The organism is Cognatiyoonia sp., from assembly GCF_965661665.1.
GTDB lineage: Bacteria > Pseudomonadota > Alphaproteobacteria > Rhodobacterales > Rhodobacteraceae > Cognatiyoonia.
Genome location: NZ_CBFIEO010000009.1, coordinates 1 through 112048, shown reverse-complemented (window position 1 = coordinate 112048; position 112048 = coordinate 1). Strand labels below are relative to the sequence as shown.

111 protein-coding genes, 3 tRNA genes, 1 other RNA gene, 5 pseudogenes and 1 riboswitch (1 of these 121 cut by a window edge) are annotated in these 112048 nt (G+C 57.2%); of the genes and pseudogenes, 56 read left to right on the top strand and 64 right to left on the bottom strand.

Annotated elements, in window-relative coordinates:
* From rsgA to ACTF5F_RS07885, 4 genes are all read right to left on the bottom strand, one after another.
* Nucleotides 1-995: the 5' portion of a ribosome small subunit-dependent GTPase A gene (gene rsgA / locus ACTF5F_RS07900; protein ID WP_438956328.1), read on the bottom strand. Its footprint begins 40 nt before the window's first position; the window shows 995 of its 1035 coding nt (coding positions 1-995); the start codon lies at nt 993-995; its stop codon lies off the left edge, out of view.
* A gap of 161 nt (nt 996-1156) precedes the next feature.
* Nucleotides 1157-1254, bottom strand: an RNA gene (ffs, locus tag ACTF5F_RS07895) — signal recognition particle sRNA small type.
* 26 nt (nt 1255-1280) lie between these two features.
* Complete coding sequence (locus ACTF5F_RS07890; RefSeq protein WP_438956327.1) at nt 1281-2627, bottom strand: 5'-nucleotidase C-terminal domain-containing protein; 1347 nt, start codon at nt 2625-2627, stop codon at nt 1281-1283.
* Nucleotides 2628-2639: 12 nt separating this feature from the next.
* A complete protein-coding gene (locus ACTF5F_RS07885) occupies nt 2640-2984 on the bottom strand; it encodes a hypothetical protein (protein WP_438956326.1) in 345 nt (114 codons plus the stop codon).
* A 170-nt stretch (nt 2985-3154) separates the two neighbouring features.
* On the opposite strand from ACTF5F_RS07885, the gene nudC reads away from it, so the two are divergent.
* Nucleotides 3155-4096: an NAD(+) diphosphatase gene (gene nudC, locus ACTF5F_RS07880; protein ID WP_438956325.1), complete on the top strand. Its 942-nt coding sequence runs from the start codon at nt 3155-3157 to the stop codon at nt 4094-4096.
* Between the two features lie 12 nt (nt 4097-4108).
* Nucleotides 4109-4576 carry an SRPBCC family protein gene (locus ACTF5F_RS07875; RefSeq protein ID WP_438956324.1) on the top strand — a complete coding sequence of 156 codons (468 nt, stop codon included), beginning with the start codon at nt 4109-4111 and terminating at the stop codon, nt 4574-4576.
* Here the strand turns inward: ACTF5F_RS07875 and ACTF5F_RS07870 are convergent.
* Nucleotides 4573-5415, bottom strand: a complete 843-nt coding sequence (locus ACTF5F_RS07870) for a prephenate dehydratase (protein WP_438956323.1) — start codon at nt 5413-5415, stop codon at nt 4573-4575. The genes ACTF5F_RS07875 and ACTF5F_RS07870 overlap by 4 nt on opposite strands.
* Before the next feature lie 131 nt (nt 5416-5546).
* Here ACTF5F_RS07870 and ACTF5F_RS07865 point away from each other — a divergent pair, with 131 nt between their 5' ends.
* The 5 genes from ACTF5F_RS07865 (at nt 5547) to ACTF5F_RS07845 (ending at nt 11979) form a co-directional block, all read left to right on the top strand.
* Nucleotides 5547-6080, top strand: a complete 534-nt coding sequence (locus ACTF5F_RS07865; protein ID WP_438956331.1) for a c-type cytochrome — start codon at nt 5547-5549, stop codon at nt 6078-6080.
* 176 nt (nt 6081-6256) lie between these two features.
* A complete protein-coding gene (locus ACTF5F_RS07860; protein ID WP_438956322.1) occupies nt 6257-8176 on the top strand; it encodes an extracellular solute-binding protein in 1920 nt (639 codons plus the stop codon).
* 15 nt (nt 8177-8191) lie between these two features.
* Entirely contained in the window at nt 8192-9268 is a 1077-nt protein-coding gene (locus ACTF5F_RS07855; RefSeq protein WP_438956321.1) for a microcin C ABC transporter permease YejB, read from the top strand.
* Nucleotides 9269-10378 carry an ABC transporter permease gene (locus tag ACTF5F_RS07850; RefSeq protein ID WP_438956320.1) on the top strand — a complete coding sequence of 370 codons (1110 nt, stop codon included), beginning with the start codon at nt 9269-9271 and terminating at the stop codon, nt 10376-10378.
* Complete coding sequence (locus ACTF5F_RS07845) at nt 10375-11979, top strand: ABC transporter ATP-binding protein (protein WP_438956319.1); 1605 nt, start codon at nt 10375-10377, stop codon at nt 11977-11979. Before ACTF5F_RS07850 ends, ACTF5F_RS07845 begins: the two co-directional genes overlap by 4 nt.
* Here the strand turns inward: ACTF5F_RS07845 and ACTF5F_RS07840 are convergent.
* On the bottom strand, nt 11968-13374 hold the full coding sequence (locus ACTF5F_RS07840; protein ID WP_438956318.1) for a D-alanyl-D-alanine carboxypeptidase family protein: 1407 nt from the start codon (nt 13372-13374) through the stop codon (nt 11968-11970). The two genes, ACTF5F_RS07845 and ACTF5F_RS07840, sit on opposite strands and share 12 nt — an antisense overlap.
* Before the next feature lie 350 nt (nt 13375-13724).
* On the opposite strand from ACTF5F_RS07840, the gene clpS reads away from it, so the two are divergent.
* From clpS to ACTF5F_RS07825, 3 genes are read left to right on the top strand one after another with little or no spacing between them, the layout of a single operon-like run.
* On the top strand, nt 13725-14066 hold the full coding sequence (gene clpS / locus ACTF5F_RS07835; protein ID WP_438956317.1) for an ATP-dependent Clp protease adapter ClpS: 342 nt from the start codon (nt 13725-13727) through the stop codon (nt 14064-14066).
* Between the two features lie 21 nt (nt 14067-14087).
* On the top strand, nt 14088-15062 hold the full coding sequence (locus tag ACTF5F_RS07830; RefSeq protein WP_438956316.1) for a class I SAM-dependent methyltransferase: 975 nt from the start codon (nt 14088-14090) through the stop codon (nt 15060-15062).
* Between the two features lie 44 nt (nt 15063-15106).
* A complete protein-coding gene (locus ACTF5F_RS07825) occupies nt 15107-15913 on the top strand; it encodes an SDR family NAD(P)-dependent oxidoreductase (RefSeq protein WP_438956315.1) in 807 nt (268 codons plus the stop codon).
* Here the strand turns inward: ACTF5F_RS07825 and ACTF5F_RS07820 are convergent, their stop codons facing one another.
* Entirely contained in the window at nt 15914-16126 is a 213-nt protein-coding gene (locus tag ACTF5F_RS07820) for a hypothetical protein (RefSeq protein ID WP_438956314.1), read from the bottom strand. It abuts the gene before it with no gap.
* Between the two features lie 269 nt (nt 16127-16395).
* Between ACTF5F_RS07820 and hemF the strand changes: the two genes are divergently transcribed.
* Nucleotides 16396-17286, top strand: coding sequence for an oxygen-dependent coproporphyrinogen oxidase (gene hemF / locus ACTF5F_RS07815; RefSeq protein ID WP_438956313.1), 891 nt, complete (start codon nt 16396-16398; stop codon nt 17284-17286).
* A gap of 335 nt (nt 17287-17621) precedes the next feature.
* Here the strand turns inward: hemF and hemE are convergent, their stop codons facing one another.
* Nucleotides 17622-18656, bottom strand: a complete 1035-nt coding sequence (gene hemE / locus ACTF5F_RS07810) for a uroporphyrinogen decarboxylase (RefSeq protein WP_438956312.1) — start codon at nt 18654-18656, stop codon at nt 17622-17624.
* Nucleotides 18657-18733: 77 nt separating this feature from the next.
* On the opposite strand from hemE, the gene hemC reads away from it, so the two are divergent.
* The gene (gene hemC / locus ACTF5F_RS07805; RefSeq protein ID WP_438956311.1) at nt 18734-19687 is read left to right on the top strand and encodes a hydroxymethylbilane synthase; all 954 of its coding nucleotides are present in this window, start codon (nt 18734-18736) and stop codon (nt 19685-19687) included.
* Here hemC and ACTF5F_RS07800 read toward each other — a convergent pair.
* Entirely contained in the window at nt 19684-21096 is a 1413-nt protein-coding gene (locus tag ACTF5F_RS07800) for an FAD-binding oxidoreductase (RefSeq protein WP_438956310.1), read from the bottom strand. The genes hemC and ACTF5F_RS07800 overlap by 4 nt on opposite strands.
* A 67-nt stretch (nt 21097-21163) precedes the next feature.
* Nucleotides 21164-21240, bottom strand: a tRNA-Met gene (locus tag ACTF5F_RS07795).
* Nucleotides 21241-21360: 120 nt separating this feature from the next.
* On the opposite strand from ACTF5F_RS07795, the gene ACTF5F_RS07790 reads away from it, so the two are divergent.
* The gene (locus ACTF5F_RS07790; RefSeq protein ID WP_438956309.1) at nt 21361-24948 is read left to right on the top strand and encodes a hydantoinase B/oxoprolinase family protein; all 3588 of its coding nucleotides are present in this window, start codon (nt 21361-21363) and stop codon (nt 24946-24948) included.
* A 36-nt stretch (nt 24949-24984) separates the two neighbouring features.
* Nucleotides 24985-25332 carry a hydroxyisourate hydrolase gene (gene uraH / locus ACTF5F_RS07785; RefSeq protein ID WP_438956308.1) on the top strand — a complete coding sequence of 116 codons (348 nt, stop codon included), beginning with the start codon at nt 24985-24987 and terminating at the stop codon, nt 25330-25332.
* On the opposite strand, the gene ACTF5F_RS07780 is transcribed toward uraH, so the two are convergent.
* The 9 genes from ACTF5F_RS07780 to ACTF5F_RS07740 form a co-directional block, all read right to left on the bottom strand.
* The gene (locus tag ACTF5F_RS07780) at nt 25329-26297 is read right to left on the bottom strand and encodes an aldose epimerase family protein (RefSeq protein WP_438956307.1); all 969 of its coding nucleotides are present in this window, start codon (nt 26295-26297) and stop codon (nt 25329-25331) included. The genes uraH and ACTF5F_RS07780 overlap by 4 nt on opposite strands.
* Complete coding sequence (locus ACTF5F_RS07775; RefSeq protein WP_438956306.1) at nt 26294-28195, bottom strand: beta-galactosidase; 1902 nt, start codon at nt 28193-28195, stop codon at nt 26294-26296. Before ACTF5F_RS07775 ends, ACTF5F_RS07780 begins: the two co-directional genes overlap by 4 nt.
* Before the next feature lie 32 nt (nt 28196-28227).
* Complete coding sequence (locus tag ACTF5F_RS07770) at nt 28228-29049, bottom strand: SMP-30/gluconolactonase/LRE family protein (RefSeq protein WP_438956305.1); 822 nt, start codon at nt 29047-29049, stop codon at nt 28228-28230.
* On the bottom strand, nt 29046-29651 hold the full coding sequence (locus ACTF5F_RS07765) for a 2-dehydro-3-deoxy-6-phosphogalactonate aldolase (RefSeq protein WP_438956304.1): 606 nt from the start codon (nt 29649-29651) through the stop codon (nt 29046-29048). The genes ACTF5F_RS07770 and ACTF5F_RS07765 overlap by 4 nt, the downstream gene beginning before the upstream one ends.
* Nucleotides 29652-29655: 4 nt before the next feature.
* The gene (locus ACTF5F_RS07760; RefSeq protein ID WP_438956303.1) at nt 29656-30546 is read right to left on the bottom strand and encodes a 2-dehydro-3-deoxygalactonokinase; all 891 of its coding nucleotides are present in this window, start codon (nt 30544-30546) and stop codon (nt 29656-29658) included.
* Nucleotides 30543-32627: an alpha-galactosidase gene (locus ACTF5F_RS07755; protein ID WP_438956330.1), complete on the bottom strand. Its 2085-nt coding sequence runs from the start codon at nt 32625-32627 to the stop codon at nt 30543-30545. The genes ACTF5F_RS07760 and ACTF5F_RS07755 overlap by 4 nt, the downstream gene beginning before the upstream one ends.
* A 90-nt stretch (nt 32628-32717) precedes the next feature.
* Nucleotides 32718-33566 carry a carbohydrate ABC transporter permease gene (locus tag ACTF5F_RS07750; RefSeq protein WP_438956302.1) on the bottom strand — a complete coding sequence of 283 codons (849 nt, stop codon included), beginning with the start codon at nt 33564-33566 and terminating at the stop codon, nt 32718-32720.
* 12 nt (nt 33567-33578) lie between these two features.
* Nucleotides 33579-34520, bottom strand: coding sequence for a carbohydrate ABC transporter permease (locus ACTF5F_RS07745; RefSeq protein ID WP_438956301.1), 942 nt, complete (start codon nt 34518-34520; stop codon nt 33579-33581).
* 92 nt (nt 34521-34612) lie between these two features.
* Nucleotides 34613-35872 carry an ABC transporter substrate-binding protein gene (locus tag ACTF5F_RS07740; protein ID WP_438956300.1) on the bottom strand — a complete coding sequence of 420 codons (1260 nt, stop codon included), beginning with the start codon at nt 35870-35872 and terminating at the stop codon, nt 34613-34615.
* Between the two features lie 180 nt (nt 35873-36052).
* Here ACTF5F_RS07740 and ACTF5F_RS07735 point away from each other — a divergent pair, with 180 nt between their 5' ends.
* Together ACTF5F_RS07735 and ACTF5F_RS07730 are read left to right on the top strand one after the other, a co-directional pair.
* The gene (locus tag ACTF5F_RS07735) at nt 36053-36856 is read left to right on the top strand and encodes an IclR family transcriptional regulator (RefSeq protein ID WP_438956299.1); all 804 of its coding nucleotides are present in this window, start codon (nt 36053-36055) and stop codon (nt 36854-36856) included.
* Between the two features lie 3 nt (nt 36857-36859).
* Entirely contained in the window at nt 36860-37921 is a 1062-nt protein-coding gene (locus tag ACTF5F_RS07730; RefSeq protein ID WP_438956298.1) for an ABC transporter ATP-binding protein, read from the top strand.
* Nucleotides 37922-37969: 48 nt separating this feature from the next.
* On the opposite strand, the gene ACTF5F_RS07725 is transcribed toward ACTF5F_RS07730, so the two are convergent.
* From ACTF5F_RS07725 to ACTF5F_RS07680, 10 genes are all read right to left on the bottom strand, one after another.
* Entirely contained in the window at nt 37970-38854 is an 885-nt protein-coding gene (locus ACTF5F_RS07725; protein ID WP_438956297.1) for a dimethyl sulfoxide reductase anchor subunit family protein, read from the bottom strand.
* Nucleotides 38854-39615, bottom strand: coding sequence for a 4Fe-4S dicluster domain-containing protein (locus ACTF5F_RS07720; RefSeq protein ID WP_438956296.1), 762 nt, complete (start codon nt 39613-39615; stop codon nt 38854-38856). The genes ACTF5F_RS07725 and ACTF5F_RS07720 overlap by 1 nt, the downstream gene beginning before the upstream one ends.
* 2 nt (nt 39616-39617) lie before the next feature.
* The gene (locus ACTF5F_RS07715) at nt 39618-42440 is read right to left on the bottom strand and encodes a molybdopterin oxidoreductase family protein (RefSeq protein WP_438956295.1); all 2823 of its coding nucleotides are present in this window, start codon (nt 42438-42440) and stop codon (nt 39618-39620) included.
* An 11-nt stretch (nt 42441-42451) separates the two neighbouring features.
* Nucleotides 42452-43213 (bottom strand): TSUP family transporter, encoded by a 762-nt coding sequence (locus tag ACTF5F_RS07710; RefSeq protein WP_438956294.1) that lies wholly within the window; start codon nt 43211-43213, stop codon nt 42452-42454.
* Nucleotides 43210-44274, bottom strand: coding sequence for an acetate/propionate family kinase (locus ACTF5F_RS07705; RefSeq protein ID WP_438956293.1), 1065 nt, complete (start codon nt 44272-44274; stop codon nt 43210-43212). Before ACTF5F_RS07705 ends, ACTF5F_RS07710 begins: the two co-directional genes overlap by 4 nt.
* Nucleotides 44271-45209 (bottom strand): phosphate acyltransferase, encoded by a 939-nt coding sequence (locus ACTF5F_RS07700; protein ID WP_438956292.1) that lies wholly within the window; start codon nt 45207-45209, stop codon nt 44271-44273. Before ACTF5F_RS07700 ends, ACTF5F_RS07705 begins: the two co-directional genes overlap by 4 nt.
* Before the next feature lie 9 nt (nt 45210-45218).
* Nucleotides 45219-45959, bottom strand: a complete 741-nt coding sequence (locus ACTF5F_RS07695) for a sulfite exporter TauE/SafE family protein (RefSeq protein WP_438956291.1) — start codon at nt 45957-45959, stop codon at nt 45219-45221.
* A gap of 2 nt (nt 45960-45961) precedes the next feature.
* Nucleotides 45962-47734 carry a sulfoacetaldehyde acetyltransferase gene (gene xsc, locus ACTF5F_RS07690; RefSeq protein WP_438956290.1) on the bottom strand — a complete coding sequence of 591 codons (1773 nt, stop codon included), beginning with the start codon at nt 47732-47734 and terminating at the stop codon, nt 45962-45964.
* A gap of 187 nt (nt 47735-47921) precedes the next feature.
* Nucleotides 47922-49394, bottom strand: a complete 1473-nt coding sequence (locus tag ACTF5F_RS07685; RefSeq protein ID WP_438956289.1) for a PLP-dependent aminotransferase family protein — start codon at nt 49392-49394, stop codon at nt 47922-47924.
* A 187-nt stretch (nt 49395-49581) separates the two neighbouring features.
* Complete coding sequence (locus ACTF5F_RS07680; RefSeq protein ID WP_438956288.1) at nt 49582-50967, bottom strand: aminotransferase family protein; 1386 nt, start codon at nt 50965-50967, stop codon at nt 49582-49584.
* Nucleotides 50968-51416: 449 nt separating this feature from the next.
* Here ACTF5F_RS07680 and ACTF5F_RS07675 point away from each other — a divergent pair, with 449 nt between their 5' ends.
* From ACTF5F_RS07675 to ACTF5F_RS07660, 4 genes are all read left to right on the top strand, one after another.
* The gene (locus ACTF5F_RS07675; protein ID WP_438956287.1) at nt 51417-52424 is read left to right on the top strand and encodes a taurine ABC transporter substrate-binding protein; all 1008 of its coding nucleotides are present in this window, start codon (nt 51417-51419) and stop codon (nt 52422-52424) included.
* Nucleotides 52425-52529: 105 nt separating this feature from the next.
* The gene (locus ACTF5F_RS07670; RefSeq protein WP_438956286.1) at nt 52530-53339 is read left to right on the top strand and encodes a taurine ABC transporter ATP-binding protein; all 810 of its coding nucleotides are present in this window, start codon (nt 52530-52532) and stop codon (nt 53337-53339) included.
* Nucleotides 53336-54673 (top strand): ABC transporter permease, encoded by a 1338-nt coding sequence (locus tag ACTF5F_RS07665; RefSeq protein WP_438956285.1) that lies wholly within the window; start codon nt 53336-53338, stop codon nt 54671-54673. The genes ACTF5F_RS07670 and ACTF5F_RS07665 overlap by 4 nt, the downstream gene beginning before the upstream one ends.
* A gap of 86 nt (nt 54674-54759) precedes the next feature.
* Complete coding sequence (locus ACTF5F_RS07660; protein ID WP_438956284.1) at nt 54760-55278, top strand: NYN domain-containing protein; 519 nt, start codon at nt 54760-54762, stop codon at nt 55276-55278.
* On the opposite strand, the gene ACTF5F_RS07655 is transcribed toward ACTF5F_RS07660, so the two are convergent.
* The 3 genes from ACTF5F_RS07655 to uvrB are packed head-to-tail and all read right to left on the bottom strand — an operon-like array spanning nt 55267 to nt 58366.
* Complete coding sequence (locus tag ACTF5F_RS07655; protein WP_438956283.1) at nt 55267-55740, bottom strand: HugZ family protein; 474 nt, start codon at nt 55738-55740, stop codon at nt 55267-55269. The two genes, ACTF5F_RS07660 and ACTF5F_RS07655, sit on opposite strands and share 12 nt — an antisense overlap.
* Nucleotides 55737-56168 (bottom strand): excinuclease ABC subunit B, encoded by a 432-nt coding sequence (locus tag ACTF5F_RS07650; RefSeq protein ID WP_438956282.1) that lies wholly within the window; start codon nt 56166-56168, stop codon nt 55737-55739. Before ACTF5F_RS07650 ends, ACTF5F_RS07655 begins: the two co-directional genes overlap by 4 nt.
* Nucleotides 56156-58366: an excinuclease ABC subunit UvrB gene (gene uvrB / locus ACTF5F_RS07645; RefSeq protein ID WP_438956281.1), complete on the bottom strand. Its 2211-nt coding sequence runs from the start codon at nt 58364-58366 to the stop codon at nt 56156-56158. Before uvrB ends, ACTF5F_RS07650 begins: the two co-directional genes overlap by 13 nt.
* Before the next feature lie 128 nt (nt 58367-58494).
* On the opposite strand from uvrB, the gene ACTF5F_RS07640 reads away from it, so the two are divergent.
* The 4 genes from ACTF5F_RS07640 (at nt 58495) to ACTF5F_RS07625 (ending at nt 60919) form a co-directional block, all read left to right on the top strand.
* Complete coding sequence (locus ACTF5F_RS07640; RefSeq protein WP_438956280.1) at nt 58495-59121, top strand: YdeI/OmpD-associated family protein; 627 nt, start codon at nt 58495-58497, stop codon at nt 59119-59121.
* A 57-nt stretch (nt 59122-59178) separates the two neighbouring features.
* Nucleotides 59179-60408: an aminopeptidase gene (locus ACTF5F_RS07635; RefSeq protein WP_438956279.1), complete on the top strand. Its 1230-nt coding sequence runs from the start codon at nt 59179-59181 to the stop codon at nt 60406-60408.
* A 56-nt stretch (nt 60409-60464) separates the two neighbouring features.
* Nucleotides 60465-60776, top strand: a complete 312-nt coding sequence (locus ACTF5F_RS07630) for an ETC complex I subunit (protein ID WP_438956278.1) — start codon at nt 60465-60467, stop codon at nt 60774-60776.
* A 66-nt stretch (nt 60777-60842) separates the two neighbouring features.
* A tRNA-Arg gene (locus tag ACTF5F_RS07625) sits at nt 60843-60919 on the top strand.
* Between the two features lie 240 nt (nt 60920-61159).
* Here the strand turns inward: ACTF5F_RS07625 and ACTF5F_RS07620 are convergent.
* Complete coding sequence (locus tag ACTF5F_RS07620; protein ID WP_438956277.1) at nt 61160-62389, bottom strand: mandelate racemase/muconate lactonizing enzyme family protein; 1230 nt, start codon at nt 62387-62389, stop codon at nt 61160-61162.
* Between the two features lie 36 nt (nt 62390-62425).
* Here ACTF5F_RS07620 and ACTF5F_RS07615 point away from each other — a divergent pair, with 36 nt between their 5' ends.
* Nucleotides 62426-62866: a GNAT family N-acetyltransferase gene (locus ACTF5F_RS07615; RefSeq protein ID WP_438956276.1), complete on the top strand. Its 441-nt coding sequence runs from the start codon at nt 62426-62428 to the stop codon at nt 62864-62866.
* Here ACTF5F_RS07615 and ACTF5F_RS07610 read toward each other — a convergent pair.
* The 7 genes and pseudogenes from ACTF5F_RS07610 to ACTF5F_RS07580 all read right to left on the bottom strand — a co-directional run bounded on the left by ACTF5F_RS07610 (nt 62863) and on the right by ACTF5F_RS07580 (nt 69899).
* The gene (locus ACTF5F_RS07610) at nt 62863-63942 is read right to left on the bottom strand and encodes a zinc-binding dehydrogenase (RefSeq protein ID WP_438956275.1); all 1080 of its coding nucleotides are present in this window, start codon (nt 63940-63942) and stop codon (nt 62863-62865) included. The two genes, ACTF5F_RS07615 and ACTF5F_RS07610, sit on opposite strands and share 4 nt — an antisense overlap.
* A gap of 67 nt (nt 63943-64009) precedes the next feature.
* A complete protein-coding gene (locus tag ACTF5F_RS07605; RefSeq protein WP_438956274.1) occupies nt 64010-65230 on the bottom strand; it encodes a TCR/Tet family MFS transporter in 1221 nt (406 codons plus the stop codon).
* Nucleotides 65231-65295: 65 nt separating this feature from the next.
* On the bottom strand, nt 65296-66108 hold the full coding sequence (gene pcaD / locus ACTF5F_RS07600; RefSeq protein ID WP_438956273.1) for a 3-oxoadipate enol-lactonase: 813 nt from the start codon (nt 66106-66108) through the stop codon (nt 65296-65298).
* A 155-nt stretch (nt 66109-66263) separates the two neighbouring features.
* Nucleotides 66264-67451: pseudogene (locus tag ACTF5F_RS07595) on the bottom strand (endonuclease/exonuclease/phosphatase family protein).
* Entirely contained in the window at nt 67448-68410 is a 963-nt protein-coding gene (locus ACTF5F_RS07590; protein WP_438956272.1) for a threonine ammonia-lyase, read from the bottom strand. The pseudogene ACTF5F_RS07595 and the gene ACTF5F_RS07590 overlap by 4 nt, the downstream one beginning before the upstream one ends.
* On the bottom strand, nt 68407-69222 hold the full coding sequence (locus ACTF5F_RS07585; RefSeq protein WP_438956271.1) for an alpha/beta fold hydrolase: 816 nt from the start codon (nt 69220-69222) through the stop codon (nt 68407-68409). The genes ACTF5F_RS07590 and ACTF5F_RS07585 overlap by 4 nt, the downstream gene beginning before the upstream one ends.
* Nucleotides 69222-69899, bottom strand: coding sequence for a haloacid dehalogenase type II (locus ACTF5F_RS07580; protein WP_438956270.1), 678 nt, complete (start codon nt 69897-69899; stop codon nt 69222-69224). The genes ACTF5F_RS07585 and ACTF5F_RS07580 overlap by 1 nt, the downstream gene beginning before the upstream one ends.
* Nucleotides 69900-70013: 114 nt before the next feature.
* Here ACTF5F_RS07580 and ACTF5F_RS07575 point away from each other — a divergent pair, with 114 nt between their 5' ends.
* The gene (locus tag ACTF5F_RS07575; protein ID WP_438956269.1) at nt 70014-70448 is read left to right on the top strand and encodes an FKBP-type peptidyl-prolyl cis-trans isomerase; all 435 of its coding nucleotides are present in this window, start codon (nt 70014-70016) and stop codon (nt 70446-70448) included.
* Nucleotides 70449-70587: 139 nt separating this feature from the next.
* On the opposite strand, the gene ACTF5F_RS07570 is transcribed toward ACTF5F_RS07575, so the two are convergent.
* The 4 genes from ACTF5F_RS07570 to ACTF5F_RS07555 all read right to left on the bottom strand — a co-directional run bounded on the left by ACTF5F_RS07570 (nt 70588) and on the right by ACTF5F_RS07555 (nt 73181).
* Nucleotides 70588-71376: an enoyl-ACP reductase FabI gene (locus ACTF5F_RS07570; RefSeq protein WP_438956268.1), complete on the bottom strand. Its 789-nt coding sequence runs from the start codon at nt 71374-71376 to the stop codon at nt 70588-70590.
* Between the two features lie 4 nt (nt 71377-71380).
* A complete protein-coding gene (locus ACTF5F_RS07565; protein WP_438956267.1) occupies nt 71381-72610 on the bottom strand; it encodes a beta-ketoacyl synthase N-terminal-like domain-containing protein in 1230 nt (409 codons plus the stop codon).
* A 116-nt stretch (nt 72611-72726) separates the two neighbouring features.
* Nucleotides 72727-72888, bottom strand: coding sequence for an Lrp/AsnC ligand binding domain-containing protein (locus ACTF5F_RS07560; RefSeq protein WP_438956266.1), 162 nt, complete (start codon nt 72886-72888; stop codon nt 72727-72729).
* Nucleotides 72888-73181: an Lrp/AsnC family transcriptional regulator gene (locus ACTF5F_RS07555; RefSeq protein WP_438956265.1), complete on the bottom strand. Its 294-nt coding sequence runs from the start codon at nt 73179-73181 to the stop codon at nt 72888-72890. The genes ACTF5F_RS07560 and ACTF5F_RS07555 overlap by 1 nt, the downstream gene beginning before the upstream one ends.
* A gap of 140 nt (nt 73182-73321) precedes the next feature.
* Here ACTF5F_RS07555 and ACTF5F_RS07550 point away from each other — a divergent pair.
* Nucleotides 73322-73561, top strand: a pseudogene (locus tag ACTF5F_RS07550) (hypothetical protein); the annotation flags it as partial.
* A 130-nt stretch (nt 73562-73691) separates the two neighbouring features.
* Here ACTF5F_RS07550 and rpiB read toward each other — a convergent pair.
* Entirely contained in the window at nt 73692-74129 is a 438-nt protein-coding gene (gene rpiB, locus ACTF5F_RS07545) for a ribose 5-phosphate isomerase B (protein ID WP_438956264.1), read from the bottom strand.
* A 29-nt stretch (nt 74130-74158) separates the two neighbouring features.
* The gene (gene fabA, locus ACTF5F_RS07540) at nt 74159-74668 is read right to left on the bottom strand and encodes a bifunctional 3-hydroxydecanoyl-ACP dehydratase/trans-2-decenoyl-ACP isomerase (RefSeq protein WP_438956263.1); all 510 of its coding nucleotides are present in this window, start codon (nt 74666-74668) and stop codon (nt 74159-74161) included.
* Between the two features lie 132 nt (nt 74669-74800).
* Here fabA and irr point away from each other — a divergent pair, with 132 nt between their 5' ends.
* Nucleotides 74801-75217, top strand: a complete 417-nt coding sequence (gene irr / locus ACTF5F_RS07535; protein ID WP_438956262.1) for a Fur family transcriptional regulator Irr — start codon at nt 74801-74803, stop codon at nt 75215-75217.
* 69 nt (nt 75218-75286) lie between these two features.
* Here the strand turns inward: irr and ACTF5F_RS07530 are convergent, their stop codons facing one another.
* Together ACTF5F_RS07530 and ACTF5F_RS07525 are read right to left on the bottom strand one after the other, a co-directional pair.
* Nucleotides 75287-75814, bottom strand: a complete 528-nt coding sequence (locus ACTF5F_RS07530) for a hypothetical protein (RefSeq protein ID WP_438956261.1) — start codon at nt 75812-75814, stop codon at nt 75287-75289.
* An 18-nt stretch (nt 75815-75832) separates the two neighbouring features.
* A complete protein-coding gene (locus ACTF5F_RS07525) occupies nt 75833-75964 on the bottom strand; it encodes a hypothetical protein (protein ID WP_438956260.1) in 132 nt (43 codons plus the stop codon).
* Between the two features lie 111 nt (nt 75965-76075).
* Between ACTF5F_RS07525 and miaB the strand changes: the two genes are divergently transcribed.
* The 12 genes from miaB (at nt 76076) to ACTF5F_RS07465 (ending at nt 86769) form a co-directional block, all read left to right on the top strand.
* A complete protein-coding gene (gene miaB / locus ACTF5F_RS07520) occupies nt 76076-77386 on the top strand; it encodes a tRNA (N6-isopentenyl adenosine(37)-C2)-methylthiotransferase MiaB (protein WP_438956259.1) in 1311 nt (436 codons plus the stop codon).
* A 373-nt stretch (nt 77387-77759) separates the two neighbouring features.
* Entirely contained in the window at nt 77760-77885 is a 126-nt protein-coding gene (locus ACTF5F_RS07515) for a hypothetical protein (protein ID WP_438956258.1), read from the top strand.
* 27 nt (nt 77886-77912) lie between these two features.
* Nucleotides 77913-78158 (top strand): OmpA family protein, encoded by a 246-nt coding sequence (locus ACTF5F_RS07510; protein ID WP_438956257.1) that lies wholly within the window; start codon nt 77913-77915, stop codon nt 78156-78158.
* A gap of 23 nt (nt 78159-78181) precedes the next feature.
* Nucleotides 78182-78499, top strand: coding sequence for a hypothetical protein (locus tag ACTF5F_RS07505; RefSeq protein WP_438956256.1), 318 nt, complete (start codon nt 78182-78184; stop codon nt 78497-78499).
* A gap of 143 nt (nt 78500-78642) precedes the next feature.
* Nucleotides 78643-79662, top strand: a complete 1020-nt coding sequence (locus ACTF5F_RS07500; RefSeq protein ID WP_438956255.1) for a PhoH family protein — start codon at nt 78643-78645, stop codon at nt 79660-79662.
* Nucleotides 79662-80192: an rRNA maturation RNase YbeY gene (gene ybeY / locus ACTF5F_RS07495; RefSeq protein WP_438956254.1), complete on the top strand. Its 531-nt coding sequence runs from the start codon at nt 79662-79664 to the stop codon at nt 80190-80192. The genes ACTF5F_RS07500 and ybeY overlap by 1 nt, the downstream gene beginning before the upstream one ends.
* Nucleotides 80193-80198: 6 nt before the next feature.
* Complete coding sequence (locus tag ACTF5F_RS07490) at nt 80199-81086, top strand: hemolysin family protein (RefSeq protein ID WP_438956253.1); 888 nt, start codon at nt 80199-80201, stop codon at nt 81084-81086.
* A 7-nt stretch (nt 81087-81093) separates the two neighbouring features.
* On the top strand, nt 81094-82572 hold the full coding sequence (gene lnt, locus ACTF5F_RS07485; RefSeq protein ID WP_438956252.1) for an apolipoprotein N-acyltransferase: 1479 nt from the start codon (nt 81094-81096) through the stop codon (nt 82570-82572).
* A 32-nt stretch (nt 82573-82604) separates the two neighbouring features.
* Nucleotides 82605-82654, top strand: a riboswitch (SAM-SAH riboswitch).
* A gap of 5 nt (nt 82655-82659) precedes the next feature.
* Nucleotides 82660-83841, top strand: a complete 1182-nt coding sequence (gene metK, locus ACTF5F_RS07480; protein ID WP_438956251.1) for a methionine adenosyltransferase — start codon at nt 82660-82662, stop codon at nt 83839-83841.
* Between the two features lie 108 nt (nt 83842-83949).
* Entirely contained in the window at nt 83950-84663 is a 714-nt protein-coding gene (gene trmB / locus ACTF5F_RS07475; RefSeq protein ID WP_438956250.1) for a tRNA (guanosine(46)-N7)-methyltransferase TrmB, read from the top strand.
* Nucleotides 84664-84741: 78 nt separating this feature from the next.
* Nucleotides 84742-86094, top strand: a complete 1353-nt coding sequence (gene aroA / locus ACTF5F_RS07470) for a 3-phosphoshikimate 1-carboxyvinyltransferase (protein ID WP_438956249.1) — start codon at nt 84742-84744, stop codon at nt 86092-86094.
* 66 nt (nt 86095-86160) lie between these two features.
* Nucleotides 86161-86769: a (d)CMP kinase gene (locus ACTF5F_RS07465; protein WP_438956248.1), complete on the top strand. Its 609-nt coding sequence runs from the start codon at nt 86161-86163 to the stop codon at nt 86767-86769.
* Between the two features lie 3 nt (nt 86770-86772).
* Here the strand turns inward: ACTF5F_RS07465 and ACTF5F_RS07460 are convergent, their stop codons facing one another.
* Entirely contained in the window at nt 86773-86913 is a 141-nt protein-coding gene (locus ACTF5F_RS07460) for a hypothetical protein (protein WP_438956247.1), read from the bottom strand.
* 213 nt (nt 86914-87126) lie between these two features.
* Between ACTF5F_RS07460 and ACTF5F_RS07455 the strand changes: the two genes are divergently transcribed.
* From ACTF5F_RS07455 to ACTF5F_RS07415, 9 genes are all read left to right on the top strand, one after another.
* Nucleotides 87127-87297, top strand: a complete 171-nt coding sequence (locus ACTF5F_RS07455; RefSeq protein WP_438956246.1) for a hypothetical protein — start codon at nt 87127-87129, stop codon at nt 87295-87297.
* A complete protein-coding gene (locus ACTF5F_RS07450; RefSeq protein WP_438956245.1) occupies nt 87294-87461 on the top strand; it encodes a hypothetical protein in 168 nt (55 codons plus the stop codon). Before ACTF5F_RS07455 ends, ACTF5F_RS07450 begins: the two co-directional genes overlap by 4 nt.
* 183 nt (nt 87462-87644) lie before the next feature.
* The gene (rpsA, locus tag ACTF5F_RS07445) at nt 87645-89324 is read left to right on the top strand and encodes a 30S ribosomal protein S1 (protein WP_438956244.1); all 1680 of its coding nucleotides are present in this window, start codon (nt 87645-87647) and stop codon (nt 89322-89324) included.
* A 279-nt stretch (nt 89325-89603) separates the two neighbouring features.
* Complete coding sequence (ihfB, locus tag ACTF5F_RS07440; protein WP_438956243.1) at nt 89604-89885, top strand: integration host factor subunit beta; 282 nt, start codon at nt 89604-89606, stop codon at nt 89883-89885.
* An 11-nt stretch (nt 89886-89896) separates the two neighbouring features.
* Entirely contained in the window at nt 89897-90253 is a 357-nt protein-coding gene (locus ACTF5F_RS07435; RefSeq protein ID WP_438956242.1) for a lipopolysaccharide assembly protein LapA domain-containing protein, read from the top strand.
* A 5-nt stretch (nt 90254-90258) separates the two neighbouring features.
* Complete coding sequence (locus ACTF5F_RS07430; protein ID WP_438956241.1) at nt 90259-90921, top strand: phosphoribosylanthranilate isomerase; 663 nt, start codon at nt 90259-90261, stop codon at nt 90919-90921.
* Between the two features lie 104 nt (nt 90922-91025).
* Nucleotides 91026-92258 (top strand): tryptophan synthase subunit beta, encoded by a 1233-nt coding sequence (gene trpB, locus ACTF5F_RS07425; RefSeq protein WP_438956240.1) that lies wholly within the window; start codon nt 91026-91028, stop codon nt 92256-92258.
* Nucleotides 92259-92456: 198 nt separating this feature from the next.
* The gene (locus ACTF5F_RS07420; RefSeq protein WP_438956239.1) at nt 92457-92813 is read left to right on the top strand and encodes a PepSY domain-containing protein; all 357 of its coding nucleotides are present in this window, start codon (nt 92457-92459) and stop codon (nt 92811-92813) included.
* A gap of 211 nt (nt 92814-93024) precedes the next feature.
* Nucleotides 93025-93327, top strand: a complete 303-nt coding sequence (locus ACTF5F_RS07415) for a helix-turn-helix transcriptional regulator (RefSeq protein ID WP_438956238.1) — start codon at nt 93025-93027, stop codon at nt 93325-93327.
* Here ACTF5F_RS07415 and ACTF5F_RS07410 read toward each other — a convergent pair.
* From ACTF5F_RS07410 to ACTF5F_RS07395, 4 genes and pseudogenes are all read right to left on the bottom strand, one after another.
* Nucleotides 93324-93704 carry a DUF2237 family protein gene (locus ACTF5F_RS07410; protein WP_438956237.1) on the bottom strand — a complete coding sequence of 127 codons (381 nt, stop codon included), beginning with the start codon at nt 93702-93704 and terminating at the stop codon, nt 93324-93326. The two genes, ACTF5F_RS07415 and ACTF5F_RS07410, sit on opposite strands and share 4 nt — an antisense overlap.
* A gap of 4 nt (nt 93705-93708) precedes the next feature.
* Nucleotides 93709-94719 (bottom strand): annotated as a pseudogene (locus ACTF5F_RS07405) (DUF2332 domain-containing protein).
* Between the two features lie 11 nt (nt 94720-94730).
* The gene (gene pth, locus ACTF5F_RS07400; protein WP_438956236.1) at nt 94731-95411 is read right to left on the bottom strand and encodes an aminoacyl-tRNA hydrolase; all 681 of its coding nucleotides are present in this window, start codon (nt 95409-95411) and stop codon (nt 94731-94733) included.
* A 120-nt stretch (nt 95412-95531) separates the two neighbouring features.
* Nucleotides 95532-96191, bottom strand: coding sequence for a 50S ribosomal protein L25/general stress protein Ctc (locus tag ACTF5F_RS07395; protein ID WP_438956235.1), 660 nt, complete (start codon nt 96189-96191; stop codon nt 95532-95534).
* A gap of 143 nt (nt 96192-96334) precedes the next feature.
* On the opposite strand from ACTF5F_RS07395, the gene ACTF5F_RS07390 reads away from it, so the two are divergent.
* Nucleotides 96335-97522, top strand: coding sequence for an MFS transporter (locus ACTF5F_RS07390; RefSeq protein WP_438956234.1), 1188 nt, complete (start codon nt 96335-96337; stop codon nt 97520-97522).
* On the opposite strand, the gene ACTF5F_RS07385 is transcribed toward ACTF5F_RS07390, so the two are convergent.
* From ACTF5F_RS07385 to ACTF5F_RS07370, 4 genes are all read right to left on the bottom strand, one after another.
* Entirely contained in the window at nt 97519-98682 is a 1164-nt protein-coding gene (locus tag ACTF5F_RS07385; protein ID WP_438956233.1) for an alpha-hydroxy acid oxidase, read from the bottom strand. The two genes, ACTF5F_RS07390 and ACTF5F_RS07385, sit on opposite strands and share 4 nt — an antisense overlap.
* 95 nt (nt 98683-98777) lie before the next feature.
* Entirely contained in the window at nt 98778-99782 is a 1005-nt protein-coding gene (locus ACTF5F_RS07380) for an ABC transporter substrate-binding protein (protein ID WP_438956232.1), read from the bottom strand.
* Nucleotides 99761-101125, bottom strand: coding sequence for a sensor histidine kinase (locus ACTF5F_RS07375; RefSeq protein WP_438956231.1), 1365 nt, complete (start codon nt 101123-101125; stop codon nt 99761-99763). The genes ACTF5F_RS07380 and ACTF5F_RS07375 overlap by 22 nt, the downstream gene beginning before the upstream one ends.
* Complete coding sequence (locus ACTF5F_RS07370; protein ID WP_438956230.1) at nt 101118-101786, bottom strand: response regulator transcription factor; 669 nt, start codon at nt 101784-101786, stop codon at nt 101118-101120. Before ACTF5F_RS07370 ends, ACTF5F_RS07375 begins: the two co-directional genes overlap by 8 nt.
* A gap of 108 nt (nt 101787-101894) precedes the next feature.
* On the opposite strand from ACTF5F_RS07370, the gene ACTF5F_RS07365 reads away from it, so the two are divergent.
* From ACTF5F_RS07365 to ACTF5F_RS07355, 3 genes are all read left to right on the top strand, one after another.
* Nucleotides 101895-102878, top strand: coding sequence for a Bug family tripartite tricarboxylate transporter substrate binding protein (locus ACTF5F_RS07365; RefSeq protein WP_438956229.1), 984 nt, complete (start codon nt 101895-101897; stop codon nt 102876-102878).
* A 273-nt stretch (nt 102879-103151) separates the two neighbouring features.
* Nucleotides 103152-103637 (top strand): tripartite tricarboxylate transporter TctB family protein, encoded by a 486-nt coding sequence (locus ACTF5F_RS07360; RefSeq protein WP_438956228.1) that lies wholly within the window; start codon nt 103152-103154, stop codon nt 103635-103637.
* Nucleotide 103638: 1 nt separating this feature from the next.
* A complete protein-coding gene (locus ACTF5F_RS07355; RefSeq protein WP_438956227.1) occupies nt 103639-105150 on the top strand; it encodes a tripartite tricarboxylate transporter permease in 1512 nt (503 codons plus the stop codon).
* Nucleotides 105151-105244: 94 nt separating this feature from the next.
* Here the strand turns inward: ACTF5F_RS07355 and ACTF5F_RS07350 are convergent, their stop codons facing one another.
* The 7 genes and pseudogenes from ACTF5F_RS07350 to ACTF5F_RS07320 form a co-directional block, all read right to left on the bottom strand.
* Nucleotides 105245-105376: a hypothetical protein gene (locus tag ACTF5F_RS07350; protein WP_438956332.1), complete on the bottom strand. Its 132-nt coding sequence runs from the start codon at nt 105374-105376 to the stop codon at nt 105245-105247.
* Nucleotides 105350-105663: pseudogene (locus tag ACTF5F_RS07345) on the bottom strand (ATP-binding cassette domain-containing protein); the annotation flags it as partial. The pseudogene ACTF5F_RS07345 and the gene ACTF5F_RS07350, both read right to left, overlap by 27 nt.
* Nucleotides 105664-105667: 4 nt before the next feature.
* Nucleotides 105668-107326, bottom strand: a complete 1659-nt coding sequence (locus ACTF5F_RS07340; RefSeq protein WP_438956226.1) for an alpha-glucosidase — start codon at nt 107324-107326, stop codon at nt 105668-105670.
* 52 nt (nt 107327-107378) lie between these two features.
* A pseudogene (locus ACTF5F_RS07335) lies at nt 107379-108272 on the bottom strand (carbohydrate ABC transporter permease); the annotation flags it as partial.
* Nucleotides 108273-108365: 93 nt separating this feature from the next.
* Nucleotides 108366-109157: a tryptophan synthase subunit alpha gene (gene trpA, locus ACTF5F_RS07330; protein ID WP_438956225.1), complete on the bottom strand. Its 792-nt coding sequence runs from the start codon at nt 109155-109157 to the stop codon at nt 108366-108368.
* 176 nt (nt 109158-109333) lie between these two features.
* Nucleotides 109334-109477 (bottom strand): hypothetical protein, encoded by a 144-nt coding sequence (locus tag ACTF5F_RS07325; RefSeq protein ID WP_438956224.1) that lies wholly within the window; start codon nt 109475-109477, stop codon nt 109334-109336.
* Between the two features lie 86 nt (nt 109478-109563).
* The gene (locus ACTF5F_RS07320) at nt 109564-109701 is read right to left on the bottom strand and encodes a hypothetical protein (protein ID WP_438956223.1); all 138 of its coding nucleotides are present in this window, start codon (nt 109699-109701) and stop codon (nt 109564-109566) included.
* Nucleotides 109702-109795: 94 nt separating this feature from the next.
* Here ACTF5F_RS07320 and ychF point away from each other — a divergent pair, with 94 nt between their 5' ends.
* The 3 genes from ychF to ACTF5F_RS07305 all read left to right on the top strand — a co-directional run bounded on the left by ychF (nt 109796) and on the right by ACTF5F_RS07305 (nt 111661).
* A complete protein-coding gene (ychF, locus tag ACTF5F_RS07315) occupies nt 109796-110893 on the top strand; it encodes a redox-regulated ATPase YchF (protein WP_438956222.1) in 1098 nt (365 codons plus the stop codon).
* Nucleotides 110894-111060: 167 nt separating this feature from the next.
* A complete protein-coding gene (locus ACTF5F_RS07310; protein WP_438956221.1) occupies nt 111061-111438 on the top strand; it encodes a hypothetical protein in 378 nt (125 codons plus the stop codon).
* A 133-nt stretch (nt 111439-111571) separates the two neighbouring features.
* Nucleotides 111572-111661: transfer RNA gene (locus ACTF5F_RS07305), tRNA-Ser, on the top strand.
* Nucleotides 111662-112048 lie beyond the last annotated feature (387 nt).

Here is a 112048-nt window from a genome sequence, read left to right as displayed (position 1 = left end):
CCGAACTTGCGCTGCCGCTGGTGGGCTTTGGCCTGTGTTTCAGTGGCGTAGTAGTCTTCGCGCTTCAGCTTTTGATAGCGCTTCAAGCGCTCTGGGCTGATGTCACCCGCTTCAACCGCCGCAGTCACGGCGCAGCCCGGCTCCCCTTCATGTTTGCAGTCGCGGAATTTGCATTGGTCCACCAATTCGGAAATCTCTGGGAAGGTCGCGTCGATGCCATAGCTGACGTCGGCCACCCCCAACCCCCGCATCCCGGGCGTATCCACCAGCCAGCCCCCCGTCGGCAGGGCATGCAGACTGCGGCCCGTCGTGGTGTGCCGACCCCGCGCGTCATCCTCTCGGATGCCGTGGGTGGCGGCATTCCCACCCGTCAAAGCATTGGTGAGCGTCGTCTTCCCGACGCCGGAAGAGCCGACCAGCGCAACGGTCTGCCCCTTGCCACACCACGGACGCAACATATCGGCGCTATCGGTTTGCTTGGCGTTGAGGGCTAAGACTTCCAGATCACGGCTCAGTTCTTTCGCCTGATCCACAAACGTCGCAGGATCATCTGTCTGATCCGCTTTGGTGATCAGGATAACAGGTGTGACCTCGGCATCATGTGCCAGCGCTAGATACCGCTCCAACCGTGCCACATTGAAATCGGCGTTGCAGGACGTAGTGATAAAGAGCGTGTCTATATTTGCTGCGATCAATTGGCGTTCGCGAACGTGGTGTTCCGATCCGCGCTGGAGCGTGCTTTTGCGATCAAGGCGCCGCACAATTCGGTGCTCTTTCGGATGGGCCAGCACCCAGTCCCCTACCGCGATATCGCCTGTGGAGGTGCCCGTTTCAGTGACAAGCGCCATCGATCCGTCTTCGGTCAAAACGGACACGCGATCGCGATGCACGTGGCTAACACGGGCGGGTGTCGTGGTTTCAAGCTCGTCCAGATCAAGCTGGGATAGAAAGACCGGAGACCAGCCGAGGTCGATCAGAGAATGCGTGTTGGTCAATGGAATGACCTCAAGTATTCGACTAAAAGCAGCTTGGATTCAGCCGCCAGTACATCATCCAATCGCAGTGGCAATGTCAGGTCAGCGCAACACGACGGATCGTTGCATTGCAAGTGTCATGAACATCTCCGTCGCTTAGGGGCGCAGTGCGCCGGTGCCAAAGGTGAGAGGCTGACATCGACCCAAGCGGGGCTCGTTGTGGCTGCTTCCTTCCGGACCTGACCAGGTTGGCGAGGCGCCTGCCCGCGCCAACCTCTCACCGCTCATATAAGATCAACCGGACGCCTACGCAAGTTCTGGCAACCTCAGGGTCAGCCGCGTTCCCCCAGGGATTTTTTCCGTCCGAACTTTTTGATCCGGTTCGGGATGTTCGGGTAGCCAATGGGTTGGCAAATCGATGGACAACTCCGTTCTTGCAAGCGCTGAAAAGCGCCAGAATGAGTTCTGCTTTAAATCGATAACCTCCTGCGATTGGCAGAAGTCCCGTACCAAAGATCGAATATCGGTGTCGCACCGCCACAGAATGTCTTGATCGGGGGCGGCCAACAAATCCCCGCCATCGCGCGCGCGATGGCTGCTGACAGCCACAATCACATCGTCCTCATCTGAAAGGTCATCTTCATGGAATTTGAGGACGGGGATTAGCGCATTCGGTTCATGTGGCGGTTTGGAGGGGTCAATTTCGTATTCGACCCTACAAATATGAACCAACTGGTAGAAGGCAACACCGTTGTTGTTCAGTGTTTGACCTGCTTTTCCTGGAACAACTGTTGAGAAGAACGCTGACGCGTTGGCCAGCCACTCGCGTAGTTGCTGGCCAGGGCGGCGTACAGTGCAAATCCCACTGTTAAACGGCGCAAATACATAAAGTTCTCGCTCACGAAAGGCTGTGCCGTCCGTCTGGAGTAACCGTGGCGTGTTCAAAGATCCGCTTGTCCAGAACGAACATCCGGCCGCCAATAAAAGCACTTTGTCGTGTTGCGACCCAACAAGGCCAGAGCGTATCTTGCAAAAGATGGCTTCGTTGACCAACCGAACGGCATCATCGTGACCAAATGCAGCAAAGCGATTGAAAAGGGGTTGGTTTGCTTGCCCGACCACTTTGTCTAAGCCGTTCTGTAGATCGACGCGACTAGGAATGGTGAGCGCGGCTAATGGTTTTGGCACTGCAACCCCTGACGCAAAGCGATAGCGGGCGACCCAATTCGAAATGGACCAGTCCGCTTCTTTCGTCAGTGTGAGGTCCAAAATACCGATGGCTTGGGCATAGACCCCCGGCTGTATGACCGGTTTGCCAAAGTCAAAGGCCGGTACGTCATTGATTGATGGAATGTATTCATGCGTATGGCCTGCGACGATTGCATCAATGCCGTCAATACGGCTGCTCGGCCAAATTGGGTGCTCCATCTCCGGCGTCGCTTTGATTGCGCCTACACCAGAATGGCACAAAGCTATGACGATATCGGCGCCAGCTTCGCGCACGCCACGCGCTGCACGCTCAACCGCAATGACGCTGTCCTCAATGGACACCCGCGCGTTTTGAAGCCCTGTCCAGTCTGTTGTTTGGGGCGGCAAAACACCAACGATGCCAATGGCCAGATCTGTTTGGTCGCCACCCGTCCCAACCGACACATGTTTGATGTATCAACGCACGTATGAGCCAGCAAGTTCTGGACACGTTAGATTTGAGGAGAGAACGGGTGATTCCACTTGTTTTAAGAAATCATGCAGTCGATCCACGACGTAGTCGAAGTCATGGTTTCCGAGTGTGATCGCATCAAAACCAATCTCGTTCATCTCTTGGGCAAGTGGATGCGTCACGCTGCCAGTCAACGCATCCGCCAAAACGGTGCCCTGCAAAAAATCACTATTGTCTAGAACAAGGTAAACTCCATTGCGGCGTTCGTCACGGATAAGGGGCGCAAGTTTTTGGATATCCCTATCAGGGAGCTTATTTTCTGAAATGTCGTCAAAACTGAAGATCTCCATGTGGAAGTCTGTCGTATACACAATTCTTAGTCGAAAATTACTCACATCAATCACCCTCCAGGTGTATTCTTTGGATGACGCAATCATGTGTAAAGTAAAAGGGACGGCAGCTGAAAAAGTCGCATAAGCATCCGATTGCGTGTTCTGGCCCGAACTGTCATTCCTTGCGCATGAAAATCGCAGAACAAGTGACATTTGGGGGCTCTGGCCTTGAACGCGTGGCGGAGCGTCGAGGGAATTTGTCCCAAGATGACTTTACAAGTGCGGAGTACATCGCCCTTTGGCGGGGTAAGCCATTGGTTGTGGGTGGCGCGCTCGCCCGAATGTCCTTTGACCACCCACTCTTGGCTAGCATGCGGGATCCGATACTTCTTGGAGAGGAAGACAAAGGGCTAGTGTTTGCTTGCGATTTGTCAGCGTGGGAACCCACCGAAGACCTCCATCAACTCGGCACCTTTTTGGACAAGACGGAGCAGGTTCACCCCAAAGCGGATGCAGGCGCGGTGTTTGCCGAGCTTAGGCGCTATCTCACGCGCTTATCACGACGCGATGCGGAGCTTGCCGCAACGGCCAAAGCCGTTATGGGCTGGCACCGATCACACCGCTTTTGCGCAAAATGCGGGGAGGAGAGCAAACCCGTCAAATCCGGTTGGCAGCGCGACTGCCTGGCTTGCGGTGCCCATCATTTTCCACGGACCGATCCTGTCGTCATCATGTTGATAACGCGCGGAAATTCTGTCCTGATTGGGCGATCTCCAGGCTGGCCGGAGCGGATGTATTCGCTCTTGGCTGGCTTCATTGAGCCAGGGGAGACATTGGAAGCGGCGGTCCGCCGCGAGGTGTTCGAGGAAACCGGCGTCAGGGTGGGAAGCGTGACATATATGTCGAGCCAACCGTGGCCGTATCCCTCCTCCTTGATGTTCGGCTGCTCTGGCGAAGCAACGAGCACAGAGATCACAATCGATCCCGTGGAAATTGAAGATGCGATCTGGGTCACGCGGGAGGAAATGGCAAATATCTTTTCTGGGCAACACCCCGACATTAGTCCCGCGAGAGAGGGCGCAATCGCGCATTTTTTGCTAAAGAATTGGCTCGCGGATCAGTTGAATTGACCAGGTCATCCGATGAAGTTTAGTACCAACGAAGATATCGAAGCATCGGCCGAGTTCGTCTACGAACAGATGACCGATTTTCAAGCCTATGAGCGCCAAGCCCTTCGTCGTGGGGTGGATGTGCGCCGTTTGGATACAGGCCCTTACAAGGTTGGTTCCGAATGGGATGTCGCGTTCACCTTTCGCGGCACAGACCGAAAAATGCGCGCCCGCATTGATGAGAAAAAGCCGACGATGTCACTGCGTGTTATGACTGACTCTTCTGGCTTGCATGGCACCACGGTGATGGAAATTGTGCCGTTATCGCTCAAACGGACCCGCATTTCGGTCTCGATCGACATCAAACCAAAAACGCTTTCAGCACGGCTGCTTCTTCAGTCGCTCAAGCTGGCCAAGACGAATCTGACCAACCGCTTCAAACGGCTTGTGGCTGATCTCGGGTCAGATATCGAAGAGCGGTTTAAAGCAGAAGCCTCTTAATCCCTCTCTTTCCGTCGTGCAGCTGCGGGATAAACCCCTAAAAGCGCAAGGTGATCGGTAAAATAATCCAATTCCTCCAGCGCGAGCTGAAGGTTGTGGTCATCTGGGTGGCCTTCCACTTCGGCATAGAATTGCGTCGCGGTGAAATAGCCGCCGACCATATAGCTTTCCAACTTGGTCATGTTCACGCCATTGGTCGCGAACCCGCCCATTGCTTTAAAAAGCGCAGCAGGGATGTTGCGGACGCGGAAGACAAAGCTGGTGATCATCCCGTGTGAGCCACGGATTTTGAAATCCGGCTCACGACTCATTACCAAGAATCGCGTGGTGTTGCGGTCATGATCCTCAATGTGGCGTGCCACGACGTCCAAATCATAGATGTCTGCAGCCAATTCAGAGGCTAGCGCCCCATGTGACGGGTTATTTTTTTCCGCAACCTCACGGGCGGCTTTGGCATTGTCCGTGCTGGCAATCGCCTCGATTCCGTTGGCGCGAAGGAACTGCGCGCACTGCGGCAGGATGACAGGATGCCCGTACGCCGCTTGGACATCTGACAATTTCGCGCCCTTGGGTGCCAAGAGGTTCACATGAACGCGCACGAACGCTTCATCCACAATGTGCAACCTGCTTTCGGGCAGCAAGGAATGTACGTCAGCCACCCGCCCATAGGTCGAATTCTCAACCGCGATCATGCCAAGGTCAGCGTCACCCTTTCGGACCGCTTCAATTGCATCGACAAAGGTAGGGCAGGGCAAAGGCTCATGATCGGGCCGCGCAGCAATGCACGCCTCGTGTCCATAGGCACCTAATTCACCCTGAAACGCGATTTTCTGCGACATCAACGCGTCCTCCCTAACGACAAACTCGATGTTTTCCCATTTTGGGCATTTCGTCGCGCCAGTATACCTTGCAACTGTCATTGGGAACCATGTAGACAGCGCGAAAATATCGAATGGACTGGAAACGCGACATGTTCGACACAATGACATTGACCAAAGCAGGCGGCGCTTTGTGCGGCTCTTTGCTGGTCTTTCTTCTGGGCGGCTGGGCTGCTGAAACGATCTACCACGTCGGTGGCGATGACCACGGCGACCACGGTGATGGTCATGCACAGGGCTACCTGATCGAAGTGGCAACTGAAGAAGTTGAAGTCGCCGAAGTGGAAGAGGCGATCGATCCCGCAGTGCTACTCGCATCCGCAAATGCCTCAGACGGCGAAGGCGTTTGGCGCAACTGCCAATCATGCCACGCACTTGATCCAGGCGTGAACGGCGTTGGTCCATCACTCTACGGTGTCGTGAACCGCCCCGTCGGTGCAGAGGCTGGCTATAACTACTCAGGCAGCCTTGTGGCCGTGGCCGACGTTTGGACCCCTGAAAACCTCTTTGCGTTCCTAGAGAACCCAGGCGGCTGGGCGCCAGGCACAGCGATGAACTATCGCGGCTTGCGCAAAGCAAAAGACCGCGCAGACCTGATCGCATATCTCGACAACCTCGACGACTGATCGACTGGCACCCTTGATTTTGAAAGCCGTCTCGCCTGAGGCGGCTTTTTTCGTTCGAAATTGGGCAACGCACGGTGCATTCACGCTCTGTTCACAGAATCTCAACTTGAAAATTTGCCAAACGCGTCGTTAGCTTCATCTTATCACTACAAAGTCACCACGAACCGGAGAGCCCCATGAAGAATCGCCCTGTTTCTGCCGTGAAAAGCCGCGCTGCCGAGCGGAGCGGCCTTAAATGGAAACAAGCCCTGCTGGGGACTGCCATCCTCGCCGGTGGCGCACTGTGGGCGCAGGACGTGCTGGCAGACAGCCACGAAACTATCATCGTGAGCCACGGCTACACCAATTTTGGTGAGTTGAAATACGGGCCGAATGTGCCGCTCGACTACGTCAATCTCGATGCGCCTAAAGGTGGTGAGATCGCTGTGTGGGCGCAGGGCAACTTTGATAGCTTCAACCAATACGCCCGTGCGGGAAGCCCTGCCAGTCTCAACCAACTGCCTTACGAAAACATGCTGGTTGGCACCGCTGATGATCCCTATGGCAGCTATTGCTATCTCTGTGAAACGATTGAATACCCCGAAAGCCTCGATTGGGTGATCTTTTACATCCGCGATGACGTCACATTCTCCGACGGTTCACCAATGACCGCAGCAGACGTCGAATTCACATTCAACTTGTTCCAAGAGCAAGGGATCGTCGAATACCGTAACGTAGTCAGCCAGTATATTGCTGATGTCGAAGTTTTGGACACCTACAAGATCAAGTTTTCATTCACCGAAGAAGCACCGCGCCGCGACGTTGTTGGGTTTGCAGGTGGCACACCGGTCTTTTCAAAGGCGTGGTTTGAGGAAACAGAAACACGCTTGGACGAAGCATCATTGGAGCCATTCTTGGGCACGGGTCCATATCTGCTCGACTCCTTTGATATCAACCGCCGCATTGTCTATCGCAAGGATCCTGATTGGTGGGGCACCGATGTCCCCATCAACCAAGGCCGCAACAACTTCGAAACGATCCGCGTCGAATACTTTGCCGATGGCTCTGCGGCATTTGAAGGCTTTAAGTCTGGTGCTTACACCTTCCGTAATGAAAACAGCTCCAAACAATGGGCCACAGGCTATGATTTTCCCGCGCGTGAAAGCGGCTGGGTCAAGGTTGAAGAATTGCCCGACGGATCCATCGGTTCAGGCCAAGGGTTCGTGTTCAACCTAGACCGCAAAGAATGGCAAGACCCGCGGGTCCGTAAAGCGATCTCTTTGATGGTCAATTTTGAGTGGATGAACGAATCCCTATTCTACGGCCTCTACGCACGGCCTGAATCCTTTTGGGATTTCTCCGATTTGAAAGCGGAAGGTATTCCAAGCGCTGAAGAGGTGGCTATCCTGCAGCCATTGGTCGATGAGGGCCTGCTCGATGCGTCAATCCTGACGTCAGAGCCGGTGATCGGCCCCGTGTCAGCCACCACAGACCGCCCGCTTGATCGCCGCAATCTGCGTGCCGCCTCCGCCCTTTTGGACGAAGCAGGCTGGTTTCCAGGTGAAAATGGGGTGCGTATGAAGGATGGTGAGACGTTGACTGCAGTCTTTCTACAGTTCTCGCCTCAATTCGACCGGATTGTGAACCCGATCATCGAGAACCTGATCGCACTTGGTGTCGATGCAAAGTTGGAGCGGGTGGACACGTCCCAATACGTTGAACGGCGCCGGTCCGGTGACTTCGACCTTGTGAACCACTCACTTGGCCAAGGCTATGAGCCCGGCTCCGGACTGCGCCAATGGTTTGGGTCTGAGACAGCCGATGACAGCTCTCGCAATATAATGCGGTTGCGGTCTGAAGCGGTTGATCGACTGCTGCCTGTTGTCATCAATTCCATTACGCTGGAGGAGTTGAACACTGCCACCCGTGCGTTGGACCGTGTGCTGAGAGGTGAAGGCTTCTGGATCCCACAATGGCAGAAGGACGTTCACACGGTCGCCTACTACGACATGTTCCGCTATCCTGATCCGCTTCCACCGCTCGCGCTCGGAAACCTGGATTTCTGGTGGTACGACGCTGAAGCGGCTGAGGCCCTCAAAGCGGCTGGCGCCTTCTAAGCAGGTATCAAATCGATGGGAGCCTACATCCTTCGCCGCTTATTGCTGGTGATACCAACCCTTCTTGGGATCATGATCATCAACTTTGCACTTGTGCAATTTGTGCCAGGCGGCCCGATTGAGACGATCATCGCGCGGATGGAAGGCGGCGGCGATGTCTTTGAAGCCATCTCGGGTGGTGGCTCCGAACTTTCGGAAACGGCAAGCGAAAGCGAATATGTAGGCGCGAAGGGTCTGCCGAAGGAGTTCATAGAAGAACTCGAACGTGAGTTCGGGTTTGACAAGCCGCCGCTCGAACGCTTCCTCAACATGATGTGGAACTACATCCGCTTCGATTTTGGGGAGAGTTATTTCAGGTCGATCAGCGTGGTTGATCTGGTGCTGGAAAAGCTTCCCGTCTCGCTCACCCTCGGCCTATGGACCACCTTACTAGCCTATCTTGTCTCAATTCCGCTGGGCATACGAAAAGCGGTGAGGGATGGGTCGCGTTTCGACACGTGGACATCTGGCCTCATCATCGTGGGCTACGCGATCCCAGGGTTCTTGTTTGCGATCTTGCTGATCGTGCTGTTTGCGGGTGGATCGTACTACAGGATATTTCCGCTGCGCGGCCTCACCTCCGACGGATTTGAGGATTTCACACTCATCCAACAAATCCTCGACTACGTCTGGCACATCATCTTGCCGATCACCGCGATGATGATTTCAGGGTTTGCGACGCTGACCTTGCTGACCAAGAACAGCTTCTTGGATGAAATCCGCAAACAATACGTCATGACGGCGAAGGCGAAGGGCCTCAGCGAACGGCGTGTCCTCTACGGCCATGTATTCCGCAACGGGATGCTCATCATCATCGCGGGCTTTCCAGCGGCGTTTATCTCCGTCTTCTTTGGCGGGTCACTGATTATCGAAACGCTTTTCTCGCTCGACGGATTGGGCCGACTGGGGTTCGAGGCGGCGGTCGCCCGCGATTACCCCGTGGTCTTTGGCACGCTTTTTGCCTTTGGCCTTCTAGGACTGGTCATCAGCATCATCTCCGACCTGATGTACGTCTTCGTCGATCCGCGCATTAATTTTGAGGGGAGGGGATAGATGCAATTGTCTCCCCTCAACCGCCGCCGCTTGCAAAACTTCAAGCGCAACCGCCGCGCTTGGTGGTCGCTCATAATTTTCACAGTGTTGTTCGTCATCACCTTCTTTGCGGAGTTCATTGCGAACGACAAACCGATCCTCGTGTCCTATCGGGGGGAGTTGCGCGTTCCGGTGATGACCTTTTATTCGGAAAAGGACTACGGTGGCGATTTCCAGACCGAAGCGATTTATGGCGACCCGGAGGTCGAATGCCTGATCGTCACCGGCGGCTTGGTCGAATGTTTCGACATGCCGGAGGCATTGATCGCACAGGTGGAAGCGGGCGAAACGGTCGACATTGAAGGGTTTGAGGCAGGTTGGACAATCTGGCCGATTATTCCTTACCACTATCGCACTATCGTGGATGTGGGCGGCATCGCGCCCGCGCCGCCATCGTCAAACAACTGGCTCGGCACGGATGACACCAAGCGTGATGTCATGGCGCGGGTGATTTATGGTTTCCGTTTGTCGGTGTTCTTTGCGATCATCGTCACGGTCGCCTCCTCGATCATCGGGATCATCGCGGGCGCTGTGCAGGGTTATTTCGGTGGCAAGACGGACCTCTTCTTCCAGCGTTTCATCGAGATTTGGGGCGGTGTGCCGTCGCTCTACGTCATCATCATCATGACCGCGATCTTGGGGCGAAGTTTCTGGCTCCTTGTCTTCCTGACGGTGCTTTTCGGCTGGACCGCGCTTGTGGGGCTGATCCGTGCCGAGTTCCTGCGCGCACGCAATTTTGAATATGTCCGCGCAGCCAAAGCATTGGGCGTCAGCGACCGCACCGTCATGTTCCGCCACATTCTGCCCAACGCGATGGTGGCGACCCTGACCATGTTGCCTTTCCTCATCACCGGCGCAATCGGTGGCTTGGCGACGCTGGACTTCTTGGGCTTCGGCTTGCCGTCTTCCGCCCCATCTTTGGGTGAACTGACGCTCCAAGCGAAACAGAACCTGCAAGCGCCGTGGCTGGGCTTCACGGCCTTCTTTGCCTTCGCGATTATGCTGTCCCTCCTCGTCTTCATTTTTGAAGGCGTGCGCGACGCCTTCGACCCACGAAAGACCTTCACATGAACCGCGTCCTCGACGTCAAAGACTTGCACGTCCGGTTCCGGCAGGACGGTGAAGTGACCCATGCTGTGCGCGGCATTTCCTTCCACGTGGAAAAGGGGGAGACGGTCGCACTCGTAGGTGAATCTGGCTCCGGCAAATCCGTCACGGCCCTGTCGACGGTCGATCTTTTGACTGACAGCGCTAGCGTCGACGGCTCCATTACCTACGAAGGTGCCGAAATGGTCGGCGCGCCCGAGGCGGAGTTGCAGCGCGTCCGTGGCAACGACATCAGCTTCATTTTTCAGGAGCCGATGACCTCCCTCAATCCGCTGCACACGCTGGAAAAGCAGCTGCGCGAGTCCATCGAACTGCACCAAGGTCTGCGCGGGGCCAAAGTGCGCGACCGGATCATCGAACTGCTTAACCAAGTTGGCATTCGTGATGCGAAATCCCGCTTGGGGTCATACCCGCACCAACTGTCTGGCGGGCAGCGTCAGCGCGTCATGATTGCCATGGCCTTGGCCAATGGTCCCGACCTCTTGATCGCCGATGAACCGACAACCGCGCTCGACGTGACCATTCAGGCGCAAATCCTTGATTTGCTGGCGGATCTCAAGCGCGATGTCGGCATGTCGATGCTTTTCATTACGCATGACCTGACCATCGTGCGCAAGATCGCCGACCGCGTTTGCGTCATGAAGGACGGTGAGATTGTTGAGCATGGCCCAACGGCCGAAATTTTCGCAAACCCACAGCATCCATACACGCAAACGCTTCTGGCAGCTGAATCAGGCGACTTGCCCGCGCCGGTGCTAGAGAACGCCAAACTTATCGTCTCTACCGACGCGCTCCGCATTTGGTTCCCGATCCAGCGTGGCCTGTTGAAGCGCACAGTGGGCTACGTCAAAGCCGTCAATAGCGCGACGCTGACCGTGCGGGCGGGGGAAACCTTGGGAGTTGTAGGGGAGTCGGGTTCAGGCAAGACCACGCTTGCCCTCGCCATCATGCGGCTTTTGCAATCCGAAGGGCGGATCACTTTCCAAGACAGGGACATCCACAACCTCAGCCAACGGCAAATGCGCCCGTTGCGCAGCGACATGCAGATCGTATTCCAAGACCCCTTTGGCAGCCTCAGCCCGCGCATGACGATCGAGCAGATCATTGCGGAGGGTCTTGAAATCCATAGCGTCGATCCTGACCGCAATCAGCGGGAGTTGGTGGCTGAAATTATGACGGAGGTAGGCCTCGACCCCGCCATGATGGACCGCTATCCGCATGAGTTTTCAGGCGGCCAGCGTCAAAGGATCGCGATTGCACGCGCGATGATTTTGCGCCCGAAACTGGTGATCTTGGATGAGCCGACTTCTGCCCTCGACATGACAGTACAGGTGCAAATCGTTGAGCTCTTGCGCGAATTACAGGAACGCTACGGCTTGGCCTACCTCTTCATCAGTCACGACCTGAAAGTCGTCCGTGCGCTATCGCACAAGGTGATGGTGATGAAGCAAGGTGATGTGGTCGAAGCAGGTGATGCAGCCGCAATCTTCGACGCGCCACAAACCGACTACACTAAGGAACTGATGGCAGCCGCCTTTGACGGAAGCGTGTCGCTAGCTGTCTGATCCAATCATAAAGCAGGACGTGCCGCGTGCCTGCAAGCGGCGGCAGGCCAAATCAGCGCCTTCGCGCGTCAGACCCATGAAATTCGCATCAAATCCGCCAGAGCGTTGCACAACACGGCGCAATGACCCATTGAGGGAGCTCATTTCATTTAGCGCGACTTTTAGCAGCACGCTTTCCGCCTCGAACTGCGAGGGGTAGCGCCCGATGTTTATACCCCAATGCCGTCCGCCGGAGGTGGAAATGCGCGTGACGATTTCCTGCACATCAGACCGCATGGGCGTGACAATGGGGGTCACCGCCTGCGTGACGAGTTGCGCCACTTCGGTTTCCTGCACCGCTGGACGGGCTTGTGGCACCACGCTGTGGGCGACTGTGTTGCGCGGTTCTGGCGTCACGGCGGCGGTTTCGACTGCCTCGGCCAATGCCGCAGCGATATCATCGGTATTTACTGCGAGCAGCAGTTCTTCAATGGTCTCTGCCGCGCCATTTGAACGCGCGACAGGACGCAAACTGCGGGTGATTGCTCCGCTCACACGCACCGTCTTTGCCCCACCGTCTGGCGTCGCTGCCGGCGGTTGCGGGCGTCTGATCGTCGCACGGGTTGGTGCACGGTTGAAGCCCATGTCCATCAACTCCGTGATCCGCTTGTTACGGGCGGCGGTCGACGAGCCACCAAACATCGTTGCGATCACCCGCTCCTGCCCGCGCTGGGCGGATGCGACAAGGTTAAAGCCCGCCGCGCGGGTATAGCCCGTTTTGATCCCGTCCCCACCTTCATAGCTGTCAAGCCAGCGAGAGTTCGTGTGCCGCACCGTCCGCACACCCGCATCCGCCGTCCGGCGGGAGAAGAGGTTATAATACTGTGGGAAGTCATAAATCACATGCCGCCCCAAGATCGACATATCGCGGGCGGTCGACATGTGCCCGCGTTGGGTCAAACCATGCGCATTGCGGAACGTGGTGTTGCGCATACCCATCGCTGCCGCTGTGCGGTTCATCCGGCGCGCAAAGGCTTCTTCTGAGCCGGAGATCGCCTCCGCAATCGCGGTCGCCGCATCATTGGCGGATTTTACAGCCGCCCCGCGCAGCAAATACCGCAAACGGATTTTCTGCCCTGCACGAAGGCCCAGTTTCGAAGGCTCTTCGGAAGCCGCCAGTCGGGAGATTGTCACCTCCGTATCCAGCGTGATCTCACCACGCTGTACCGCTTGGAACGCGATGTAGAGGGTCATCATCTTGGTCAGCGAAGCAGGGTGCAGACGGGTATCGGCGTTGCGAGAGTGGAGCACTTCGCCCGTCCGCGCGTCCATCACCATCGCGGCATAGGGCGCAGCAAAAGACTGAACCGGCGCAAACACCATCACAACACACAGAAGGAAATGAATAGCCCTCATTCGGGCCAGCTGTCCCATACGACTTATCACGTCGCTTGCCTCACAAATCTGCCTCAACGGCCCCGAATTTTTCCAGTGGCCTTTATTTTTAATTGTCAAATTAACACAGGCCCCCATTTGCGCAAACCCCTTATTTTAAAAGGAAAATGCTGTGGTTTTGCTGCACTTTGGCTATATTTAGTTGTGGCGACTTCGCTTGCATCAATATGTGGTGCATCGAGGCGCAAGCGCGAATGATTGCAAACAATCAGAAAGACGCTGCGATTGTTCACCATGTCAGGGCTTTTCTTGCGGCTCGTCAGTCTTATATTAAGCAGCCAGACCGCATAAACGGGAACGTGCCTGCAACCATGTCTATCAACGTCCACATGATGACCAAATCGTCCGCTGACGACGACTCCGATGTTGGCGTTGCACTAGAAACCAAGCCAAAGACAAAACGGCCCCCGCTCTACAAAGTGCTTATCCTGAACGACGACTTCACCCCGATGGAGTTTGTGGTAATGGTCTTGGAACGCTTTTTTGGCATGTCCCACACGCAAGCGTTTGAGCTGATGCTGACTGTCCACAAAAAGGGCGTCGCGGTCGTTGGCGTTTTCAGTCACGAGATTGCTGAAACCAAGGTCGCGCAAGTTATGGACTTCGCCCAGCGTCATCAACACCCGCTGCAATGCACGATGGAGAAGGAATAGCGGTCCCGCTGTTCAATCCCGATGGCCGTCACATCCCGTATCCGCACCGCCTTGGACGAAGGTGTCCTGACCCTGCCTGTTGGCAAAGCATCGGTCGTTCGCCCCGTTGAGGCGTTCGATATGTCCGTGCTCCGCGACCATGATACCACCGTGGTGGAGACGTTTTTTCCCGACCACGACCGCTGGAAGACGGCAGGCTACGCAGTCTCTACCGATCCTGTGGAGGCGGATGTCACGATCATCTCCGTCCCACGCTACAAGGAACACGCCCGTGCGCTTGTGGCGGATGCGGCGCAACGCTCCAATATGGTGGTGGTAGATGGCGCCAAGACGGACGGCATCGACAGTATTTTCAAAGCGTGCCGCAAGATCCTGGGTCCTTTGCCGTCTGTGTCAAAGGGCCATGGTCGAATTTTCTGGTTTCAAGGGACCGACGCCCTCAGCGATTGGCTGTCAGGAGGCCGTAAAATCGGTCCTGATGGGTTCTATACCGCGCCCGGTGTCTTTTCGGATCGGTCCGTCGATCAAGGCTCCAAACTTCTCGCGGACGCGCTTCCCGACACGTTGCCCACAAGGGTCGCAGATTTCGGGGCAGGGTGGGGTTATCTCGCCTCTCGCATCATAAAAAAAGAAGGCGTCGAAACGCTCGATCTGATCGAGGCGGAGGCGCTCGCCCTTGATTGTGCAGAACTCAACGTCAAAGACCCACGCGCCGCGTTCCATTGGGCCGATGCGACGACCTTCAAATCCAGCACGGCTTACGGTGCCATCATCATGAACCCGCCGTTCCACGTTGGCCGTGACGGGGATCCGCGCCTTGGTCAGGACTTTATCCGATCAGCGGCACACAACTTGACCGCCAATGGGACGCTCTGGATGGTGGCCAACCGCCATCTGCCCTATGAACAAACGCTTTCTGACAGCTTCCGGCAGGTCACACCCCTTGCCACAACTGGTGGTTTCAAGCTCTTCAAAGCCTCTCGCCCGACGCTCTAAAATCGGTTAGCGTAACGACTCGAGGAACGTCGGAGGTCGACATCATGTCTTATTCCGTGGCTGGCAAGACAGTCATCGTCACAGGTGCTGCAAACGGCGTCGGCCTAGCGATTGGGCGGCATTTTGCAGCGGGTGGGGCGAAAGTGATGTTCGCCGACATGGATGAAGAAAAGCTACTTCATGAGATTGGCGATGAAGCGGAAGACGACGAAAACGTCCGTTTCTTCGCGGGTGATTTGCGTAAGAAGCTGACGATCAAGAATCTGATCTCCGCCACCGTTGATGCGTTTGATCGCGTGGATATTCTGGTGAATGCCAGCCGTCAGGTCATGACAACTGATCCCCTTGATCCGGATGACACGTCTTTGGACGATCTTCTGCAACAGAACCTGTTGACCGCGATGCGCCTTAGTCAAGCGGTGGCGCGCCGGATGATCAAACAGGCCAAGGACGGGGACAGCGATGCGCCCAGTGGATCCATTGTGAACCTCAGCTCCATCGCGGCCAACCGCGCTCACCCAGACTTGCTCGCCTATTCGGTCAGCAACGCCGCACTCGACCAAATGACGCGCAGCCTTGCCGTCGCGCTCGCCCCAATGCGAATCCGCGTGAACGCGGTCGCGCTTGGCTCTGTGATGAGCGCAAGCCTGCAAGACCGTCTGGCTGAGGACGAAGAACTGCGCGACCCTATCGTCCGCAACACCCCGCTCGCCCGCATTGGTGGCGCAAGCGAGGTGTCAGACGCTGCGCAATATTTGGCGTCAGACGCGTCCAGTTTTGTGACCGGTCAGATCGTCACCGTTGATGGCGGCCGCGCCCTGCTTGATCCAGCTGGGGTTGCGGCGCACTGATCACTCTGGATGAATGGCGCGGCATTGTGCGATCTGCGCTAACGCTGTGTCCTGCAATTGGCGCTGGCGCTTTTCAAGCGATGCCAGCTTTGCTTGTTCGGCGTTCAGGTCAATCGCAATTGGCTCACGCACTGTTTTAACATCGGTCTTTTCGCACTTGAACTCACACTCAACGCCGTCCTCAGATTCGCCCGTGTAGATACCATCACGCACAACCACTTATTCCCGCTCCGCAATTGCAAAGCCGCGTGCGATATTGCCCCGCGTCTCGTTCACGAGCCGGTCAATAGTCCTCAGTTCCCGCTGGGCTGAGGATGTGCACTGCTATAGCGGTGACGCGCAGGCAGCAAGGAGGAGTGGAAAAGCAATAAGTGGCAGACGCATGGAATTCTCCGGGTTGATCTAATCGCGACTTTCGCAGACGTTGGCGGAGACAAAGGGGCCAATGACCCTATTATACAATATCAAACGGAAAATGGTCCATGTTAGGCGGATTTGAGACAGAAAAAGCAACAGCGGCCGCATGGTTTGCCGATTTGCGCGACCAAATCGTCGCGGGGTTTGAAGGGTTGGAGCAATCCCAGACCGAAGGCCCAACGGCGGATAAACCCGCTGGCGTATTTGAACGAACTGAAACCAAACGTACCGCTGACGATGGCAGCGACGCAGGTGGTGGTGTCATGTCCGTTATGCGAAACGGTCGCGTGTTCGAAAAAATTGGTGTCAACACGTCCGAAGTCTACGGTGAACTTGGCCCCGCCGCGCAAAAGGCGATGGCTGCGCGCGGCGTGCCGGGGATGGAAGATGATCCGCGGTTTTGGGCCTCTGGCATCTCGCTTGTGGCCCATATGCAGAACCCCCATGCGCCTGCCGTGCACATGAACACCCGCATGTTCTGGACGCCTCATGCGTGGTGGTTTGGCGGTGGGTCTGACCTGAACCCATGTATCGAATACGACGAAGACACCGCGCATTTCCACAATACGCAGAAAGCCCACCTCGACCCGCATGGGGCCGACCTTTATCCGAAGCTGAAAGCATGGGCGGATGAGTATTTCTACATCCCGCACCGCAATCGTGCACGCGGCGTCGGGGGCATCTTTATGGATGATCGGTGCACGGGCGATTGGGCGGCTGATTTTGCGCTGACGCAAGACATCGGGCGTGCCTTCCTGTCCGCTTACGTACCGCTGGTGGAAAAACGCCGGAACACACCGTGGTCAGAGGCCGACAAAGACACGCAGCTTGTGCATCGCGGCCTCTACGCGGAATACAATTTGGTGTACGACCGCGGCACGAAATTCGGCCTCGCAACAGGGCATGATGCCAACGCTGTTTTGATGAGTCTGCCGCCGATGGCCAAGTGGGTCTGATTCACCGTCATAAAGATGGCACTGCCCATTTCACGATGGTTGGTCGGGACGTTCGTCGCCGTTTGGCTAGCACCAAGCGAATGTTCTAGGCTGTGCCCCTCGGTCTTTGCCAAAAGCTGTGCGCGTATAAGATGGGGCGGAAGCTCCGTCGCGTTTGCGAACTGCTGAGCTGCATCTCAACCCGTTCGATCCGTGTGTGATCAGGCCCCAACGCCCGTTGTTCAGCCGGAGTTGCCGATGCCAAAGACTCCGCCATCATCAAACAATAAGCCAGGCCGGTTACACCGACCATCAAAGATCTAATTACTCTACGCATTCACATCCCGCCCAGGAAGTTATGAATTGCGTACAGTCTCGATCATGATTGCGACATTTTTGGGGTCAGCATCGGGCGTAATTCCGTGCCCAAGGTTGAAAATATGCGGCCCTTGACTGAACGCCTCGCAAATCCGCTTGGTTTCAGAGACCAGCTCATCACCACCAGACACCATGTGGTAGGATGCAAGGTTGCCCTGCACACAGCCACCGGTTTGCAAATTTGCCGCTGCCCATTCAGCGGTCACACCATCGTCGAGCGCGATACAGTCCGCACCTGTCGCGGAATGGGTTCCAACATACCCCTCACCCGCGCCGCGCGGGAAAGCGATGACGGGGACGCCCGGGTGTTTGGCTTTGATCGCTTCCGTGATCTTGCGCGTGGGCTCCAAAGAATATGATTTGAAATCATCACCTTGCAGGGATCCGGCCCAGCTGTCGAAAATTTTGACGACCTCTGCTCCGGCCTCTATCTGGCGCGACAGATACGCGATGGTGCCTTCGGTCAAAAGGTCAATAACAGCCTCAAACGTGGCGCGATCTTTGGCTTTCAACTTGTGAGCTGGTCCCTGATCCGGCGTGCCGCGACCCGCGATCATATAGGTGGCTACTGTCCAAGGTGCGCCGGCAAACCCAATCAGCGTCGTTTCTTTCGGCAGCTCCTCTGACAAGATACCAACCGTTTCATAGACCGGATTCAGCGTCTCATGAATCTCATCCACCGGTTTCAGGACAGACAAATCATCGGCTTTTGTGATCGTTGACAGGCGTGGACCTTCACCCGTTTCAAACCACAAATCCATGCCGAGCGCCTGTGGCAGCAGCAGAATATCCGCAAAAAGAATCGCCGCATCAAACCCAAACCGCCTGATCGGTTGCAGCGTCACCTCTGCCGCAAGCTCTGGATTGTAGCAAAGCGACAGAAAATCACCGGCTTCGGCCCGTGTGGCCTTGTATTCGGGCAGATAACGGCCCGCTTGGCGCATCATCCAAATCGGCGGTGTCGGAAGCGTTTCCCCTGCCAGAGCGCGCAAAATCGTTTTTTCAGTGGTCATACTTGGTCCTTCTTTGGTATGTCGTCCCAAGTACATCAAACAATGTCAAGTTTTCTTGACACTCTGGGAACGCCTGAATGACGACCGATCTGCCTACTTCCGCCGCACCTTTCAAGATCGGAACGCGTGGATCACCCCTTGCTTTGGCGCAGGCGCACGAAACCCGCAGCCGGTTGATGACCGCCTTCGATTTGCAAGAAGATGCGTTTGAGATTTGCGTGATCAAAGTCACCGGTGACATCATTCAGGACCGCGCCTTGCGGGAGATAGGGGGCAAGGGCCTTTTCACAAGAGAAATCGAAGAAGCGCTGCTCGATGGCAGCATTGATATCGCCGTACATTCGATGAAGGACATGCCCGTAGTTCAGCCCAATGGCCTGCTGCTCGACACTTACTTGCCGCGCGAAGATGTGCGTGATGCGTTTGTCTCTTTCGCAGGCAAAGGTCTGCGGGATTTGGAACAGGGCGCGACTGTCGGTTCCTCCTCCCTCCGCCGTCGTGCACAGCTATTGGCACGCAGGCCCGACCTGAACGTGGTGGAGTTTCGCGGAAACGTGCAAACACGCCTGAAAAAGCTGCAAGACGGGGTCGCTACCGCGACTTTCTTGGCGATGGCGGGTCTCAATCGCCTCGGTCTGGATGAGGTGCCAAAGACACCAATTAAGGTTGAAGACATGCTTCCCGCAGTGGCCCAAGGGGCCATCGGGATAGAGCGTCGCGCGTCCGACACCCGCGCTGCCGACATGCTTGCTGCGATCCATGACACCTCTACAGGGCAACGTCTGGCCTGCGAACGCGCATTCTTGGCGCGACTGGACGGATCTTGCGAGACACCGATTGGTGGCCTTGCGGAATTCGATGGCTCCTCGCTCCGACTGCGCGGCGAAATCCTGCGCGAAGACGGGTCGGAGGTGTTCTCCGACGACGCTACCGCCCCAATTGAAGACGGCGAAGCCTTGGGTCAGGAAATGGCCTCTCGCCTCCTGAGTTGGGCGGGGCCAGGGTTCTTTGCCCATCGCGACGGGGCTTAAACCGGCGGGATCACCTTGCCGGGGTTCAGGATACCCTTCGGATCAAGCGCCTTCTTCACCGCCTGCATCGCTGCCAAAGCCACCGGATCTTTCCGGCGTGTCATGGTTTTGAGTTTTGACAACCCAACCCCGTGCTCAGCACTGAACGACCCACCGACCTCTTGAACGGTATCTTCAACAGCCTCGACAAAGCTATCGAACATCTCCGGCCCTGTGTCCTTGGGATAAATTGCATGGTGGATGTTCCCGTCCCCCAAATGCGCGACGACAACTTCCCATGCGCCGGGGTCGATCTTGCGAATCTTCTCCCCAATCCCTGCGATCACAAGCTCAACCTGATCCAAAGGCACCGCAATGTCGGTATCCACGCGCGGTCCGTCCAAGTATCCGATGTGCCCCGCGGCCTCCCGCCGTGCCCACATCTCCGCCCGCTGCGATTCGTTCTGGGCAACAACCGCATCCAGCATGGCGCCCTCTTCCAAAAGCGTGCCCAATGTCGCTTCTAATTTTTCTGACAGACGAGTTTGACCGGACTCTTGCACCATCGCGTCTTCGGCTGAGGTCGCGCCCACTTCGACCATGATGTTGGTCTCAAACGGCTCCGCAAAAGGTTCTTTGCCGTCCGGCGTCTGCCGCAAGTGCAAGTCGATGTAAGACCGCGTCATCAGTTCAAACGCTTCCACCGCGCCACCCGTCTCATCCTGAATGCGGTGCAGCAGGGTCAGCGCATCAGCAATGGATGGTGTCGCGACCATCGCTGTGGCATAGGCTTTAGGCTTGGTGAACAGCTTCAACACAGCCTTGGTGATGATCCCCAGCGTCCCCTCAGCCCCGATGACCAGATGCTTGAGGTTGTAGCCGGAATTGTCTTTATGCAGCGCTGACATCAGGTTCATCACCCGCCCATCGGCCAGAATCACTTCAATCCCAAGACAAAGATCACGCGTGTTGCCATAGCGCACAACGTTGGACCCACCCGCATTTGTCGAAAGCGCCCCACCGATCATGGCTGCGCCCCTTGCACCAAAGGTAAGCGGGAAAATCAGGTCATGCGCTTCGACCGCGTCATGGATCGATTGCAACACAACGCCGGAGCCGACCGTCACCGTCCGCCCCTCCACATCAATCTGCTCGATCTGATTCAATCGGTCTACTGATAGCATCACTGCGCCATCATTGGCCGTGGCTCCGGTCAGACCCGTATGGCCGGAGACTGGCACAACGGGCAGATCGTGGGCGTGCGCATAGCGCATCACCTGCGCGACCTCATCCGTGCTTGCAGGCCGCACTACGACGGAAGGGTTCACCACATAGTCCCCCGTCCAGTCTTGACGCCATTTGTCGGCATCAGAGCCCGTGACAGTAAACTTGGCCCCGACGATGTCCTGTAACGCAGTGATATGATCCATAAACGGCCTCCCTCGGTGGGACGCTAATCCGCACAACAAAGGTTGAAAAGGCTCGTTTGGGATTTGGTGGTGGCGTGGGAGAGACTTGAACTCTCGACCTCGCGATTATGAGTCGCGCGCTCTAACCAGCTGAGCTACCGCGCCGCACCACGAAGGCCCGATTAAGCAATGGGCGCGGTGCTGTCAAACCGAATCTTGTTGCGATCGACGCTTTCGTTTCAAGTGGAGCAGGCTTAAGGTCCAGTGCGGCAGGAAAGGGCAAAGATGACCAAGAAAAAGTGGGAATTTTGGATCGACCGTGGTGGGACGTTCACCGACATTGTCGCCCAGTCGCCCGATGGCGATATCCGCACCAACAAGCTTTTGTCAGAAAACCCTGAACGCTACACCGACGCGGCGATCCAAGGGATCAAAGACCTGATCGGTGATGACAATCCCGAGCCTGGCTCCATCGAAGCGGTCAAGATGGGCACCACGGTCGCCACCAACGCGCTTTTGGAGCGGACGGGGGAGGATGTCCTCCTCCTCATCACTAAAGGGTTCAAGGATTTGCTGGTCATCGGCTACCAGAACCGTCTCGCCTTGTTTGACCTGCACATCAAGCGGCCTGAGCGGCTGTACCGCATCGTTGCGGAGGTGGAGGAACGCTTGACCGCAGACGGTGATGTGCTGATAGCGCTGGATGAAGCATCCGTGCGCCAAACCCTCCAAACCGCGTATAACGCCGGCACGCGAGCTGTCGCGATCGCGCTTTTGCACGCCTACCTCAACCCCGCACACGAAGACCGCATCGCGGCGATCGCGGTGGAGGTCGGCTTCACGCAAATCTCCACCTCTCACAGCGTCAGCCGCCTTGCCAAACTCGTCGGGCGCGGGGACACGACGGTGGTTGATGCCTACCTGTCGCCGATCCTGAGGCGCTATGTCGATCAGGTTGACAGCGCGCTCGACGTGGGCACGGTCTGCGAACGGCTTCTGTTCATGCAATCGAACGGTGGGCTGACAGACGCAACACGGTTCCAAGGCAAGGATGCGGTCCTCTCCGGCCCCGCTGGTGGCATCGTCGGCATGGTCAAGACAGCGGAACAAGCGGGATTTGATAGTCTCATCGGCTTTGACATGGGTGGCACCAGCACGGATGTGAGCCACTATGCAGGCGATTTTGAACGCTCGTTCGAGACGGAGGTTGCAGGTGTCCGCATGCGCGCCCCGATGATGGACATCCACACCGTTGCGGCAGGCGGCGGCTCCATCTGCCAGTTCCGCGATGGCCGTTTGCAAGTTGGCCCCGAAAGCGCAGGCGCCGATCCTGGCCCGGCCTGTTATCGCCGTGGTGGCCCGCTCACCGTCACCGACTGCAACGTCATGCTCGGTAAACTGACACCAGATCATTTCCCCAAGGTTTTCGGTCCAGACGGTGATCTGCCGCTGGATGCCGCCGCCGTGCGCCGTAAGTTTGATGATCTTGCGGAACAAGTAGCGGCAGAGACGGGCCAACCAAAACGCACACTGCAAGATCTCGCGCGCGGCTTCCTCCGCATTGCCGTCGACAACATGGCCAACGCGATCAAGAAAATCAGTGTGGAGCGGGGCCACGACGTCACCGGCTACACATTGCAATGCTTCGGCGGCGCAGGCGGTCAACACGCCTGCCTTGTGGCTGATGCGCTGGGCATGCGCCGCGTGCTGATCCACCCGTATGCAGGCGTCTTGTCGGCCTTCGGGATGGGTCTCGCTGAAGTCCGCGCCCTGAGGGAAGTTCAGGTTGACGCACCGCTCGTCGATATTGCAACCGCGCAAGACGCCCTGAGAAGGATCAAGGCTGAGGCGACGCAGGACCTCTCCGACCAAGGCATCGCAAACGTCACTGTGATTGAACGCGCGCAATTGCGCTACGCTGGCTCCCACCAAGCGCTAGAAGTGCCTTTTGCCGATCCACAGAGCATGGCAGCGGCATTTGAGGCGGCGCATCAACAGCGGTTCGGCTTCACCTCTCCAGAGAGCGTGATCCTGTTTGAATTGGTGAGCGCTGAAGCCGTTGGCGGCACACCCGACCAACCGCTTCCAGCCGTCCCTCAATCCGGCAACGCGGCGCCGTTCGCAGAAACGTTGGTCAGCTTTGACAGCGACATACAAACCCCGCTCTACCATCGCGAAGACTTGGACGCGGGCACCACAATTGTCGGCCCCGCCATCATCCTCGAATCAACGGGGACGAACATGGTCGAACCTGGATGGGACGCGACCGTTGATGCGCTGGGCAACCTGATCTTGTCACGCCTCACAGCCGCCCCGCGCCCTGCCGCTGCGGGGACAGAAGCGGATCCCATCGTGCTTGAGGTGATGAGCAACCTTTTCATGTCCGTCGCTGACCAAATGGGCGCCACGCTTGCCAACACGTCATGGTCGGTGAACATCAAGGAGCGCTTTGATTTCTCATGTGCAATCTTTGATGCCGCTGGTGATCTTGTTGCCAATGCCCCGCATGTGCCTGTGCACCTCGGCTCCATGTCTGACAGCATCAAAACCGTGATGCGGCTCAACCCCGACGTGGCTGAAGGCGACGCCTATATGCTCAACTCGCCCTTCAACGGCGGCACCCATCTGCCCGACGTCACCGTCGTCACGCCTGTGTTCGTGGAGGGAAAACCTGCGTTCTGGCTCGGCAGCCGTGGGCATCACGCAGACATTGGTGGCCGCACCCCCGGATCCGGCCCGCCCGACAGCAGACATATCGATGAAGAAGGCGTGCTGATCGACAACGTACAACTCGTCCGCGCTGGCCGTTTGTTGGAGGAGGACGCCCGCAAAACCCTCGCTTCCGGCAGATACCCCTGCCGCGACATCGATCAAAACATGGCCGACCTTAAAGCACAGGTCGCAGCCAACGAGACAGGTCGTCAGGCGCTGCTCAAGGTCTGCGAAGCCTACGGCGCAGACGTTGTCACAGCCTACATGGGCCACGTTCAGGATAATGCCGCCGAAAGTGTTGCGCGGGTAGTGGAACGCCTGGTGGATGGAGAATTTGACTACCCGATGGACGAAGGCCAACGCATCAAGGTCGCGGTCAAAGTTGATGCAAGCGCACGTACCGCCACCATCGACTTCAGCGGCACCAGCCCGCAACACACCGGCAACTATAATGCGCCGCTCGCAGTCTGCCGCGCGGTCGTGCTATATGTCTTCCGGACAATGGTCGGCAAAAACATCCCACTGAACGAAGGCTGCTTACGACCGCTCAACATCATCGTGCCCGAAGGCTCCATGCTGAACCCGAGCTATCCCGCAGCCGTGATCGCGGGCAATACGGAAGTCAGCCAAGCCGCTTGCAATGCCCTCATCGGCGCGCTGGGCGTGCTGGCGTGCAGCCAAGCCACGATGAATAATTTCATCTGGGGCAACGACCGCTTTCAAAACTACGAAACGATCGCAGGCGGAACAGGCGCCGGACCGGGGTTTGACGGCTGTGACGCCGTGCAGTCCCACATGACCAACACCCGCATGACCGATCCTGAGATATTGGAAAAACGCTTCCCTGTCCGGCTCGACACCTTCCGCATTCGCGATGGATCAGGCGGTGCAGGGCGGTGGCGTGGCGGCCATGGCACGGTGCGCGAAATGACATTCCTCAACCCCGTGACCGTCACCACGCTCTGCTCCCACCGCATCATCCCACCCTATGGTGTTGAGGGTGGCCAGCCTGGCGCGGTCGGGCGCAACTGGGTCAGACTGCCTGATGGCACAACCCAAACTCTGAAGAGCAATGATGAGATCGATTTACCTGTAGGGAGCACCTTCATCCTCGAAACACCTGGCGGGGGCGGTTGGGGATCGCCTGAGGATGCGACTTAGGCTAGCTTTGGCTCAACAACGGATGCGAGACGACACATGGCAAACGGATTTCTGACGACACACGTGCTTGATACAGCCAAGGGCCTCCCTGCCGCCGGGCTGAAGATCACCCTTTATAAGTGGGAGGGTGATACGCGAGCTAAACTTGCCGAACGGATTACCAATGACGATGGCCGCACCGACACGCCAATCCTGCCAAAAGATGATTTTTCTGTTGGGGAGTATGAACTGGTGTTTGAGGCTGGCGCATATCACAGCTCCACCTCTGATCATCCCTTCCTCACCCACATCCCGATCCGTTTCGGCATTGATGACTCAGACAGCCATTACCACGTGCCGCTGCTGCTTTCACCCTTCGGATATTCGACCTATCGCGGCAGCTAGCCCTTGCTGAACCGCCACTCGGTTTCTTGGACATAAGGTGCATCAGGCGTGACGCGGATCGACGGGAAGCCGCTGTTGTGCGGCGCGTTGGGCCAGCTTTGCGCCTCAATCGCCAGACCTTCATAGACTTGTTTGCCTGGCCGCGCAGGGGAGCGATTGTCATAGACCTGAATGCCTGTCTGATCCGTCGCAACGGTCATCGTGACGCCAGACGTTCCTGTCAATTTCAGCGCGTCCCGCACAGCGGTACGCTGGTCTGACAGGCAAAAGTTATTGTCTATTTCAGGTTTTTGCGGATATATTTTAGTAGCTTGACTAAAATCGAGTGGCCCACCTGCGGCCGCTTCAATCTCACCCGTGGGGATCAAATCTTCGGCCAATTGCAGGTAGTGATCTGCATGAACGTGTAAGTGATGCCCCGCCCATGTCGCCATGCCATCAAGGTTCCAGTAGCTGTGGTTGGCGAAATTCATCAATGTTGGCGCATCGGTCACCCCGTCAATCCGCATCGACAGGGTTGCGGGCGCCGACACTTCATAAACCACGGTGATGTCCCGATTGCCCGGCAATCCGGCCTGTCCATCGACCAGGTGGCAGGTCAGGGTGACCGCATTCTCCGACACTTCAACCACGTCCCAAACCTGAAGCTGCGTCGCGTCTCGCCCGGCGTGCAAATGCACATCGCCCGCGTTTCGTTCCAACTCATACATCATGCCGTCAATTTCGACCCGCGCAGGGAAGGTCCGGTTTGCCAGCGGCCCAATGAGCGATCCGTGATAGCGCAGCGCGTCCTCATAATCAGCCAGATCATCGGAGCCGAGCGTCAGTGGATACGCGACCCCTTTCAGCCGCACGTCCTGCACCACCGCACCCCATGTTAGGATGCTGGCCGTCAGATCACCCGCGCAGAGTGTGATCTTCTCGACCGCTTGACCTGTGACGGTCGTTCCAAACGGCTCTATCATCGCGCTTCCCAATGGACGCCTGCGGGCTCAATCACGGTGCCATTCCACTCTTGCGGTTCCGGCGCGTAGTTGAAAACAAAGCGATGGGTTGCCGTGTCCCTGATCCGCACGCCGCGTGGCAGGTCGTATGTTTCAACGCCCGCTTCCGCCATTAAGTCACGCAGCAGGTCCAGATACGTCTCATCCTCGGGCCAACCGGCCAGATAACGCAGGTTGTCAGTTCCAACGATGGCGGGATGCCCGCTGACGGTCCAGGCTCTGACCTCAGCCGCCCCCTCCAAATGCTCAAACCAATGCCGGAACGACCCGCCGTTTGCGAGCGTGATGGTATCGGTTGGTGGCACGCTTTCGGTCAAAACAACGGTCGTGTCGACACCGGGCAGGTTCGGCCCCATCGGCGTCGGAATGGTCAGTTCGGCGGTCTTCGTGTCGGTCCGGGGTCCAACCAACGCCACCCCTTGGTAAGTCTCCAACGCCCCGCGCAATTCATCGCTCAACTGCATGATCCCGGGCGCAAGGACGGCCTTATAGGCGGACACATCGTTCGTATCGGGCCGGATTATGTCCACGCTCAAACCCAGCTTCCGTAACGCACCATAGGCCGCAAACCCAAGTCGGAACATATCGAAATCGGCACCCTGCGGCTGCGTATCCCACGCCCAGGCGCTCTCATAATCAAACACCAGCGCCACGGGCGATTGTGCGGTGCCGACATCTGGCAACCCCTCAATCTCAGCTGCCACTTGCGACGCTTCCGCCAAGGCAGGCGCGTCTTTGCTGTCAGGGCGCAAAAGGCCCGCGTGCATCTGCTCCTGCGCAAACGGGGCCTGCCGCCAGCGGAAATAGCACACCGTCTCCGCCCCATGGGCAAACGCCTCCCACGCCCAAAGCCGCGCCATGCCGGGCAGCGGGGCAGGGTTGTAAGGCGCCCAGTTCACAGGGCCCGGCTGTTGCTCCATCACCCAAAGCCGGCCTTTGCCAACCGCGCGATACAGGTCATGATGAAACGCTTGATTGTCAGGGTGGCCTTGCCGGAGGAAATATTGCTTCTGCTCCGGCGTACCTTCGATCCGGTCGCTCAGGAACCCGATCGGGTAGCTGTCCCATGACGCGATATCGAGGTCGTCGGCAACCGCCCAATGATCAAACGTCGTGATCCGGCCCATGTAGTTGTGGATAAGCGGCGCATCGGTGTGCTTGCGCAACTCATCCACCTGAGCCCGATTGAATGCCACCACCTGATCCGAGCTATAGCGCCGGAAGGCCAGGACATGCGCGGGGTTCGGCTCCGTCACTGTGAGGTTTGGCAACTCTACTTGATCAAAGCTGTCATAATCCATCGACCAAAACACATTGCCCCACGCGCGGTTGAGCGTATCGGTCGACTGATATCGCTGTGCCAGCCAATCGCGGAAGCCCTTCAGGGCCACATCGGAATAGCTCAGTGTTGTGTCATGGCAGTCATATTCGTTGTCGATCTGCCAGGCGGCGATATGTGGGTTTGTTCCATATCGCTCACCCATTATGCGCGCGATCCGGCGGCATTCTTCGCGGTAGCCCTGATGACCAAAGTCATAGTGCCTACGCGATCCGAATTTGCGCTCGCGCCCTTCCGTATCCACAGGCAACATTTCGGGCATTTCGTCCACCAACCACCGCGGTGGCGTGGCTGTCGGCGTGCCAAGAATGATTTTCAGGCCTGCCGCGCCCAACGTCGCAATTGCCCGATCAAGCCAGTCCCACGTGAACGTGCCGCGCGATGGCTCCATCCGCTGCCACGCGAACTCCCCGATCCGCACCCAGCTCAGGCCCGCCTCCGCCATCCGGCGCGCGTCCTCCGCCCATTGCTCCTCGGGCCAGTGTTCTGGGTAGTAACAAACGCCAAGCGTGCGCTTCATGGTTCAATAATCCTTACCGTACCGCACCGCCGTCAGAGCAGTACGCGATGTTCTTTCTGACCGGTGTACTTCGTTTCAATTGCAAAAGTCTTGCCATGATCGCCACCTGTCTGACCCACAGCAGCGGAAGTGCAGTAAAGCGTTGTACCCTCTGGCCCACCAAACGCAGGGCAGGACGATTGAACAGCGGGCAGATCGAACGCCTCAATAAACGTCCCATCGGGTTTGTACCCCGCCACACGGCCGACGCCCCATTGCGCGCTCCACAAATTGCCGTTCTGATCAATGACCGCACCGTCGGGGCGATAAGGCGTGCCGGTTAGGTCAAGATGCACCGTCGCCGTGCCTTCAGGCCAGCCCTTTTCATCCAACGGAAGCGCCATAATCAGCTGCGTGTCCGTATCGGTATAGTATGCAAATTTGTTATCAGGTGAGAAACAGATGCTGTTTGATATAGTCACGTGACCCACAATCTCCCGCAGTTCCCCCTTGTAGAAGCGATAGATGGTGCCTGCGAAATCCTCCGCACCCTTGCCCATCGTCCCAATCCAGAACCCACCGTAGGGGTCTGCCCGACCATCGTTGGAGCGGGTGACAGGATTGTCCGCCTCCAGATCGATCACATGCTCCTTTTCTTCCGTCTCAAGGTTGAACCGGAAAAGGGCGGATCCTGACGCAATCAAAAGCTCATCACGCGTCACCCAACCGGCGGCGGAGACATGCTCCTCGAACTGCCAGTGCTGCCCTTTGGTGTGCAGGCGTTTGCCAAGAATATCGAACCAGAACAATTGATTACGTTCGGGGTGCCACAGCGGCCCTTCGCCCAACTCACAAACCGTGTTGTCAAAAATCATGATGCCGCCTCATCATAGTTCGCGACCAAGTCTTTGGCGCGCGCCGTGACCTCCGCTATGGAATACCCTGGCTTGTAGAGGGCCGACCCAATGCCAAAACCATCCGCCGTGGCCGCCATCCACTCCGCAAAATTTTCCGCCCCTGCACCGCCCACTGCAAAGACCTGCGTGCCCTCCGGCAAAACCGCGCGGATCGCTTTGATCCCCGACGGCCCCAAAAGGCTGGCTGGGAAGATCTTCAGCCCATCAGCTCCGGCCTTTAGCGCGGCAAAGCATTCGGTTGGCGTCATCACACCGGGCCAGCTTTGCATTCCAGCCGTTTTTGTCGCCACAATCACCCGCTGGTCACAGTTCGGGGATACGATTAATTTGCCACCCGCCTGCGCAACGCGGCCCACGTCATCGGTCGACAACACAGTGCCCGCCCCGATCAACGCCCGATCGCCAAAGGCGTCGGCCATGTTCTTGATACTGTCGAACGGATCAGGGGAGTTTAGCGGCACCTCAATCCGGTCAATCCCTGCATCAATCAAGGCTTCAGAAATAGGTGCGGCCTCTGCGGGGGTGACCCCGCGCAGGATCGCGATCAACGGACGCGACATGGACTTACTCCTTAAAGTGTCGATAGGCGGCGGTCAGACCGGCAAGCGTGGCCCGATCACCTTGAACTTGCATCGCTTGTACGGATTGCGTCGCCAAAGCGTCAACATAGAGCTTTGAGAGCGCCCCCGCTCCAATCACCGCAATGTTCTGACCCAACCAGTAAGGCTTCGCACCGGCCAACTCGGCCCCAATCAAGAGCCCTGACAAGCGCCCCGTCGCATCCGCTGGGTCTTGCTCTCCCACAAGGCTTTCCGCACGGAGGGAGAAGAGCCGCGCTGCGAGCGTCGCTGGCCGCGACAACGCCTCGTCCAAGCCACGATTAAAGCCAGCGGGGTTCAGATCATCTGACAATGAATGGCGCAGGACGGAGTGTTTGCTCAACAGCCCAAACAACTCACCTGTCATAAAGGTCTGAAAACTGACCACTTCACCCGCACTGATATGAACCCATTTCGTGTGCGTCCCTGGCAAGCAGATCACCCCATCCCATCCGGTATTGAGCGCCAGAAAGCCGGCGATCTGTGTCTCCTCACCCCGCATCACATCCGCAGGGTCCATCTGCCGGATGCCCGGGATGATCCGCACGTCCAGATTGGGGTCTTTGACAGCAGGCCGCGCCAACTGTTGAACGGTGACAGGGCAGGGCACTATGTCATAAGCGGCCTCGACCCATCCCTGACGGCTCCCAACCATACCGCAGGCGATGACAGGTGTCTTGGCGCTCACCCACGGATCAACCAGTTCTTTCAATGCAGGCTCAAACGCATCAGGCGTCAGCCCGCTCATCCCTTTGTTGGACTGTGCCGCGTCCAAAACCGTGCCGCTGTCCGACATCGCCCAAACTCGCAGGTTCGACGTCCCCCAGTCTACTGCGATCCAATCGGCTTGGGTCATATCCGCTCCCCTTCAACGACCCACATTCGCTCTGGGAAGGACCAAGGCAACGTGACCCCGTGGCGCATCAGATAAGCCCCCGAAAGGGTCAGCTCTTGCGATTTCAAAGCTGTCGGCCCCCGCGACAAGGTTGGTGCCGTATCGCGGTTCACAAGGCGGATCACATACATCGCGTCCGCGTCCAAATCTGTCAGTCGCAAAGGCCGCGGCGCGATCTGGGCAGAGGTCGCGGCCTTGCCCGCAAACACCGCAAACTTGGTCCCATCGCGGGCAAGTTGCTGTTCCGCGATCACCGCTGGGTCTGCGCTGTCGAGCCGCAGGATATCCGCCTTTGTCATCCAGTCGCGGTTGTGCTTCCACCACGCGGTCACTTCGGATAGTACGCGCGCCTCGTGATCGGTCAATTCACGCGGGTCCATCTCAAACCCCATGTGCCGCTGCGCTGCGACCCACGACCGAAAGGAAATATCGAGCGTTCGACCGGAAGTATGACAGACACGTGGTCCGACATGGCTCCCCGTAACTGCCAAAGGTAGGAAGAGCGCCGCATCATGTTGAATGCGCAACCGTTCCAGCGCGTCGTTGCTGTCGGAAAGCCAGACCCGCTGCGTCCGCGCCAGAATGCCGAAGTCGATGCGGCCACCGCCTGACGCGCAGCTTTCAACCTCTACCTCTGGGAAGTCAGCCCGCAATCGATCAATCAGCACATAAGACCCCCGTGTCTGCGCCGCATCAGGCATTGGTAGTACACGGTTATGGTCCCATTTGATGTAGTCAATTTCGTTATCTTTCAGGATCGTCGACATCCGGTCATAAAGGTAATCGCGTACCTCAGGCAGCGCCATATTCAGCGCTTTCTGCTGACGCCCCAATGTCTGATCTTCCGACCCCAACACCCAATGCGGATTGGCGCGGTGGATGTCGCTGTCCTCATTGATCATCTCTGGTTCGAACCAGAGGCCGAAGGTCATCCCAAGCCCGTGGATATGTTCAATCAGCGGGTGCAATCCTTCTGGATATTTGCGCGGATCAACCGTCCAGTCGGACAGGCTGCGCGTGTCATCGTCCCGCTGTCCAAACCAGCCGTCATCCAGTACAAATCGCTCCGCTCCCAAAGCGGCAGCGCGATCTGCGATTTCCTTCAACACGGGCAGTTTGTGATCGAAATAGACCGCTTCCCAGCAGTTGTAGTGCACGGGGCGCGGCGCATCCGGCTTTGGCCATGTCACGATCCGATCCCGCAAGTGCCGTTGGAAGCTCACCGCGCACCCATTCAGCCCCGTGTCGGAATAGGTAATGTAGAGCTGCGCGGTCTTGAACTGCATCGCTGGCTCTGTCTCCATCCGCGCAGCGTGGCCCCATTGGATCTGACGGCGACCGTCCTGCAATTCCTCAGCAATCATCTTGTGACCGCCCGACCAGCCATAGTGAAAGCCGTAACATTCGCCCTCGGTGTTGGTCGTGCCTGTGGTTGGGATCAACAGACCGGGGAAGTGCTCATGCCCCGTCCGGCCCGTTCGGTTCTCCCGATACCGCATCCCTGCCGACCACGCGGTCCGGCTGATCTGAAACTCCCCACACCAGCGGCCAGAAACGTCAATCACCTCCTCCGATTGCTGCGGCGCGGGCAAAACAGGGGCCGCCAACCAATGCAGATGCACAGGACGCGTCGCGTCGAGTGTTGTCTGACAGGTGATCACATGGGTATCGCTGTCCACTTCAAAGAAGAAGGTCAGGTTCAGCCCGTTGGATGTGTCTTCATAGCGGAGTGTGAGGGTCCCGTTTTGCTCCGATCCCTTAAGACAGAACTTCGGCAACAGCGGCGTGCCGTCGGTATCCCTGACAATCAGCCCCGGCTGGCCAGGAAAGCTGCGCGTCGCCTCAGGACAGAGCGACAGATCAGGGTTCTCATCCAGCATCCCACCCGTCACGTCGATTATATTCGCCGCATGCAGCGTTTGTAGGTCTTCGTCGTCTGGCAACTGCGGACCCCAATAGACCGCTTGCGGCAAGCGATCATTCGTTGTGGTCAACACCAACGTCTGACGGCCATCGTCCAGCCGCCACGCCCGACTGATCATCGTTTGCCGTTGCGGCGCGACGCTCTGCTGCACAGACTGCTCTTCAACGCCAGACGGCATATCAGTCAAAGGTGTCATACGTGGTCCCGTTTACTTGACCGCACCAAGGGTCAGGCCAGCGATAAAGTGTTTCTGCATCAAGAAGAACATCGCAACCGGCGGCAAGGCCGCAACGATGGAGCCTGCGCTCATCAAGTGATACGCCGCCCGGAATTGGCTGTTAAAGGCTGTGATCCCCGCTGTCACGGGTTGCGCATCAGGACCTTGGGTCAACACGACCGCCCAGAAATAGTCGTTCCAGATAAAGGTGAAGATCAGCACCGACAGCGCCGCAATCGCAGGCTTCATCAGCGGCAAAACGATGTAGATAAAGATGCGCCACTCCGCCACGCCCTCGACTCGTGCCGCCTCGATCAAAGGGAAGGGCAGGGCGCGGATAAAGTTCCGCATGAAGAGCGTGCAGAATCCAGTCTGGAACGCAATGTGGAACAGGATCAGGCCCGTCTTGGTGTCATAGAGGTTCATGTTCACGGTCAGGTCCCGGACCGGCACCATCAGGATTTGGAACGGTACAAAGTTGCCCGCGATGAACATGAAGAAAATCAGCATGTTCCCTTTGAACTTATAGACGCCAAGCGCAAATCCCGTCATGCACGACAAGGCGACTGTGCCAATCACCGTCGGCACCGTGATCATGACGGAGTTCAGCAGATATCGCGGCATGTCGGATTCAAAGAACACCTTCCCATAGTTGGTGAAGAACTCGAAAGATGACGGCATGCCCCAGAAGTTGCCTTGGACAAAATCCCCGTCAGGCTTGATGGAAAAGATCATCACCGCGATCAGCGGCAACAGCCACAGGATTAGCGCCACAGGTAGGAAGGCTTGGTAGCCGACTTGAACCACGCGGGATTGCTGTTCGATAGGTCTTGGAAACATCTTTCTCGCCCCCTATCGCGCCGCTTGGTCGTCGCGCCACATTGAGTACAGGAAGTACGCAATGAACCCGAGCATGATGAAGAAGAGGACAACCGCAATCGCTGCGCCATAGCCCATGCGGAATCCAAATTCTGACAGGGATTCCTCGAACATGTAGAATGACAGCACTCGGGTTGATCCGAACGGCCCGCCGTTGGTCATCACAGCGATGAAGTCAAAAGACCGCAGCGCGCCAATGATCGTCACCACGAAGGCGATGAAGGTCGCGGGCTTGAGTTGTGGGATGATGACATACCACAGCATCTTCCAACCTTTGGCGCCATCTAAGCGACCCGCCTCAACCTGCTCTGGATCCACAGTATTGAGACCAGTGAGGTAAAGGATCATGCAGTATGCCGTCTGTGGCCAAAGACCTGCAGCGATGATGCCGTATGTCGCGGTGTTCGGGTTGCCCAATACACCGCCGCGTATATCAATTCCGAACCAACCGGTGATGACGTCAAAAAGGCCGTCATTGGGCAGGTAGAACCAGCTGAACACAAGGCCTACAACCACCTGTGAAATCACGAACGGGAAGAAGAATAGTGACTTATAAAGCCGGATGCCCCGCACCGTCTGGTTCAGGAAGAGCGCGATGAAAAGCCCCATCGGGATCGCCAGCAGGTACAAAACTAACCAACGCAGGTTGTTCCAGAATGAGACTTCAAATTTGCGATCGATTTTCTGGTCGCCAATGCCCAACAACCGCTCATAGTTTGCAGTTCCGATATAGACCTTTTCGCCCAGGCCATCCCACTGATGCATTGAAATCCAGAACGACTGACCGATTGGAATAATGACATAGACGGCGAAAAACAGAACGGCCGGCGCGAGGAAAAGCCACGGGGTGATTGCAATCTCGTTGCGTTTATACCAACCCCGTTGGGCAGGCGCATTGGTGCTGGCTGCCGCCATGGCTATGCCTCTCAAAGGTCAACTCATGCGAAAAGCCACGCGGCCTTGCGGATAAGTTGAGAAGGGGGCGGCGCACCGCCCCCAAATCATGATTACTGGTAGATACGCTGACGTGTCTCTTCAAGGCGCTCAAGGATGTCATCCAGATTGTCTGGGAACACCATGAACTCCTGCAGACCTTCCATGCCGACGGATGCCATCTCAGCAGAGAAATCACGGTCGAAGAACTGCATGATGCCGCCACCAGCGTTGTTGGACAGCATGTTGAAGCCTTCCTGAATGAACTTGTCATCAGAAACCTGCGCCTTTGCGTTCACTGGAAGCTGGCCCAGTGCGTCGCCGCCGTTGATTTCTGTCTGAACATCAGGAGATGTGACATACAGTAAGAACGCTTTTGCCGCGTCGACGTTCTGAGCGCCAGAAGCGATGTGGAACGTGTCGGTTGGTGCGTCTTCCGCGTAATCAACGTCTGGGTTGATTTTTGGGAACTGGTAGAAGTCCAGCTGGTCGTCTGTCAGGCCACCATCACGGAACGCCGCGACAGAGAAGTTACCCATCAGATAGGCTGTTGCTTCACCGTCGATCATGAACGGCATCGCTTCCTGCCAGCTGTAAGACTGGTGGTCGTCGATGAAGGCGCCCATGTCGATTAGCTCACGCCAGTTGGCGAAAGTTGCGCGTACACGGTCATCTGTCCACGGCACCTGACCTGTGGCCAGCTCGATGTGGAAATCATAACCGTTTGTGCGGGAGTTGATGTAGTCGAACCAACCGCCAGCCGTCCACAGGAACTTGGAGCCGATAGTGTAGCACTTGCGGCCAGAATCAATGATCGCTTGGCAGTTTGCTTTCTCTTCTTCCCAAGTTGCTGGCTCAGTCAGGCCCAACTCTTCGAAGATATCTTTGCGGTAGTAGACGCCCCACTGGTAGTACGTATACGGCACGCCCCACTGCTTACCATCAAGGGTCATAGCGCCTTTTGTGGAAGCAAGGTCAGACATCTCAGGCTCGTCCCAAAGGTCGGAGATGTCCATGAAAAGGCCAGCTTCGACATAAGGCAGCATGCGTGTTGCCGCGTACCAGTTAACAACGTCCGGCGGGTTCGCGGACAGCGCGTTGCGGATCTGTGTTTTCCACGCTTCGCGGTCAACAATAGTCAGTTCCACGTCAAGGTTCGGATGCAGCGCGTCAAAGTCTGTGGCAAGCTTTTCCATCACCGCACGTGGTGCAGGGTTGGACATGTCAGAGCTGATGCGAAGTGTGCCGGAAAGGCCGTGGCCGTCGGCAGTGGCTGATGTTGCTACGCCAGCAGCAACCAACGCCGCGAGCGACGTTTTGGTAATGGAATGCATGGTATCCTCCCTAGATGCTTCCATGATGTAAAACCGCATTTCTCAATGGTTTCATTATTCGAAACTTGGTTTTGGATGTTGATACTAAATCGCGACTCACCTAAGCTTGTCAATATGCTCGTGGTGAGGTGTGACCACAAAGCGCTCGCCTCATGGGAGGTGCGAGTAGGGAGGAATTGAATGTCGCGCGGGTCCGGGGACGGCACGGTTGGCAAGGCTTTGGAGGTCTTGGAAGAGGTCGCAGATTTCGGCCGTCCTGTGCGGTTCAATGATGTCCTCGCAAACTCTCGATTTCCCAAACCCACGCTCTACCGCCTGATCCAAACCCTGACCAATCAGGGGATGCTGGACTATGATCCTGATCGCTTCACCTATGCCCCCGGTGCGCGGCTGGTGCGGCTGGCCCATTTCGCGTGGCGGCAGTCGTCCTTGGCGCAAGTCGCCAGCCCCTATTTGCACGAGCTAAGTGAAAAAACCGGCGAAACGGTACACCTCGCGCAACTCGATAGTGCACAGGTTCTCTACCTCGACAAACGCAACGCCACGCAGCCGATCGAGATGTACAGTCAGGCCGGAAAAGTTGGCCCCGCCTACTGCACGGGCGTGGGTAAGGTCATGCTGGCGTATGTGCCAGAGGACGAGGCAGAAGCGATCATCGGCCAGCAATCCTTCCACATCTTCACGGAACACACCCTCGCCAATGCTGATGCGCTGAAAGAGGAACTCGCCGAGATCCGCGAACATGGCTACGGCTTCGACCGTGAAGAACATGAACCCGGGATCATTTGCGTCGCCATGCCGATTTTGACGGAGCGGGGCCGCATCCTTGGCGCCCTTTCTGTCACCAGTACCACCCTGCGCACCAACCTTGCGAGTTTGGAAAAGAACGTCCCGCTGCTGAAATCGGCAGCGGATGCAATTGCGAAAGAAGCCCAGCACTGGTCTTCGCCAGACTACCAGAAACAACAAGTAACAGGAACCTAAACCATGCCCGGTGTCACCATGAACAAGGTCGTCAAACGCTATGGCGATGTGCAGGTTATTCACGGCATTGATCTGAAAATTGAGGATGGCGAATTCTGCGTCTTCGTCGGCCCCTCCGGTTGCGGTAAATCCACGCTGCTGCGCATGGTCGCCGGACTGGAGGAAACCACCGAGGGCGAGATGTTCATCGGGGATCGTAACGTGACCAAGCTCGACCCATCCGACCGCTGCGTCTCGATGGTGTTCCAAACATACGCGCTCTACCCACATATGACGGTGAAGGAGAACATGGGCTTTGGCCTTAAAATGAATGGCCACCCGAAGGCGGAGATTGAAGAGAAGGTCGCTGAAGCCAGCCGCATCCTGAAGCTTGACGAATACCTCGCCCGCAAACCCGCGGCCCTCTCTGGCGGTCAGCGACAGCGGGTGTCCATTGGGCGAGCAATTGTCCGTGGCCCTGATGTGTTCCTCTTTGATGAACCCCTCTCCAACCTCGACGCCGAATTGCGCGTTGAAATGCGGGTGGAGATTGCGCGCCTGCACAAAGAGATTGGCGCGACGATGATCTACGTGACCCACGATCAGGTCGAAGCGATGACATTGGCCGACAAGATCGTCGTCCTCCGCCTTGGCAATATTGAACAGGTCGGTGCGCCTATGGACCTCTACCGTGACCCCGACAACAAATTCGTCGCGGGCTTTATCGGCTCTCCAGCCATGAACTTCATGAACGGTACTGTTGCGGATGGCGGCGTCGAGGTGCCGAACCTCCAAATGACGGTGCCTGTCCCCATCGCCGCCGCATACAAGGGTTACGCTGTGTCAGCGGGCCTGCGCCCCGAACACCTGACTATCGATCGCAGCGGTACCAGCATGAAGGTCGAAATGACAGAAAGCCTTGGCGGCATTTCCTACGCCTACCTGATCGGTGCGACGGGGGAGCGGATCATCATCGAAGAACGTGGCGACGAACGTGTCAGCGAAGGCGAAACCGTCGGCCTCAGTTTTGAGCCTGAACGCCTCTACCTCTTTGATGCCAAGACAGAGCAGCGCATTCGCGGTTGAGAACACTAAAGGCACGAAAAAGCCCCGGTCCAGACCGGGGCTTTTTGTTTAGACGCGCTTGCCGTAGTACAAGCCAACCACATGCTCGGCCTGCGCAAAGAAGAGCCAGCGGAGGGTCAAAACGCCAACGATGTGGCTCAAAGCAGCAAGGCCAAGGATCATCAGGCTGATGACTGACAGGTTCAGCGCCAACAGCAAGAACGGCACCACAAAGGCAAAGACGATCGTGATGATCCTCAGCTTTTGGACATGCTTGCGCCCGACCTCAAAGGCGAATTCCTTCAACAGATAGTTGGTGCCCGTATGTGGCGGCTCAAATGCCCGTACGGCTCCAATGTCGCCCAAGCCCGTCGCATTCGATAGGCTTGATCCGCTCTCAGCAAACCGCGTGTCACCGCTCACCCAATAATACGCGGTTATGAACCCCGCGATGGCGAGCATAACGAGCGCGATCAGGATGTTACCAGTCAGCAAAGCGCCGCCCGTGACGGCAAGGTCAATAAACAGTACAGGCGTGCTCCAATGCTTCCAGCGTGGCACTGTGTTCATCTGCGCGTAGATCATCGATGTAGTGAAGACGACGCCCAGTGATCCCAAGGCCCCAATCAGCCCCAAAATCGCAATCTGTGTGTTAAAGAACACCAGCCCCGCGCCATAAATCGCCATGACGACCAGTGAAACCACCGCACAAACAGCTTCGCGGCTCAACCAGCTCGACCGCCACTGGCTGAACGCTTTCACAAACCGTTCTGGATGGCCAAGGTGGAACATCGATGAAATCAGCCCGCCCACAGCCATGATATAGGCCAAAGCAAACATGAAAAAGGCGGCCCAAGCTGTCGGTGCAGGCAGGCCCAGACCCAAGAAAAACAGCATCCCAAACCCCATGGCAGAGAATGTGTTGAAGATAATAACGGAAGGTGCTGGATGCATTACTTTGCTCCCCCTGGCAGGGCGGTTAGGGCTTTATCGAGCCATCCCATCAACCCTTTTGCGTCTTCGGCCACAGGCTCAAGATATGGCGCCAAGATATCAATCTCAGGCTCCACATCCTTCGGGCGCGGTGGCAGGTATTTGTTCACGGGCTTGGTGCCTTGCTCTGGCATCAGGTCAAACCCGCCCCGCTCTGCAACAAGCTGGCTGACATCACTGTCCGGATCGCCAAGATCACCAAAGTGCCGTGCCCCTGCTGGGCAGGTCCGCACACAGGCAGGCTGACGGTCTTCTTCCGGCAAATTCTCGTTATAAATCCGGTCGACACACAGGGTACATTTTTTCATCACACCTTCAGCCGCGTCCAACTCTCGCGCGCCATAGGGACAGGCCCACGCGCAAAGCCCGCACCCAATGCAATCCTGCTCATTTACAAGCACGATCCCATCCTCTTGCCGCTTATAGCTCGCCCCTGTCGGACAAACCGTCACGCAAGGCGCGTCCTCACAATGCAGGCAGGACTTTGGAAAATGGATCAACTGCGCCGTGCCATTCTCCGGCTGCACCTCATAAGAATGCACGCGGTTCAGAAACGTCCCTGACGCCGCGCCGGAATAGGCGTTCTGATCCGACAGCGGCGCGCCGTAATTCTCCGTATTCCAGCCTTTGCAACTGATCACACAAGCATGGCACCCCACACAGGTATCAAGGTCGATGACAAGGCCAAGCTTCTTGGCCGATGGCGGTGGTAAAGTCGTCATGGTTAGTCTCCCACCTTCCATTGCAGATCTTTCGGGCCTTTCGGCACCGGCGATTTGATCGCCGGCACTTTTGGAACAAGTTCGTTTGTTTGCGTTGATTTCTCGATCTTCACGCGCAGGTCGAACCATGCGGCCTGACCTGTAATCGGGTCAGAGTTGGCCCACCTCAGCCCGTCGCCCTTGGGTGGCAAAAGCTCGTGAATGAGGTGGTTCAAGAGGAAGCCTTTGGTCGTCTCTGACGCATCTTCCTCCAAAGCCCATGCGCCTTTGCGCTTACCAATCGCGTTCCATGTCCAGACCGTGTTTTCGTTCAGCGACGCTTGATGCGAGACCGGCACCACGATGTGACCGTGGGCAGAGGACACCTTGGCCCAGTCGCCCTCTTCAAACCCATGCGCTTCCCAAACCTTGGTCGGCAGATAGAGCGGGTTGTGCCCGTGGATTTGACGCAGCCACGCGTTCTGTGTGCCCCACGAATGATACATCGCCATAGGCCGCTGGGTCAGGGCGTGGATCGGGTATTCGTCGGAATCGACATGATCGTCCTCAAAGGGCGCATACCAGATCGGTAACGGATCCATCGTCTCCTTGATCCGTTCACGCAGGTGATCCGGTGGTTGGCGAGTGCCGACCCCTTCAGCGGCCAGTTGGAACTTCCGCATCGGCTCCACATAAAGCTGGAAGATGTAGGGCTGTATCGCATCATAGAACCCCATCTTCACCGCCCAATTCTGATAGGCTGCGTTGAACGGTTTGTAGTAAGCGCAATCCTCCGGCACATGTTCGATCCAGAAACCACCGTTTTCGATATAGCGGTCGATCTGGTTCGGGTTCACTTCCCCACGACCGTGCTCCTCCCCATTCCCACGAAAGCCCGCCAACGGCCCGATACCGGGGCGGCGGATGTGGTTGGTAATGTAATCGGCATAGTCTTTGTACTTGGAACTGCCATCGTCGTTGACGAATCCGGACATGCCCAGTCGCGCACCCAGATCACAAAGAACGGATTGAAACCCGCGCACGTCGCGGTCCGGCTCCACCACCGGCCAGCGGATCGCATCGGCCACGCCATCAGCCTCACAAATTGGACGGTCGAGGAGCGAAATACAATCGTGCCGCTCAAGATAGGTCGTGTCTGGCAACACCAGATCGGCATAGGACACCATCTCCGACGAATAGGCGTCTGAGTAGATGATGTTCGGGATCACATAGTTCCCGTCCTCATCTATATCGGTCAGCATGTTCATCACACCCGAGGTGTTCATGGTGGAGTTCCACGACATGTTCGCCATGTACATGAACAGCGTGTCGATCTTGTAAGGCACGCCCGCATGCGCATTGGAAATCACCATATGCATCAGCCCGTGGGCTGACATTGGATTCTCCCATGAATAAGCCTTGTCTATGCGGATCGGTGAACCGTCGTCGTTAATGCACAGGTCTTCTGGCCCCTGAGTATAGCCAAGGTGTGGACCATCCAGCGCCTCACCCGGTGTCACCTTGCAATGGGGCTTCGGGTGCGCCGTTGCGGGCTTGGGGTAGGGCGGTTTGAACCGCATCCCACCCGGTGTTTCCACCGTGCCAAGTATGATCTGCAAGGTATGCAACGCGCGGCAGGTTTGGAACCCGTTGGAATGCGCTGAAATCCCGCGCATGGCGTGGAAGCTCACAGGCCGCCCGACCATTTTATCATGCTTCACACCGCGGAAGTCGGTCCATTCGCGTTTCAGCTCGATCGCCTCATCAAAAGCGATCCGCGCCAGCTCCGCTGCCATCTGGCGGATGCGCTTTGGCGTCAAACCACACTTCTCGGCAACAATCTCTGGCGCGTAGTCGTCAGACATGTACCGTTCGGCCATCGAATGGAAGACGGTGCGATGCGTGACGCCTTTCGCTCGATGCGTGCCCGCCAAATCCGGCTCGACCCCCGCACCGTTCCACGGCGCGAGCTTGCCTGTCCGGCGGTCAATCACCTGCGGCTGACCGTCTTTGTCGCGCAGGAACAATCCGCGCTGCTTACTGGCAGGATCTTCGTTAATCAGGACGGAGGCATTGGTGAATCGTGCCAGATACTCAAGATCAATTTTCCCTGCCTTCATCAGACAGTGAACCATCGACAGGATGAACAAACCATCAGTGCCAGGCGTGATCCCCAACCAGTCATCCGCAACCGCGTTATAGCCCGTGCGGATCGGGTTCACGCCGACAACTCTGGCACCGTTTTTCTTGGCCTTGCCGATGCCCATCTTAATGGGGTTGGAATCGTGATCTTCAGCCACCCCAAAGATCATCACCATCTTGGTCAAATCCCAATCGGGTTGCCCAAACTCCCAAAACGCACCGCCCATGGTGTAGATGCCAGCAGCGGCCATGTTCACCGAACAGAACCCGCCATGCGCGGCAAAGTTCGGCGTGCCATAAGACTGTGCCCAAAGCCCCGTGAACGATTGTGACTGGTCACGCCCTGTGAAAAACGCCAACTTTTCAGGGTTCTTCTCCCGGATAGGCTTTAACAACCCAACCGCAATCTCCAACGCCTCGTCCCAGCTGATCTCTTCAAACTCACCTGACCCGCGTGGCCCAACACGCTTCAATGGCGCACGCAGGCGGGAGGGCGCGTTGTGCTGCATGATGCCCGCGGACCCTTTGGCGCAGAGCACACCTTGGTTCACTGGATGATCGCGGTTGCCCTCGATATAGGCCACCTTGCCGTTCTTCATGTGAACATTGATCCCGCAGCGGCAGGCGCACATATAGCACGTCGTTTTGCGTACCTCGTCCGAAACCTTCGGTGATGTATCTACATGGGGCTGGTCGAGCGACATGGCATTCCCTTTCAAGAGAGCTGAGTTCGGATCAATCCCGCACCCGCCAAAGCGCAGAGCAGAACCAAACAAAACGGACGATAGTACGTAGCCAACCGTTCAATAAAGAGCTGTTGACCAAGAAAGACCCCGAACACTGTCGGGATCGCGAAAATGAGCCCTCGCGCCACGCTGCCCGATGTCATCACTCCAAATGCAAGCATGATTACCATCGACATGATGAGGCTGAGGAAAAGATAGAGCACAAGCGTGCCGCGCATCGACCGCGCGGCGGCATCGCTTGCCAAGACATAAAGCGCGACAACCATGCCGCCGACGCTGGCCAGACCGCTCGCAATGCCGGAGATGAATCCACTGCCATAAAGACCGGGGCGCGTTGCAAGGAAGGGCATCCGCACCTTCGCAAGCTGTAGGATGGCCAGCAGGACAATCACCATAAGCGCGATCATGGTCGACATTTCGATATTCAGGCTTGTGGTCAGCCAAAGGCCAATGGGCCACCCAATGACCCCGCCGATCACCAAACCATAGGCCGTGGTGCGGTCGGCATCGGCCCAGCCGCCCTTGAGCATAATCAAAGACGCCGAAAGCTCCAGCCACCACAACATCGGGATCAGCTCAATGGGCGGTAGAATAATCACTGCTGCGGCCATAATCAGCGCGGATAAGGCAAAGCCGGAAAACCCGCGCACAATGCCCGCTGCCACGACAATCGCGGTGAGGAGCCAAAACTCCCCCTGCGAAAGCACTGCTGCATCGTAAAGCCAGCTCATGCGTCGGCCTCGATAAGCTGCAAAGCATCCCGCGCGATGGCTTTCTCTTCATCGGCTGCAATCACATGCACGTCGACATCGCCCAGAAAGCTCAGATGTGCCATGATCTGATCGCGCACGGGTGCCGCGTTTTCGCCAATGCCGCCGGTAAAGGCGACCGCGTCAACGCCACCCATCGCGACAATGGCCGATCCCGCATGTCGCGCAGCCCAGTAGCAGAAATGCTCCACCGCGAAGGCCGCTTCGTCGTCTTCCCGCTCAAGCAGCGTCTTCATGTTTTTGTCGCCCGCAAGCGCCTTCAAACCACTGTTTTTGTTGAGTATTTTGTCTGTTTCATCCTCACCCAACGCATGCGACATCCGCAGGACTGCGGCCCCGTCAATGTCACCTGACCGCGTGCCCATCGTCAGACCGGACAGGGGCGAATAGCCCATAGAGTTCGCAATAGACTTGCCATCCTTGATCGCGCCGAGCGACGCACCATTGCCCAGATGCATCGCCAAAAGGCGGCTGGGCAAAGCCTCACTAAATTCAGCGACCATGTTCGAATAAGACAGCCCATGAAAGCCATAACGCCGGATGCCCGCATCATGCTGTGTTTGCGGAATGGCGTATCTGACGGCCATTGCAGGGCTGGTGGCGTGGAAAGCCGTTTCAAAACTGCAATATTGGGGCAGGTCGGGGGCCAGTTCCTGCAAGGCAATGATCGCTGCCACATTGTGCGGATTGTGCAAGGGGGCCAGCGGTACGCAGCTTTCAATGGCGGAAATCACTTGTGCCGTCACCCGCGCAGGCGTTGTCAGGATGGTCCCGCCATGTACCACGCGATGCGCTGCGGCGGAAAGCTGATCCAGCGTGATGCCTTGGGCGGCCAAAGCCTCCAGCATCGCGTTCAGGGCTGCTGCGTGGTCTTGCGTCGTCACCGCGCCCGACTGATCGCCCAAGGACAGTTTGCCTTCCGTCCCGATATTCGTTACTGAACCGCTCAACAAAGACGTCAACGCAAGGTCGAACACTTCGACCTTTAGCGATGATGACCCTGCGTTGAGAACCAAGATCATTTCGGGATCGCACACTTGATGGCGGCAAGTGCAACCGACGCCATCCGCGCTGCCGCTGGGTCCGCGCGGGAGGTGAGTAAGATCGGCACTTTCGCCCCTGTCACCACGCCTGCAGCACAGCCACCACCCACATACACAAACGCTTTGAAAAGTGCGTTGCCCGACTCAATATCCGGCACGATGATCGCATCGGCTTGGCCCGTCACCGGATCATCGGTCAGCTTTTTGGTCGCAACTGCCGCAGGTGACAGGATCAAATCAAACGCCAAGGGGCCGGACACATCCGCCTCCGGCACTTCTGCCTTGGCCCAGTCTGCCAGCTCTTTGGCTTCCATCGAAGACGGCACCGACGGGATCGCGCTTTCTGTGGCCGACAGGATCGCCAGCTTTGGTCGCGCTGTGCCTAAACGGATCAACAAATCCGTGACCTCACGGATCGCATCCTGCCGCGTCTCAATCGAAGGATCGACGTTTACCGCCGCGTCTGAGACGAGCATTGGTTTCGACCCATCCGGCGGGCTGATGTGGAAGATATGCACGAACCGGCTGCCCGTGCGCAGCCCAGCGTCGCGGCTTACGGCAGCTTTCATAAACACGTCTGTGTGCAGCTGTCCTTTCATAAGTACATCCGCCTCACCCGCACTGCAGAGTGCCGCCGCCTTCTGGCCCGCTTCTTCTTCGCCCGTGGTGTCATGCAAGGCAAAGCCCGAAATATCCCAGTCGAGAGCAGCGGCTTCCGCCTCAATCATATCCCGCTCACCCACAAAGACGGGGATCATCAGGTCGGCCTCTGTCGCCTCCTTCGCCGCTTGCATCGGCAAAGGCGCACCAGCGCGGGCAATCGCAACCCGTGGACTGCCAAAATCCTGACCCATCTTGATCAGATCGGCCGGCGCTTGGACGTTAGCGGTGGAAAGGAAAGAAGACGCTGTCATATTACATGCTCACAAAAGGGTTCTCAGCAACCCAAGGGCCGCAAGGGTCATAAGAAGGTAAATCGTAAATCTCCGAAACCCCTCTGGTGAGGTAGCCGTGAACCGCCTGCTGCCCAGCCAAATACCCAGCCCCAAAATTGGAAACGCCATAGCCAATCCAAGCGCCGTGTCCCATGTGACCAATCCGCCGCGCCAGAGGAGCGGCAGCGTCATCAGGTCCAGCCCTGTCAAAAACACAATCATGGTCGAGCGAAACGCCGCAGGCGTCATCGGTTGCGCGGTCATAAAGGCTGCCGCTGGCAATCCGCCCACACCTGCGCCGTTGAACGCACCGGCCAGCACGCCGACGCCGATGTGCCCCGGCGCGCCGATGCGGCGCGTCAAGGTCCAGCCCGACAACAGCACCAGCGACATTGCCAAGACCATGACCGAAACTGCGATGCGCACCGTCTCTGATCCCATGGACAATATGCCCCAAACGGAAAAGGGCAGCGCGATAGCTGCCCCACCCAACAAAGCCCCCACACGTCGCCAGTCCACATGTCCGCGAATGCCGCGGGCCTGAAAGACTGTCATGAGGATCTCGCATGCAAATACCACCGGTATGAGGGGCAAAGGGTTTGTAACAAGAGCTGCGGAAGCGATAAAAATCGCTGAAAACCCAAAGCCCGAATAACCCCGGACATAGGCCGCCCCCAGCAATGAAATTGCGAGGACGGCCAATGTTCCGTGAGTTAACTCAAAAAGCACACCTACTCGGCCGCCATATCAGCAGCATCCACACCGGCAACGCGCACAGGTTTCTTCATCGCGTCGCGGCGGAAAGGTTCGCCAAGTTCTTGGTTCAACATGACTTCAATCAATGTGGTCTTGTTGTTTTCCATCTGATCTTTGATTGCTGTGTTCAGCACCTCCGTCAGTTCGTCCATTGTGCGGGCCACAACACCTTTCAGACCACAGGCCTGCGCGATGCCAGCGTAAGACACTTCTGTGTCCAGCTCGGTCCCGACGAAGTTGTCATCGAACCACAAGGTGGAGTTCCGCTTTTCCGCGCCCCACTGGTAGTTGCGGAAGACGATCTGCGTGATCGCAGGCCAATCGCCGCGCCCGATGGCGGTCAGTTCGTTCACCGCGATGCCAAAGGCACCATCACCTGCGAAGCCTACAACTGGGACGTCCGGCTGACCGATCTTTGCACCCACGATGGATGGCAGGCCGTAGCCACACGGACCGAAGAGACCCGGTGCCAGATACTTCCGACCTTCATCAAAGTCAGGGTAGGCATTGCCGATCGCACAGTTGTTGCCGATGTCAGAGGAAATGATCGCCTCACGTGGCAGCGCCGCTTGGATCGCTCGCCATGCCATCCGCGGCGACATCCAATCCGGCTTGGCTGCCCGCGCCCGCTCATTCCAAGTTGTGCCCGGATCGTCATCCTCGTGATCCATCGATGACAGCTCTTGCTTCCACTTGGATTTGGTGTCGGCGATCAGGTTCTTGCGTTCTTCACGACCTGCTTCGCCAGCGCCATCGGCCAGTTGTGCGGTGATGCCCTTGGCGACCTTCGCCGCATCACCCACGATACCAACACTGACCTTCTTGGTCAGACCGATCCGGTCAGGGTTGATGTCGACCTGAATAATCTTCGCATCTGTCGGCCAATAGTCGATGCCATAGCCTGGGAGGGTGGAGAATGGGTTCAACCGCGTGCCAAGTGCCAACACAACGTCAGCCTTCGCAATCAGCTCCATCCCAGCTTTCGATCCGTTATAGCCCAACGGCCCTGCAAACAGCGGGTGCGAGCCGGGGAAGGCATCATTGTGCTGATAGCCAACACACACGGGCGCATCTAGCGCTTCGGCCAATGCTTTTGAGGCATCAATGCCGCCTTCGGACAAAACCACACCAGCGCCGTTCAGGATCACTGGAAACTTTGCCTCGGACATCAGTTTTGCTGCTTCCGCGACGGAGTTTTCACCACCGGGGGAGACTTCGAATGAAATTGGCTCTGGGGTCTCAACGTCGATCACTTGTGTCCAGAAATCACGTGGGATGTTGATCTGCGCTGGGCCCGACAAACGGTGCGCTTTGGAGATAACGCGCGCCAGAACCTCGCAAACACGGGAGGGGTCACGCACCTCTTCCTGATAAGCCACCATATCTTCGAAAAGCTTCATCTGCTCAACTTCTTGGAAGCCACCCTGTCCAATGGTTTTGTTCGCCGCCTGCGGTGTGACCAGCAGCAGCGGTGTGTGGTTCCAATAGGCAGTTTTCACAGCAGTGACGAAGTTGGTAATGCCCGGGCCGTTCTGCGCGATCATCATCGACATCTCACCCGTCGCGCGGGTGTATCCGTCAGACATAAAGCCTGCGGACCCTTCGTGCGCACAGTCCCAGAACTTGATGCCAGCAGCAGGGAAGATATCCGAAATTGGCATCATGGCGGAGCCGATGATCCCAAAGGCATGGCGAATGCCATTAGCCTGTAGCGTTTTTACGAAGGCCTCTTCGGTGGTCATTTTCATGGGCTGTCCTCTCCAAAAGAATTATCGCCGCCTAAATCGGCAGCGATTTCGTTGTCGATAAAATAGTGAGCACTTGAGGGTAACAGTAGGTCCAATTCGAAAGCTGCGCTAGGTCCAATTTAGTACTTTCGGTCTCATTTTTTTGCAAAATTGCAGGGGTTTTGTGGCTCATTCGTCCCTATCCGCCCTACGTTTTCGCAAGTTCTGCGTCGATTCTCTTGCGGATCAACTTCACGCCTTTTGCAATCCGTTCGGTGGGGATTGAAGAGTAGGCAAGTCTGAAGAACTGCCGAGGCGGGTCTTGGTCTGCGAAAAAGGGTGAACCGGGCTCAATCAGCACACCATCTTGTTGCAAATTCTTTGCGAGCACGCCTGTGTCCACGCCGTGTGGTGCCTCCACCCAGACTGATGATCCGCCATAAGCTCCCTTTCCGGCGACTTTGATGTCTATATCGTTGAGCGCAGAGTCCAAGACCTGCCGTCGCTTGTGATAGGTCCGCGCCATTCGCCGGACCAACGCATCATAATGCCCCAGTGACAGGAAATAGCTCACTGTGCGCTGCGTATGCCCTGGCGCGTGCCGAAGGACCGATGCACGCAGGGCGCGCGCTTCGCGGATGAATGGCGCGGGCCCAACCAGATAGCCAAGTCGCAGGCCAGGGAAGAGAGATTTAGAGAAGGAGCCGACGTAAATCACCCGACCGTCACGGTCCAACGATTTGAGCGACGGCGACGGCGATTTCAGAAACGCCATCTCAAATTCATAGTCGTCTTCAACGACAAGGAAATCATCCGCCTTCGCCCGCCCCAACAGCGCCTGTCTGCGTGACATCGGCATCGTGGCGGTGGTAGGGCATTGGTGGCTGGGCGTGGTAAAGACAACGTCCGTCTCCGACGGCAACTCGTCCAACTTCAACCCTTCGCCATCCACTGGCACCGTCGCCAGCTGACAGCGCGACTGCAACAGAATCGACCGCAGCGCGGGGTAGCAAGGATCCTCAATCGCGGCCAAGCGTCGCTGGGTCAGCAAAACTTGCGCTGTGAGCCAAAGCGCGTTCTGCGCCCCCATTGTGACAAGGATTTCATCGGGGCTGGCGAGGATGCCGCGACGGGGCAGGGTCTGGCGTGCAATAAACTCGATCAACTGCGGATCGTCGCCGTCGAAATAGTCAGACGTCAGCGATGAGAAATCCCGCTTGCCCAAGGCTTGTAGGGCACACATTCGCCAGTTCGCGCCGTCAAACAGCTCTGGGTCCGTCTGACCATAGATGAACGGGTATTCGTACTCCGCCCAATTGCTCGGTTTATTCATCCCCAAGGCGGGCGAAAATCGCTGCCCGATGGCCCGCGTCCAATCAACAGTCGTTGCAGAAGCCCGCTGCGCCGGAAAAGCGGGTGGATCGGGTGCATTGTCGGAGACATAAAACCCCGACCGCCCCCGCGACATTAGATAATCATCAGCAACCAACTCGGTATAAGCCAGCGTGACCGTGATCCGGCTAACCCCCAGATGCTTCGCCATTGATCTAGACGATGGCAACTTCTCCCCCGGCCTAAACCGACCGGCCAGAATGCCCTGTGCAACCATCTGTTGAATACGCGCCTGAAGCGTGCCTTCCCCATTGGGATCAATAAAAAATGTCTCGATCGAGATCGCCATGCGCGGACCTTGGTGGGGCAACATGGCGGAGTCAATTTGCAGAAGCCCCAAATGCTTGGGAATTCAGGATTGATACATCCTAAATTAACATATCCCGAACGTCTCGAAAGGCGCCAAAAATACGAAAGTCCAACAAAAAAAGGGCACAAGACTTTTGACCGTGTGCCCTTCGTTCCAATAAGTGATCCTACCCCAAAACGCGGGTCAGAGCTTGGTCAACAGCGTCTACGACAGCGTCGATGTCGTCGGTTGTGGCGATCAGCGGGGGCGCGAAGAGTAGGGTGTTGTTGTAGCCCGGAAGCGACCGGTTGGTCGCGCCGATGATGACGCCCTGCTGCATACAATCCGCCACAACGGCCATGACCTTCTTCTCATCCACCGGCTCTTTCGTGCCGCGATCCGCAACCAGTTCCGCGCCGGCAAACAAACCTTTGCCCCGGACCTGACCAATCACAGCGTGCTTCTCCGACAGCGCTTCCAGCTGCGCTTTCAGGTGGGCACCGACCGTGACGGAATTGCCCAGCAGATCTTCTTCCTCGATGATCTTCATGTTCTCAATCGCCGCAGCCGGACCGCCAGTGCAGCCGCCAAAGGTCGAAATATCACGGAAGAAGCCAAGCTTGTCGGTGTCGTCCTTGAACTTGTCGAACACCTCATTCGTGGTGACGCAACAGGAAATTGCGGCATAGCCAGAGGCGACACCCTTTGCCATCGTCACGATATCCGGCTGGATGCCGAAGTGCTGATAGCCGAACCATGTGCCGGTCCGCCCCAAGCCACAGACAACCTCGTCGATGTGAAGCAGGATGTTGTACTTTTTGCAGATCTCCTGCACCTTCTCCCAATAGCCTTTTGGCGGAACAATCACGCCACCACCTGCGGTGATCGGCTCAAGGCAAAGCGCGCCAACCGTGTCTGGGCCTTCGCGCAGAATGACCTCTTCAATCGCTTCGGCTGCTTTCACGCCATAGCTGTCGCCCGCATATTCGTCCTGCGCGCGGTATTCGAGGCAGTGCGGCACCCGCACGAACCCCGGTGTGAATGGACCAAACTGTGCGTTGCGCTCGTCCTGACCACCCGCCGACATCGTCGCTATGGTGGAGCCGTGGTAGTCGCGTTCACGGTAAAGAATCTTGTTCTTCTTGCCGCCGTAGTGCTTGTGGCTGATCTGGCGGACCATCTTGAACGCTTTCTCATTCGCCTCAGAGCCGGAGTTGGCGTAATACACACGGTCCAGCCCTGGCATTTTCTCGGTCAGCATCTCAGAAAAACGCGCACCGGGGATCGTGCCCAAAGAGCCGCCGAAGAAGCACATCTTAGTCACTGCATCGGCAATCGCCTTGCCCATCCGCTCCCGACCATAGCCGATGTTCACGGTCCAAACACCACCAGAGACGGAGTCGATATGCTCTTTGCCCTTGATGTCCCAAAGGCGCATGCCCTTGCCCTCAACGATGATGCGGGGATCGACACCCATGTCGTATGGTTTGTGCTGGCTCAGGTGATGCCAAACGTGGGCGCGGTCGGCCTCGACGATCGCTTCTGGATCATTCGTGAAGTTGTTTAGGTCCATGAAGCCTCTCCATGTTCAGAAATCAGCCGCCCAATCGAATCCTTTGGGCTCGGCAAACGTTGATACGATATTTGATCCTTACGTTTGCTACTGAAATAGGGCCAGATACTCACTAAAAATAATACCAGATTGCAGGTCGAACCCATGCCAGAATTGCTCTAACATTCTGATTTCAATGGCTTTAAGGCAGAATTTCACATTCTGAACCCACCCAAGGCGTCGGAAAACCATAACCCTTTTAGCAGCTACATGTTGACGCAAGGGTCTGAAATCGGTGCAAAATTAAGCAGACCGCTCAGAGTTTTCGATAATGTCGGAAATTTGACGACCCCGACGCAACAGGGGCTAGCCGAATGGCATGGCCTGTGTTTAGCTCGTTTTCGTTCAGGCGGTCGTAATGACTTACCGACGATCTCGGACAAGCCGAGACATCACAAGGGAGAATATGAATGAAACTCAAGAACACACTGATGGGTGCTGTTGCTGGCGCGGCGTTGCTGGCTGGCGGTCAGTCCGCAATGGCTGCAGGCCACGGCGAAATCACCGTTGCGTACTTCCTCGAATGGCCAATGCCGTTCCAGTTCGCAAAAGTGAACGAGATGTATGAAGAGGCGCTGGGCGTCGACATCAACTGGGTCTCCTTCGACACAGGCACTGCGATGTCTGCAGCGATGGCATCTGGCGATGTTCAGATCTCCGTCTCTCAGGGTATCCCACCATTCGTGGTCGCAACATCCGCAGGTCAGGACCTTCAGATCATCGACGTTGCTGTGTCCTACGCTGACAACGACAACTGCGTTGTCGCATCCGGCCTCGAAATCGATAAGGACTCCGCTGGCGAACTGGCTGGTAAGAAAGTCGCTGTTCCACTCGGCACAGCTGCCCACTACGGCTTTCTGTCCCAGATGAACCACTTCGGTGTCGATATCTCCTCCATGGAAATCGTTGACATGGCCCCTGCTGACGGCGCTGCTGCGATCGCACAGGGTCAGGTTGACATGTCCTGTGGTTGGGGTGGTGCGCTGCGCCGCATGAAGGAGCACGGCAACGTTCTTCTGACAGGTGCAGAGAAAGAAGCGCTCGGCATCCTCGTGTTCGACGCGACAACTGCACCAGCATCCTTCGTCGCTGAAAACCCAGAGCTCGTCGCAAAGTTTGCTGAAGTCACAGCGAAATCGAACGAGATGTGGAACGCAGGCGACATGCAGGCTGAAATGCTGCCAGTGATCGCAAAAGACGCTGGTATGGACGAAGATGCGACAGCTGAAACAATGGCAACATTCGTGTTCCCAACTGTTGAAGACCAGTTGTCCGAAGCGTGGTTGGGCGGCAACGCTGCGACATTCATGAAAGGCGTTGCAGACGTCTTCGTGGGTGCAGGCTCCATCCCATCCGCGCTCGACAGCTACGAAGGTGCGATCTCCAAAGACGCGCTGATGTCTGTCAGCTCCATGTAAGAATGATCTGTGGGGCGCGGTTCGACCGTGCCCCACAATCAGCCTCTATATTCCGGCAAGCGCACCAACCGACGGCGTTTTCTCGAATATAGAACGGGGTAGGGAATGTCGGGACTTAATATCAACAGTATCTCGATGCGGTTCGATTTGCCGAACGGGTCCTCCGTTCAGGCGCTCAAAGACGTATCATTGAACCTCAAAGCGGGGGAGCTCTTGTCCGTCCTCGGCCCGTCTGGCTGCGGTAAGACCACGCTTCTCAACATTGTTGCTGGTTTTCTCGCCCCAACCGAAGGCAACATCGAACTGAACGGCGCGACGGTCGAAGGGCCAGGCAAAGAACGCGGCATGGTGTTCCAGCAGGGCGCGCTCTTCGAATGGATGAGCGTGCGTGACAACGTCAGCTTTGGCCCACGGATGAAAGGCCAGAAAGCGTCGGAATATTCGGTGGAAGTTGACCACCTTCTCGACATCGTCGGCCTGCAGGACTTCAAGGAAAAGGCGATCTACGAACTCTCCGGCGGTATGCAGCAGCGTGTCGCCTTGGCTCGCTGCCTTGCCAACGATCCAGACGTCATCCTGATGGATGAACCGCTTGGCGCGCTCGACGCGCTAACCCGCGAAAAGATGCAGGGTCTGGTTCTGAAACTCTGGAAAGAAACCGGCAAGACGATCATCCTGATCACCCACTCAGTGGAAGAAGCCTTGCTGTTGGGCGAACGCCTCATCGTGATGGCCCCGCGCCCCGGCCGCATCCACAAAGAATACAACCTTCCTTTCGCTGACATGGGTGTCGGCCAAGACCTCCGCGAGGTCAAGAAAGACCCACGTTTCAATGAGGTGCGCGAGGAAATCCTCGGCATGATTTGGGATATGGAAGAAGAAATCATGGGTCGTACCGAAGGAGTAGGGGCATGAACATTTTCGGTGAACTCTTCGGCGAACTCTTCGCCGTCTTCGCAACACTTCTGGCAGCGATCCCTTACATTCTGGGCTACGTACTTCTTATACTGCTCTGCCTGTTCACCTGGAACTTGGTCAAGCGGGCCCTGACGCCAAAGAAGGACTATGGCTCCCTTAAGACCGTGACCTTCGGCGATGAAAGTGCGGTGTCTTCAAACACCGTCGCTTCCGTCGTTTCGATCCTGTTGATCTTTGTCCTCTGGGGCGCATTCACAGGCTCAAAACTCCTGCCTGGCTTCCTGCATATGCCCGGCGCGTTCACGGGGGAGGGGTCATTCACCTACACCGCCACCGCCACCGCAAACGGCCAAAGCGACGATGCAGAGGTCACCGTCCTCGTCTTCCAAACCGGCCAAGACGTGACCGCGCCAGAGGTTGAACCGGGCGACGGGTTTGCCAAGAACGACAGCATCGCCATCACCGCCTACCGCACCGAACTTCTGCGCGTGGACCGCAATGATGAAATCACTCGCGACGACGGGGCCATCGTTTCCGCTGTCAACGGCATGCCGATTGAACCCGGTGGTAGCGTCCCGACTGAGTTTGGCCAGGTCAACATGTCCCAGAAAGGCACGCTCAATATCGTTCCCTCTACCGGCTGGCAGATGGAGCCGATCTGGCTCCCATCCCCAGAACGTGTTTGGGAACGCCTGACGGAAATCGCGACCGAAGGATTCCGCAATTTCACGCTGGCACAACACCTTGGCTACTCGCTCTTCCGCGTTGTCGTCGGCTTCCTGCTTGGCGCTCTGGTCGGCATCCCGCTTGGTTACGCAATGGGCCTCTCTGACTGGTTCCGTGGCTGGTTTGATCCAATCGTGGAATTTATGCGCCCCGTGCCACCGCTCGCCCTGATCCCGCTGGTCATCATCTGGGCCGGTATTGGGGAAGAAGGAAAGATCATACTGCTCTTCCTCGCTGCCCTCTGGATAATGGCTATCGGCGCACGGTCCGGCGTTTCCGGTGTGCGGATTTCAAAGGTCCACGCGGCCTATTCCTTAGGCGCAAGCAAGTGGCAGATCATGCGCCACGTCATCATTCCAAACTCCCTGCCGGAGATTTTCACCGCCGCGCGCGTGGCGATGGGGGTCTGCTGGGGCACCGTTGTGGCCGCCGAACTGGTCGCAGCGCAAAAGGGTGCCGGGATGATGATCATGACCGCGTCCAAGTTCCAGAACACCGACATCGTCATCATGGGCATCATCCTGATCGGCATCATCGGCTTCAGCATCGACATGCTGATGCGCCAGCTTGAAAAATGGCTGGTGCCGTGGAAGGGTAAAGGCTGATCCCAAGATAAATTTCGACGAAAAGGCGCGGAGTTTTCCGCGCCTTTTTTGTTGTCCCTAAGGGGGTGCGCAACTAAGGCGTGTATATGGAATTTTCAACCACTGACTGGCTTCTCATCGGGCTCATCGCTGCTTTCGGTTTGGCTGCCGTCATCTGTGCTCTGGGACTGTTGCTCCGCAAGATCTTTGGTCCGCGCGAAACTGTTCCCTCAAACGCGATTGTCGTTGATGGGTCGAATGTCATGCACTGGGGCGGCGATCCATCGGTGAAGGTTCGCAAACGCGCCGTCCAACACCTGATCGACCGTGATCTTAAGCCTTACGTCATTTTCGACGCCAACGTTGGTTACAAACTGTCAGACCGCTACCTTGATGATGCTCCGATGGCGAATCTCATCGGACTTCCCGCCAAGCAAGTTTTGGTCGTCTCAAAAGGGCAGATAGCGGATGAGGCCATTCTCAGCTTTGCATCCGAACATGAGCTTCGGGTAGTCTCCAACGACCGTTTCCGCGATTGGTTCGTTAAGCACCGTTGGATCAAGAAACGGGGCAGGCTGGTGCGCGGCAGCTTCATAAAAGGCGCCCTAAAAATGTCAGCCCTTTAGATCGTCCGGCGTTAACTCGAACGCCTTCCCAAATCCCCCGTTTAGATGAATGGTTTCTGGCGTGATCCGCCACATCTGGAAGTCGGTGAAATCATAGTAAAGCTTCGCCTTCGGGATCGCTGCCAACCACGCCTCTTTCAACGCAGCTTTATCAGCCAACTCGGCACATCCCATCACCGTCATGCGCGGGTGGGTCAGGGGATCACCTTTGTTGCCCGGCTCCCCCAGCAGCATTGAACACTGTGGATCCGCCATCAGCGCCTTGGTGTGCAGCGACAGGGTTGAGATCAGTAGATGCGGCGCCCCGTCCAATGCCACGGTCGCACTGCGCGACACATAGGGTGCGCCCGTCTCAGGATGCCGCACGGCCAAAGCGCCAAACCGTGCCTCCGCCAGCAACCAACGTATCAAGGCGCGCGCGTCATCATCAGTCGGTTGGATTGGGTTAATCTTGTCGGTCACGACGACAGCGTCGTCCCACAATCGCGAAAGGCTTGTACAGCAGGGGCGGCTTCCATCAGCTCAAAGACAAAGATTTGACCGCCGGTCTTGGCAAAGGCGCGCAGATTGAACTCCAACCCATCAAGCAGATTGCCAAACCCTTTGTTTGTCACCCGCAAGGTGGCGCCGTCTTCCAACAGTTGATGGCGGTCGGTGCCGATCTGGATTTGATTGCCACCCGCAAACAGGATCCCGAACGTGGGCGCTCCGGGCCATTGCCCCTCTGCCAAGGTGAGATCAATCCCGTAAAGACGGCTCAACGGGTCAAAGGTGACCGTGACCTGACCGCCCGAGTTTTGATGTTCGATCGTGCAAATTGGATCGGCGTGGAACTCCCACGCGCCAACAGGTGTCGCAATCAGAGCAAACAGCGCTGCTAGCCTTGCCATTTCTTCTTTCGCTTCACACCGCCACGCATGCCACCACGTCCCATCGTGCTGCGGCCAGAGGCTGCCTTGGCGTCCTCAACCGCTTTGTCCACTGCATATTGGCGGGCAAGTGGGTCATCGGCAATAGTCAACTCGACCGTTTCCAACCGCTTCACTTCGTCGCGGAGGCGGGCCGCCTCTTCAAATTCCAGGTTCTCAGCCGCCTTGCGCATATCGGCCCGCAAACCATCCAATACCGCCTGCATGTTCTGTCCCGGCTTCTCAACCTTGGTCGTGACACGCGCCTGATCGGTGTCGCCTTTGTAAAGACCGGCCAAAATATCTTCGACGTTCTTCTTCACCGTCTCCGGCGTGATGCCATGCGCTTCGTTATAGGCCATTTGCTTGGTGCGGCGGCGTTCGGTTTCCTTCAGCGCACGCTCCATCGAGCCTGTAATCCGGTCGGCGTACATGATGACGCGCCCGTCTGCGTTCCGCGCTGCACGACCGATGGTCTGGACGAGTGACGTCTCCGACCGCAGGAACCCCTCCTTGTCAGCGTCCAAAATGGCCACCAATCCACACTCGGGAATATCTAAACCTTCGCGCAGCAGGTTAATGCCAATCAGCACATCAAACGCGCCAAGCCGCAGGTCGCGCAGGATCTCGATCCGCTCAATCGTGTCGATGTCAGAGTGCATGTAGCGCACCCGAATACCCTGTTCGTGCATATATTCGGTCAGATCTTCGGCCATCCGCTTGGTCAGTGTCGTCACCAACGAACGGAACCCATCAGCGGCCACCTTGCGGACCTCATCCAATAGGTCATCGACCTGCATCTCCACTGGACGGATTTCCACCTCAGGGTCCAAAAGCCCCGTTGGACGAATGATCTGTTCAGTAAAGACGCCGCCGGCCTGCTCCAACTCCCACGCAGCGGGCGTGGCGGAGACATAAACAGACTGTGGGCGCATCGCGTCCCACTCTTCAAATTTCAGTGGGCGGTTGTCCATGCAAGACGGCAGGCGGAAGCCATGCTCGGCCAGTGTGAACTTGCGGCGATAGTCGCCCTTATACATCCCGCCGATCTGCGGCACCGACACGTGGCTTTCATCGGCAAACACAATCGCGTTGTCGGGAATGAACTCAAACAGGGTGGGGGGCGGCTCCCCCGGAGCGCGGCCTGTTAGATAGCGCGAATAGTTCTCAATCCCGTTGCAAACGCCCGTCGCTTCCAACATCTCAAGGTCAAAGTTCGTGCGCTGCTCCAACCGCTGCGCCTCCAGCAACTTGCCCTCCTTCACCAGCTGGTCGAGCCTGATCTTCAGCTCTTTCTTGATGCCGATAATCGCCTGCTGCATCGTCGGTTTGGGCGTCACATAGTGAGAGTTCGCGTAGACACGCACCTTCTCAAACGTGTCTGTCTTTTCACCGGTCAGCGGGTCAAACTCTGTGATCGTCTCAAGCTCTTCGCCAAAGAACGATAGCTTCCACGCCCGATCATCAAGGTGGGCGGGCCAAATCTCCAAACTGTCGCCACGCACCCGGAACGTGCCGCGCTGGAACGCCTGATCGTTGCGGCGGTACTGCTGCGCGATAAGGTCAGCCATGATCTTGCGCTGGTCATACATCCTGCCCGCATGAATATCCTGCGTCATCGCGCCATAGGTCTCCACCGACCCGATACCATAGATGCAAGAGACGGAGGCAACGATGATCACATCATCTCGCTCCAACAGCGCCCGCGTCGCCGAATGGCGCATCCGGTCGATCTGTTCGTTGATCTGGCTCTCTTTCTCGATGTAGGTGTCGGACCGCGCGACATAGGCTTCGGGCTGGTAGTAGTCGTAGTAACTGACGAAATACTCGACCGCGTTGTCAGGGAAGAAGCCCTTGAACTCCCCATAAAGCTGCGCGGCGAGCGTCTTGTTCGGGGCCAGAATGATCGCAGGGCGCTGCGTCTCCTCGATGACCTTCGCCATGGTGAAGGTCTTACCAGTGCCCGTCGCGCCCAAGAGCACTTGATCCCGTTCCCCATCATTCACGCCGTCGGCCAGCTCCTTGATGGCCGTTGGCTGATCCCCTGCAGGCTGAAACTCCGTCACCATCTTAAAGGCGAAGCCGCCCTCCATCTTCTCCCGCTCACGCACATTCGGCGCGGGGTTCGACAGATAGGCAGCATCTTCAAGTTCGCGTTTGTCGGAATGGGAGTAGGCCATGACAGACTCCTTGGGGGCAGACCCATATAGTTGGCCTTATTCCCCATAGGTTCAAGAGCCTCTCCTGACAGCAGGTGTCAGGAGCGCATGTGCTGGAGCCTCCGATCTGCCCCTGATACACTCACCCCATGCCCATGATCGGCAACATCGAAGATTATTTCACCAAAGGCTGCGGGCGCTGCGACCGCTTTGACACGCCCGATTGCTCCGCCGCGCTCTGGCGCGATGGGTTGTTGCAACTCAGGGCGATTTGTCAGGCGGCGGGGCTGGAAGAGATGGTCAAATTGGGCCAGCCGACCTACGTGCGGAATGGCCGCAACATCGCGATCTTCGGGGCGTTTCGAAATGACTTCCGGCTGACCTTCTTCAACAGCTCCCTCATGAAAGACCCACATGCCATCTTGGAAAAACAAGGGGTCAATGCGAAACAGGCCGACATGATCCCTTTCACTGATGTGGGGCAGGTGGCCGCGCGGAAAGACATTATCCTGGCATACCTCGCCGAAGCGATCAGCTATGCCGATGCTGGCATCAAGCCCGTCAAAGTGGTTGAGGAACAGGAGCTGCCGGAAGAACTCATCAGCGCCCTTGACGCCGATCCCGAACTGGCAGAGGCGTTCCACGCCCTCACGTCTGGTCGTCAGAAAAGCTATATCCTAAACCTCAACAGCGCCAAGCAAAGCGCCACGCGCGTCACCCGCATCCTTAAATTCCGCGACAAGATCATCGCAGGCAAAGGCGCGCTCGAACGCTAAGGTTGACCTCCGTCGCGGGGCGAGTAGCTATACCGCAACAGCATCAGGAGCGCCGCCATGAGTATTGACCCCGAAAAACTTGACCGTCTCGCCGAAGTCGCCGTTCGGACAGGTGTGAACCTGCAACCCGGTCAGGATTTGATCATCACTGCGCCGATGGCGGCGCTGGAATTGGTGCAGCGGATCACCGTGCAGGCCTACAAAGCGGGTGCGGGGCTCGTCATGCCGTTCTTCAATGACGAAGTGATCACACTCGCCCGCTACGAACACGGCCACGATCACAGCTTTGACCGTGCGCCCGGCTGGTTCTATGAGGGACTGGGTAAAGCGTTCAAAGACGGTGCAGCCCGCATAGCGATCACAGGCGACGATCCGATGCTGCTCTCCGAACAAGACCCAGAAAAGGTCGCCCGTGCGTCCAAAGCCACCTCCATCGCCGCAAAACCCGCGATGGAACCCATTGTCGGGTTTGAAGTGAACTGGAATATCGTGGCCTATCCTGGTGCGGCATGGGCTTCCCGCGTGTATCCCGACCTCCCCGTTGAAGAGGCGCAGAGCAAGTTGATGGACGCGATCTATGACGCCTCCCGTCTCGCTGGCGACGATCCGGTTAAAAACTGGGAACAGCACTCCGCAAACCTGCAAGTGCGGGTCGATTGGCTCAACGACATGAACTTCGAGGCGCTTCATTACACCGGCCCCGGCACTGACCTGCGCCTTGGACTGGCCGAGGGGCACATCTGGAAAGGTGGCGCATCGCCCGCTCTTAACGGCGTGGTCTGCCAACCCAACATCCCGACGGAGGAAGTGTTCACCTGCCCACACGCCTACAAGGTCGAAGGCACCGTCGCCGCCACCAAACCGCTCGCGCACCAAGGTAATGTGATCGAAAACATCGCGGTGCGCTTTGAAGCAGGTAAGATTGTCGAAGCCACCGCGACAAAAGGTGAGGACGTGCTGAATGCTCTCCTCAAAACTGATGACGGCGCGAGCCGGATCGGGGAAGTCGCGCTCGTCCCGCATTGCTCCCCCATCAGTCAGTCAGGGACGCTTTTCTACAATACGCTTTTTGACGAAAACGCCTCCTGCCACATCGCGCTTGGCCAATGCTACGCCGACACGATCAAAGGCGGCAGTGAGTTGAAACCAGAAGAGCTGCAGCAGCTTGGCGGCAACCAAAGCCTGATCCATGTCGACTGGATGATGGGCTCTGACGCGGTGGACATCGACGGCATCAAAAAGGACGGCACGATTGTGCCCGTGATGCGCGCGGGAGAGTGGGCATAATATCTTGCACAGCGGCGGGGTTTTTCAGATAAGACCCACAGCCAAGGGAGTCAGCCATGCGCGCACGCATCTACAAGCCAGCGAAAACTGCCATGTCCTCGGGGACAGCCAAGACCAAGTCTTGGGTTTTGGAGTTTGCCCGCGAAAGCAAGCGAGAGATTGACCCTTTGATGGGCTGGACCGGCTCCTCTGACACGCAAAGTCAGGTGCGGATGACGTTCGACAGCAAGGAAGCCGCGCTCGAATACGCGGAGGAGCATGGCATTATGGCGACTGTCACCGAACCCAAGCTGCGCAAGGCGAACATCCGTCCCGGTGGCTATGGCGAAAACTTTGCCACCAACCGCCGCGGTGCTTGGACCCACTAAATTCTCTGGCCTCGGCCGCATTCCTCTTGCCATCAGACCATGACCCGCGCGATACGTGCTCGAAGCGGGCCCATAGCTCAACTGGATAGAGCAGCCGACTTCTAATCGGCAGGTTGAGGGTTCGAGTCCTTCTGGGCCCGCCACTTTCTTTTGACATGGGGTGGTCGGAATTTTAGTGCGGGTTGCCGCATCAGACTGGGCCGCTATGCGTTCATTGTTGCCCGTCCTCCCACCATTGTTTTGCCTGTCGATACGCACCGTTTCCAAACCTTATGCGGATCAGTGCCGATTGCCCCTACGTCGCCAGCGGGATGCCGAGGTCTTGACCTGATTGCCCATCAATCTCCTTTGTAAAGATGGCAAAGGTTCACGTGCTCTTTGTGTTAGTCTTTCACAGGTGCGCCACCTTCGAACACATTCACCCCGTGATAGCCGATTGCGTCCTGCTGCATCTCAAGATGCAGACTGTCGGCGGTGTACGGATGCGCGCGGGCGAGCTCTTCGTTGAAATTGATGCCCAGCCCCGGCTCGCTTGGTGGGGTGACATATCCCCCCTCCACGCGGATCGCGCCGCCAATCAATGCATCATGGAACGCGGTTTCGATCGTCTCCGCCATCAGGGTATTGGGGATCGACGCTGCCAAATGGATGTTTGCCGCCCATTCCACGGGGCCTGCGTAGAGATGAGGCGCGATCTGCGCATTGTGCACCTCTGCCAATGCCGCGATCTTCTTACATTCCCATACGCCGCCCGCGCGTCCTAACGCAGGCTGCAGGATGCTCGCAGCGCCGCTTTTCAGCACCTGCGCAAACTCGGCCTTGGTGCAAAGCCGCTCTCCCGTTGCCACGGGGATCGTCACCGCCGCCGCGACCTTGGCCATCTCCGCAGGATTGTCGGGTGGGATCGGCTCTTCGTACCAAAGTGGGTTATAGGGCTCGATGGCGGTGCCCAACCGAATCGCCCCCGCAGTTGAAAATTGACCATGCGTGCCAAAAAGCAGATCAGCCTGATCGCCCACGGCCTCACGTATCGCTTTGCAGAATGCCACCGACAGGCTGATGTCATGCATTGACGGCATGTGCCCACCAAGCACCGTATAGGGTCCGGCAGGGTCAAACTTCACCGCTGTATAGCCATCCTTCACCCGCGCAATCGCCGCCTCCGCCGCCATTGCGGGGTCAGCCCAGAAATCGGGCAGGGGATGGTGCGCTTCTGGATAAAGGTATGTATAGACCCGCACGCGGTCCGTCATCCGCCCACCAAGCAACGCGTGAACCGGCCGCCCCCGCGCTTTGCCTAAAATATCCCAGCACGCAATCTCCAACCCAGACCAAGCGCCAATCACAGTGAGATCAGGCCGCTGCGTGAAGCCAGAGGAATAGACCCGACGGAATATCTTCTCGATATCCTCGGGATTCTCGCCCAGCATATGCCGCTCAAACACATCCTTGATGACGGCTTGCATCGCGTCCGGCCCAACAGAGGTCGCATAGCATTCGCCATAGCCCACGATCCCGTCCGATGTGGTCAGCTTGGGGATGATCCAATACCGGCCACCCCATCCCGGGGCAGGCGGGGCCGTGACAAATATCTCAAGATCGGCAAGTCTCATCGCATCACATCCATCGTTGACCCAGAAAGGCCCGTTATGCCCGACCCAATCATGATCCTCGAGCTGGGTCCAGATCATCTTGATCTGCTTTTCTCGGTGCGCAACGGGCTTTTTGACAATCCGATCCGCCCCGATCAGGCGGAAACCTTTCTGAACGATCCGGGGCATCTGATGTTTCTGGCGATGCAGGGTGAGGATGCCGTCGGCATGGCCAGCGCCGTTATCAACAACCACCCTGACAAAGCGCCCATCCTCTTTGGGTCGGAGGTGCGCGCGCGCGACAGCCACCAACGCCAAGGGATTGCGACCAAACTGTCCGAACATCTGCTCGCCAAAGGCACCGCACTCGGCTGCGAAGGCGCGTGGCTCGCGACAAAGGTGGCGAACACCCCTGCCCGCAAGCTCTATCAACGCCTTAAGGATCGGAAAATTGGCGACATCGTCGTCTATGATTGGGGCGACAGTGGCGAGCCTTAGAAAACGATCACGTTCCGCTTGGCTGATCCGGTTTTGGTATCGGCAATCGCTTCGTTGATCTCTTCCAGCGGCCACGTCCGCGACACCAGTTCATCCAGCTTGAGCCGTCCTTGCCGATAAAGGTCGACCATCCACGGAATATCCCGCGCGATGACCACATCGCCCATCTTCGAGCCGGCCATGCCCTGACCTGTCGCGGCCAGCATCACAGGTTCATACTTTGCCTCAGCCCCCGAATGCGGCATCCCGACCATGATGACCTTCCCGCCGGAGGCGAGGTATTGCGGCGCCTGCTCATAAGCAGGGATCGCGCCAACAGTCACAAACACAGCATCCGCCCCGCGACCCATCGCAGCCTTCGCTGCCCGCCACGGTTTGTCTTCTGTCGCCAACACACCATCGGTGGCGCCGAACTCTTTCGCAATCGCCAGCTTTTCGTTTGACATATCCACCGCCACGATCCGCCGTGCGCCCGCGATCCGCGCGCCTTGAATGGCGTTAAGGCCGACGCCCCCTGCGCCAATCACAACCACATCCTGACCCGCTCGCAGTTTGGCGGCATTCACCACGGCGCCGACACCTGTGATCACGCCACAGGCCAACACGCTCGCCGTCACCAAATCCATATCGACAGGCAGCTTCACCACTTGGCTCTGATCCACGACGATCTTCTCAGCGAACGCGCCGCAGTTCATAGCTTGCACCAAGGGCGCGCCATCCGCATTGGCAATAGGTCCAACTTCGGGTAAGGCCGTCTCACAGGCCACAGGTGCGCCGCTGGCGCAAGGCGCACAAGTCCCGCAAGCACGGATCAACGTCACAACAACCGGATCCCCAACAGCCACGCCGCTCACATGATCGCCAACGGCGGTCACATGGCCGGCGGCTTCGTGCCCATAGACCGCAGGCAGAGTGCCGCCCCAGCCGCCATCAATAAACGTGATGTCAGAATGGCAAATCGCGCAGGCCTTCAGCGTGACCTGAACCTCACCACTCACGGGCGCGCGCAACTGCACAGTTTCAATATCAAGCGGCGCACCAAAGGCGTTGCACACTGCGGCTTTCACGTTCGTCATATACAATCCTCTTGCCGTTCCGGCCACGATGGCGCCAACGCCCACCGCCGCTATGCACCCAGCGACGTCAGGCGTCGCTTTTCGACCGTTGCAGCGCAGGGCTCGTCAAAAACATCACAATGCATCCCAGGGTCAACAAGGCCGACAACAAGAACGGCGCGCCGGGCAGATAGACTGCGGCGTCATCCTTGGTGAAATACCAAAAGGTCTGCGTCACAACCAACGGTGCCACGATCGTCGCCACCGCGTTGATGGAGGCGAGCGTGCCTTGCAGCTCCCCCTGCTGGTTGTCCGCCGCCTTGCGCGACATGATCCCCTGCAACGCCGGACCGGCGATAGAGCCGAGCGCGGTCAACGGCGTCAGCGCCAAGGCGATCCACCCGTTTTGAATAAAGCCCAGCAAGATGAACGCCAGAACGTCAATCGCAAGCCCTGCGATCACCGCGTTGCGTTCGCCCAAGCACGCAAGGATCGGGCGCATCAAAAGCCCCTGAACCACGGCGATCCCGATGCCAAAGGCACCCAGAGACAACCCGATCATCCCCGGTCCCCAGCCGAATTGTTCCGCTCCGAAGTAGGCCCAAACGCCCGGATAGACGAAGAAGCCCACCGCATAGACAAAGGTAATCAGCAGCAACCGGCCTAAGCCGGGCAATTTGGTTATGTGCTTGAACGCCCCCATCGGGTTTGCCCGTCGCCACTCAAACGGGCGGCGTATGGCGTCCGTGACCGTCTCTGGCAGGATGAAATACCCAAAGATGAAGTTTGCCGCCGCCAATCCCGCTGCCGCCCAGAAGGGTGCGCGTGTGCCGTATTCAGCCAGCATCCCGCCCATCAACGGCCCCAGAACAAACCCCACACCAAAGGCCGCACCAATCAGACCAAAGTTCGCGGCCTTCTGTTCCGGCTCCGATATATCGGCCATATAGGCTGCTGCGGTTGACTGTGTCGCCGCGGTGATGCCACCCAAGATGCGCCCAATAATCAACAGCGTGATCGTGCCCGCAACGGCCATTAGCACATAATCAAAGGCCATCACCGCAAGGGAAATAAGCAACACCGGCCTGCGCCCGAACCTGTCTGACAGGCTCCCCAACGTGGGGCCAAAGATGAACTGCATTGCTGCGAAAATCGTGGCGAGGATGCCGCCCCAGACCGCCGCTGCGCCAAGACCCTGACCGTCAACCTCTTGGATGAGGTCCGGCATCACAGGCATGATCAGACCAATACCCATACTGTCGAGCACGACACTGATCAGGATGAATGTGATAGGCAGACGCTTGTCCATTGGGGGCTCGATTTTAGAAGTTTGAGAAGTATCTAAACTCATCAGTTTAGATTGCAACGCGCCAATCAGTCAGGCGTGCCAAGGTGCCCAATCCGTTCCAGAAACGCGGTGAGTTCCGCTGCCGCCTCTTCGGGTCGTTCCACGCATGGCAAATGGCCGGTGCCTCGGATCAGCCTAAACTCCGACCCTGGGATCAATCCCAGCGTCTCCCGCACCAGATCCGGCGGGGTGGAGCGGTCCTCTGGCCCTGAAAAGCCCAAAGTCGGCAAGCGCAGACCGCTCGTCGGGGTGTAGAGATCGGTGCCTGCAATCGCGGCACAGACCCCGCAGTACCCCTCAACCGAACAGGTGCTCAGCATGTCCCGCCATTGCGCCACATCGGGACCGGCCAGGAACTTGCGGCCAAACCACCGCGCCAAGATGTCATCGGCGGCAAGCGCCATGCCTTTCGACCGCACCATTTCCATCCGGTCCTGCCACATCTTCGCGTTGCCGATCTTTGCTGCCGTGTTGGACAGAACCAGCCCGCGCAACAAGTCCAACCGCTTCACCGCCAAACCCTGCGCGATCATTCCCCCGACTGAAAGCCCGACAAACACACAGTCTTTTACATTAAAGGCATCACATACGGCCTCCGCGTCGCTGATCATGGTCCCCATCGAGTAAGGCCCCTCCGGCACGTCCGACCGCCCGTGTCCGCGATTGTCAAACCGGACGATCCGCAACCCTTCCGGCAGATGCGCCAGCATCGGGTTCCAAACCTCCAACGTGGTTCCAAGCGCGTTGGCAAATACCACCACAGGCGCGTCACGATCCGCCGCACCATCCTGCCGCGCATAGATACGAGTCCCGTCTTTGCTGCTGACACATCGTTCCAAAAAACAGGCCCCCTAAAAGATCAAGCCGCGTTGGGTCCCCCCAGACGCGGCTTTCTCCTGTTGTCCAACGACGTGACCTAAATCACGGTGGACAACCCTCCCGAGCGCCACAGAAATCAAATTTCGCGCTTGAGTCAACGAATTTCTCAAAATGCTCAATAAATATGCATATGGGCCATGATCTGGCCGTGGCCCGAGGCGAGTTTGTTATACGGTGCCTCTGGATGGCTGCCGTCCATCAGGTGGTCGTTCAGGACTGAGAAATACTCCATCTCCCCAATCCGATCTTTGTAATCAGGGTGAAAGTGATGGCTCATCAAAATCTGATCGATCGATTCAAACACGCCCCCAAAGGAAGATGCATAAACCATATATCTTAATGACTTACGCACAAAAAGCTTTTCTGCCGAATGCAGCTGGACCTTTGAAATCTTCTCCTGAATGATCTCATTTTCTTCGTCAGTGTAGCGGTTAGAGCGGTGCTTGGCATCGTGCCGCCTCATCCACGCGTAATTCTTGAACGGCACCTCGCATGTGATAATTTCTGTGGACACTGCATGCTCGCTGTCATTGAAGTCGCCCAGAACCATCGCAGGTTCGCCCTTCTCCAAACTGCCAAGAATCGCCAGCCGCAAAACCCACGCCTCCGCCACCCGCCGCAACCCAGAGTGGAGCGAACCAAGCGCCCGTGCACCCGCATCATAGTTTACAAGGTCTGCGGCGGGTGCAACCGTCGCCCCCTTTAGCAGATCAAACTCCCCCAGCTTTGATTTCAGGTGGCATTTGAACACGGTGATCACCGTGTCTCAAAACGGCACCTTCGCTTTCAGGATCGGGAGCGACAGCCGTTTCATGGTTTAGCTGCCGCCGTCACTCCCATCCAAGTCGGAAAAGGGGATAACCACTGGCTCCGCCAGATCCTGAATGATCTCCGGCTTCTCCACAAACCCTGTCTTGGCCAAGATAGCAACGCCAGGTTGCCGCTGCCCCGGCCCACCATCCTTGGCGTTGGGCGCGAAGGCGAGCGTGGCCTTGGTTTAGGGCGCATAAGCCAGCTTCATGAAAATCGCTTTGCACGCGTACTTTTTACTGCGATCCGGCACATTGGCCTCATTCGCTTCCATCCCCGCCGCATCCGCCTCATCGATCACCGCCTGTAAAGCATCCGCATCAAAAATCTCCTGAAAGCTAACGACACCGGCGTTCATCGTCATCACCTGTTCAGCAAGCCAGCTTTGCTTCCATGCATATTCCTCCGGCGTGTAGCTTTCGAACGTCTAATATTCCTAATCTGGCCTGATCAGGTTTTTGTCGTTGAAACTCGCAATCGTGAATTGCGTCATGCCAAAGTCTCCAAAGCGCGTGAAAATATGGCGCGGTCTACATTTCCGCCGGTGGCGACCGCGATCACCGTGTCGCCTTCAATCTCTGATCCGTGGAACAGCGCGCCTGCCAACGCCGCCGCACCGCCCGGTTCCACAACAATGCGCAACCGCTCAAAAGCAAGGCCCATTGCGCGCAGGCATTCGTCCTCCGTCACGACAATCCCTGACCCGCAGTGTTTCTTTAGAATAGGAAATGTGATCTCTCCGGGGCTTTGCGTCAAAATAGCATCACAAATGGAGCCAGTCTCGCTCACGTTCTGCTCGTGTTGGCCGGTGGCGAGTGACCGCGTCACATCATCAAAGCCCTCAGGCTCGCAAGGCCGCACGCGCATCTTCGGGGCTTCCGCCGCCAATGCCAGCGCGATCCCGCCGGTCAGCCCGCCACCACCGCAACAGACCAGCACCTCAGCCTCTTCAACACCAGCATCGGCCGCAATCTCCAGCCCGCAGGTGCCTTGCCCCGCAATCACCTCCGGTTCGTCGTAGGGCTTGATCAACGTCAGTCCTCGCTCACGCGACAAGCCATCGCCAATTTTCTCGCGGCTTTCCCGCCCACGATCATACAGCACCACCTCAGCCCCCAAAGCACGGGTGTTCGCGATTTTCACCGTAGGCGCGTTCGATGGCATGATAATCACTGCTGGCGCCCCATGCTCCCGCGCGGCCAAGGCCACGCCTTGGGCATGGTTGCCGCTGGAATAGGCAATCACACCAGTTTTCAACTGATCCCCAGACAGGCTTGACATCGCGGCCCAGCCACCGCGAAACTTGAACGATCCGGTGTGTTGCAAACATTCGGCCTTCACCAACACGCGCCTCCCTGCAATCTCATCCAAAAACGGTGATGACAGGATTGGCGTCCGCCGCGCGTGCCCGTCTAGCCGTTTTGCCGCCGCGCGGATCATCTCAATGTTCATTGCATTTTTCCCAACCAAGCCCGCAACGCCGTCAGGGCCTTTGGCTCATCCAAAAACGGCACATGCCCGCGTCCCGGCACCTCTGCTCGGATTATATCCGGCCTGCGCCGCGCCATCTCATTTGCGCAGTCCTCAGTTAAAAGGTCCGAATTTGCCCCGCGGACCAGCGCCAAGGGCAAGCCGTCAAAAGTGTCAAACATCGGCCAAAGGTCCGGCATCGGCCCGTCGACATTCAGCACCGCCTCCCGCAATTTCGGATCATAGCGCAGCTCTATACGACCATCCTTTTCTTCATAATGGTTCTGCACTTCGGCCAACCAACGCTCCATCGGCACGCCTTCAAACTGCATCCAGACTGTATCCCGAAACGCGGCGGCCTCGGCATAGGTTTTCTGCGCCGGACGGCGACCCAGATAGCCACGGATCACCTCCATCCCCGTCTCCGCAATTTCCGGCCCGATGTCATTGAGCGCGACACCCAGCAACCGATCTTTCGCCATCATCGCCAGCGCCATCGCGATCAATCCACCGCGCGATGTGCCCAATATCGCGACCTTCTCCAACCCCAGATGATCCATCAGGGCCAGCGCATCCTGCGACTCCTGCGGAATGGTATAGGTGCTGGGGTCGGCCCACTCCGACCGTCCGCGCCCGCGATAATCCATGCGGATCAAACGCACGGGCAAGTGAGGGGCGACATGGTCAAAATCGCGCCCATTCCGCGTGAGACCGGCCAAGGCCAAGACAGGCAGCCCATCCCCTTCATCTGTGTAATACAGTGTCACGCCATCGGCAGATGTAAATGTGGGCATCACATGATCTCCGGTATGCTGGTAAGGTCGGTCACTACATGCTGCGGTGTGCTGTGAAGCCTATCCATCGGTGCGCCCCCGCGGTTCACCCAAGCCGTGCGAAACCCATAGGCAGCCGCCGATCCCGCATCCCACCCGTTGGAGGAGACGAACAACACTTCATCTCGCGCGCAACCAAAATGCACCTCCACCAAATCATAGACGCGGTGATGCGGCTTAAAGACGCCAACGGCTTCCACCGACAGGGTCGCATCCAAGAACTCCATCAGCCCCGCCGAGGATACTGCTGCATTCAACATCTCAGGCGAGCCGTTCGACAAAATCGCCGTCCGCGCATCCCGTGCCTTTAACGCGGCCAACATCGCTGGTACCTCTTCAAACGCGGCCAATTCCCAGTAGAGCGCCAAAAGCCGTTCGCGCAGTTCCGGATCGTGCAGGCCGCAAACCTCCATGGCCCAGTCCAACCCGTCCTGCGTGACCTGCCAAAAATCACAATGCGCCTCCGCCACAGCCCGCAACCACGTGTACTCCAGCTGCTTGGCGCGCCAATCCGCGGCCAGTTTCGGCCAAACCGCCACCAAATCCCCGCGCCCAGGTTCCTCTGCGGCCAACCGCGCTGCGGCGTTCACATCAAACAGCGTCCCATAGGCGTCAAAAACATAGGTCGTGATAGGCATTTCGCGTCTCCTTGGCGGCAGACTGTCATGGCGCACCGGAAAGTTCAAAGCCGTTTGCAACCCAACCCCCAACCGCCTAGGTTCGCGCGATTGATCCAGAAAAGGCAGGCTCCCATGACTACCGCAAAAGCAGGCGACACCGTGCGCATCCACTACACCGGTACTCTGTCCGATGGGTCCGTCTTTGACAGTTCTGAAGGCCGCGATCCTTTGGAATTCACGCTCGGTTCCGGCATGGTGATTGCGGGCTTTGATGCGGGCGTGACGGGGATGAGCGTCGGCGACAAAAAGCGTGTCGAAATCCCTTGCGATCAAGCCTATGGCCCGCGCCACGATCAAGCGATGCAAAGAGTGCCGCGCAAAGAGATCCCCGACAGCATCCCGCTGGAATTGGGGTTGCAGCTACAGATGCAAGCGCCCAACGGCCAGCCGATCATGGTCACAGTGGCAGAACTGAGCGACGACGAAGTCACACTCGACGCCAATCACGCTCTTGCGGGCAAAGACCTGATCTTTGATCTGGAACTGGTGAGCGTCGCAGAAGGCTAGATCTTAGGTATTTGTTTCGAATTATCTGGAACCCTCCGCTCAGGGTCATCCTTGGCCGTGATTGGAGGTGATTCACCTAAAAAACTGATACCTGCTTTATTATGTACAGTTTTCCTAAGAATCCGTAAACTCTGACGCCCTATAGGTGATCCGGCTGCGGCATCCCCAGAACATGGAAGCCTCCGTCAACGCGGATGATCTCCCCCGTCGTGCAGGCCCCAGCGTCGGAGGCGAGGTAGACCGCCGTGCCACCCACAGCTTCCAACGTTGCATTGTCGCCCAAAGGCGCGTTTTGACCGGTATGCTTGTATGTTTTGCGCGCACCGCCAATCGCGGCGCCTGCCAGCGTCTTCATCGGACCAGGGCTGATCGCATTCACGCGGATGCCTTGCGGCCCCAGATCATTCGCCAGATAGCGTGTCGCGCTTTCCAATGCGGCCTTCGCCACACCCATTACATTGTAAAACGGCGTCACACGGTTCGACCCCTGATAGGTCAGCGTCAGCAACGTGCCACCATTGGGCATCATCTCGGACGCCCGCCGCGCCACATCAATGAACGAATAGCACGAAATCGTCAGAGAGTTCTTAAAGTTCTCCCGCGACGTATCGCGGAAATGGCCGGTCAGCTCGTCCTTGTTGGAATAAGCAATCGCGTGAACGACAAAATCTAGCGTGCCCCACTTTTCCTTGAGCGTGTTGAACGCCAAATCCATGCTCGCGTCATTAGTCACATCCACATCCACCATGATGTTCGACCTGACAGACTCCGCCAGCGGCTTCAACCGCTCCCCGAACGCCGCGCCCTGATAGGTGAACGCCAACTCAGCGCCAGCCTCCGCCATCGCCTTGGCAATGCCCCACGCGATGGAGCGGTTGTTGGCCACCCCCATAATCAACCCGCGCTTGCCCTTCATGGATAGTGTCATCGTCCTAGCCCTTGAACTTACTCAACAGCATCGAACCGTTCGTACCGCCGAACCCGAAGGAGTTCGTCATGATCGTGTCGAGCCCTGCATTTTCCACGCATGTGGTGGCGATCTCTTCAGGCTTCAATGCGGGGTCCAACGCCTCCACGTTGATCGACGGCGCAATGAAGTCATGCTCCAGCATCAGCAAGCAATAGACAGCCTCTGACGCGCCGGTCGCCCCTTGGGAATGCCCCGTCATCGATTTGGTAGAGGACACAGGCGGGGTAGACCCGTCGCCAAACACGCGGCGCACCGCTTCGATCTCACCCACGTCGCCAACGGGTGTCGAGGTGCCATGCGCGTTGATATAGCTGACCTTGCGTCGCTCCGGCAGCGTCTTCAACGCCCCGCGCATCGCCCGCTCCCCGCCTTCGCCAGAGGGGGCCACCATATCGGCCCCATCAGACGTGGCCGAGAAGCCGGTCACTTCTGCATAAATCTTGGCCCCACGAGCCTGCGCGCGCTCAAGGCTTTCCAACACCACCATCGCGCCACCGCCCGCGATCACGAACCCATCCCGATCCGCGTCGAACGCGCGGGAGGCTTTCTCTGGCGTGTCGTTGTATTTCGAGGACATTGCGCCCATCGCGTCAAAGAGACACGACAGCGTCCAATCGAGCTCTTCACCGCCGCCCGCAAACATTGTATCCTGTGCGCCCAAGGCGATCTGCTGCGCCGCCATCCCGATGCAATGCAACGAGGTGGAGCAGGCCGACGTGATGGAAAAGTTCATCCCCTTGATCTTGAACGCCGTCGCCAAGTTTGCACTCACGGTCGACGACATGGCTTTTGGCACCGCAAAGGGCCCGATCCGCTTTGTGGCACCCGTCTCCAACACAACCTTATGCGCCGCCAACATGGCAGAGGTCGACGGCCCGCCAGAGCCAGCGATCACACCCGTCATCGGATTGACGATCTGGTCTTCCTCAAGCCCCGCATCCTCGATCGCCTGTTGCATCGCGATGTAAGAATACGCCGCCCCCGGACCCATGAACCGCAAGGTCCGCTTGTCCACATGCTCTGACACACCGAGCTTCAGCGTGCCCGCAACCTGACTGCGAAATCCATGCTCGGCCATCTCAGGAATGGCCTCAATCCCCGACGTCCCCGCCTTGAGAGAGGCCAGAACCTCTTCCGCATTATTCCCAATGGGCGAGACAATCCCCAACCCCGTGACCACAACTCGACGCATAAACGCTCCCCAAATCGGCTTTTGAACTTAGTACGGGAGAGGTGGAAGCGGGGCAAGGGTGGGGGTACCAACAACCTGATCTACGTTGTGTGTCGGCGCATGGACCCAATCGCAAATTAAGCGATCCGCGTCGCTTCGTCCTTAACCCGTCGGATGGAAACGGAGCTTTCCAAAGATGCCACGCCAGCCAGCTTTGTCAGCTTGGCGGTCAGAAAATGCTCAAATTCATGCAAGTCGCGCACCACGACCCGCAGCAGATAATCAAACGTGCCCGTCATCAGCCAGCAGTCCACAACCTCGGGAAACACACGTACATTGCTTTCGAAGTGCCGCAGCCGGTGTCAACCTGCTGATCCAACCGGACGGAGACAAAGACAGAAACATCAAAGCCCTGTTTCGCCGCGTTGATCCGCGCGCCATAGCCCGTGATGATCCCATCCGTTTCAAGTCGCTTGATCCGCCGCGCGCAGGGCGTTGGTGACAGCCCGACCTGCTCACTAAGCTGTTGATGGGTCAGATGCCCATCCCTCTGAAACGCAGTAAGTATCTTTCGGTCAATTGAAACCTTCATGCGACTTTCTTGGTAAATATCGTCATTAATATCCAAAATCGAGCAGATAATTGGCAAAAAACTGTTCTTAGTTGGCTTAATTGGTCTCATTCACTCCTCAAATGGGTGCAGACTCGCGCAAACAGCGAAAGACCCATCCCATGACGAATGCCACCATCACCACAAAGCACCTAAAAACCATCGAACAACGACTGCTTTTGTCGCATTGGATAATCCACAACGCCAATCACCTGCGCCCGAACGACGACGGCATCAAAGTTGGCGGGCATCAGGCCAGCTCTGCCTCGATGGTCTCCATCATGACAGCGCTCTATTTCTCCGCTCTCCGGCTGGAAGATCGCGTCGCCGTCAAACCCCATGCCAGCCCGATCTTTCACGCCAAACGGTGTACAGCGTTTGTACGCTCTGTGTACGGGCTGTGTACGCAGTGTGACTCGCGCAAACGCCTTGTTTAGGAGCGTTAACCATGATTTCCCGCTGACACAGAACAGAGCGTTAGGGGTTCGGTAATCAGCCCTCGACCATGTCCACGCGGGTGGCGTGGCGGCCGCCTTCGAAGTCGGTCTCCAGAAAGCCGTCGACGATCTCCAGCGCCAGACCCTCGCCCAGCACACGGGCGCCCAGCGCGATCATATTGGCGTCGTTGTGCGCGCGGATCATCTTGGCGGAGAACGTATCCGCGCAGGCCCCGCAGCGGATGCCCGCGACCTTATTGGCCGCCATCATAATGCCCTGACCCGTGCCGCAGACGATGATGCCAAAGCGGCAATCACCGCTCACGACCTTCTCCGCCGCGGCTTTGCCGTGCAGCGGGTAATGCGTGCTTTCCGTGGTTGTGGGGCCTATGTCCACGGCTTCCCAGCCTTTGGTTTCGATGTGCTTTGCGATAGCCTGACGCAGCTCAATCGCGGCGTGGTCGCTCGACAGAACGATGCGCTTGTTCGTCATGGTGGATGCCTCCAAATCCGTGAAATGCCTCAGCTTTCGCTGAGGGCGACTTTCATGTCCTTGACCTGATAGATGACCTCGCCATCCGCCTCCACAATCCCGTCGGCCACGCCCATGGTCAGGCGGCGCGTTTGGATCGCTTTGGTAAAATCGATCTTGTAAGTCAGCATCTTGCGGTCGGGCCGGACCATGCCGGTTAGCTTCACCTCACCCACGCCCAGTGCATACCCGCGCCCCTGCCAGCCGCGCCAGCCAAGGTTGAAGCCGGTGAGCTGCCACAGACCATCAAGCCCCAAACACCCCGGCATGATCGGGTTGCCAGGAAAGTGGCAGTCAAAGAACCAAAGGTCTGGCGTGATATCAAACTCTGCCAGCACGTGCCCTTTGCCATGCGCGCCGCCATCTCCAGAGATTTTGGTGATCCGATCCATCATTAGCATCGGCGGGGCAGGGAGTTGCGCGTTGCCTTCTCCAAACAGTTCCCCCCGGGCGCATTTCAAAAGGTCGTCTTTGCCAAAGCTCGAAGGATAAGGGCTCATTTTTCGCTGCTCTCTCAAAAATCCAAGTTGCGAGACACCTAGCATCGCCCCGATTCAAAGAGCAAGCATTTGACCCCCATTGATAAACGCGTTCGTTTTCACCTAATGTATACCCAGATGATAGGCTCACAGATGACTGATATCGGAACAGAACGTTCGACCAAATGGCTCTCAGGCGCTGATCTGCGTCCGACCCGTCAGCGAATGACGCTTGCGAAATTGCTCGTGGGTGATGGCAAGAACCGTCATGTGACGGCCGAAAGCCTTTATGCTTCCGCCTCTGGCTGCGATGAGAAAGTGTCACTCGCCACCGTCTACAACACGCTGCGGGCGTTTTGTGATGCGGGGTTGATGCGGGAGATTACGGTGGATGGCTCCAAGAGCTATTTCGACACCAATATGTCCGACCACCCGCATTTTTATTGGGAAGACACCTCCACGCTCACCGATGCACCGGCAGAGCAGTTGGAATTCAGTCGAGTACCCAACGCGCCAAAAGGGGCGGAGATTGCATCGGTAGACGTGGTGATCCGTCTGCGCCGCACCTAAGCGGTCAGAACCACTGTCCGGGCTCCATCAGGCCCAAATCAATCAATTGCTGTGATGCCAAGGGAAGGCCTAGGTGTTCATCTCGTGATCGTTCAATAGATGGTCTTCGTTGATCAGCAGGCCGGGTTTCGTGCGGAACGGGGCGATCCAATCGATCCGGCGGCGCAGGTAGGGGACGTGTTCTTCAAACCGGCAGCGCAGCCCGCCAAAGAAATCCAACTGACGTTTGTGGAACCTGTCCCTCTCGATATGCCGCGTCAGCGCGTAGTAGCCTAACTTGTCTAGATACGCATCGTCGAGCGATATTGCATTCGGGTGGCGCCCCAGATTACCCGCATAGATGTCAACGACATAGGTCATCAGGCTTTCGCGCCGTTCCTCCATCGAAAAGGCCAACATCTCCCCCACGGTGCGGTTTTCGCAGAAGGGGAAGAACAGGTATTCGCCGTTGTAGCAGTAATAAATCCATTGACCCGAGGCCGCAGCGATAACCGCATTCACCGCACGTGACATAGCTGCATCTTCGCCCATGTCGTGCGTGATGCGGGTGACTTTCGGCGCCACATCCTCCGCAATCTCAATCACAGGCGCGCCCAATGCAAAAATCGTTTTTAATTAAACGGTTACGTGATGGCGAAGGGTTGAATTCACCTCGATCCCGTCTTCCATGAACACAAGCGCAATCGGCCCCTTCGCCGGGGTGCGTTCTTGCTGGGCCAGATAATCAATCAGCGTCGGGTGTGTCATGGTAGTGAGTGTTAGGATTTCGCCTCAGGACTTGGTTAATTCTGGTGGCATTGCAAGCGACCTTCGCACTCGGTAGAAGCGTCCGAACTCCAGTGTAGCTTTGGTGCAAAAATGTCTGCCGACAAAAAACTGTTTATCAAGACCTATGGCTGTCAGATGAACGTCTATGACAGTGAACGGATGGCGGAAGTGTTGGGCGGAAAGGGTTATACGCAGACAGACACGCCAGATGATGCGGATATGATCCTGCTCAACACTTGCCACATCCGTGAAAAGGCGGCGGAGAAGATTTATTCTGAGCTGGGTCGTTTCAAAGGTCTGAAGGCTGCCAACCCAGACCTTAAGATCGGTGTCGCAGGCTGCGTGGCGCAGGCCGAAGGGGAAGAGATTATCAAGCGTCAGCCGATGGTGGATCTGGTCGTCGGGCCACAAAGCTATCACCGCCTGCCCGCGATGGATGATGCGATCCAGACGGGGGCCAAAGCGCTCGACATCGATTTTCCGGAAGATGACAAATTCGAAACGCTGAAAAAGCGCAAGAAGGGCAAGCGCGCCCCGACCGCTTTCCTGACTGTGCAAGAAGGGTGCGATAAGTTCTGTGCCTTCTGCGTTGTGCCTTATACACGCGGGGCAGAGGTGAGCCGCCCCTCTGACCGCGTCATCAACGAGGCAAGGGAACTGGTGGAAAGTGGTGTGCGAGAAATCACGCTCTTGGGTCAGAACGTGAATGCCTACAATGGTCATGAGGGCGGTCTTGCCGGCCTCATCTGGGCGCTCGATAAGATTGACGGACTCGACCGAATCCGCTTCACCACCAGCCACCCGAATGACATGGACGACGTGCTGATTGAGGCGCATGGCACCTGCGACAAGTTGATGCCCTACCTGCACTTGCCTGTGCAATCAGGCTCGGACCGCATCCTGCAAGCGATGAACCGCAAACATACGGCAGAAGAGTACGTCCGCCTCATCGAACGCATCCGCGATGCGCGACCTGATCTGCTTTTGTCCGGTGACTTCATCGTAGGCTTCCCGGGTGAAACTGATCAGGACTTTGAAGACACGATGGAGCTGATCCGCACCGTGAACTACGGGCAGGCCTATTCCTTCAAATACTCCACCCGCCCAGGTACGCCCGCTGCTGAAAAGCCGCAGCTGCCAGAGGATGTGATGTCAGAGCGTTTGCAGGCCCTGCAAGCCTTGCTCAAATCTCAACAGATCGCGGCGCAGGACAGCATGGTCGGGCGCACCGTGAAGGTTTTGTTTGAGAAGAAGGGCCGCGAAGATGGGCAGCTTATCGGCAAGTCTGAATACCTGCACGCGATTTACGCAGACGCGCCAGAGGATGCCCTCGGCGACATCCGCGACGTGTACGTTGCAGAAGCGGGCCCGAACTCTCTCGCGGGGCGCCTCGTCGCCTGATTGGGCGATGGCAACTGCCTTAATTTTGCGACGATTTTGGAGCTACCCGGCTGACAAACGTGCTGGTTACCGCCCACCGTTGCGCTTTTTAACACAATATCTGGTGAAATTTGCCTCGAATCGAGCTTGATGTTGAGACAGTCCCTTTAGGTTAGTGTATCGTGCTGGTGAGCAGACAAGAATAGCTTGCCAGAAGCAGAAGGCTATCGTCGTGACAAAGAAGACCAACCCTTTTGTGACCGCAGTTGCGGGCCCGTGTGTGGGAACACTCAGCGCTACAACCGTCGTCGCAGATGCCCACGCAATCGAAGTCGTGGGCTAAGAATATACCCCAACAATCTGGACCGACCCTGACGGCTGTCAGCACTGAGTGATGGATGACGGGTTCGAAGGTTACATGAGCCCGCACTGCACCCGTGATGGCCGCTCAGTGTGTAACCGCAGCGAGATTTGCGGGATCATCTCCACCGACACGTTGTTCGCGACTGACAAAGAATAGATCAGCCGCAGCAAAAAGGCTGAACTGATGGATTGGTTCCAGCAGACCGAAGCCTTCGGGTTCCTGATCTACGGTCACACCGATGCGCGGGCCTCTGATGAATACAACATGGACCTGTCCAACCGCCGCGCCAATGCGGTCGCAAGCATCGCAAGCATCGCACGCGATGCAGGGGTCCGCGTTGTTGACGTGAAAGTCTTTGGTGAGCGGATGCCCAAGGTCGCAGGCTACTCAGCCGCTGCGTACCGGGAAAACCGCCGCGTAGAAGTCTAATGCTTGAGATAGGGGAAAGATCGATGACACTTGTAAAACTGACCTTTGCCTCGCTGACTGCTTTGTCAATCTCCGGCTGCGCGTTCATTGAAGGGGGCAACCGCACGAGTGCTGAACGCTTCGTGGACGCAGGCCAAGACGCCAAAAAACTCAGCAACCTTGTTGCCGGCATGTGGGTTGATCCAAACGGCTGTGAACACTGGATCAGCAACGACGGGATCGAAGGCTATCTGTCCGAGCGGCTGACCCCAGATGGACATCCGGTTTGTTCCGGCGTGGCACCGCCCAACACAGCGACCGGCCCGTTCCGTCAGGGCACAGACATCACAGACCCGCTCTAAGAGTGCTGGATTACACATCAAATGGGCCGCGGTTTCAGCTGCGGTCCTTTTTTGTTGTCATTTTCGTGACATTTTGGGACATCGGCTTGCACAGCCTTACATAGCTTGCCACCATAGAAGTGAACTTGAATCAGGAGACTTGATTGGCCACCAGCGCCCTGACCCCACCGACTGACCTCAACGCCGAATTGGTGTTGGAATTTCCCGACAATTTCTTGCTGATTGATCTGTGCGGCGAATACGATCGCAATCTCACCGAAATCGAAGTTGCGCTATCCGTCCAAATCCTGCGGCGGGGCAATCAACTGTCGATCCTTGGGGAAGAGGATGCGCAAAAGACAGCTGCGCGTGTGTTGCAATCCATCTACCAGCGGCTTGAGGCTGGCAAATCGGTGGAACGCGGTGACGTCGACCGCGAATTGCGCATGGATATGACCGAAGGCTATTCGCCCATCGTTGCCGACGATCAGAAGGAACTGTTCAAAGGCGACGCCTCCGCTAACCGGATCGAGATTAAGACCCGCAAGAAACTGATCGAGCCGCGCACGGATGCGCAAAAGACCTACGTCAAATCGCTTTTTGACAACGAACTGGCCTTCGGGATCGGGCCTGCGGGTACGGGTAAAACCTACCTTGCGGTGGCTGTCGGCGTGAACATGTTCATCAACGGTCAGGTCGACCGGATCATCCTGTCACGCCCCGCGGTCGAAGCAGGCGAAAAGCTGGGCTACCTGCCCGGCGATATGAAGGACAAGGTCGATCCCTATATGCAACCGCTTTATGACGCGCTGAACGACTTCCTGCCGGGCAAGCAGGCCGCAAAATTGATCGAAGAAAAACGGATTGAGATTGCGCCCTTGGCCTTCATGCGGGGTCGAACGCTGTCCAATGCCTTTGTCGTGCTTGATGAGGCGCAAAACGCCACCTCCATGCAGATGAAAATGTTCCTGACCCGTCTGGGAGAGGGTAGCCGCATGGTCATCACCGGCGACCGCACGCAGATCGACCTGCCGCGTGGGGTGAGTTCCGGCCTCTGGGATGCGGAGCGGTTGCTGAAAAACATCCCGAAGATCAGCTTCAACTACTTCACTTCCAAGGATGTCGTGCGTCACCCGTTGGTCGCTGCGATTATTGAGGCGTATGAGGCGGACACGGACAGCTAATGTCGGTCGATTGCATCATTGAGGATCGCCGTTGGGCGGAAGCGGGGATATTGCAGATCGCGTTTCAAGCCTATGATGCGACGCTGCGCAAGCTGGGCTACAATCCCGAACGGTTCGAGATTGGCTTGCTAGCTTGCAACGACGACAAGATCGCGGATCTCAACGCCGAATTTCGCGGCCAACCGACCCCCACTAACGTGCTCAGTTGGCCGTCTGCTGAACGCGGAGCGGAGGATGACGGCGGGAAACCGCTGGAAGTGTTACAGGAAATGAGCGGCGATACCTTTCTGGGTGACGTCGCAATTTCCTACGACACCTGTCTTGCCGAGGCGCAAAATGCCGATAAATCATTGAAAAGTCACACGCTTCACCTGCTCATCCACGGCACCCTGCATCTTTTTGGCTACGATCACGAACTCGATGCCGATGCGGAGTTGATGGAAAGGCTGGAGACGCAGATACTTGCAACATTGGGTCAGCCTGACCCATATAGCCAACAGTCGCGCCAAGGTGGCGCGCATTCAGGATAGGAGAAAATGGGCGACACACCCGACGGGTCCTCTAACGCAGCGCGGAGCGCGCAGGACATTCAATCAACTTCCCACGATCGTGGCTTCTTGAGCCGCATCTTTGGTGTCAATTCGACTACAAACGGCGAACCGAAACCCGAAGCCCAAAGTGTGGAGACGAAACCCCAACTCCCAATGCTAGGCATGCTGAACCTGCGCCGGATGAGCGTGGAGGAAGTCATGGTGCCCAAGGCGGACATTACAGCCGTCCCCGTCACCATTGCGAAAGCGGAACTGGTGAAAGTCTTCCGTGACAGCGGCCTCACCCGACTGCCTGTGTTTGACGGCACATTAGACACACCACTGGGGTTCGTGAACCTCAAGGATTTCGCCCTGAAGCACGGCTTTAGCGGCTCAACCACCAAACTTGACCTGATGAAACTGGTGCGCCCGCTTCTTTTCGTCCCGCCGTCTATGCCGTTGGGCATCCTGCTACAGAAAATGCAGGCAGAGCGGATCCACATGGCCCTCGTCATCGATGAATATGGCGGCACAGACGGTTTGCTGACCATCGAAGACCTGTTGGAACAGGTCGTTGGCGAGATCGAGGATGAACACGACGTCGAAGAAGCCAAAAGCTGGCGCCTCGAAAAGCCCGGCTGCTACATCGCGCAGGCTAAAACTTCCCTCGATGAATTTGGGGTTGAGATTGGCATCGACCTGAAAGCTGACGCCGACGTCGATGATGAAGAGATCGACACGCTCGGCGGGCTTGTATTCAAACTGCTCGGGCATGTGCCCGTGCGGGGTGAAGTGGTTGCCCATCCACATGGTCCGGAGTTTGAAGTGTTGGACGCTGACCCGCGGCGCATCAAACGGCTGCGCGTGCGCGTGCCGACCTTGGCCGAAGGCTGATACACGGATGACGGGGGCGCTGCTGCAACCTTGGCCGCGGCGCGTCTGCCTGTTCGGATTAGGTGCCGCAGCCGCGCTGGGCCACGCTCCTACTGATCTTTGGTTTCTGACCCCTCTGGCCTTGGCCACATGGCTGGCGCTGCACGTCTCCATGCAAACAGCCCGACAAGGCTTTGGCATCGCTTGGTGGCTGGGCCTTGGGTATTTTGCGCTCAGCCTGCGCTGGATTGTTGAGCCGTTCCTTGTGGACGCCGCCACTTTCGGCTGGATGGCCCCGTTTGCGATTATTCTCATGGCCTCCGGCGCGGCCATTTTCTGGGGCATCGCTGGGTGGCTGGCGACGCGGTTCGCGCCGAAATCTGCCATCGGAGCTATTGCTGCACTCACGCTGGTTGAAATCACCCGTTCTTACATCTTCACCGGCTTTCCTTGGGCGCTTATCGGTCACATCTGGATCGACACACCCATCGCGCAATCTGCCGCGCTATGGGGGCCGCATGGCCTGACGCTGATCGCCCTCCTATTGGCGCTGGCCATCTTCCACCTTTCGCGGCGGCGCATCGTTTGGGCGGTGGTTCCCGCCGCCATCGCCGCCGGATGGCTTGTCCCCATTCCAGTTGAACCCGTCGAAACCGACGCCCCCACAATCCGCATCGTTCAGCCCAACGTACTTCAGAATGAGAAATGGGATCCAGTCTATAAATCGATCAACTTCCAACGCACGCTTGATCTCAGCACCCCAGACCGTGGCGATGTCGACCTCATCGTCTGGCCCGAAACTGCCGTTGTTGACATCCTCGAATATGCGCAACCAAGCTTTGATGCGATCTCCGACATGGCCGAAGGCATCCCTGTCATCACGGGGGTGCAGCGTCGCTCAGGCGGCGATATCTTTCACAACAGCCTGATCCTGCTTGGGCGCGGTGGGGTGATAGAGGCGACCTACGACAAACAGCACCTTGTCCCTTTTGGTGAGTTCGTTCCGGGAGGGGAGATTGCAGCACGCCTAGGCCTGCGCGGTCTGGCCTCTTCCCAAGGGTTTGGTTTCACCAAAGGCACCACGGCGGATTTGATCGACATTCCCAACCTCGGACCAATCCGCCCACTGATCTGCTATGAAGGCATATTTGCGGAAGAGATTGGCTCCAAAGATCGCCGCCCTCGGCTCCTCCTCCTCATCACCAACGATGCATGGCTTGGCAAAGGCGCAGGGCCGGAACAACACCTCGCACAAGCACGGCTCAGAGCTATCGAGCGGGGTCTGCCCATAATCCGCTCCGCCAACACAGGCATCAGCGCGGTCATCGACGCGCGGGGTCGCGTGCTTCAATCCCTCCCGCTCGACATGGCCGGTTTCATCGACGCCGCCTTGCCGCCCGCATTTCCGAAAACCCTTTATGCAAAAGTCGGCGACATTCCGGCGGCATTGGTGGCGCTTTTCCTGCTGACACTAGGCATTCTGCGTGCGCGACGTTTTCACCATTGACGTGATTGCATGCCGCGCGTAGCAACTTCCCGGGTCTGTCACAACGGCTTCCTGACGTGGCAGTAATTTTCTGATCGGAGCACTCTCATGGCACGCCAAAACTACATTTTCACGTCGGAATCCGTGTCCGAAGGCCACCCGGATAAGGTCTGCGACCGTATCTCAGACGCGGTCCTCGACGCATTCCTCAGCGAAGAACCAGAGGCGCGTGTCGCTTGCGAAACTTTTGCCACGACAAACCGAGTGGTCATCGGGGGTGAGGTGGGCCTTTCCGACTCTGATAAACTGGGCTCTTACATGGGTAAGGTCGAGGATATCGCGCGGGCCTGCATCAAGGACATCGGGTATGAGCAGGACAAATTCCACCACGCGACTTGCGAGATCACCAACCTGCTCCACGAACAATCTGCCCACATCGCGCAGGGCGTTGATGCGTCTGAGGACAAGGATGAAGGTGCCGGCGACCAAGGGATCATGTTCGGCTACGCGACAACCGAAACCGACGCGCTGATGCCCGCCCCAATCCAGTACTCCCACGCGATCCTGCGCCGTCTGGCGGAAGTGCGAAAATCAGGCCAAGAACCAACACTGCGCCCCGATGCGAAAAGCCAGGTGTCCTTGCGCTATGAAAATGGTGTGCCCGTAGAGGTCACCTCCATCGTGCTTTCCACCCAGCACGCCGATGAAAACCAGACAAGCGACGACATCCGCGCGATCGTGGAACCCTATATCCGCGAAGTGCTGCCTTCCAGCCTTATCACCGCCAACACCAAATGGTGGGTGAACCCAACGGGTACCTTTGTGATCGGTGGTCCTGATGGGGATGCTGGTCTGACAGGCCGCAAGATCATCGTCGACACCTACGGTGGTGCTGCACCACACGGCGGCGGTGCCTTTTCCGGCAAAGACCCGACCAAAGTGGACCGCTCAGCGGCCTATGTGTCCCGTTATTTGGCCAAGAACGTGGTTGCCGCTGGCATGGCAGAGCGCTGCACGATCCAGCTTTCCTACGCGATTGGTGTTGCCAAGCCACTGTCGATCTATGCTGACACTTACGGCACAGGGCAAGTGGACGACGCCGCGATTGAGAAGGCCATTGACGACGTAATGGACCTCACCCCACGCGGTATCCGCCAGCATCTTGGACTCAACAAACCAATCTATGAGCGCACTGCCGCTTATGGCCACTTTGGGCGCGAACCAGAGGATGATGGCGGCTTTAGCTGGGAGCGCACCGATCTGGTCGATGCGCTCAAGAAAGCGGTCTAAGCCGATCAAACTCCAATTATTGCGGCCCAGCCTTCCCGAAAGGTTGGGCCGTTTCTTTTTCTGGCGCGGGCAATTGCCTCACCCCGCTGGCTTTGCTAACCGCGGCCCATGACGTCAAAGAAACACCCCTCAGGCGCGCCGTGGCGCAATTTTTACGGTCGGTTCAAAGGCAAAGGTCTGCGCGACGCGCAGGAGGCTTATCTGAACGAAGATCTCACCGCGCTCTCGCCTGGACCTGTCACATGGGACGACAACCCCGATCGTATCCCGCTCGATCTGAAGGAACGGTTCGGTGCGCGGGAGATGTGGTTGGAGATTGGCTTTGGCGGCGGCGAACATTTCGTCCACATGGCTGAACGCTACCCAGAGGTGGGCATCATCGGGTGCGAACCTTACATCAACGGCGTTGCTATGCTGCTCGGCAAAATTCGCAAAGTGGGGGTTGAGAATGTCGCCATTCACGCCGGGGACGCGCGCGATTTATTCGATGTGATCCCTGACGGCACCTTCACCAAAGTGTTCCTCAACTACCCTGACCCGTGGCCCAAGAAACGCCATCACCGACGCCGTTTTGTGACGCCAGAACACCTCGAACCGCTCCACCGCGTCATGGCCGCAGGCGCTGAACTGCGTGTCGCCACGGATATCAAAGACTACGTCCGCCAAACGTTGGATCAGGTGCCAAAGCACGGGTTTGAGTGGCTGGCTGAACGCCCCGCCGATTGGCGGGAGCCGTGGGCGGACTGGCATTCCACCCGTTACGAACAAAAGGCGCTGCGCGAAGGCCGCACGCCGCATTATCTGACTTTCCGCCGGACCTGAGCTGCGCCGAACACGCAGGCGATGGACCTTGCGCAGGCGATGGGCTAGGGGAACGGTACAACGAACAAAGGTGGTTTTATGTCCGGTCACGGTACCCCCATTCCAATGACATCCCGCAAGTGCGGCCCCTTGAAGGGGGAGGCGCATGTTCCCGGTGACAAATCCATTTCGCACCGCTCTCTGATCCTTGGCGCATTGGCGGTGGGGGAAACGCGGATTACCGGCCTGTTGGAAGGTGAGGATGTGCTCGACACCGCGAAAGCCATGCGGTCTTTCGGGGCGACTGTCACCGATCACGGCGGCGGCGAATGGTCGGTGCAAGGGGTTGGTGTCGGCGGCTTAATGGAACCCGATCATGTGATTGATTGCGGTAACTCTGGCACAGGCGTGCGCCTGATCATGGGGGCAGCGGCCACATGCCCGATCACGGTCACCTATACAGGCGATGCCTCATTGAACGGGCGTCCGATGGGGCGGGTGACTGATCCTTTGGCGCTTTTTGGCACCAAAGCCTACGGGCGCGAGGGTGGGCGTTTGCCGATGATGCTTGTCGGGGCGGAGATGCCGGTGCCAGTGACATACACCGTGCCCGTCCCATCCGCTCAGGTGAAATCCGCTGTCCTGCTTGCGGGCCTCGGTGCCCCTGGTCAGACGGTCGTGATCGAAAAGGAAGCCACCCGTGACCATACAGAGCGTATGTTGCAAGGTTTCGGTGCAGAACTGACGGTTGAGGAGACGGACGAGGGCCGCAAGATCACCCTCACAGGTCAACCCAACCTGAAACCGCAAACTATTGTCGTGCCGCGCGATCCATCCTCCGCCGCGTTCCCTGTCTGCGCTGCGATCATTACGCCAGGCTCTGACGTTTTGGTTCCGAACATCGGCCTCAACCCGACCCGCGCAGGGCTCTTCACCTCCCTGCAAGAAATGGGCGCAGACCTCACCTATGAGAATATTCGCGAAGAAGGGGGGGAGCCTGTCGCCGATCTCCGCGCCAAATTCTCCCCCGATCTCAAAGGCATCGCCGTACCACCCGCCCGCGCTGCCAGCATGATTGACGAATACCCCGTCCTGTCCGTAGTTGCCGCCTTCGCGGACGGCGTCACCGACATGCAGGGCGTCAAAGAGCTGCGCGTTAAAGAAAGTGACCGTATTGACGCAATGGCCACGGGGCTTCGTGCAGCGGGTGTCACCGTTGATGAAGGCGAAGATTGGTGGAAAGTCACCGGTCTTGGCCACGGCAACGTGCCAGGTGGTGCGACGGTTGAAAGTCACCTCGACCACCGCATCGCAATGGCGTTTATTGTGATGGGCATGGCCACGCAAGAGCCGATGAGCGTGGATGATGGCTCCCCCATTGCGACGTCGTTCCCAATCTTCGAGGACTTGATGGCAAACCTCGGCGCGCAAATCATGCGGTCCAACAGCTGACCACTGCGCTGGTCTTTCGTTTTGCAAACGGCTACTCAAGACGCCAAGCAAAGGGTGGAGCGTGAGATGCCATTTACCATAACGATTGATGGGCCTGCCGCCGCTGGTAAAGGTACCGTTAGCAAAGCCGTTGCTGCGCATTTTGGCTTTGCACATCTGGACACTGGCTTGCTTTATCGCGCGGTCGGGGCCAAGGTTCTGACGGGGGCGGAACCCATCGCTGCTGCACAAACCTTGCAGCCCACCGACCTCGAAAACCCTGACCTGCGCACCCAAACTGTCGCGCAAGAAGCCAGCAAAGTCGCTGTCATAGCGGAGGTCCGCAGCGCATTGACCGATTTCCAACGCAACTTTGCCGCGCAAGGCCCCGGTTCGGTCCTTGATGGGCGCGACATCGGCACGGTCATTTGCCCGAATGCCGATGTGAAGCTTTTCGTGACAGCAAGCGCTGAAACCCGCGCCGACCGTCGTTACAAGGAACTGAAGGAACGCGGCGCGGATGTGACATCCGAAGGCGTGCTTGAAGACGTCATTGCCCGCGACACGCGCGACCGCGAACGCGCAACGGCCCCCCTCATCGCGGCGGAGGATGCGGTGACAATCGACACCTCAGGCATGACAATTGAAGAGGCGGTCGCGGCAGCTATCGCTGCCATTAATGCCAAACGCGGCTAGCGCTTAGTGGTGACGCAGCCAAATCTCATAAGACAGTTTGATCTTTGAATAATCGTAGATGATTGACGGGCGCGGTGTCTCACCGTCAGATGACCCGATCTGATCTGATGTGAGGGGCCAGCGTTTGAATGTTGTTGGGGACACATGCGAGAACTTCTCCTATTCACGCAAACAGGGTGCGCTGAACCGTTTGCGCATCGGGCGTCTCTAGGCGATCCACAAAGTCTCTGCCATGCGTCTGCGGATTCGGGGCGATCAGGTGGTGCGACATGACGCGGTGGAGATGTCAGCAACCGCGCCACAGCACGCGGGCGGCTTAGGCTATTCCTACATCGCTTTCGATCCTGATTTCATACCTTGGACCGCGCCGCAGCGGCGGAGATGGAGGCGGTTGCCAAAGGCGCATTCAAACCCAACGAGGGCGAACGGGATGATCTTGTGTACTTCTCCTGTATGCCGTGGCTAGATTACACGTCGATGAACAACGTAATGGCCGATCGCAACGATTGCATCCCGCGCGTTTCATGAAGAAATTCGTCCAAGACGCGGATGGTGTCTGGCGCATGGCGATGACGTTAGAGGTGCATCACGCCGTCATGGATGGCGAACACGTGGGCGCGTTCTTTAAAACGGTTCAAACCACGCTTGACGGCCTCTCAGCGAAACTACGCTCAAAGCCCTTGCCACATTAGGAATAAGGGCCTATACGCCCGCTTGTCTAAGCGTCGAGACAGGCGCGGGCAATGAGACTCGAGCAGGGTTGGTTCGTCCAACCCTGTTTTTACGTTTCAAGGTCTCGACCAACTGAAATCTAAAGACCGGTGGAGACAACCACCCGGCCCGTATAAAATGTAATGTTAGGAAACGAACGCCACATGGCTGAAAACGTATCAATGGAGGAATTCGAAGCCCTCCTCAATGAAAGCTTCGAAATCGACACGCCGCAAGAAGGCAGCGTTGTCAAAGGCAAAGTCATTGCAATTGAAGCGGGCCAAGCCATCATCGACGTAGGCTACAAAATGGAAGGCCGCGTCGAACTGAAAGAATTCGCAAACCCAGGCGAAGACCCAGACCTGTCTGTTGGTGACGAGGTTGAGGTATATCTGCGCGCTGCAGAAAACGCCCGTGGCGAAGCTGTTATCTCTCGCGAGATGGCGCGCCGCGAAGAAGCCTGGGATCGTCTGGAAAAAGCCTATGCGGATGAAGAGCGTGTCGACGGCGCGATCTTTGGTCGTGTCAAAGGCGGCTTCACTGTTGATCTTGGTGGTGCGGTTGCGTTCTTGCCAGGCTCTCAGGTTGACGTCCGCCCAGTGCGCGACGCGGGTCCATTGATGGGCCTCAAACAGCCATTCCAGATCCTGAAAATGGACCGCCGCCGTGGCAACATCGTTGTGTCCCGCCGTGCGATCCTTGAAGAATCTCGCGCAGAACAGCGTGCAGAGGTTATCGGGAACCTGGCAGAAGGTCAGGAAGTGGACGGTGTCGTTAAGAACATCACTGAATACGGTGCCTTCGTTGACCTCGGCGGTGTTGACGGTCTCCTGCACGTTACTGACATGGCATGGCGCCGCGTGAACCACCCATCTGAGATCCTGACGATCGGTGAAACGATCAAAGTTCAGGTCATCAAGATCAACAAAGAAACCCACCGTATCAGCCTTGGTATGAAGCAGCTGCAGGCCGACCCATGGGATTCTGTCGCAACCAAGTACGCTCTTGAAACAGTGCACACAGGTCGCGTCACAAACATCACCGACTACGGTGCATTTGTTGAGCTTGAGCCAGGTGTCGAAGGTCTGGTCCACGTGTCTGAGATGTCCTGGACAAAGAAGAACGTTCACCCAGGCAAGATTGTGTCTACGTCTCAAGAAGTCGAAGTCATGGTTCTGGAAATCGACGGTGCCAAGCGCCGCGTGTCCCTTGGCCTCAAGCAGACACAGCGCAACCCATGGGAAGTCTTCGCTGAGACACACCCAGAGGGCACAGAGGTTGAAGGCGAAGTTAAGAACATCACCGAATTCGGTTTGTTTGTTGGCCTTGAAGGCGACATCGACGGCATGGTCCACCTGTCTGACCTGACATGGGAAGGCCGCGGCGAAGACGTCATCGGCGACTTCCGCAAGGGTGACATTGTTCAAGCCAAAGTTGCTGAGATCGACGTTGAGAAAGAGCGCATCTCGCTCTCCATCAAGGCGCTCGGCGGTGATCCATTCGCAGATGCAATCGGCGATGTGAAGCGCGGTTCGATCATCACTGTGGAAGTGACTAAGATCGAAGACGGCGGTATCGAAGTGGCTTACGAAGGCATGACGTCCTTCATCCGCCGCTCCGACCTCAGCCGTGACCGCTCCGAGCAGCGTCCAGAGCGGTTCGGCGTTGGCGACAAGGTCGATGTTCGTGTCACCAACATCGACAGCAAGACACGCAAGCTGGGTCTGTCGATCAAGGCACGCGAAATTGCAGAAGAAAAAGAAGCTGTGGAGCAGTATGGTTCCTCTGACTCCGGTGCGTCCTTGGGCGACATCTTGGGTGCGGCTTTGAAAGGCGACGAATAAGTTACCTGATTTTCGGATCGAAAGGGCCTGCGCATTTTGCGCGGGCCCTTTTTCTTTGGCCTTGTCGAATCGATTCTTCAGTGAGGCTGAAAACCCACCTATCAGGGGTTTCAACGTCGCATCGTCAAAAAGACGCCGCCTAATCCCCTACAAAAAGACGAAAAACGCCAAAATCAGCGTTTTCTGACTATTGGGTCGATCTGAAATTGCCCCTATAGTGTTTTGGACTGCTAATACGTATGCGGTGCTTTTAAAGGCTGCTGAATAGGGGGGACATCTATGATCCGGTCTGAATTGATTCAGAAACTCGCTGATGAAAACCCGCATTTGTACTACCGCGATGTTGAGCGGATTGTGAACACCATCTTTGACGAAATCACTGGCGCAATGGCTGATGGTCACCGCGTCGAACTGCGTGGATTTGGTGCATTCTCTGTCAAAAAGCGCGATCAGCGCATTGGGCGGAACCCGCGCACTGGTGAATCCGTTCATGTTGAAGAAAAGCATGTCCCGTTCTTTAAGACGGGCAAACTCCTACGTGATCGTCTTAACGGCGGCTAAAGGCTCAGACCATGAAAACCATTCGCTACGCCTTTTGGGCTATCGTTGCTGTTTGTCTCATCCTTGTTGGGATCGCCAATCGGGAGATTGTGACCCTGCAAGCGATGCCAACCCCATTGGCGGACTTCTTATTGATTTCCCCAACGGTGCAACTGCCGCTCTTCGTTGTGATCCTGCTCAGTGTTGGCGCTGGCCTGTTGATCGGCTTTCTTTGGGAGTGGGTGCGCGAACACCGCCTTCGGGCCGACGGACGCTCCCGAGCGCGTGAGGTGGAAAGTTTGCGCCGCGAAGTGGCCGACCTGAAGCAATCCAAAACGACCAATGAAGGCGATGAAATCCTCGCCCTGATCGACGCGCCCTCGCGCTAAACCTCATGTCACAGTCACGCGCCAAAATATGCGGGCTGAAAACCCCCGCAGACGTGGATGCTGTTGCCGCGGCTGGTGCGCAGTACGCAGGCTTTAACTTCTTTGCCAAATCCCCGCGGGCCGTTGACTTCGACACTGCGCGGGAGCTTTGCATTCACGCGCCTGTGGGTTTGGCGAAAGTTGCGCTCGTCGTGGATGTAGATGACGCCTTCCTAGATGCGCTGACGGATGCTGTGCCCCTCGACATGCTACAGCTTCACGGCCACGAAAGCCCTGAGCGGGTGCAAGAGGTGCGCGCACGCTACGGTCTACCTGTGATGAAGGTGCTTGGCATTGCAGACGCTGATGACCTGCCCGCGATCGACACCTATGGCGATGTGGCCGATCAACTCCTCCTCGACGCAAAACCGCCAAAGGACGCGGTTCTGCCGGGCGGCAATGGCCTGCGTTTTGACTGGACGCTGCTGGCCGACCGCAAGTTCTGGCCTCGTCCTTGGATGCTCGCGGGCGGTCTCGACCCTGACAACGTGGCAGAGGCGATGCAGCGCACCGGCGCGACCCAAGTCGATGTGGCGTCTGCCGTGGAATCAGCCCCCGGTCAAAAAGACGCGGAGTTGATCCGGCAATTCTGTGCAAATGCAGGCATTACCTCAGACCCGCAAGCTTGAGGCATTGCGCCGCAGAACACCAACGAAAGTGCGCAAACCCCTTTGCAGGCCTTGCACTTGCCCAAATTTTTCGGAACATGCGGCTTCCAGCTTAGGAGCGCGATATGGCACACGACCTTTTCAATTCCTTCATGACAGGCCCCGACGAAAAGGGTCGGTTTGGTGACTTTGGTGGGCGCTTCGTTTCTGAAACGCTGATGCCGCTGATCCTTGAGTTGGAGCAGCAGTATGAGAATGCAAAAACCGATAAGAGTTTCTGGGCGGAGATGCATGATCTCTGGACCCACTACGTCGGCCGCCCCAGCCCGCTCTATTACGCGGAACGCCTGACGGAACATTTGGGCGGTGCCAAGATTTACCTGAAACGCGATGAGCTGAACCACACAGGCGCGCATAAGATCAACAACGTGCTGGGGCAGATCATCCTCGCCCGCCGTATGGGCAAGACACGGATCATCGCGGAAACCGGTGCTGGCCAGCACGGTGTGGCGACAGCAACCGTCTGCGCCAAGTTCGGTCTCAAATGCATTGTCTACATGGGCGCGCATGACGTGGAACGTCAGGCCCCCAACGTGTTCCGCATGCGCCTTTTGGGGGCCGAGGTTATCCCCGTGACGTCAGGCCGTGGCACGCTAAAGGACGCGATGAACGACGCGCTGCGCGATTGGGTGACCAATGTGCGTGACACGTTCTACTGTATCGGCACCGTCGCTGGTCCGCACCCATACCCAGCGATGGTGCGCGACTTCCAAGCCATCATCGGCAAGGAAGCCAAAGAACAAATGATGGCGGCGGAGGGCCGTTTGCCCGACACCATCATCGCCGCCATCGGCGGTGGCTCCAACGCGATGGGTCTGTTCTTTCCGTTCCTCGACGATAAAGAAGTGAACATCATCGGGGTTGAAGCGGGCGGCAAAGGCGTGAACGAAAAGATGGAGCATTGCGCCTCCCTCACTGGTGGGCGTCCCGGCGTTCTGCACGGCAACCGCACTTACCTTTTGCAAGACGACGACGGGCAAATCCTCGAAGGCTTCTCCATCTCTGCCGGTCTCGACTATCCGGGCATCGGGCCAGAACACGCTTGGCTGCACGAAATCGGGCGGGCGAAGTATGTTTCCATCACCGACAAGGAAGCACTCGACGCATTTCAGGTGTGCTGCCAGCAGGAAGGAATCATTCCTGCGTTGGAGCCGTCCCACGCCCTCGCACACGTTATGAAAATTGCCCCAGACCTACCAAAAGATCATCTGATCTGCATGAACATGTGCGGCCGCGGCGACAAAGACATTTTCACGGTCGCGCGGGCGCTCGGCTTTGAAATGGGTGAGTTCGAGTAACCTAACACCCTGTTTTTAGCGAAAACGTCTGGTCGTTGCCCGGGCGTTTTGCGTTTATAAATTCAAGCTTATGCGTTTTGGTCTTAGGTTTACGCTTGGCAATCTAAACCTCAGGCAGATTCCTTTCATGTCACCCTCACGACAGTCTCTGGGGAATGGCAGCACTTCCGCTGTCGCTCCCCAGAAAGGAATTTGAAAATGAAATCGCTACTCACAACGACTTTAATCGCGCATGTTCTCAACGCCGGAGCTGCAAAAGCTGAGACCATCGCGAACCAAGTTATCAATCAGCTTTCCACCGAAGGGTACACTCGCATCAAAGTCAAAAATGGCCTCACGCAAGTCAAAGTCGAAGCCATCCGGTACGGCTATCAGCTTGAGATCATCTATGATGCTGCAACGGGGGCCATCCTGAAGCAAGAAGTGGAGCCAGTTGAATCAGGTGACGATACAGCACCTGGCATCTCTGTCACCAATCGCGCGAAAGACTTCTATGATAAGGACGTCGGTGAAGATCATGACGACGATGATCACGACGAAGATGACGACGATTAAGCACGCCTAACGCAAAGACCGACAAATTTTCAAAGACTCAAGACGCCCTCTTTGCTGCTGTCCTGATATTGCAGGCTTCCTGCGTGGTTTTATTTTTTGTCGGCCTTCTGAGCACGACGACGGGTTGGTTTCAAATCCGTTGGCAGTTCTACCAATTCATCGAAATCACCACAGCCATTGGGCTTTTGGTTGGGCAGGGGTCAGCGCCAACATGCTCCGCCGCTCATACAGACGCCAACAGCAGATCGAGGATCAGCTTCGCGCTGCCTCCGGCGCGTTCATGGAGTTGATGGAAGATCGTTTCTCCGAATGGGGTCTCACCTCGGCGGAGCGGGAGGTGGCACTCTTCTCCGTCAAAGGGATGAGTGCCCAAGAAATCTCAGCGCTGCGCGACTTGAGTGAGGGCACCGTCAAAGCCCAGACCAATGCGATTTACCGCAAGGCGGGCGTCTCGGGCCGATCACAAATCCTCAGCCTCTTCATCGATGATCTGGTAGAGATTCCAACATCTTAAGCAAGATTGTCCAAGGCGTTCTGCTGCAAAACTAACAACGGCACAATTTCCAACGCCCGTTTATGCGTCGCGTGCAAGTTCACATCCGGCGCACAGCCTTCGTCATGGGCTTGCAAGAAACGGCTTGCGCACAGGCACCAGTGATCTCCGGGATTGAGGCCGGGAAACCCGAACTCAGGCCGCGGGGTGCTCAGATCATTTCCGACATATTTGGAGTAGGCTAGAAACTCTGCCGTCAGCACCGCACAGACAGTGTGGCTGCCTGCGTCTTCCGCACAGGTGTCACAATGCCCCGTCCGAAAGAACCCCGTCATCGGATTGGTGGAGCAGCTTTGCAGCGGTTCGCCCAAGACATTTACGGATGGTTCTATCTGCATCTGCTTATCCTGTTGTCCAATCAATCCCGCGCCCATGAAAATCGGCACGCCCAAGGTCCAGCGTGACGTCCCCCGGCCAAAGACGCAAGGTTAGCACCGCACTGCGGTCCCCACCATCTGTTTCCATTGAGAACCACGCGAGCGGTGACTGTGCCGTCGCCTTTGCGCCCGCCGCCTTGATCATCCGCCGTCCGCGTGCCTGGGTCTCTGCCGGAAAATACTGTCATGCGACGGTGGAATAGATGAGATGGGTTAGCCCATCTTGATACGGCAGCCGGTGTTCCAACCACTCAATTGCGTCCGCTTGATCGACCAAAGGCTGTGCAACCGAAATCGCGGCATGGGTCCGCTGCAACCTGTCCGGCTGATCCGGCCAAAGGTATGCTTGGAGGCGCAACGCGTCAGCAGGGGCCGTTGGATCAAGCGGGTTCAGGTCGACACCTCGCCGCTCAACGATTTCAGGTTGGGCCATTGGAGGCATATCGCCCGACCACTCAGGATCAAACACCAAGACATCGTCGCGGCCATAAAGCCGGTCGCCGATCTTCACCCCGAACCGGTCCCACATTAGGTTGAGACCGCCACTCGCCCCTAATTCAGACATCCGAAGAGGCAGCCCAAACCGTTCCGCCACCACGTGCCCCATCCCGATTAAGACCGCCGACTGGCGCACTTCGTTGGTCTGCGGGGCGCTCCTTATCCAATCGCAAATGAAGGTACATTCGCTTACGAGCACGGTCTTAACGGCGTTCCAGAGCACGTCATCACTCACCAACGCGGTCGGATAGACGCCCTCAAACACCCGAGCTGTCAGATAAAGCGCGTGCAACGCTCCCCCCAACCGCAACCGGACACTTTCAGCACGCGGCGACAAATCGCCTTGCCACGCGAACACCTTTCGCTTGATCTCACTCTCTGGCCAGTCTCGCGTCGCAAAGAGTACGCAAAGTTGCCCCATGAAAGGGGAGCCGAGCGTCTGGCATGCCTCCGCCTGAAAGGCGAAAGCCTCGCACACATGGTCTGGCGTCACCGGAACCGGTCCACAAGCTTTTGCAGCGGGCTTCTGGTGTCGTCGTCTGGCTCTGGGGCAGGGTCAGTCTTGGGCTTATTGGATTTCGGGGTGGATTTCGACGATCGCGGCGGCGCCATCCGTAGGGACACGGCATTCATGAACTTGTCGCCATTGCCTGCCACAAGCTCCGCCGCGCCGTCCCTGATTCCGCGCAACACATCATCCAGCCACTCCGCATCGGCCTTTGGGAAATCCCGCAGCACATAGCCCGGCACCGCATCCTTGTGCCCGGGATGCCCGATCCCCAGCCGCACACGCTCATACTCGGGCCCAATATGCCCGTGAATGGACCGCAAGCCGTTGTGCCCTGCATGTCCGCCACCCACCTTGAGCCGCACCTTCCCCGGCGCGAGGTCCAGCTCATCGTGAAACACAATGACGTCTTCAGGCTCCAGTTTGTGAAAGCGCATCGCCTCCCCAACGGATTGACCGGATTTGTTCATGAAGGTCTCAGGCTTCAGCAGCAAAACCTTGGTTGATCCAAACCGCCCTTCGCTGATCAAACCCTGAAACTTTGACCGCCAAGGCCCAAACCCATGATCTGCGGCAATCTGATCGATCGCCATGAACCCAATATTGTGACGGTTCTGCGCATATTTCGCGCCCGGATTTCCAAGACCAACAAGAAGCTTCATGACCGCAAAAATAGGCGCTGCATCTAAGATGCGCCAGCGGTTTTGCGTCCCACTATCCCGATCTGCCAAAGAAAAACGGGGCTCCGAAGAGCCCCGCATTGAATTTGCTTGTGCCGAAGATTACTCTTCTGTAGTTGCCTGTTCGCCGCTATCTGCTGCGGCGTCTTCGCCACCCTCTTCAGCGCCGTCTTCTTCGTTATCCGCAATCGCGTTCTTCGGAGGCTGAATGTTGGCAATAACAAAGTCACGGTCGATTACGGACTTTGCGCCTTCTGGCAATGTCACGCTGCTGATGGACAGTGTGTCACCGATTTCAGCTTCAGCCAGTTCCACGTCGATCGAGTCTGGAATGTCGCCGGCTAGAACTTCAAGTTCAACCTCAGGACGGACAACTGTCAAAACGCCGCCCTTCTTGATGCCTGGGCATGTGTCCTGATTGAGGAAGTTCACAGGGATCATCAACTTCACACGGCTTGTACGTTTCAGGCGCATCAGGTCGATGTGTGTTGGCAGGTCTTTGACGACGTGACGCTGCACGCCACGGCAGATCACGCGGACGTCGTCGTGGCCATCAACCTTCAGGTTGAAGAGTGTGGACATAAAGCCACCCTTGCGCAGACGTGTCAGCAGTTTGTCGAAGTTTACATTGATTGGGAGTGGATCAGCGCCACCACCATAAACGATGCCAGGTACGTCGCCTGAACGGCGAGCTGCGCGAGCGGCCCCCTTGCCTGTCCCCGCGCGTACCGTGGCGTGAAGATCAGGGATCTTATCAGCCATAGTCTTATTCCTATAATGTAGCGGTCGGCCTCCAAGGGTGTCCGACCTGATGAAGACCGGTCTTTAGGTCGATTCAGCCAGCTTGGGAAGGGGTAAAATCACTGCGTTTGATGTTTTTGTTGCAGTTTGACGCAGTTTGTCACTTGCCTCAATGGAAATTGGCTGTCAGCCATTCCTGCATGTCCGTGTTGAACGCCATCTATCTGTCTCGCCGTCCTGCGGTCGCCTTTGTGGTTGTGGGCGTGTTCTGGGGATGTTTTGCGGCACTGGTGCCAGTCTACAAAGCACACCTCGGCGTCAACGATGCCGTTTTTGGTACATTGCTCGTTGGGTCAGCCCTTGGGCTGGTGACATCGATGTTTTTGGCGCCTCGTGCGGACCGGATATTGGGATCAAACGGTCTGCGTTTTGGCATCGTGGCGTTTTCACTAGTTTGGCTTTTGCCATCGCAAACCGCTGTACCGATTGTCTTTGGCCTCTTGATGGCGTTGGTTGGCATGGCCTCTGGCCTGCTTGATGTCACCATGAACGCCCGCGTGAGCGAGCTTGAGGCGAAACTCAACCGTCCCTTGATGAATGCAAACCACGGGATGTTTTCCGTGGCCTACGGTGTCGCCGCCCTTATCACAGGCTTCGCGCGGGAGGCGGGAATTCCCACCCCCTACATCGTCGCGGGCTTTGCCAGTCTGTGCATTCTGACGATCCCCCTTCTGCGGACTGACATCGCTGTGGTTGAGGCGGATGAAGAAGCAAAAGCTGCGAAGTATCCGATCTGGCCGATCCTCGTTTGCGGCCTTATCACCCTTTCCGCCTTCATGACCGAAGCCACGGTGGAGGCTTGGTCCGCTCTGCATATCGAACGCACGCTTGGCGGTGGCGCGAAAGAAGGGGCACTTGGCCCTGCCATGCTTGGCTTCACAATGGCCTTTGGCCGCTTCTCCGGTCAGGCTGTGGCCGAACGACTGAGCGAGATGAGCGTCGTCATTGGCGGTGCTATCATCGCCGCAACTGGCGCGACCTTGGCCGCCCTCGCCGCAACACCATTTGTCGCACAAATAGGCTTTGGCATCTTTGGCCTTGGTGTCTCTGTCATCGGCCCAATTGGGATCTCGATGGTGGGCTCGCTCGTCCGGCCGCACCTCAGAACCGAAGCAATCAGCCGCGTCGCCGTCATCGGCTTCTCAGGCTTCTTCTTCGCCCCAATGCTCATGGGCATCGTGTCCGAACTCTTCGGCCTTAGGGTCGCGTTCTTCTGCGTCTCTGGCCTCATTCTCTGCGCTGCACCGCTAGTCCTCGTCGCGGCGCGGATGCCAAAAGCGGTGTCGGCTTAGGACCACCGGCCTTCAAAGCCTTCCGGCACCAACAGGATATCGCGGTCGATGGATGTGACGTCGCGCTTGCCGCAGAGCGCCATCGTCGTGTCAAGTTCGCGGTGAATGATGTCGAGCGCGGTGGTCACGCCTTTCTCACCCATCGCACCAAGGCCATAGATGTAAGCGCGGCCAATCATCACCCCGTCTGCGCCCATCGCCAGCGCCTTCAGCACGTCCTGACCAGAGCGGATCCCGCTGTCGAGGTGGATTTCAATCTGCCCGCCTACGGCTTCAACAATCGACGGCAACATGCGGATCGACGACAAAGCCCCATCCAACTGCCGCCCGCCGTGGTTAGAGACGATGATCGCATCCGCGCCAATCTCCACCGCTTTCTTGGCGTCTTCGGGATCAAGAATGCCCTTGATGATAACCTTGCCGCCCCATTTCTCCTTCAGCCGCGCAATCGTGTCCCAATTGAGCGCTGGATCAAACTGCTCTGCCGTCCACGAATGGAGGGAGTTCATGTTCTTCACGCTCTTGGCGTGCCCCACGATGTTGCGGAAGGTGCGGCGGTGGGTGCCCAGCATCTCCAGCCCCCATGCCCATTTCGTAGACAAATCCAGCAGGGTGGAGGGGGTCAGTTTCGGCGGCGCAGATAGCCCGTTTTTCAAATCCTTGTGCCGCTGGCCTAAGATTTGCAGATCCACCGTCACCACCAATGCAGAACAGCCTGCGTTCTTGGCCCGTCCGATGATGTTATCGACGAATTCCTCATCCCGCATCACATACAGTTGGAACCAAAACGGCGCGTCGGTATGGGCGCGCACATCCTCAATCGAACAGATCGACATCGTGGACAGGCAGTAGGGGACGCTAAACTTCTCCGCCGCGCGGGCGGCCTTAATCTCCCCATCCGCGTTTTGCATGCCGGTCAGTCCAACAGGGGCGAGCGCGACAGGCATCGCATAATCCTGACTCAACAACGGTGCCACGGTGGAGCGGTTCGTCATATCGACCGCGACGCGCTGGCGGAACCGGATTTGATCAAAATCGGATGTGTTCTCTCGGAAGGTCTGCTCCGTCCAGCTGCCGGATTCTGCGTAGTCATAAAACATCCGCGGCGCACGGCGCTTATGCAGGCGTTTCAGATCGTCGATGTTGGTGATGACAGGCATTTGCGGTCCACAGCTTAAATTGGTGATATTTGTTTACCAATAAGCGTTGTTGGGCGCAATCTGAGAATTGCCCCCTCGATCTGCAGTGACCGTCGTCAATTCTGGATTACTGCACTCTCCCATTCCGCCAAGAACTTGTTGCGCTTCAGCGTGTCTAGAAAGGTCAACAGCGACGGCTCCAACGCGATGATCGCCCGCTCTGCGCCATCGCTCTGATCGCGCAGCGCTGGCAGCGTCGGACCAGCCTCATCGCCCGTGGATTGCTGTGTCACCAAGTGTTGCACGAACCGCTCTGCCGCGTCCGCATGTTGCGTCGCCGTTGATACGAAAGCGGTCCGCATCATCGTGGTCGGGAAATCAGAGGGTAAGATGATCTCTAGCGTGTTCTCCTCGTCCGCCCGCGCCGCTGCGTAGCTGCCCAGCACGTTATAAGCGACGGCGATCTTCCCTGCGGCCAGATCATCAATCATGTCGCCTGAACAACAGTAAAGCTGCACATCGAGCGCGCCCATCACCTCCATCAACCGCCAGAAAGTCTCAGACGCGCGCGCGTCTTGCGTCGCAAAAAGATACCCGAGCCCGGACCGCCGCACATCATAGGTTCCCACACGGCCCTGAAACACCGCTGGCCTCGCCCTCAGCGCCTCTATCAGTTCCTGCCGTGTCTGAGGGATAGGCTGCCCGTCAAACGCTGCCCGATTGATGACGACCGCTGCAGGCTCCGTCGTAAAGGCAAAAAGGCTCTGTCGCCACTCCGCCCACTCAGGATGCTCAATCGTCTTAAGTACCCGCGCAAACCCATCATTGGCCAGCTTCAACTGCAGATCCATCGCGCTCGAAATCGCAATATCAAACGCATCCGGCGCCGCGCGGAACCGCGAATCAATATCCGCCGTGCCCGTCACCAGATATTCAATCGCCACATCCGGGTTCTCGGCCACAAAACTGGCAATCAAAGGCTCAAACAAATCCGTGTCGGTACTGGAAATGATCCGCAGCGGCGTGGTGCCCGCCTCATTGAACACGCGCCGGTCTTCCCAATCCTGCGCCCCACAAAACGAGGCCCAAAGCGTGATAGCTAAAGCGATAAGGTAACGCATGCGCCGCCCTCCGTCCGGTTTGAAAGCTTGATCGTGCCGCCATGCGCTTCTGCCACATCCTGCGCAATGGTCAGCCCCAAACCCGACCCAACAGAGTTTTTCGAGTTACGCCCGCGTTTGAACCGCGTGGTCAGTGTTTCAATCTCATCCGGCGGAAACCCAGGACCGCTGTCGCAAACCGTGATCGTTGGAACGACATCAGCAGCTACAGAGATCTCCACCAGACTGTCAACGGGCCCATATTTCATCGCGTTATCGATCAAATTGCGCACCGCATTCTGCAGCAAGATCGGATCCCCTGCATAACGCACAACGGGGTCGCACTTCAGTACCAGCCTCAAATCCTTCATCTCTGCAATCGGGGTCAGCCGTGTCACCAAGTCCTGCACCAACTCCACCAGATCAATCTTCTGCCGGTCCAGATGATCCGCGCGAAAGGTGATCATTGCGTGATCCAAAAGCTGCCCCGCCGCGCGGGAGCTTTCGTCAATCGCCTTGACCATGGACCGCATCGCTTCGCGGTTTTCCTCGCGGTCCACACGCTGCAACGTCGCCTCCGCGTAGGATCGTACGGTGGCCAAGGGCGTGCGCACGCGGTGCGCGGCCTCTGCGATGAAATCCTCCGACTGGCTCAACGATTGATCCAACCGTCCCATCAGGGAGTTCAATGATGTCACCAATGGCGCCATCTCTTGCGGCACGGGCTTCATAAAGGGGCTCAAATCCTGTGGTCCCCGCCGTGTCACTGATGTGGTCAACCGGTTCAACTGCCCCATCGTGGTGGACGCCACCCAAAGCGACAACGCTGCAGCCAAAGCAAAAAACCCGACCCCCAAAGCGGCAGCATTGCGGGAGATTTGATCCAACGTCTCCGCCAAAGCGTCCTGTGTTTGCGCCAGAACCAATTGCACGTCCGTCGTTCGATTGGCCCCGATCAACCGCCTGTTGGCGCTGACCTGCCGCACCGTGACGCCTCGCAATTTAGTGGTGGTAAACCTATCTGATCCGACACTCTGACCGCTGTTCAGCGACAGGTCGCTGTAGCCTGACAGAAACGTGCCATCCTGATAGATCGCATAAAACACCCTATCATCAGCGGGGGTGCTGAGCATCGCAAAAGCTGCAAAGGGGATATCAACTTCCACCACACCGTCGCGGATCGCCGCCGCGTCAAGGATGGATGTGGCAGAGGCCAGCAAGATGCGGTCCTGCCCCTGCTGCGCCACCTGCACCGCATAGCTGCGCACAGCGACAAACAAGATCAACGCCAAAAGAGCGGCCCCGCCGATCAACGACAGGACCAGCCTGTTGCGCAAGGATCCGGCGACCGCTGGGTTAGCCATAATGATCCAATCGGTAGCCCAAACCGCGCAACGTGGTGATCCTCAACTCCGACTTTTCCAAATGCTTGCGCAACCGGCCAACATAAACCTCAATCGCGTTCTCCGACACATCATCGTCGTAGGAAAACAGCCGGTCAGACAGCTTTTGCTTGGAAAACACCTGCCCGGGAGCGTTTAGAAAAACTTCCAAAAGCCGCAGCTCGCGATTCCGCAGAGTTACAGCTTCCACCCCGACGCTCAAATGCCCGGCCACAGGGTCAAAGACGAGGCCTCCCATCTCAAAATTGGGTTTCACATTGCCGGATTTGCGGCGCAAAACCGCGCGACAGCGCGCCTCCAACTCCGCATGGTCAAAGGGCTTGGTCAGATAATCGTCAGCCCCCATATCCAGCGATCCGATTCGATCAGAGACCTGACTGCGCGCGGTCAAAACAATCACTGGCGTGTCGCGTTCGCGCGTCCGATGCGCTTTGAGAAAGTTGCGCCCATCCCCATCAGGCAGCATGATATCAAGCAGAATAAGGTCGTACTCACCGGTGGCGCTAAACGCCTCCGCATCTTCTAAATTCTCTGCATGATCAATGACATGACCATCCAACCGCATCCGAGACGCGATGGCATTGGCCAGGTCGCGGTTGTCCTCCACCAGCAGAAATTTCATCGTCACCTCGGACAAAGTGGTGAACGTGACAGGTCGGTGTCAGGTTCACATGGTTCCCTCATACTCAACTGATCCGCTTGCTGGACGGTTGTCAAATGGGAGGAAATCATGACGACATTTTCGATGGGCCGCCGCGCCCTTATCGCGGCTGTGGCTGCAATCGGCCTTGCAGGGCCTGTGTCTGCTGGAGGACACCAAGTCCTCGATAGCATCCACTTCCTGATCCCCGGCGGCGCTGGTGGCGGATGGGACGGCACCGCTCGTGGCACAGGTGAAGCGTTGACCGAATCTGGTCTCGTCGGCACCGCGTCTTATGAAAACATGTCTGGCGGCGGTGGTGGCAAAGCGATCGGCTACCTGATCGAAAACGCTGACAGCAACCACGGCACCTTGATGGTAAACTCAACACCCATCGTGATCCGGTCGCTTACCGGCGTCTTTCCACATAACTTTCGCGACCTGACGCTGGTTTCCGGCACGATCGGTGACTACGCCGCCATCGTTGTGGGCAAAGACAGCCCAATCAACACCATGACCGATCTGATCGCAGCCTATGACGCGGATCCAAGCGCGACAGCGATCGGCGGCGGCTCTGTCCCCGGTGGCATGGACCACTTGGTCGCAGCCATGGTGATGGAAGCTGCCGGCAAAGATGCGTTGGGCGTGAAGTATATCCCTTATGATGCGGGCGGTAACGCAATGGCCGCGCTCCTTTCAGGGGAAATCGCAGCCCTGTCGACCGGCTTCTCCGAAGCGGTGGACCTCTCCAACGCGGGCGAGGTAAGAATCATCGGCGTCACATCAGCTGAACGTGTGGCGGCAGCCCCAGATGCGATGACCATGATGGAGCAAGGCATCGACACTACCTTCGTCAACTGGCGCGGGTTCTTCGCCGCACCTGGCCTGCCGGACAACAAACTGGCAATGTATCAGGACGCCATTGCCAAGATGTACGACACCCCTGAATGGGAGACCGTGCGCGCACGCAACGGCTGGGTCAACATTCACAACCCAGGTGATCAGTTTCTGAGTTTCCTTGAAGAGCAAGAGCAGGTCATCGGCGATCTGATGAAGAAGCTCGGCTTCCTCTAGTTAGAATGTGCGGCTGCGCCGCGAATGATACCGGGATGAGGGGCATCTGCCCCTCAAACTCCCCGGGATATTTTTAGCAAGAGGAAGGGGAGGTCATCATACCTCCCCCCTTCGGTTGGAAGGCCGCGCCTTCCCCTTGCACGGTTATCGGCTTCCCAGCCTGTACCGCAGATCAAGAATGTCGCGCATTTTATTAAAATTCGTTTTCCTCTTGCCATAAATATCCCGGGGGATTGGGGGCTGGCCTCCAAATAGACAGAAAAGGACGGGCAAATGGCCTTGGATCGATGGATAGCCTTGGTGTTGTTGGGGGTGTGCCTGCTTTATGGCTATGCTGCCTGGTTCACCATGGATGAGAATTTGGCCCCTTTCATGAAACGCAATCCGATTTGGCCCAGCACCTTCCCCAAGGTCCTGTCGGTTCTTGGGATCCTAGCCACGCTTGTTGTGCTTTTGGGTGTTGAGAAGAGCGCCCCGAAAGAGGCGGATATCGATTACCGTCGTTTGGGGGAGTATCATCTGGGTCAGGCGCTTTTGCTTTTGGGATTGATGGTGCTTTATGCGCTGTCGCTCCGGCCGCTTGGTTTTTTGTTTTCGACCTCTGCGTTCCTGATCCTCGGCTCTTTCATTCTAGGGGAGCGGAAGTGGCTTGTGATGCTGCCTGTTGCCTTCATCGCGACAGGGGCGGTTTGGTATCTCGTGCAAGAGGTGCTTGGCATCTACATGCGGCCTTTGCCGACCTTTTTGATGGGAGCATAAGATGCTTGAAGGACTCCTTATCGGCCTGACCACGGCCATGTCGATCCAGAACCTGTTGATGGTAATCGCAGGGTGTTTGATCGGTACATTCATCGGCATGCTGCCCGGCCTTGGGCCGATGTCAATCATTGCGATCATGATCCCTGTGGCAATTTCGCTGGGTGATCCGTCAGCGGCGCTCATTCTGCTGGCGGGGGTCTATTATGGCGCTATCTTTGGCGGCTCGACCTCTTCCATCTTGCTCAATGCACCGGGTGTTGCGGGCACGGTCGCGTCCAGCTTTGATGGCTATCCCTTGGCCCGTCAGGGCAAAGCGGGCAAAGCGTTAACCATCGCCGCGATTGCCAGCTTTGCCGGTGGCACGATTGGGGCGCTTTTGTTGATGGTTTTTGCGCCAGCGCTGTCGTCTGTTGCGCTTCTGTTCCATTCGGCGGAGTATTTCGCCCTTATGGTCGTAGGTCTCTCCGCGATTGCGGCCTTTGCTGGCACTGGTCAGGTGGCCAAGGCGATGATCATGACCGTTTTGGGCCTTATTATGGCCACGGTGGGGGAGGGCGCGCTGTTCAACCTTCCGCGCTTCACCATGGGGATTATGGACCTGCAATCCGGCTTCGGCTTTATCACGCTGGCGATGGCGATGTTCGCTTTGCCAGAGGCGTTGTTCTTGGTGCTGAAGCCCAAAAACCTCAAAGGCGATGATGGCGAAATCAAAGACCTGCGCATCAACCGGGCGGAGGCGAAGGCCATCGCACCCGTCGTCGGGAGACAGTCCCTACAAGGGTTCTTTATTGGCGTCCTGCCGGGCGCTGGGGCTACAATTGCGAGCTTTTTGGGCTACGCGGTAGAACGCAACATCGCCCCGAAAGAAGAACAAGACGAGTTTGGTAAAGGCTCCATCAAAGGGTTGGCAGCCCCAGAAACAGCGAACAATGCGGCATGCACCGGCTCGTTCGTACCGCTGCTGACACTGGGCATTCCGGGCTCCGGCACCACGGCGATTTTGTTAGGTGCGCTCATCGCGCTCAACGTCACCCCTGGTCCGCGGCTGATGATTGATGAGCCGCAGATCTTTTGGGCGGTCATCATGTCGATGTTCATTGGCAATCTTGTGCTGTTGATCCTGAACCTGCCGCTCATTCCCTACATCGCCAAGGTGTTGGCGGTGCCGCGGAATTATCTGATCCCTTTCATTCTCTTCTTCACGTTGATGGGGGCCTATATCGGGCAGAACAATGCGACAGAGCTATTAATGCTCGTGAGCTTTGGCATCTGTGCAACGGCATTGAAGTTTGCCGACTACCCGCTCGCCCCGCTGTTGATAGGTTTTATTTTGGGCGGGATGATGGAGGATAACTTCGCACGCTCCATGCAGCTTTACGATGGCGTCAGCTTTATTTGGGAGCGGCCGATGACCTTGGCTTTGCTCGTCATCGCCGCCATTTTGATCGTCCTGCCAAGCTACCGGGCCCGTCGCGCCAAGGCCCTTGCAGAGGGTGTGGCGGAAGGCGATTGATCCAAACGCAATTGTGCGCAGAAAGCGAGACCTTCCTGCGCACAATGCAGTGCTTCAAGAGCACTAAGGGAAGGACCACAAGGTCCTGTTATGGTTAGTTCGGTCTCAGCGATTGCTCATCCTTGAAGAGATGGACCTTGGCTGGATCAGCGGTCAGTGCGATTTCCTTATCGCGCATGTCGGCATGGATGCCCGGCAGTTTGGCGATCTTTAGCGCGAAAATCATATTCTCCCGAACCGTCATGTGCGGGTAAAGTGCATAGGACTGGAACACCATTGAAATGCCGCGCTGGACAGGGGAATGTCATTCACGACGGTACCGTCGATTTCCAACGTACCGGCAGTGATGCTTTCCAAACCGGCGATCATCCGCAGAATTGTGGATTTACCGCAAACGGATGGCCCAACGAAGACGATCAGCTCCCCTTGTTTGATATCAAGGTTGATGTCTTTGAGGACATTAACGCTGCCGCCATAGGTCTTTTCGACGTCAGTAATTCTAAGATCAGCCATTCGTTCAACCTTTCGGCTTCATGGCGATCAGAAATTGCCATGGGTTCAGGGTTACGGGGTTCGTCAGATCGTCTTGCACAGAGCCCAGATCGGCGCCGATGCTTTGCCAACTGCCAGTCTGCGCCGCGACAGTTGCGACGTCATCGCCAAGGTTGAAGGCGCAGAAATACGTCTCGCCCTCATGCTCTCGGGTGAAGATCAGCAGGCCGCCATCAGCTTTCATTGGCGACTGGGTGCCAGAGCGTAGGGCAGGGTTCTCATGCCGGAACCGGATGGCGCGGCGGTAATGATGCAGGATCGCGTCGGGATCCTCTTCCTGCCGGTCGACAGCCATTTCCATGTGCTTGGGGCTGACAGGCAGCCACGGCTTGTTCTCACCAAAGCCTGAGAATTCGCTTTGCGTTTCCCACGGCATGGGTGTGCGGCACCCGTCGCGGCCTTTGAATTTGGGCCAGAATTCGATGCCATAGGGGTCTTGCAGTTCTTCGAATGCGACCTCTGCCTCGGGCAGGCCAAGCTCTTCACCCTGATAGATGCAAGCTGACCCGCGCCAGCACATCATCAGAACAGTCATCATCTTCAAGCCTTCGTCTGACAAGTTCCAGCGGCTTGGATGGCGGACGGTGTCATGGTTTGAAAACGCCCAGCATGACCACCCGTCTGCGGCGACCTCATCCACGCGGTCCATTACGGTTTCCACGTCTGATGCAGTTGGCTTTGCATTGGCAAGGAATTCGAAGGCATAACACATGTGCATCAGGTCATCGCCCGCAGTGTACTGGCCCAGAATTTCCAGCCCGTATTGCGCATCACCCACTTCACCGACAGCTGCCGCGCCATAAGGCTCCATCACGCTGCGCAAACTGCGCAAAAAGGCGAGGTTTTCGGGCTGGTTCTTATCGTACTGATGGTCTTGGTGGTTGTAAGGGTTCACGCGGGGCGCAATCGTCGCGTTGCGGCGCTTCACTGGCAGCGGTGGATTGTCCCGCAGCTTTTGGTCGTGGAAATAGAAATTGATCGTGTCCAAACGGAAACCATCGACACCCCGTTTCAGCCAGAACTTGGCGACATCCAGCAGGGCATTCTGAACCTCTTCGTTGTGGAAGTTTAGATCGGGCTGCGAGGTCAGGAAGTTGTGCAGATAATACTGCTCCCGACGGCCATCCCAATGCCACGCCGACCCACCAAAGATCGACAGCCAGTTGTTTGGTGGCGTGCCGTCCGGCTTTGGCTCTGCCCAGACGTACCAATCGGACTTTGCATTCTTGTGATCCTGACAGCTTTCTTGGAACCAAGGGTGCTGGTCGGAGGTGTGCGACAGCACAAGGTCAACCATCACTCGCATGCCAAGCTTATGGGCTTTGTCCAGCAGGTCATCAAAGTCCGCCAACGTGCCAAACATCAGATCAACGTCGCAATAATCGCTGACGTCATAGCCAAAGTCCTTCATCGGCGATTTGAAGAACGGTGAAATCCAGATCGCATCGACGCCAAGTGACGCGATATGCGGCAAGCGCTGCGCGATGCCCTTAAGATCACCAATTCCGTCGCCATTGCTGTCCTGATACGAGCGCGGATAGACCTGATAAATCACGGCCCCGCGCCACCAATCTGGTTGCGCACGATTATCCACTGTGCGGACCGGTTGGGTTTTGAAGTTCATTCATATTTCCTTACTTCACTGAGCCGGCCAGCAGACCGCGCACAAGGTATCTTTACATTGCGAAGAACTTGGCGAGCGGGACCGCAATCGAAACGAAGGCCGCCGTCGCCAGAATTCCCCAATTGCCGCCTCGCGTGCCCAAAAGCTCCACGATTTGGTTGGTCATCACGGTGGTTGAGCCGGTCAAGTCGATCAGGAACACTTTCGCCACCAGCAGTTCGTTCCATGTCCACAAGTACTGGAAGATCGCGAAGGAGGCGAGCGCCGGGAAGGACAGCGACAAAATGATCTTGGTGAAAATCTGGAAATCCGTCGCGCCATCGACCTTTGCGTTCTCGATGATGTCCCTCGGCAAGCCCACCATGTAATTTCGCAAAAGATATATGGCGAGGGGGAGGCCGAAGCCCATGTGCGCCAACCAGACGCCCAAATACCCCTTGCCGATACCAATGCCCAAGTGCAGCCGCAGAGGTGGGATCAGCGCCAACTGCAATGGCACAACCGACGAAGCTACGACCAAAGCGATCAGTAATGCAAGCCCCGGAAACTCCATCCATGCAAGCGCATACGCGGCGAAAGCTGCAATCACGATTGGGATGATCGTCGCCGGAATGGTCACGGTCAGCGTGTTAAAGAACGCCTTGGCCATATTATCTTGGCCCTGACCACTGAACAGGATCGTCTCATAGTTCTCCAACGTGAAATCACGCGGGGTAAGGGCGGTCACAAAAATCCGCTGCCTGCGACGGCCCGGCTCCTCCACGCTGGTATAGATGTAAGAGCCGTCCGCATTCAGCGTGAGCGTTTCACCATCGCCCGCCTCTGCCGTGTCACCCGGCTGGAAAGTCCCCGATGCGCGGGAGGATACGCCAAAGGCGCTGATTTCAGCATCCGTGCCAAGACCGCCTTCGTCGGTCAGGATGTTCCCGCGAATGACATACAGATCGCACAGATTGAAAATCAGCCGAGCGCGCCGGACAACTTGTTGCTGGAAACGGAATTGATTGTCGGTGCCTCAACGGGTCCCGTGCGCTGAGGGTTAGCCGCGATGCGCACCGTCGGCCAAGTCTGCGACAAAAGCCAATACGTCAGAGACGGGTTCGCCCGCACCGATTTTGGCAACGATGGCCGACCCAACAACAGCACCATCTGACACGCTGGCCACGGCGGCAGCATCGTCTGGCGTCTTGATGCCGAAGCCTACGATCACCGGCAGGTCTGTCGCCGCTTTGATCCTTGCCACCTCTGGCGCAACTTCGGTTGTTTGCACATCCGCCGTGCCGGTGATCCCAGTCATGGACACGTAGTAGACAAAGCCGGACGTGTTTTGCAGTACCGTCGGCAAGCGTTTGTCGTCGGTTGTTGGGGTCGCCAAGCGGATGAAGTTGATCCCAGTGGCTTGGGCGGGAATGCACAGCTCATCGTCTTCTTCCGGCGGCAGGTCCACGACGATCAGCCCGTCAATGCCTGCCTCTTTCGCGTCTTTCAGGAACTTGTCCACGCCGCGCGAATAGATCGGGTTGTAATAGCCCATCATCACGATGGGTGTGGTGTCATCCGTCTTTCGAAAGTCACGCGCATATTGCAGCGTCTTTTCGAGTGTCATGCCGCCTTCGAGTGCGCGTTGACCCGCCAGCTGAATGGTGGAGCCATCGGCCATTGGATCGGTAAAGGGCATGCCAAGCTCGATAATATCAACGCCCGTCGCAGGCAGACCCTGCATCACTTCAAAGCCAGTGTCATAGTCTGAATCGCCCGCCATGATATAGGCCACAAAAGCCTTCTTCCCCGCGGCGCGAAGCTCTTCAAATTTGGCGTCAATCCGGCTCATGTCGGTCCCCTGGCTGATTGCTGCAAGCGGTTTGGCGCAGCCAGCGGGGAAAATCAATGGGGCAGGGGCAAAACCTTTCCCGCCGGTAATACGTTCGCAGCGTTTATGCTGTTTTCATCCACATGTTGTTAGCTGGCGGGTTCTTCGTCACAGCCGACCATCCAGCGCAGGCCTAACTAGTCAGAGAAGGCACCAAAGCCCGCTGACCAGAATGTTGCGTCATAGGGCATCCACACCTCGCCGCCCGCTGACAAAGCATCAAAGATGGCTTTGCATTCTGCGGCGGTCGGCACATTTAGCATGACGTTGCATCCGGCCATCGGCTCCGCATTGGCATAAAATCGTCGGACAGCATGATTTTGAAATCACCAAGCTCCAGCGCACAATGCATGATCCAGTCTTTGCGTTACTCTGGAATGTCAAAACCAGGCGGGCCATCCTGCATGGGCATCAGTTGGACCACTTCTGTGCCCAACGCCTCCCTAGAGAACGCAATTGGATCGCGGGCATGACCATTATAGAAAATATACGGTTGAACTTTCATCGTTCTATCCTCCCTCCCGCCAGTATAGCACATGATCCCTTGCGATGCGGGCGCCATGCCTCTATCTGCAGCCGAGGATTGAAGGAGAGCCATCATGGGTTTCAAAATGGGGATCGTTGGGCTGCCAAACGTGGGTAAGTCGACGCTGTTTAACGCGCTGACCAAAACAGCAGCCGCGCAAGCCGCAAACTTCCCGTTTTGCACCATCGAACCCAATGTGGGTGAAGTGTCGGTACCCGACGCCCGCCTCGACACATTGGCGGAGATGGCGAAGTCCAAGAACAAGATCCCCGCGCGTATGACATTCGTGGATATTGCGGGTTTGGTGAAGGGGGCCTCTAAAGGGGAGGGCTTAGGCAACCAATTCCTCGCCAACATCCGCGAGGTAGATGCGATTGCCCACGTGCTGCGCTGTTTTGAGGACGATGACATCACCCACGTCGAGGGCCGCGTAGATCCGGTGGCCGATGCGCAAGTGATCGAGACCGAGCTGATGCTCGCCGATCTTGAAAGCATCGAAAAGCGTTTACAAAACATCGTCCGCAAAGTGCGAGGTAGTGACAAGGAAGCCGTGCTTCAGCAAAAGCTGATGAAACGCGCGCAGGAAGCGTTGGAAAACGGCCAGCCTGCCCGCACCGTTGAGGTGGATGAGGAAGACCAGAAAGCGTGGAAGATGCTTCAGCTTCTGACCACCAAGCCTGTGCTCTATGTTTGCAACGTCGAAGAAAATAGCGCGGGCACAGGCAACAGCCAATCCGCCCGCGTGGCAGAGATGGCCGCATCAGAAGGCAACAGCCACGTCGTGATTTCCGCCCGGATCGAGGAAGAGATCAGCCAACTCGAAGACGACGAGGCGGAGATGTTCCTGAGCGAGATGGGCCTAGAAGAGCCTGGTCTCGACCGTCTGATCCGCGCAGGTTACGACCTTTTGAACCTGCAGACCTATTTCACCTCTGGCCCGACAGAGAGCCGTGCTTGGACCATCAAAGAAGGCACGCTTGCCCCGCAAGCGGCTGGCGTGATCCATGGTGATTTCGAACGGGGGTTTATTCGGGCTGAGACAATCGCTTATGACGACTACGTTGCCTGTGGTGGTGAACAGGGGGCCAAAGAAGCCGGTAAGATGCGGGCCGAGGGCAAAGCCTATGTCGTCAAAGACGGCGACGTGATGCATTTCTTGCACAACACCTGATGCGCTGGGCAGGGGGTCTGCTACTGTTTGCGTCTGCTGCACAAGCGGACATTGTGTTGAGCATCGCTAACGGCGATCCCTACGATCGGCTTAGGATCTGGAATTTGGCAGTCTGTAGCGAGCTGCGGGGTCGGCTCCACATTGACTTTGCGACTTCGGAAGGGCGCGTGTTGTTGGACACGGAATACGGTGGTTTGGGCACCAAAGACCCGATGCCGGTAGAAGTGGAACTTGGAAACATCCGCATGGCGCCAGTTGTTGAAGGCGATCGGCATCTGACGATTTTTCTGGAGGGCGTTGCCGCTGGCGCAACCGCAGTGATCACGATGGATTTTGACAATGAAGCCAGTTTTTGGAGCGGCTCCCGTGTTGCTGTTATTGGGGGGCACATAGCATGCACTGTTGCGCGATTTGAAGGTGGTGAGGCCGGAACTGAGGCAACGTTTGATCCGTGCGCTGTTGCTCGGTTGTCCCTGCCGGCGCGGACGTGTCCGGATGATGAGCCCGCCGAAGTGACGTGCCGATCTCCTAAACTGGGGATATGAGCTGGTTTTCTTTGTTTACTCCGTACCTCCTCCCGATGTGCTTTTCGCCTGCTATGTTTTTGCAGCGTGCCGTTGTTATGGTTTCACGGATTGCCCCTTGTCCTGCTCTGCCCCTGCCGCTAAACGGGTCAGCGGAGACGTGGCCGAGTGGTCGAAGGCGCTCCCCTGCTAAGGGAGTAGGCGAGGAATCGTCTCGAGGGTTCGAATCCCTTCGTCTCCGCCACTACCCCGATATTGCCTTATTTGCCAACAAAAAAGGGGTTTTGTGGCTAGCGCAGAATGGACTACCACACACGTTGACCACACACGCTCCCAACTAAACAAATGCTATTGAATCACTTTGACATGTGAACACTTCTGTCCGCCCAGCGCATGGAATAGCCAAAGACCATAATGTTGTGGCTGTCAAAGCTGCCTGTCGCTGAGAAACCTTGTCCCCTAGCTCACAGGTTTTCACAAACGTGCATACCCTCTCTTAGCGGCCTGTGTGGTGCTGTTGGGAGTCATTCGCTGGATAGCGCGAGTTCAGGCTGAGGTACCTCTAGAGGCTATAGATCAAGCTGGTGAATGGTCTAGTGTAGGAGGCGTAGGTACTAACTACGGTAAAGGC

Bases quoted from the DNA above. Each gene is read 5' to 3' on its own strand.
- ACTF5F_RS07855 (WP_438956321.1), top strand. From the start codon at position 8,192: ATGGGAGCCTACATCCTTCGCCGCTTATTGCTGGTGATACCAACCCTT.
- ACTF5F_RS07750 (WP_438956302.1), bottom strand. From the start codon at position 33,566: ATGTTTCCAAGACCTATCGAACAGCAATCCCGCGTGGTTCAAGTCGGC.
- ACTF5F_RS07665 (WP_438956285.1), top strand. From the start codon at position 53,336: ATGAACATTTTCGGTGAACTCTTCGGCGAACTCTTCGCCGTCTTCGCA.
- uvrB (WP_438956281.1), bottom strand. From the start codon at position 58,366: ATGGCCTACTCCCATTCCGACAAACGCGAACTTGAAGATGCTGCCTAT.
- ACTF5F_RS07775 (WP_438956306.1), bottom strand. From the start codon at position 28,195: ATGAAGCGCACGCTTGGCGTTTGTTACTACCCAGAACACTGGCCCGAG.
- ACTF5F_RS07840 (WP_438956318.1), bottom strand. From the start codon at position 13,374: ATGAGGGCTATTCATTTCCTTCTGTGTGTTGTGATGGTGTTTGCGCCG.
- rpsA (WP_438956244.1), top strand. From the start codon at position 87,645: ATGGCTGAAAACGTATCAATGGAGGAATTCGAAGCCCTCCTCAATGAA.
- ACTF5F_RS07745 (WP_438956301.1), bottom strand. From the start codon at position 34,520: ATGGCGGCAGCCAGCACCAATGCGCCTGCCCAACGGGGTTGGTATAAA.
- ACTF5F_RS07340 (WP_438956226.1), bottom strand. From the start codon at position 107,326: ATGAACTTCAAAACCCAACCGGTCCGCACAGTGGATAATCGTGCGCAA.
- ACTF5F_RS07575 (WP_438956269.1), top strand. From the start codon at position 70,014: ATGACTACCGCAAAAGCAGGCGACACCGTGCGCATCCACTACACCGGT.
- ACTF5F_RS07860 (WP_438956322.1), top strand. From the start codon at position 6,257: ATGAAGAATCGCCCTGTTTCTGCCGTGAAAAGCCGCGCTGCCGAGCGG.
- trpB (WP_438956240.1), top strand. From the start codon at position 91,026: ATGGCACACGACCTTTTCAATTCCTTCATGACAGGCCCCGACGAAAAG.
- ACTF5F_RS07515 (WP_438956258.1), top strand. From the start codon at position 77,760: ATGGATGACGGGTTCGAAGGTTACATGAGCCCGCACTGCACCCGTGAT.
- rpiB (WP_438956264.1), bottom strand. From the start codon at position 74,129: ATGACGAACAAGCGCATCGTTCTGTCGAGCGACCACGCCGCGATTGAG.
- ACTF5F_RS07735 (WP_438956299.1), top strand. From the start codon at position 36,053: ATGTCGCGCGGGTCCGGGGACGGCACGGTTGGCAAGGCTTTGGAGGTC.
- ACTF5F_RS07585 (WP_438956271.1), bottom strand. From the start codon at position 69,222: ATGCCCACATTTACATCTGCCGATGGCGTGACACTGTATTACACAGAT.
- ACTF5F_RS07765 (WP_438956304.1), bottom strand. From the start codon at position 29,651: ATGTCGCGTCCGTTGATCGCGATCCTGCGCGGGGTCACCCCCGCAGAG.
- ACTF5F_RS07885 (WP_438956326.1), bottom strand. From the start codon at position 2,984: ATGGAGATCTTCAGTTTTGACGACATTTCAGAAAATAAGCTCCCTGAT.
- hemC (WP_438956311.1), top strand. From the start codon at position 18,734: ATGACGACCGATCTGCCTACTTCCGCCGCACCTTTCAAGATCGGAACG.
- ACTF5F_RS07850 (WP_438956320.1), top strand. From the start codon at position 9,269: ATGCAATTGTCTCCCCTCAACCGCCGCCGCTTGCAAAACTTCAAGCGC.
- ACTF5F_RS07410 (WP_438956237.1), bottom strand. From the start codon at position 93,704: ATGCAGATAGAACCATCCGTAAATGTCTTGGGCGAACCGCTGCAAAGC.
- ACTF5F_RS07430 (WP_438956241.1), top strand. From the start codon at position 90,259: ATGTCACAGTCACGCGCCAAAATATGCGGGCTGAAAACCCCCGCAGAC.
- ACTF5F_RS07505 (WP_438956256.1), top strand. From the start codon at position 78,182: ATGACACTTGTAAAACTGACCTTTGCCTCGCTGACTGCTTTGTCAATC.
- ACTF5F_RS07830 (WP_438956316.1), top strand. From the start codon at position 14,088: ATGGCCGTCACATCCCGTATCCGCACCGCCTTGGACGAAGGTGTCCTG.
- ybeY (WP_438956254.1), top strand. From the start codon at position 79,662: ATGTCGGTCGATTGCATCATTGAGGATCGCCGTTGGGCGGAAGCGGGG.
- ACTF5F_RS07565 (WP_438956267.1), bottom strand. From the start codon at position 72,610: ATGCGTCGAGTTGTGGTCACGGGGTTGGGGATTGTCTCGCCCATTGGG.
- hemF (WP_438956313.1), top strand. From the start codon at position 16,396: ATGTTAGGCGGATTTGAGACAGAAAAAGCAACAGCGGCCGCATGGTTT.
- ACTF5F_RS07465 (WP_438956248.1), top strand. From the start codon at position 86,161: ATGCCATTTACCATAACGATTGATGGGCCTGCCGCCGCTGGTAAAGGT.
- ACTF5F_RS07870 (WP_438956323.1), bottom strand. From the start codon at position 5,415: ATGTCGCAGAAAATCGCGTTTCAGGGTGAATTAGGTGCCTATGGACAC.
- miaB (WP_438956259.1), top strand. From the start codon at position 76,076: ATGTCTGCCGACAAAAAACTGTTTATCAAGACCTATGGCTGTCAGATG.
- ACTF5F_RS07800 (WP_438956310.1), bottom strand. From the start codon at position 21,096: ATGGATCATATCACTGCGTTACAGGACATCGTCGGGGCCAAGTTTACT.
- ACTF5F_RS07640 (WP_438956280.1), top strand. From the start codon at position 58,495: ATGCCCATGATCGGCAACATCGAAGATTATTTCACCAAAGGCTGCGGG.
- pth (WP_438956236.1), bottom strand. From the start codon at position 95,411: ATGAAGCTTCTTGTTGGTCTTGGAAATCCGGGCGCGAAATATGCGCAG.
- nudC (WP_438956325.1), top strand. From the start codon at position 3,155: ATGAAAATCGCAGAACAAGTGACATTTGGGGGCTCTGGCCTTGAACGC.
- ACTF5F_RS07450 (WP_438956245.1), top strand. From the start codon at position 87,294: ATGAAGAAATTCGTCCAAGACGCGGATGGTGTCTGGCGCATGGCGATG.
- ACTF5F_RS07525 (WP_438956260.1), bottom strand. From the start codon at position 75,964: ATGACACACCCGACGCTGATTGATTATCTGGCCCAGCAAGAACGCACC.
- ychF (WP_438956222.1), top strand. From the start codon at position 109,796: ATGGGTTTCAAAATGGGGATCGTTGGGCTGCCAAACGTGGGTAAGTCG.
- ACTF5F_RS07630 (WP_438956278.1), top strand. From the start codon at position 60,465: ATGCGCGCACGCATCTACAAGCCAGCGAAAACTGCCATGTCCTCGGGG.
- ACTF5F_RS07790 (WP_438956309.1), top strand. From the start codon at position 21,361: ATGACCAAGAAAAAGTGGGAATTTTGGATCGACCGTGGTGGGACGTTC.
- ACTF5F_RS07715 (WP_438956295.1), bottom strand. From the start codon at position 42,440: ATGTCGCTCGACCAGCCCCATGTAGATACATCACCGAAGGTTTCGGAC.
- ACTF5F_RS07590 (WP_438956272.1), bottom strand. From the start codon at position 68,410: ATGAACATTGAGATGATCCGCGCGGCGGCAAAACGGCTAGACGGGCAC.
- ACTF5F_RS07705 (WP_438956293.1), bottom strand. From the start codon at position 44,274: ATGATCTTGGTTCTCAACGCAGGGTCATCATCGCTAAAGGTCGAAGTG.
- fabA (WP_438956263.1), bottom strand. From the start codon at position 74,668: ATGAGCCCTTATCCTTCGAGCTTTGGCAAAGACGACCTTTTGAAATGC.
- ACTF5F_RS07700 (WP_438956292.1), bottom strand. From the start codon at position 45,209: ATGACAGCGTCTTCTTTCCTTTCCACCGCTAACGTCCAAGCGCCGGCC.
- ACTF5F_RS07365 (WP_438956229.1), top strand. From the start codon at position 101,895: ATGACGACATTTTCGATGGGCCGCCGCGCCCTTATCGCGGCTGTGGCT.
- ACTF5F_RS07780 (WP_438956307.1), bottom strand. From the start codon at position 26,297: ATGATAGAGCCGTTTGGAACGACCGTCACAGGTCAAGCGGTCGAGAAG.
- ACTF5F_RS07720 (WP_438956296.1), bottom strand. From the start codon at position 39,615: ATGACGACTTTACCACCGCCATCGGCCAAGAAGCTTGGCCTTGTCATC.
- aroA (WP_438956249.1), top strand. From the start codon at position 84,742: ATGTCCGGTCACGGTACCCCCATTCCAATGACATCCCGCAAGTGCGGC.
- ACTF5F_RS07380 (WP_438956232.1), bottom strand. From the start codon at position 99,782: ATGCGTTACCTTATCGCTTTAGCTATCACGCTTTGGGCCTCGTTTTGT.
- ACTF5F_RS07710 (WP_438956294.1), bottom strand. From the start codon at position 43,213: ATGAGCTGGCTTTACGATGCAGCAGTGCTTTCGCAGGGGGAGTTTTGG.
- ACTF5F_RS07760 (WP_438956303.1), bottom strand. From the start codon at position 30,546: ATGACCCAAGCCGATTGGATCGCAGTAGACTGGGGGACGTCGAACCTG.
- ACTF5F_RS07685 (WP_438956289.1), bottom strand. From the start codon at position 49,394: ATGGCGATCTCGATCGAGACATTTTTTATTGATCCCAATGGGGAAGGC.
- uraH (WP_438956308.1), top strand. From the start codon at position 24,985: ATGGCAAACGGATTTCTGACGACACACGTGCTTGATACAGCCAAGGGC.
- ACTF5F_RS07620 (WP_438956277.1), bottom strand. From the start codon at position 62,389: ATGAGACTTGCCGATCTTGAGATATTTGTCACGGCCCCGCCTGCCCCG.
- ACTF5F_RS07730 (WP_438956298.1), top strand. From the start codon at position 36,860: ATGCCCGGTGTCACCATGAACAAGGTCGTCAAACGCTATGGCGATGTG.
- ACTF5F_RS07375 (WP_438956231.1), bottom strand. From the start codon at position 101,125: ATGGCTAACCCAGCGGTCGCCGGATCCTTGCGCAACAGGCTGGTCCTG.
- ACTF5F_RS07865 (WP_438956331.1), top strand. From the start codon at position 5,547: ATGTTCGACACAATGACATTGACCAAAGCAGGCGGCGCTTTGTGCGGC.
- ihfB (WP_438956243.1), top strand. From the start codon at position 89,604: ATGATCCGGTCTGAATTGATTCAGAAACTCGCTGATGAAAACCCGCAT.
- ACTF5F_RS07680 (WP_438956288.1), bottom strand. From the start codon at position 50,967: ATGGACCTAAACAACTTCACGAATGATCCAGAAGCGATCGTCGAGGCC.
- ACTF5F_RS07555 (WP_438956265.1), bottom strand. From the start codon at position 73,181: ATGAAGGTTTCAATTGACCGAAAGATACTTACTGCGTTTCAGAGGGAT.
- irr (WP_438956262.1), top strand. From the start codon at position 74,801: ATGACTGATATCGGAACAGAACGTTCGACCAAATGGCTCTCAGGCGCT.
- lnt (WP_438956252.1), top strand. From the start codon at position 81,094: ATGACGGGGGCGCTGCTGCAACCTTGGCCGCGGCGCGTCTGCCTGTTC.
- ACTF5F_RS07420 (WP_438956239.1), top strand. From the start codon at position 92,457: ATGAAATCGCTACTCACAACGACTTTAATCGCGCATGTTCTCAACGCC.
- ACTF5F_RS07605 (WP_438956274.1), bottom strand. From the start codon at position 65,230: ATGGACAAGCGTCTGCCTATCACATTCATCCTGATCAGTGTCGTGCTC.
- ACTF5F_RS07350 (WP_438956332.1), bottom strand. From the start codon at position 105,376: ATGATTTTCGCGCTAAAGATCGCCAAACTGCCGGGCATCCATGCCGAC.
- ACTF5F_RS07675 (WP_438956287.1), top strand. From the start codon at position 51,417: ATGAAACTCAAGAACACACTGATGGGTGCTGTTGCTGGCGCGGCGTTG.
- ACTF5F_RS07650 (WP_438956282.1), bottom strand. From the start codon at position 56,168: ATGGCAAGGCTAGCAGCGCTGTTTGCTCTGATTGCGACACCTGTTGGC.
- ACTF5F_RS07725 (WP_438956297.1), bottom strand. From the start codon at position 38,854: ATGCATCCAGCACCTTCCGTTATTATCTTCAACACATTCTCTGCCATG.
- ACTF5F_RS07395 (WP_438956235.1), bottom strand. From the start codon at position 96,191: ATGGCTGATAAGATCCCTGATCTTCACGCCACGGTACGCGCGGGGACA.
- ACTF5F_RS07875 (WP_438956324.1), top strand. From the start codon at position 4,109: ATGAAGTTTAGTACCAACGAAGATATCGAAGCATCGGCCGAGTTCGTC.
- ACTF5F_RS07360 (WP_438956228.1), top strand. From the start codon at position 103,152: ATGGCCTTGGATCGATGGATAGCCTTGGTGTTGTTGGGGGTGTGCCTG.
- ACTF5F_RS07510 (WP_438956257.1), top strand. From the start codon at position 77,913: ATGGATTGGTTCCAGCAGACCGAAGCCTTCGGGTTCCTGATCTACGGT.
- ACTF5F_RS07660 (WP_438956284.1), top strand. From the start codon at position 54,760: ATGGAATTTTCAACCACTGACTGGCTTCTCATCGGGCTCATCGCTGCT.
- ACTF5F_RS07490 (WP_438956253.1), top strand. From the start codon at position 80,199: ATGGGCGACACACCCGACGGGTCCTCTAACGCAGCGCGGAGCGCGCAG.
- ACTF5F_RS07670 (WP_438956286.1), top strand. From the start codon at position 52,530: ATGTCGGGACTTAATATCAACAGTATCTCGATGCGGTTCGATTTGCCG.
- ACTF5F_RS07825 (WP_438956315.1), top strand. From the start codon at position 15,107: ATGTCTTATTCCGTGGCTGGCAAGACAGTCATCGTCACAGGTGCTGCA.
- ACTF5F_RS07415 (WP_438956238.1), top strand. From the start codon at position 93,025: ATGCTCCGCCGCTCATACAGACGCCAACAGCAGATCGAGGATCAGCTT.
- ACTF5F_RS07570 (WP_438956268.1), bottom strand. From the start codon at position 71,376: ATGACACTATCCATGAAGGGCAAGCGCGGGTTGATTATGGGGGTGGCC.
- ACTF5F_RS07355 (WP_438956227.1), top strand. From the start codon at position 103,639: ATGCTTGAAGGACTCCTTATCGGCCTGACCACGGCCATGTCGATCCAG.
- metK (WP_438956251.1), top strand. From the start codon at position 82,660: ATGGCACGCCAAAACTACATTTTCACGTCGGAATCCGTGTCCGAAGGC.
- ACTF5F_RS07580 (WP_438956270.1), bottom strand. From the start codon at position 69,899: ATGCCTATCACGACCTATGTTTTTGACGCCTATGGGACGCTGTTTGAT.
- ACTF5F_RS07740 (WP_438956300.1), bottom strand. From the start codon at position 35,872: ATGCATTCCATTACCAAAACGTCGCTCGCGGCGTTGGTTGCTGCTGGC.
- ACTF5F_RS07385 (WP_438956233.1), bottom strand. From the start codon at position 98,682: ATGCCTGTCATCACCAACATCGACGATCTGAAACGCCTGCATAAGCGC.
- ACTF5F_RS07755 (WP_438956330.1), bottom strand. From the start codon at position 32,627: ATGATCAGTCGGGCGTGGCGGCTGGACGATGGCCGTCAGACGTTGGTG.
- ACTF5F_RS07615 (WP_438956276.1), top strand. From the start codon at position 62,426: ATGCCCGACCCAATCATGATCCTCGAGCTGGGTCCAGATCATCTTGAT.
- trmB (WP_438956250.1), top strand. From the start codon at position 83,950: ATGACGTCAAAGAAACACCCCTCAGGCGCGCCGTGGCGCAATTTTTAC.
- ACTF5F_RS07370 (WP_438956230.1), bottom strand. From the start codon at position 101,786: ATGAAATTTCTGCTGGTGGAGGACAACCGCGACCTGGCCAATGCCATC.
- ACTF5F_RS07435 (WP_438956242.1), top strand. From the start codon at position 89,897: ATGAAAACCATTCGCTACGCCTTTTGGGCTATCGTTGCTGTTTGTCTC.
- ACTF5F_RS07845 (WP_438956319.1), top strand. From the start codon at position 10,375: ATGAACCGCGTCCTCGACGTCAAAGACTTGCACGTCCGGTTCCGGCAG.
- trpA (WP_438956225.1), bottom strand. From the start codon at position 109,157: ATGAGCCGGATTGACGCCAAATTTGAAGAGCTTCGCGCCGCGGGGAAG.
- xsc (WP_438956290.1), bottom strand. From the start codon at position 47,734: ATGAAAATGACCACCGAAGAGGCCTTCGTAAAAACGCTACAGGCTAAT.
- ACTF5F_RS07560 (WP_438956266.1), bottom strand. From the start codon at position 72,888: ATGACGGGCACGTTTGATTATCTGCTGCGGGTCGTGGTGCGCGACTTG.
- hemE (WP_438956312.1), bottom strand. From the start codon at position 18,656: ATGACCACTGAAAAAACGATTTTGCGCGCTCTGGCAGGGGAAACGCTT.
- ACTF5F_RS07320 (WP_438956223.1), bottom strand. From the start codon at position 109,701: ATGAAAGTTCAACCGTATATTTTCTATAATGGTCATGCCCGCGATCCA.
- ACTF5F_RS07610 (WP_438956275.1), bottom strand. From the start codon at position 63,942: ATGACGAACGTGAAAGCCGCAGTGTGCAACGCCTTTGGTGCGCCGCTT.
- ACTF5F_RS07325 (WP_438956224.1), bottom strand. From the start codon at position 109,477: ATGGCCGGATGCAACGTCATGCTAAATGTGCCGACCGCCGCAGAATGC.
- ACTF5F_RS07635 (WP_438956279.1), top strand. From the start codon at position 59,179: ATGAGTATTGACCCCGAAAAACTTGACCGTCTCGCCGAAGTCGCCGTT.
- clpS (WP_438956317.1), top strand. From the start codon at position 13,725: ATGTCTATCAACGTCCACATGATGACCAAATCGTCCGCTGACGACGAC.
- ACTF5F_RS07770 (WP_438956305.1), bottom strand. From the start codon at position 29,049: ATGATTTTTGACAACACGGTTTGTGAGTTGGGCGAAGGGCCGCTGTGG.